The following is a 115,343-nucleotide window of genomic DNA, read 5'->3' on the forward strand; positions in this document are numbered from 1 at the left end:
GACCAGATCGGCGTCGACCAGCAACTCGTTCAGCTGCACATAACCGCGCAGGGAAAAATCCTCGGCGCGGCGCGGATTGCCGCGCCCTTCCAGCACCAGACGCAGGCTCTCTTCACCAGTGTGCAGGCTTTCCATGGCACCGCTCACGAATGCCTTCGCCACCAGGCGGTGAAAGCTGCCGCTGTTTTCCAATAAGATTTCCGGCAGATCCAGGTTCGCAGACTGGCCATCGGTCAGGGTCAGGCCGATGTGGGCATCCCGCACCAGAACTTTCGGGCCCAGCTGAAATATCCGCGCGGGATCCCCAAGGCGTGTCGCCGCGGCCGAACTCGGCTCCCCTTCCGGCCTGGCCGTCAGCGGGAATCCATGCACTTGCCAACCACCTTCGGCGCGCTGCTCGAGATGTGCGGAAAAGCCATCCACCTCTAGGTTTTTCCAGATCAGCTCGCGGTTCCAGAGACTCGCCAGCAGATCCAGGTGAAACAGGCCCCGCTGCAATTTGACCTGACTCTCGGCACCGATGTTGAGCCCATCGATCTGCAGCGCCACTTCCAGCGCCTGCCAACGCAGGGAGATATGCTCGAGGGAAACCGGAGCGCCCAGGCGTGCGGACAGCCAGTGGCCAATTTCAGGGCTGTATTTGCCGACTTGGGGCGACAAAATGCGCCCGGTCTGCACCAGGATCGCGAGGGAGATCACGATCGCGACCACCAGCAACCAGAACTTGCGGGCAAACCAGCGCAGCCACAGCATCAGGAGCATCCCCCCAAGGCCTGCGGTAAGCGCGCGGCGGTGCCGGTTGGTAGCAAGTCACACCAGTACAATGTCGTACTGCTCCTGGTTGTAAATGGGCTCCACCTGAAACTGGATGGGGCGGCGGATAAATTCTTCCAGGTCCGCCACATTGGCAGACTCTTCGTCCAACAGCAGGTCAATCACCACCTGGCTGGCCAGTACCATAATCTTGTCACTGTCGTAGGCGCGGGCCTCGCGAATGATCTCGCGGAAAATCTCGTAACACACGGTTTCTGCGGTTTTCAGGGTGCCGCGACCCGCGCACACGGAACAGGGCTCACAGAGTATCTGACCGAGGGATTCACGAGTGCGCTTGCGGGTCATTTCCACCAGGCCCAGCTCGGATACTCCGGTGATACTGTTTTTCGCGTGGTCCCGCTCCAGGGATTTCTCCAGGGTGCGCAACACCTGGCGCTGATGCTCCGGGTCCTGCATATCGATAAAGTCGATAATGATGATGCCACCCAGATTGCGCAGGCGCAGTTGGCGGGCGATGGCAGTGGCCGCTTCCAGGTTGGTCTTGAAGATGGTCTCTTCCAGATTGCGGTGTCCCACAAATGCACCGGTGTTCACATCGATGGTGCTCATGGCCTCGGTCTGCTCAACGATCAGGTAACCGCCGGACTTGAGGGTGACTTTGTTCTGCAGGGCCTTGCGGATTTCCTCTTCCACCCCGTAGAGGTCGAACAGCGGCCGTTCGCCGGGGTAGTGTTCGATACGCGGGGCAATTTCCGGGGCGTACTTACTGGAGAACTTGGCCGCGCGGGCGTGGGCCTCGCGGGAGTCGATGCGGATTTTTTCCGTGTGGGGCCGCGCCAGGTCGCGCAGGGCGCGCATAAACAGCGGCAGGTCTTCATAAATGATGGCGGGTTCTTTTTCGGCCTTGACCCGCTGCTCCAGCTCTTTCCAGAGTTTGTACAGGAAGGGAATATCCCGCAGCAGCTCTTCTTCGCTTACCCCTTCCGCCACAGTGCGCAGGATAAAGCCACCGTCGCCGCTGTGGCCCTCTTCTTCCAGTTTGGCGGATGCCAGATCCACCAGCGCGCGCAGTCGCTCGCGCTCGCCTTCATCCTCGATGCGGTTGGAAATACCGATGTGCCGGGTCTGCGGCATATACACGAGATAGCGAGCCGACACCGACAGGTGCGTGGTCAGCCGCGCGCCCTTGCTGGAAATCGGGTCTTTCACCACCTGCACCACCAGGGACTGGCCCTCACGCACCAGGGCGCGAATATCCGCCACTTCGCCCTCGCGGGACTCCATGCCGTCTTTGTCCAATGGGGCAATATCCGAGGCGTGGATAAATCCGGCGCGCTCCAGGCCGATATCCACAAACGCCGCCTGCATCCCCGGCAGCACGCGCACCACTTTGCCCTTGTATATATTGCCGACGATACCGCGGCGGGCGGTGCGCTCCAGATAGACTTCCTGCAGTACGCCGTTTTCCACCAGCGCCACGCGGGTTTCCATCGGCGCCACATTGATGAGTAATTCTTCGCTCATGGGGCCGTAACTCCTAAATCATCCCTGCGTCTGACCGCTTGTCAAACTGCCAGAACTCGATACCCGCCTGCTCCAGAAATCCGGCCAGCGCCTCCAGGGGCAAGCCGACCACATTGCTGTAACTGCCGGAGATGGACTCCACCAACAGCGCGCCCATGCCCTGAATCCCATAGCCGCCGGCTTTATCGGCGGGCTCGCCGGTATTCCAGTAGCCCTCGATCAGGCGCCGGTCCAGCGCGCGGAACCGCACTCGGGTTTCCACCACTTTGCGGTAGCTGGCCTCGGCACCGGAGAGGCAGATTGCGGTGAGCACCGAGTGTTCAGTTCCAGACATCAGGCGCATCATGCGGGCAAAATCGGTGAAATCCCGGGGTTTTTCCAGTATCTCGCCACCAGCAACACCCAGGGTATCCGCCCCCAGGGACCAAAGGTTACTGTTGCGGTCACCCTCGATACCGGCCAGCGCCAGGCCCGCGCGCGACTTCTCCTCTGCCAGTCGCAGAACATAATCTCTTGGGCTTTCCCCGGGCGACCGAGTTTCCACAATATCCGTCGCTGCGGTGGAAAAAGGCACCCCAATCTGCATCAACAACGCCGCCCGCCGCGGTGACGCGGAGGCCAGAATAAGGCGTTGTGGCCGCGCATCGGATGGCGGCACTCGGGGTTCAAAGTCTGGCACGGACACTACTTATGGTTATTAATGGTCTGAATGTTCTGCAAACGGCCGACACGGAATCGGCATTGGGCCAGATTATAGCGGTAGCGCTCGAAAATTAACCGCACTGACCGCTGGTCTTTACAGTTTTTTGCCCTGTGATTCGGGCCCAGGCAGGCGCATTCTAGTCGCACTGCATTAATGGCAGGTTAATCCCGGTGGCGCCCGGCGCCAATGCAGGAGCTGGGAATTGCTAACGTACCTGCAGGCGCGATGTCATCAAATGCAACCAGGGGGTTACCAACGGCCACAGCAACGCGGTGGTCAGCGCCGGCCACAAAAAGGTGAGGCCCGGTACCGTCTTGCCCGCGAGGCTATGCACCCAGTTGCCCAACAATTGATTGATTCCCACCAGCACAAACACCCACATCAGCTGCTGGGCGGGGTTGAATGCGCGGGTGCGTCTATAGGTCAGCAGGCTGAAGTAAGCCAGTACCCCCAGCGCCAGGGCATGGGCCCCGAGCGTGGACCCGGTCACCAGATCCTCTACCAGACCCACCATCCAGGCAAAGCCCACCCCCAGCTCCTGAGGCATACGGGTCGTCCAGAAAATCACCAGCAACGCACAGAACGCCGGGCGAAACCACAACCAGTTGGTCGGCAAAGGCATGACCGCCAACAGCAGGGCAACGAAAATTGTGAGCAGGATAAACCAGCGATTGTGGGCATCCATGGTCTTCAGTCCTGACTGTCGATGACCGCCAGCACAAAGCGACTGCGGTTCATCAGCCCCCGCGGCTGCACATCCACATCTGCGAAGGCGCGACCGGGATCCCGCTTCACCGAGATAACCTCGCCCACCGGGTAACCGGCGGGGAAGCGCCCGCCGAGGCCGGAGCTGAGCAGCAGGTCACCCTCGCGGATATCGCTGGTATTCGCCAGATGGCGGAGCTTGAGGCGGTAAAGATCACCGGTACCTTCGGCCACGGCGCGCACGCTGTTGCGCAGTACCTGTACTGGCAGCGCATGGTTGGCGTCGGTGATCAACAGCACCCGGCTAGAGAAATCGCCGGCTTCGATCACCTGGCCCAGCAAGCCGCTGGCATCCATGATGGCTGCGCCCTGGCGGATGCCATCGCTGCGGCCTTTGTCGATGATCAACACATGCTCGAGGGGATCGGGGGAAACGCCGATGACCTGGGCCACCAGCACCCGCTGGTCGACACTCTCGGCCGAGTTCATCAGCTCTTTCAGCTGGGTATTTTCCGCACGTACCGCCGCCAGCAGCTGGGTCTGCTGCTCCAGCAGCATGACCTGGTGCTTGAGGCGGCCGTTTTCCTCTTCCAACTCTTCCCGGGTACGCAGCGTTTCCTCCGCCCAGTCCCCGACTCGGGAGGGCGTACCGGTGATCCAGTAGAAAGGCGCGGCGAGACTGGAAAGGCGCTCGCGCACCGGATCCAGCCAATCGGTGTAGAGATTGATAACGATCAGCGCAGCCGCCACCAGTCCCAGCACGATGATGCGGGATTCCGGAGACGGGCCTCGGGTAAATAGCGGCTTAATGGGCAGCTCCCCATTAACAGGTCAAAGACGGTGTTTTATTGTTCGTGCACGCAAGTCCCTGCGTGTATAGATTCGGCGGCACCCGGTCCTGTGCCGCCGCTTTGCGCTCGATATCAGTTGGAAACCAGATACAGGCGGCTCTTGTCCATCATATCCAGCGCCTGGCCACCGCCGCGGGCAACACAGGTCAGCGGGTCGTCGGCAACGATCACCGGCAGGCCGGACTCTTCCATCAGCAGGCGATCCAGGTCCCGCAGCAACGCACCACCACCGGTCAGCACCATACCGCGCTCGGCGATATCGGAAGCCAGCTCGGGGGGAGATTGCTCCAGCGCACTTTTCACCGCCTGCACGATGCCGGACAGCGGCTCCTGCAGCGCTTCCAGAATCTCATCACTGTTCAGGGTGAAGCTGCGCGGCACCCCTTCCGCCAGGTTGCGACCGCGCACGTCGATTTCGCGCACTTCACTGCCGGCATAGGCACAGCCGATCTCTTCCTTGATCCGCTCGGCGGTGGCATCACCAATGACGCTGCCGTAGTTGCGGCGTACATAATTGACGATGGCCTCATCAAAGCGGTCACCGCCAATACGCACGGAGTCGGAATAGACCACACCGTTCAGGGAGATGATGGCGATCTCGGTGGTACCACCGCCGATGTCCACCACCATGGAACCGCTGGCTTCTTCTACCTTGATACCCGCGCCGATGGCCGCAGCCATGGGCTCTTCGATCAGCCACACCTCACGGGCACCGGCACCGAGGGCAGACTCGCGGATTGCGCGGCGCTCCACTTCGGTGGACTGGCAGGGCACACACACCAGCACGCGAGGGCTGGGGCGCATCCAGCTGTTTTCATGCACTTTCTTGATGAAGTGCTGCAGCATTTTTTCGGTCACCTGGAAGTCGGCAATAACCCCGTCTTTCATCGGGCGGATGGCGGTGATGTTACCCGGGGTACGGCCCAGCATACGCTTGGCTTCTACACCGACCGCTTCCACGATTTTGGTGCCGTTATAGTGGCGAATGGCTACAACAGAGGGTTCGTCGAGGACTACGCCGCGATCGCGCACGTAGATCAGCGTGTTGGCAGTACCCAGGTCGATAGAGAGATCACTGGAGAACATGCCCCGCAAACGTTTAAACATGGAATTCGGTTACCTTAATCTTGAAGTACAACACCTGAAGTGGAATCGGGTTCAGGTGCCGCATAGCGCTGACCGGGCCCCCTGCCAGCGCCCCCGGTTGAGGGAAGCGTTACAGGGTAATTAGTCCGCGCAAATAATTCTGTGTTCCGGACAGCGTTTTTGTCCGATCTTCGTCAAATAAGCCAGATGTCTCAGAGCTCTGGCCAGAATCGGCAAACTCTAACAACGGCGGGGGTTGAGGGCAAGGCTGAATAATAAGCATAAAGAGATTCCCCCATAGTTATGGTAAATTTGCGCTCCTTCTTTTTCCCTGCCGGCCCCAGATTTCGGGCCTGGCCACAATTTAGCCAATGAGAAGCTGGAGTCTCTACCCCATGGCCGTGGACGCGCAAACCGTAGAAAAACTGGCCGAGCTGGCCCGCATCGCCATCTCCGAAGAAACCATAGACGAAGTCAGCAGCCGCCTGGGCGACGTGCTGCAGCTGGTGGACCAGCTCCAGGCCGTCAATACCGATGGCGTCGAGCCCATGGCCCACCCCCTGGACGAAGTCCAGGTACTGCGCAGGGACCAGGTCACCGAGCCCAATCGTCGCGAAGAATTCATCGCCCTCGCCCCCCAGTCCGAGGCAGGTCTCTATCTGGTGCCCAAGGTCATCGACTGATCAGGTCCCCGACCAACCGGCCACCCGCAAGCGAATACAGAATAGACAAGAAACCGGATTTCCCATGCATCAGTTGACCATCGCCGAGATCATCCGCGGTCTGCGCGACAAGCAATTCTCCAGTGTCGAGATTACCAGTCACCTGCTGGAACGCATCCAGCAGCTGGACGGCCACTACAACAGTTTTATTACCGTCACCGGTGAGCAGGCCCTGCGCGATGCCGCCGCTGCCGATGCCCGCCTGGCCCAGGGTGACGCCCCGGCCCTGTGCGGTGTGCCCATCGCCCACAAAGACATCTTCTGCACCAGTGGCGTACGCACCAGTTGCGGCTCCAAGATGCTCGACAACTTCGTGCCCCCCTACGACGCCACTGTTGTGGATAACTTCCAGCAGGCCGGCGCGGTGAGCCTGGGCAAAACCAATATGGACGAGTTCGCCATGGGCTCTTCCAACGAATCCAGTTTTTACGGCGCGGTCAAGAACCCCTGGGATCTGGAGCGGGTGCCGGGCGGCTCGTCCGGCGGTTCCGCGGCCGCGGTTGCCGCGCAGCTGGTGCCGGGCACTACCGCCACGGATACCGGCGGTTCTATCCGCCAGCCGGCCGCGCTCACCGGCACTACCGGTCTAAAGCCCACCTACGGCCGGGTGTCCCGCTGGGGTATGATTGCCTTTGCCTCCAGTCTCGACCAGGGCGGCCCTATTGCCCGCACCGCGGAAGACGTGGCACTGATGCTGTCAGTCATGGCCAGTGCAGACAAAAAAGACTCCACTTGTCTCGACCGCCCGCAGCAGGATTACACCGCCAACCTGAACGACACCATTGCCGGCCTCAAGATCGGCGTGCCCAAAGAGTATTTCGGTGAAGGTCTCGATAGCGAAGTCGGCGTACGGGTGCAGGAAGCGCTGAAAGAATACGAAAAGCTCGGTGCCCAGCTGGTAGAGATCAGCCTGCCCCACACGCATCTGGCTGTGCCCGCTTATTACGTCATCGCACCGGCGGAGGCTTCCGCCAACCTGTCGCGCTTTGACGGTGTGCGCTACGGCTACCGCTGTGAGAACCCCGCAGACCTGCGCGACCTGTATATGCGCTCCCGCGGCGAGGGATTCGGCGAGGAAGTAAAACGCCGGATTCTGGTGGGCAGTTATGCCCTGTCCGCCGGTTACTACGACGCCTACTACAACAAGGCCCAGCAGGTGCGCCGCCTGATCAAGCAAGATTTCGTCGACGCCTTCAGCAAGGTAGACGTGATCATGGGCCCCACCGCGCCCAACCCCGCCTTCAAGCTGGGCGAAAAAAATGCCGATCCGGTGGCCATGTACCTGGAAGATATCTACACCATTGCCACCAACCTGGCAGGCCTGCCCGGCATGTCCCTGCCCTGCGGTTTTGCCCACGGTCTGCCCGTCGGCCTGCAGATCACCGGCAACTACCTGGATGAAGCGCGCATGCTGAATGTGGCGCACCAGTTCCAGCAGAACAGCGACTGGCATCAAAAAACAGCCCCGGCAGCGGAATTGCGGAAATAAGGAGACACGACGTGGAATGGGAAGTAGTCATCGGGCTGGAAGTACACGTACAGCTCTCCACCCAATCAAAGATTTTCTCCGGCGCCAGTACCGCATTCGGTGCCGAGCCGAACACCCAGGCCTGCGCGATTGACCTCGCCATGCCCGGCACCCTGCCGGTACCCAATGAAGAGGCGTTCCGCTACGCGGTGATGTTTGGTCTCGCCATGAACGCCGAAATCGGCAAACGCTCGGTATTCGAGCGCAAGAATTATTTCTACCCGGATCTGCCCAAGGGCTACCAGACCACCCAACTGGAAAAACCCATTGTGGGCGCTGGCGAAATCGAAATTCACCTGGAAGATGGCAGCAGCAAGATCGTGCGTTTGCACCACGCACATCTTGAGGAAGACGCTGGAAAATCCTTGCATGAAGATTTCCACGGTATGTCCGGCATCGACCTCAACCGCGCCGGTACTCCGCTGATTGAAATCGTCTCCGAGCCGGATATGCGCAGCGCCGCCGAAGCTGTGGCCTACCTGAAAAAGATCCACAGTATCGTCACCTATCTGGGTATTTCTGACGGCGACATGTCCCAGGGCTCCCTGCGCTGCGATGCCAACGTATCCGTGCGCTTGAAAGGCGAGGAAAAGCTCGGCACCCGTGCCGAAATCAAGAACATCAACTCCTTCCGCTTTATCGAGAAGGCGATCAAGGTCGAGGCCCAGCGCCAGATCGACCTGATCGAAGACGGTGGCAAAGTGGTGCAGGAAACCCGCTTGTACGACTCCGACAAAAACGAAACCCGCTCCATGCGCAGCAAGGAAGTGGCCAACGATTACCGCTACTTCCCCTGCCCGGACCTGTTACCGGTGGTACTCTCCGATGAATACATCGAACAGGTGCGCAGTGAGCTTCCCGAACTGCCGGATGCCAAGTGCGCGCGCTTTGAAAGCGAATACGGCCTCTCCGCTTACGATGCGGATCAGCTGACCCAGGAGCGTGCCACCGCGGATTATTTTGAACTGGTAGCAGCCAGGTCCGGGGAACCGAAACTGGCGGCCAACTGGGTGATGGGCGAGCTGGCGGCACTATTGAACCGGGAAGAAAAATCCATTGCGGATTCCCCGGTATCCGCGGAGCACCTGGCCGGCCTTATTGCCCGTATCAAGGACAACACCATCTCCTCCAAAATCGCCAAGCAGGTGTTCGAGGCAATGGCGAATGGTGACGGCGATGCGGATACGGTAATTGAAGCCAAGGGACTGAAACAGGTTTCCGACACTGGTGCCATCGAAAAGCTGGTGGACGATGTGATTGCCGCATCCGGTGCGCAGGTTGAGAACTACCGCAATGCCGATCCGGACAAGCGCCCGAAAATGATGGGCTTCTTCGTTGGCCAGATTATGAAGGCCTCCAAGGGACAGGCAAATCCGCAGATGATCAACCAGATCCTCAAGCAAAAGCTGGACGCCTTACTGTAACGGATATGAAAAACCTGCAAGTCCCGGAGTGGCCCGGGGCTTGCAGCACTGCAAGAGGTATCCATCCCGGGTTATTTTCGGGAACTTTCTAATTACATACCTAATAACACTGTCACAGCAGGAAGAGCCCTATGAAAACAATAAAACACCTGGCTACCGCGTTACTTCCGATCTACCTCTCTCTCGCGGCCACCGGCCTCCGGGCACAGGGAGAATATGCAACCACCTCGCAAATTCGCGCGGCCCTCGAGCAAGGCTCCACAAGCTCGGAGTTACTGGTCAATCGCTATCGCCAACAGGTTCAGCAACTGAATGCGCAGCTGCATGCCGTAATTGAGCTGAGCCCCTCTGCCATGAGCGAGGCCCAACGCCTCGACAAACTCCGCCGGGATGGCCAGATCCTCGGCCCCCTGCACGGTATTCCCGTTCTCCTCAAAGACAATATCGACACCAGCGACGGGCTGCCCAATACCGCGGGCTCAATACTGCTCAAAGACAATATCCCCAGTCACGATGCCTTTCTGGTGGAACAGCTGAAAAAGAATGGCGCGCTCATACTCGGCAAAGCCAACCTCAGTGAATGGGCCAACTTCCGCTCTACCAAGTCCTCCAGCGGCTGGAGTGGCACCGGCGGCCAGGCACGCAACCCCTACGACCTGAGTCGCTCCCCCTGCGGCTCCAGTTCCGGATCTGCGATTGCAGTCGCGGCAGGCATGGTGCCCCTGGCGGTCGGCACCGAGACAGACGGCTCTGTCACCTGCCCCGCGGCGGTGAATGGCATTGTCGGTATCAAGCCGACCCTTGGCCTGATCAGCCGCTCCGGGATCATCCCCATTTCTGCCCACCAGGATACCGCCGGGCCCATGGCCACCACGGTGACCGGCGCAGTACTGCTGCTCGATGCCATGACCGGTAAGGACGATCGCGACCCCGACAGCTTCGACAACGCCACCAAATTTGCCGACGCCCTGCAGCCTCAGGGCCTGCAGGGCATGCGTATCGGTGTAGTCAGAAATTTGATGGGCTACAGCCCGCAAACCGATGCCGCTTTCGAACTGGCACTGGCGGTCATGCGCGAACAGGGCGCTACGATTGTCGACAACGCCAATATCACTACCCTCCCGGAAATCCACGAGCTTGAATTTGAAATGCTCGCATGGGACTTCAAGGATGCACTGAAGGATTACCTGGCGACAGCGACAACAAAATACAAAGACCTGGATTCACTGATTGCCGCCAACAAGGAAAATGCTACAGCGGAATTACCTTACTTCGGCCAGGAAATTTTTGAGATGGCGCAGGCATCGGCAGGCCGCGAGGAAAAAGAGTTTGCCGCAAACGCGGCACAGCTGAAAAAGCTGGCCGGAGAGCAAGGCATCGACGCCACCATGGCGCAACACAAGGTCGATCTGCTGATCGCGCCGACTGTAAGTCCGGCATGGAAAATCGATCACATCAACGGCGATCACTTTACCGGCTCGGCCACCACGCCTGCTGCCGTTGCGGGTTACCCCCATATCACCGTCCCCATGGGGTTCGTGCGTCACCTGCCGGTGGGCATTTCATTTTTTGCCAGCGCCAACCAGGAAGACAGGCTAATCCGCGCCGCATACAATTACGAACAGTCCAGCCGCCAACGCCGGGAACCCCGCTTCCTGAGCGGTGATCCCGCGCTGGCCGTTTCCGGCCTCAAATGACAGAAGGAAGTAATAATGAGCCTGAAAAAAGACAAGCAGAAAGTTCTCGGTGAAGTGTTCGACGATGCGCGTATCGCCGGATTTCTGGAGGGGGATGCACCAGAGGGTTTCAACCGCGACTTTTACCTGCTGGAGCGCGCCTACCGCGGTATGAAAGCGGAGAATTTTGCGACCTTTGTGCGCCTGTTCAAGGAGCAGGGCCTGGACCTGAACAGCCAGAGCCCGGAAGGCCAGACATTGCTGGCGCGCATTGGCGAACACGCGCAAGGTGAAGACTACGCCGATATCCTGCGCGCAGCCGGGGCCGAGTAACACCATGACCTCCAACCCGGTACACGGCGTCAATGCACTGGTCCGGGGGGCGCAGCTGCTCACCCGGAAGGAGCTGCGCCCATTCATCATCATTCCGCTGCTGATCAACCTCGTGCTGTTTATCGCACTGGGCGCCATGATGATCAGCCAGTTCGACGATCTCGGCCGCTATATTGGCAGCCTGCTTTCCGATACCCCCGTCGACACCTCCAATATGTCCTGGTGGCGCGCGATACTGGCCAAAGGAGCGGACTGGGCAGCCAGTATGTTCCAGTGGCTGGCCTGGCTGATTGCGATTGCCGTGGTGCTGCTGTTCTTCATGGTGTATGGCTACCTGTTCGGCATCATCACCAACATCATCGCGGCCCCCTTTAACGGCCTTCTCGCCGAAAAGGTGGAAGAGCTGCTCACCGGACACCCTCCGCCCCCGGAAGCACTGCACAGCATGGTATTCCGCACCCTTGGGCGCGAGCTGCGCAAACTGATGTATTTCATCGGCTGGGGCATAGTGATCTTCATCATCGCCCTGCTCACCAGCTGGACCGTGTTCATTCCTGCAATACTCACCGCCCTCTGGGGCGCCTGGTGCATGGCCATCCAGTATGTGGATTATCCGCTGGACAACCACCAGCGCTCGTTTGGCGAACTGAAACGTGTGCTGATGCGCAAGAAGCTCACCACCCTCGGTTTCGGCGGCAGCGTAATGCTGGCGAAGATGGTGCCGGTACTGAATATCTTTGTGATGCCCGCAGCAGTGGCTGGCGGTACCGCACTTTGGGTCGAGAGAATCTGGGCCGATGGTGACCCCGGCAAAGGACCAAATGGAAAAGGGCCAAACGGGAAAGGGACAAATGAAAAAAGTATCCCGGTAGAAACACCACCGGCAACGGCAAAAAAGAAATGGCCCAAGGGCATTGAGGGCCCGGATCAATAAACCTTACAGACACAAAAAACGCGGGATTTCCCCGCGTTTTTTGTTTTAACCGTACGAACCGAATTTTGATCGTACGACTCAGTGCAATTTATCGACGGGGGCGACCACCGCCGCCACGGCGATTGCCGCCACCGCTGCGATTGCCACCGCGGCCACCGCGCTCATCCCGATCGGGATAATTGCGCTTCACATGCACTTTCGGCGGTTGCTCCAGCAATTCTTCCGGCGGAACCTCGCATTTCAGCTTGTTACCCAGCAATTGCTCGATGGGCTCCAGGCGCATGGCATCGTCTTCACAAGCAAAACTGATGGAAGTGCCGCTCTTGCCGGCGCGGCCAGTACGGCCAATCCGGTGCACGTAATCTTCCGGCTCTTCCGGCAGGGTGTAGTTCACCACGTGGCTGATGCCATCGATATGAATACCACGGCCCGCCACGTCAGTGGCAACCAGCACCTTGGATTTGCCGGTTTTGAAATCTTCCAGGGTGCGTACACGCTTGTTCTGGGCGACTTCGCCCGACAACAGGCCAGCATTGATCCCGTGGGCCATCAGGTTTTCGTGCAGCCGGCGACACTGGTCGCGGCGGTTGGCGAAGACAATCAGACTCTCCACATCGTCCTGACGCACGATGTTGTACAGCAGCGGGTATTTTTCCTCGCCCGACACCAGGTATACGTGCTGGGTAACCGTATCGGTCGCCACGCGCTCCGGCTCGATTTCCACAATGATGGGGTCGGTGGTCCACTGCTCTACCAGGTCGTCCACTTCCGGGGTGAAGGTGGCAGAGAAGAACATGGTCTGGCGGTGTGTCTTGCGCGGGGTCTGGCGCACGATGCGGCGCACCTGGGGGATAAAGCCCATATCCAGCATGCGGTCCGCTTCGTCGATCACCAGGATTTCCGTCTGGTCCAGGAAGCAATCGCGGTTGCTGACGAAATCCAGCAGGCGACCGGGGGTGGCGACGAGAATGTCCACCAGGCGCTCGTTCAGCGCCTTCTGCTGCTTTTGGTAATCCATACCGCCAACCAGCGTATGAATTTCCAGATCCGTGTGCTTACACAGGTTTTTGGCGTCGTCGGCAATCTGCATCACCAGCTCCCGCGTCGGCGCAATGATCAGGGCGCGGGCTTCACCGGCATAGCGCTCCCCGTCAAAGGGGTGCTTGAGCAGGTCGTCGATGACAGTGATCAGGAAGGCGGCGGTCTTGCCGGTGCCGGTCTGGGCTTTACCGACCAGGTCGTGACCGTTGAGGGTTTCCGGAAGAGACTTGCCCTGGATTGGCGAACAGTACTGGTATCCCAGATCAGAGATGGCGTGCATCAGCGGCAGGGGCAGATCCAGATCGTGGAAACGCACCTTGCCTTCCTGGGGCTCCACCTGAAACTCGTCCAGGCTCCAGGGCTTGGCCGGGGCAGGGGCCGGCTTACGAGAGCGGGTATTTTCACCGCTGCGGCGCTGGTTGCGCCGGCGACCGCCGCCAGACTTACCCTCTTCTCGGGACTCAGAAGACACTTCGCGATCAGGCTTGGAGCTGGTGGCCTTGGGTTCTGAGGGCGCTTGAGGCTTGTCGGACGAACGGCGGAAGAACTTACCTATCAACGGAATACTCGCTTAATGATCAAATATTCAGCGAGTATACCATCTATATGCATAGATAAAGCTATAGCGCCTTTGAGCCCGTTTTTGAGCCCGGTTAAGGGTCGCAATAGCGAACAGCAACCCGGCTCAGCTTTCCAGCAGCCCCCGCCGCCGGGCAACCCAGTAATCCAGGCTTACAAATCGTCCGCCGCCAGTGAACAGCAGCGCCAGCAACATGAGGAAGTAAGTGGCCGCAAACTCGATACCGTTTTTCAGCACGGTAAAGTTGCCGGCCTCGGTCAGCCACGCATAGTTTCCGTGCTCCTTGAGCAGCTCCACCGCCTTTTCTTTGCGCACCAGCGCCTCTTCGATCAGATCCTTGCGCCACTCCCAGGGCATCATCAGTGTTTGCTCCGGCAGTGCGTGCCAACCGTACTGCCAGTGGGCTGTCACTGCCGCCACCGCCATGGTGAACATCAGCGGAATTACCGCGAGACGTACCCCCAAACCCAGCACCAGGGCGATACCGCCGAGAAATTCCGTCAACGCCGCCAGCCAGGCCAACAATACCGGTGCCGGCAGTCCCAGGCCCCAGTCCGGATTGCCAAACCAGGCGGCGACATCCTCGATACTGCCCAGCTTGTTGAAACCGGCCAAGATAAAGATAGGCCCCAGGAACAGACGCAACCCCAAGGGCCCCAAACCCTCCAGCGGCCGCAGTAGATTCAGAAAACGCCGGTAAATCCGATTGAACCCGCTGTTGCTGCCATCCATAATTCGCTCCCCCGTATGCCGGGCTGATTTGCCATAGTGAACTGGTCGGAGCCAACCCAGGATTCTTACAGTCCTGGCGAGTGCGATCCGGGCGAGTAAACCTCAGCGCCAAGTCAGCTCCCAACAGTTTAGCCAGCCGTAGTCCCCCCATGCCAAGACTCTACCGACGCGCCACAGCCACCGAGCTGCGCCACCTTGCCAATCTCGGCGGCCCACTGGTGGTCAGCAACCTGGCGGTGGTGAGCATGGGCGTTACCGACACCATCGTCGCCGGCCAGTCCGGCGAGATCAATCTGGCGGGGCTGGCCCTCGGCTCCAGCATCTGGGCGGTGTGTGCGGTGACCCTGATCGGTATGCTGGCGGCGATATCACCGGTAGTGGCCAACCTGCGCGGTGCCCGTGACGAACAGGGCTGTGCACAGCAGATGAGTCAGTCGGTATGGATTGCACTGGTCGGCGGCTTGCTCGTCGCGGCGGCCCTGCTGGCAGCCCCGCTGTGGAGTCAGTGGGTGCAAACCGAAGAACCGGTGCGCAAGGTGATGGTCCAGTATTTACTGGCACTGGCGACCGGCACCCTGCCCTTCGCCTTCGGCAGTGCACTGCGGGGTTACTGCGAGGGAATGGGCCAGGTACGACCGGTGATGCGGATTTATCTCGCTGCGGCGGCGCTCAATATCCCGCTGGACCTGCTGTTCGTATTTGGCTGGGGGCCGATTCCGGCCATGGGCGGTGCCGGTTGCGGCTGGGCCACCAGCCTGGTGTGCTGGTGTATTGCCATCGCCCTTTACTGGCATGCGGGGCGTGATCCCGCGTACCACGCCCTGGATCTCAAGCTGCTGCCACCGCCACCGCACTGGCCTACTCTGCGGCACCTGCTGGCGGTAGGTATGCCCATCTGCATCGGCGCCGCCAGTGAGGTTACCTTTTTCGCCAGCCTGACCCTGCTGCTGGCATCCTACGGCGCCACCATTGTCGCCGCCCACCAGATTGGCCTGAGTATCGGCTCCACCTTTTACCTGGTTGCACTGGCGCTGGCACAGGCCGTCAGCATTCGCACGGCGCAGGTACTCGGCCAGAAGAGACCGAAACGCGCACGCTTTGTCAGCATCGTGGGGGTCAGTAGTGGCTTTGTATACGCCCTGTTCACGGGCATAGCACTGATCGCCCTGCGGGATCTGTTGGTACTCGCTTACACCGCAAACCCGGACATTATTGCCATCGCCAGTAACCTGTTGTTGCTCGCTGCCGCTTTCCAACTGGTGGATGTCACCCAGGCCATGGCCTGGGGAGCGCTGCGAGGCTACAAGGACACCCGGGTACCCATGTACCTGCAGCTGTTTTCCTACTGGCTGGTAGGCCTGGCCAGCGCTTACTGGCTGGGAGAGCAGTACTGGGGGGTCTACGGATACTGGACCGGCATCTGTATCGGCCTCGGCACTGCCGCGGTGTTGCTACTGTTGCGCCTGAAACGCACCAGCTTCCGGGCCCTGGCTGTGAAACCGGCCACAGGCTGATTGCGAAAATCGCCAAATATCGCGCAATTCGCCGGGAACCGATTGGCTATACTCGCGCTCTCACCAACCTGACCTCTGCATCTTCGGCGCCAGTTGTTACTACATCTGTTAATGCGCCTTTTTAACCGTCAACGGAGTATTTCATGCGTTGTCGCTCTCTGAGCCTTTCCCTGCTGCTGAGCCTCAGCAGTGTTTCCGCCCACCTGATTGCGGAAGAATCCGACGAATTCGGAGCGCCGCAGGAGAGTGCACAACCCACCGCGGAACAGCCCCAACCTCAGAGCGACGCAGAAACGACGCCAACCCAGCAAAAGCAGCTGACCACCGACGCCGCAACGGATTCCGATACCCAGGACAAGCCGGCGATGCCGCAGGCAAAAAGTATTGAGCTGGACAAGCCGGTTTCCGAACAGGAGCTGGTGACACCGCCACAAGCGGAGCCGGCAGACGAGCCCACCACGGATTCGCCGCCGCAGGAACCTGCCGAACCGCAGCCCACCCCAGAGGAACAGCCGGCAGCACCCGTGGGCCGGGCACTGCAGATACTCGGTGCGGAAGTGCCACCGGCCACCTCTACCCGCCTGCCCTGGTCACCCAGCCAGCACTTCGAGGGCGTGTACAGTGCCACACCGGTGCTGGTGGTGAATGGCGCCGAAACAGGCCCGACCCTGTGCATTACCGCGGCCATTCACGGCGATGAATTGAACGGTATCGAAACCGTGCGCCGGGTGATGTACAACCTGAACCCGGAAACCCTCAAGGGCGTAGTGATCGGGGTCCCCATTGTGAATATGCAGGGATTTCACCGCAGCTCCCGCTACCTGACCGACCGCCGCGACCTCAACCGGCACTTTCCGGGCGATAAAAACGGCTCCTCGGCCTCACGCATTGCACGTTCGTTTTTTGACGAAGTGGTGGTGCACTGCAACGCCATCGTCGACCTGCACACCGGGTCTTTTTATCGCACCAACCTGCCTCAGCTGCGCGGCGACCTCAGCGATCCCAAGGTGGTGAAGCTCACCAAAGGTTTCGGCTCCACCGTGGTCCTGCACAGCGACGGTGCCAGTGGCACCCTGCGCCGCGCCGCCGTTGACGCAGGTATCCCCACCGTCACCCTGGAAGCCGGCGCACCCATGGTGCTGGACGAACTCTCGGTCAGCCACAGCGTCAAGGGTATCCGCACCCTGCTCAACCAGTTGGGTATGGTCAACAAGTTCCGTCTCTGGGGCGAGCCGGAACCGGTCTACTACAACTCCACCTGGCAGCGCGCCACCACCGGCGGCATCATTTTCAGCAAGGTGCAGCTGGGAGAATTTGTCAGCAAGGGCGACCTGCTGGGTACCGTCACCAACCCGATCACCAATGTGCGCAAGGAGATCCGCTCCCAGTACAACGGGCGCATTCTCGGTATGGCCATGAACCAGGTAGTACAACCGGGGTTTGCCGCTTACCACATCGGCATTCAGGCACCGGAAGAACAGATCCCGGCACCGGAGGAAGTGACTGCTGAAGCAGAGCCACTTAATGACGCCGCTGCACCAGCCAGTAAAGAAACGCCGGCACCGCAGGATGCGGCAACGTCAGCCGATACACCGGCGGCCGAGTCTCTGGATGAAACCCAGCCGGCTACCGATCACGATGAGGAGAGCGAGGAGGACTGACCAATTCAGCGCCTTTTCGTTTTGACAAGCCCATCAGCCCCTCCGCGAGAGGGGCCTCGCGGAACATCCCCATGGATGGGGGAACGGGGTACCTGACCCGCGCCTCACTCCACCCACCATCCCCAGGGCATCCAATTCCCCATTAGCCCCATCAGGTTGCCCCAGCCCAGCCCAGCCCAGCCCAGCCCAGCCCAGCCCAGCCCAGCCCAGCCCAGCCCAGCCCAGCCCAGCCCAGCCCAAAGTATTGACAACCCAGCTTCGCACACCTAATCTCGACCCAACTGTACTACAACACACAGCACAGATAATACAGAAACAGGTGCCACCATGTCCCGAACTGTCCCATTGATGTTGCAGCTCAGCGCTGCGGATCCGCGACCGATCAGCCGGCAGATTATCGATGCTATCCGCCTCCAGATCGCGAGTGGCGAGTTACCCGTAGGTGCCCAGTTGCCGAGTGTGCGAGGTCTGGCAAAACAGCTCACCGTAAACCCGAACACCATCGCCAAAGCCTACAGCGAACTCAGCAACCAGGGCTGGCTGGATTCCCGCCAGGGCCTTGGCCTCTTCGTCGCCGCACCGCGACAACAACTGTCCGATGACGAGCGTGAGCGCCGTCTCGGGATCGCCATCGACAGCTTCGTGGCTGAGGTCGTCGGCCTGAATTACACCAAGCGCGAAATCCTTGACCGTATGGATGCTGAACTAAAACCGGTACTCGGTCAGACACATAGCAAACGTCGCGCGTGACGCATGGAGCACAAGATGTCCTCTCTCGAACTGAAAATCGTCCGACAAGGCATATCCGAGCCAGCGGTCACATCGACATTCGTCATCGAAACGAAAGACCTCTCACTTCGCTATGGAAACAAGCTCGCACTGAAGAATCTCAGTTTGCAAATTCCACCGGGGCGTATCCACGCGATCGTAGGGGCAAATGGCGCGGGCAAGTCATCACTGTTTCGCATCCTGCTAGGCTTCCAGTCACAAACCAGTGGCAGCGCAGAAATCCTTGGACGTAATTGTGGCGCGTTGCGGGAATGCGACCGCGCCCGTATCGGTTTTGTCAACGAGGAACACAGTCTCCCCTCCTGGCTGCGCATCAACGAAGTGGTCGCAATGCAGCGCAGACTCTATCCACAGTGGAACGAGGCACGTTACCGCAATATCGTTGGCCACTTCAGTGTCGATGACGCCCAGCGTATTCGCGAGCTGTCGCGCGGCGAACGCGCCGGGGTAAATCTCGCGATAGCGATGGCCCAATCCCCGGAGTTGCTGATCCTCGATGAACCAACGCTCGGGCTCGATGTTGTCGCCAAGCGCGCCTTTCTCGAAGCCGTGCTGTCGTCAGTGGAGGATACCGGCAGCAGTATTATCTATTGCTCACATCAAATGGAGGAGATTGAGCGGTTAGCGGACAATCTGATCGTATTGGAACGCGGCGAGCTGGTGCATATGTCCCCGCCGGATGAGTTTTGTGAGCGCGTCTCGCTATGGGTTGCCGAATTCCCCTTCCTGTCTTCCGGTGCAGAATACTTGCCCGGCGTGCTGCAAGTGCAGCGTATCGACGGGCTGTTTCATTTTATTGTGCTGGACCGGGACGAAAGCTTTGGCCAGCATTTGAAAGACAAGGGCGCCCGCAGCGTATGGCAGGGAGCTGTGGATCTGGATCGCGCAGTGAATGCCTTCCTCACCCGTAATCACGCACGCCCCTTGCCCACCGAGACAGAAAAACACAGTACTAAGGAGATCGCCCTGTGAAAGATCTCTACCTCTCGGAGCTTCGCCGTTTCCGCTGGCTGGCGCTAGCCGCTGCGATAGTAAATCTGCTGCTACTGATCTTCCTGAACCGCGTCACCAATCTGCTGCAGATGTCCTTCCTCGAAGCACTGCCGCTGCTCTTTATTTTTATGAGCGTAGGTTTAGTGCTCGCGATTGCCCAGGTTGGCAGCTATCGCAAACCAAGTCAGTGGACCTGGCTGATGCATCGTCCACTTGCGCCTGCGCGCATTTTTGGCGCTCTGGCGCTATCGGCACTGACACTACTCATCGTCGCCATTTCCCTGCCCATGCTGGCGCTGGTCATCGGTACCGACGTCATGACGACCCGAGTGGTCGACCTGCGGCATTACCTGTTGATCGCGCACCTGCTCGGTTTCACCATGATGGCCTGGATGGCGGGCGCGCATGCGTGTGTCAGCCGTAGCCGTGCGGCTATCGCCATATTCTTTGCTCCACTTGTACTGAGCCTGCATCTCGTTTCGACAATCGCATTACTGGTGCCAGTGATGCTGACACTGGTGTGGCTTGGTTACATCACACTGCGCAGTTTCCGCGCGAATCGCGAAGCGCCAATTCAGGGCATTGCAACTCTGCTTGCCACGGCGTTGCCACTGCAGCTGGGACTTTTTCTGTTCTGTGCCGTGATCTTCCGCTTCCTGTTTGTCACCGGCGGCATACTTCTCGGCGTCGACCCGCTAAATACTGACTATCCGCCGAAAGGTGGGCTGATCGAAACAGAACGCTCCGAACCCCATGAGGAAATTGCGCTGGGGCTGGTCAACAGTGAAGATCCGCGCGCTTCCTCGTGGCAAACGCAATTGCCGCTGCTCGAGCCCACGCGGTTCGGCCCCTGGCTAAAGCGCTTCCCGCTGCACCAGCAACTCAGCAATTTCCAACTTCCCACCGGCTGGTACGACAAGGAAAGAAAGATCGATTGGACATTCAGCCACGACGAAATGCTGTTCATCGGTCGCGACCCAGAAAGCGGAACCACAAAGGGCGTATTCGGACGCGGTGGTGCAAATGAGACCACACCTTTCTTCGCCGTACCTGTGGCGACAGACGAGGGAGATCTGCTTACGCCGCACACCCTCTACGGCATTGACGATGATACCCAGACAGTGGAACAGCGACTCGCGCTGCAGATGAGCGAGAACGAACGGTTCACTGCTATGCCCCAACGCGCGTTTGACCGCATGCTGATCCTGACAAACCAGCGCCTGATCGTGCTGCGTGAAGATCACCGCGCCGCTGCGAATATCAAGCCACTGTTGTCGGACTGGGCGATTGAATTACCACGCGGCTCGCAAAACCTGGAATCCGTCACCCTCGCGGAACTCATGGATGGTTGGCTGGTATCGTTTGTCTATGGCAACGGCATGCGACAGATCGGGTTCAGCCAGTTCAATGCCACTGCGTCTCCCTGGCAACAGGTGCTCTTCGTCGATGCCGACGGCAACGGGCGTGTGGTCGGCGAGAGGGAAATCAACCCGGATTTCCCTGTACTCCAGCGCACTTACTGGTGGGTATCGCCGGTGATGGATTTGGTCCGCACCTTGCCAGAAATGGCACTCGATAAGGGGCTGACTTGGCCGATGACGGTAACTATATTCCCGCGCGCCCCGGCGCTGTACGCGGCACTAGTACTCATTCTGCTATCAACCGGCGCTGCCTGGTGGTGGATCCGCGGCACGCGTATGCCAGTCGGTCGCCGCCGCGTGTGGCTAGCCAATTGTGCGCTTATCGGGCTACCCGCCTTACTCAGCCTGCTTCTACTAGAGCCAAGGGAAGTAGGGCCAAGGAATGTAGGGCCAAAGAAAGTAAAACAAAGGGAAGCGCGTATATGACGGCTTACGCGCGAGCATGTTGTGTATTTCTGCTGTCGCTTGCCGTTACCTGCCCCACACAGGCGACTGAAGGAAATACCGATCAGGCGCTACAAACAGCAAAACACATTGCCGAAAATTCACAAGCTGCGCCGCATATTTCCCGCGATGCCTTCATGCAACCTGCCAGAGTGCGGGATCTGTCCATGTCGCCGGATGGGCGCTGGTTGACCTTCCGACGCGATACGGAGCAACGGATTGAACTCTGGCTGCGGGAAATCGAGAGTGGCAAGTCACGGCGCATCTTGCCGAACAGCGACCAGGTCGCGGTTTATTGGTCTGGTGACGGCGCACGTATCTGGGTAGCAGATGAACAAGGCATTGGTGTATTCGATATCGGCACCAAGACCAGCCGCCGGATATTCCGGTTCGATGATGCACGCCAGCAAGCACTCTGGACGGTGGACCGGTATGCACCAGCATTTGCCGTACTGAGCGAAAAAATCGCCGACAACGGCAAGTGGCTGCACCGCTACCTGACAATTGACGCAGACGGGAAAACCCAGGTTGTTTATGAATCGCGCAAGGCCCTGCAAAGCGCCCTGCTCAATGCCGACGGAAGCTTGCGCTATATCGCCGGATATGACGGTGACGCGTTCGACACCGTAATCTGGAAGCAGGAAAAGGGCACCAAACAAGAACTGATGCGCTGCCCACTACCGGAGCGCTGCCACCCGATTTCCTATGCCTTCGCCGGGGCAGCAAATGAGTCCGTCTGGGCACTGGCGCACAACGGCGAAGATCGGGCGGTGCTACAGCGATTCGATACCCGCTTGAAGAAGTGGGAGATACTGCATCAGGATCCGCGCCGCATAGCGGATGCCGTGTCCGTTGTCATGCAGCCCGACGGACTGGACTGGCTGGCGATCGCCTACCGTCCCGATCGCGTCCAATGGCATGGACGCCTTGCCGAAACAGATTCAAAACTCGACATCGTAAAGACAAAACTGCCCCCGGATTTGCAAGACGCGAATCTCGATATCAAACCGGCCAGCGATGGTAGTCGATGGTTTATTCAGGCGATCAAGGCAAACCAGCTTTATCATCGATATTTTCTCTACGATGTCACAGAACAATTGCTGACCCCACTTTTTGAGCAGGAAAGTCAAAGCGCTGTCACACCGGAACAGATGAGCAACTCGCTGCCAGTGCAATGGCGTGGCAGGGATGGCATGTTGCTGCACGGATATGTCTACCTGCCGAAAGGGATACCACTAAACGAAGCACCACTGATCGCAATGATTCACGGAGGTCCTTACAGCCGCTCCTTTGGCGAAAACGATATCGGCGCACAGTTGCTGACCAATCGCGGCTATATCGTTTTCAAACCCAATTTCCGCGCCTCAATCGGTTACGGTGTGAATTACGTGAAAGCAGCAGGTGGTGATTTTGGCAAACATGGTGTGCTGGATGACATTATCACCGGCCTCGATCACTTGATCGCAAACGGTATCGGCAACGCAAAGCGACAGGCGGTTGTCGGCCACTCCTTCGGCGGCTATGCCAGCCTGATGGCAGTGACACATCACCCCAAGCGTTTCGCGTTTGCGGTACCGAGCGCGGCGCCGGTGGATATGGCCTGGACAATGGAAGATATTGCCATTGAGGGCGGCAGTGCCTTGTCCGCAGACGGCCCACCACTCGAGGTGCTTTTCCCCAAATACGGCGTCCCCTATGGCGACGAATCGTGGCACGAGCAGATGCATCGCGATTCGCCATTGATGCATGCAAAAAACCTCTCGACGCCGGTGTATCTCTGGGCGGGCGCGAAGGACGACCGCGTCGCGGTGGAGAGCAATGTACGCTACATGGCGGAAGCGAATGCCGATTTCACGCCCACGTTACTGATCGATCCGGAGTCGGGACACAGCCCTGGCGAGCGCATAAATGCAGAAGCGCTGGGGTGGTTAATTGAAGCGGCAGCGCACAGACATTTCGGCGGCGGTGTTACAAAGCCATCGCCCGAGCTGGAGAGGTTCCTGAAGAAAAACCTGCGTGCGGGAGGGAGCAATTTACAGGAGTAAAATCGACCGTCTGCCGACACAAGAAGATCAGCAGGTTGCGAGTCCCCTTTACAGGGGCTCTCGAATCGACACCAACCGGATCGGTTCAGGCTGTAACGTAATATGATCAATATCAAAACGCTGAATAAGCGTTTTCCGCAATCGTTCTAACACCTGGGGCCAAGCGGACAAATCATCAACAACGATGTGTGCCGATAGCGAAATCATACTGCTGTCCAGGCGCCAGATATGCAGGTCGTGCACCGAGCGCACGCCGTCAACGGCCGCCATGGCTTCGCCCACCACCGGCAGACTCAACTCTCTGGGCACCCGCTCCATCAATACATCGACGGCATCCCGCAGTAGCCTCAAGCTCGAGAACAGAATCAGCACACAGATCAGCACCGACAGCAACGGATCTATCGGTGTCCAGCCGGTGAAGTAAATCACCGCGCCGGCAATCAGCGCCGCCACAGAACCCAGCAGATCCCCCATCACATGCAACAGCGCACCGCGGATATTCAGGGTCTGCTCCCCCCGGTGCAGCACCCAGGCTACCGCCACATTTACCAGCAGGCCGATGGATGCAATGAGCATCACCATACCGCCCTGCACCGGCTGCGGATCGCGCAGGCGATGGAATGCCGCAATCGCGATGCCGATAACAATCAACAGCATGAACACGGCATTGAAGATGGCCGCGAGTACTTCCGCGCGCCCCCAGCCAAACGACATTTCCCGGCTGGCCGGCTTCTGCGCAAGTAGTGCGGCAACGGCGCCGAGAGCCAGGGAAAATGAATCGGTCACCATGTGGCCGGCATCGCCCAGCAGGGCCAGTGAGCCGGAAATCCAGCCGCCGATGGCTTCCACCACAGCAAATGCCAGGGTAATGACAAGGCCCCACACCAAGGGTTTGAGATGGTTTCCGCCACCGTGATGGTGAGCGCGGTGATGGGCGTGATCGTGCATAGCTTCCCTCTTGCGACGACTTTTTGTTGGCCCTATCTGTGCAAGGACCGGTTACGACGAGCTGTGATATCGGCCGAGGGTGATACGTTCCCGCCCGGCATAGTCAAGCCGGGTTTCTACATCGGTGTAGCCCGCATCGGAAAAAATCCGGCGCGCCGCCTTACCCTGATCCCACCCGTGCTCCACCAGCAGTAGGCCGGTACCCCGGAAAAAACCGCGCGCGTCCGCGGCGATCTGGCGGATATCCGCCAGCCCGGCCTCTTCCGCCACCAGTGCAGACAGCGGCTCAAAACGCACATCACCTTCACGCAGGTGGGGGTCTTGGGGGTCGATATAGGGAGGATTGCTGACAATCACATCGAAACGCTCGTCCGCCAGCGCTGCAAACCAGTCACTCTGTAGCAGCCGCACATTGGCAAAGCCCAACTGCTGGCGATTTTCTTCCGCCAGCGCTACCGCAGCGGGCATTTTGTCCAGAGCCAGAATCTGCCAGCCGGGCTTCTCACTGGCCAGCGCCAGTGCAATGGCACCGGTGCCGGTACCGAGGTCCAGCAGCGATAGATTGTCTTCTGGGCAGAGCGCCAATACGGTCTCCACCAGCACCTCGGTATCCGGGCGCGGGATCAGAGTAGCGCGATTGACCTTGAGCGGCAGTGACCAGAATTCCCGGGAACCGGTCAGGTGCGCCACCGGTTCACCGGCGAGGCGACGTTGAAACAGGCGGTCGAATGCGGCCTGCTGCGTATCATCCAGTGGATGCTCCGGCCAGGTGTACAGCCAGGCGCGACTCTTGCCTAGCAGGTGACACAGGAGCACCTCCAGGTCCAGGCGCGGGCTGTCGCTTTGTGCCAGTTCCGTCGCCCGCAGCAGGTTTTCCTTCACCGTGGCCATGGGCTCAGTGCTGCCCCAACGCCGCCAGCTGATCCGCCTGGTATTCGGTGCGCAGGGGGTCGATGACTTCCTCCAGCGCGCCCTGCATCACCTCATCCAGCTTGTACAGGGTCAGGCCGATTCGGTGGTCGGTCACCCGGCCCTGGGGGAAGTTGTAGGTGCGGATACGCTCGGAGCGGTCGCCGCTGCCCACCAGGTTTCTGCGCGCGTCGGAGATTTCCTGGGCGGCGGCGGACTCCTGGGCGCTGTTCAGCTTGGCCTGCAGCAGGGCCATGGCCTTGGCGCGGTTCTTGTGCTGGGAGCGCTCGTCCTGGCACTCCACCACAATACCGGTGGGAATATGGGTCAGGCGCACCGCCGAGTCGGTTTTGTTGACGTGCTGGCCGCCGGCGCCGGAGGCGCGATAGGTATCGGTACGCAGGTCTGCTTTATTGATCTCAATCGCATCGCGCTCATCGGGCTCTGGCATCACCGCTACAGTACAGGCCGACGTGTGAATACGCCCCTGGGATTCGGTTTCCGGCACCCGCTGCACCCGGTGGGCACCGGATTCGAATTTGAGCCGCGCATAAACATCATCCCCCGCCACACGGGTGATGATCTCCTTGTAGCCACCGTGCTCACCGGGGTTTTCACTGATCACCTCGATGCGCCAGCCCTGCTTCTCGCCATAGCGGGAATACATGCGGAACAGGTCGCCGGAGAAAATTGCCGCCTCATCACCGCCGGTGCCAGCACGGATTTCCAGGTAGACGTTTTTGCGGTCATTGGGATCCCGCGGCAACAACAGAGTCTGCAACTCGTTTTCCAGCGGCTCCAGTTGCGCCTGGGCCTCGCGCAGCTCTTCCTGGGCCATTTCACGCATTTCCGCGTCGCTCTCTTCGAGCATCTCGCGGGCGGCGGCCATGTCTTCCTGCAGGGTTTTATAGCGGCTGTAGCATTTGACCACTTCTTCCAGCTCGGAATACTCCCGCGACAGTTCGCGGAACTGCTCCTGATCGCTGATGATCTCCGCATCCCCCAACAGCGCGGAGACCTCCTCGTGGCGCTCCACCAAGTTGTCGAGTTTGTGTTGTACCGAATCTTTCATTTACTTGAGTTTCTTCTTATCCGGCGTATTCGCCGGCAAATCGGTTTCCGGGGCCGACGCATCTGGCGCCAGGCCAATAATTTCCCGCGCGATGCGCAGACGCTCAAGGTCGCCCTCGGCGGTCGCTTGCCGCAGGGCCACGGTGGGCGCGTGAATCAATTTGTTGGTGAGCGAGCGGGCCAGCTGCTCCAGCAACTGCTCCGGATCGCCACCGGTGCGCAGCTGCACCAGAGCCTTCTCCAGTTCGTCTTTACTGACCGACTGGGCCTGCTGGCGATAGCTGCGAATGGAATCCACCGCCTGCAGACTGCGGTGCTCGCGCATAAAAATCCGCGCGGCGGCATCGACAATTTCATCTGCCGCTTCGGCGGCCTTTTCCCGCAGGCGCTTGCCCTCGTCGATCACCCCCCGCAGGTCATCCACGGTGTAGAGATAGACGTCGTCCAGCTTGCCCACCTGGGACTCGATATCCCGCGGCACCGCGATATCCACCATAAACATGGGGCGGTGGCGGCGCTGCTTGAGGGCACTCTCCACCGCGCCTTTGCCGAGAATCGGCAACTGACTGGCAGTGGAGCTGATCACAATATCCGCCCGCGGCAGGTAGTCGGGAATATCCGCCAGCAGTATCGCCTCGGCGCCAAAATCCTGCGCCAGCGATTGGGCGCGATTGAGGGTGCGGTTGGCGACGATTAACTGTTTGACGCCTTTATCCAGCAAGTGCCGGGCCACCAGTTCGATGGTCTCGCCGGCACCGATGAGCAGCGCCGTCTGCTGGCCCAGGTCGGTAAAGATACGCGATGCCAGGGAAACCGCGGCAAACGCCACGGATACCGGGTTTTCGCCAATCGCTGTCTCGGTGCGCACTTTCTTGGCCACCGAAAACACCTGCTGAAACACATTGTGCAGGGTAGAACCCACGCTGCCGGACTCCCGCGCCACCGCATAGGCGGACTTCATCTGCCCGAGGATCTGCGGCTCGCCGAGTACCAGTGAGTCCAAACCGCAGGCCACGCGCATCATGTGCCGCACCGCCGACTCATCGGTGAACTGATAATGGCAGCCGGTCAGCTGCTCCAGTGGCACCTTGTGATAGTTCGAGATCCAGGCCAGAACCGACTCAGCAGTCACCTCACCGTAAATCTCGGTTCGGTTACAGGTAGAAAGAATCGCCAGTTCCGGGCAGTCCAGCGCCGCCCGCGCCTCCGCCAGCGCGCTGGGCATCACTTCCGGGGCGAACGCCACCCGCTCGCGCACGGCGACGGGCGCGCTATCGTGATTGATTCCCAGGGCGAGGATTGGCATAGATACTCGTCGTCATTGGTCGTTTTTCCGGGAAGCCACAGGGCTCCCCGGGGTAAAAGGCTGCACATTGTCCGGGGCTGCCGCACGCCATGCAAGAGGAAGCAGCCTATGCCCCTGATAGCCTGGCGATGACCGGAACCTGTCCGTGTCGCCGCAACCGCGCAGCCCGGACCATCCACAGCCCCTTGTCCGGCACACCCTTAAGGCAGTTTATGCACAAGGATTAAATAGGTGCTGACTTTGCCGCTGAAACTGCTCGGGTGCCAACGGCGCCGGAATTCAGAACTAGAATTATACGGCGATAACCCGGAAAAATACGCCAACAGGCGCCCCCAACCAATTCGGATGACACCAGTGGCTAACCCCGCTGTGTGAGGTATCACCTCTGTCATTTGGCCGGCCAGCCCCTACTCCGGGCCGGATTCAGGGCGCGAACGTACGGACACGTTTCTATGCAGCTTTTCTTTGCACTCTCCAAGTCGGTCTCCATGGCAGCCTCCATGATATTCACCGGCGCGGGGCCACAGACCGCCCACCTGCAACGCAGGATCCTCAAGCCCGCCAAAGATCTGCCTCCCGCGACCCGGGGCCAGCGCCAGGGCCTGCTCGTCACCGCCATCTCGGCGGCCATTCTCAGCGCCTGCACCCAGCAGCCCCAATTTGCCGCGGGAGAGCCGACGGCCCCCCTGCCTCCGCCGTACCAAGCAACGACCGAACAAGGAGAGCCAGGCAGTGTCGACCCGCAGACAACATCGACCACCCAGCCTCAAGCCCCCGCAGACCGGCAAGCCGGCAACCGCGAAGAGGTCGCTGACGCCCGGGACAAAGAAAAGGCCAAACCCTTCCCGATCGAAACCTTCTATACCCTGCTGGTGGCCGAAGTCGCCGGCAACCGCGAGCAGTATGATCTGGCACTGGCCAATTATTACTTTCAGGCCGAGCGCACCAAGGATGCCGGCGTGGCCGCTCGCGCCACCCGCATCGCCCGCTTCCTGAACGCCCGCCGCGCTGCATTGCGCTCTGCACAACTGTGGGTAGAGCTGGAGCCGGAGAACCCCGATGCCCAACTGGCCGCTACCGCGGAACTGACCCTTGCCGGTGAATTTGAGAGCGCCATGCGGCATGCCGAGCTGGCACTGGACCTGGGCGGCGATGCCCCGCTGCAATCAGTCGCGGCCACGGCAGTGGACAACGAGGAACTCGCCGCCAAAGTCCTGCCGGAATTCCGCCGCCTTTCGGGGAAATACCCCCACAACCATGAAGTATCCCTGGCGCTCGCCATGCTACTGCGTGCCAACAACAAACATGCTGAGGCACTGACACTGACGCGCCAGGTACAGGAAAAGGATCCCGCGCTTCTAGATGCCCCACTGCTCGAATCCCATATCCTGATCGACATGGGGCGTGAAAAGGAAGCGCGCAAGCTGCTGGAAAACCTCGTCGCCCTGTACCCAAAGGAAAGCCGCTTGCGCCTGCAGTATGCGCGCCTGCTGATTCGCGAAGACCTGGACATGGCACAGCAGCAATTTGCCGAGCTGGTAAAACAACGCCCCAACGACGGCAACCTGATTCTGTCCCTGGCACTCATCCAGTACGAAACCAAACAATTCGACAGTGCTAAAGCCATGCTGGAAAAACTGCTGGCGATGGAAGAGCATGAGTCAGCCGCACATTTTTACCTTGCCGGTATCGCAGAGCAGCAGGGCGATGTCCGCCAGGCAGTAACCCATTACCACAACGTGCGACCGGGCAGCGATTACGTGCAGGCCATTACCCGCGGCACCGCGTTGCTGGCTGCCAACGGCGAGCTTGACGAAGCGCACAAATGGTTTGAAGAACTGCGCCACCGCCACGCCGACCAGCATGAACAGTTTTATTTATTGCAAACTGAACTTCTGACAAAGCACGGCTATCTGAAAGAAGCGCAAACACTGCTGGCCAGTGCAATCGAGGCCAACAGTGACAGCAAGCGCCTGATTTATGCCCACGCAATGACCAGCGATCAGCTGGGGGATATGGCAAATTTTGAGCTGGGTTTGCGCAAACTGTTGTCCCGCGATCCGGATAATGCGAACCTGCTGAACACGCTGGGATACAAACTGCTTTCTTACGATGATCGCCTAAACGAAGCCCTGGTGCTGATCACCAAGGCTCTGGAGCTCAGCCCGGATGACCCTGCCATCATCGACAGCATGGGCTGGGCGCACCATCGTTTAGGCAATCACAGCCTGGCTGTGGAATATCTGCAAAAAGCCCTGGGGCTGATGCCGGATCACGAAATCGCGGCCCACCTCGGCGAGGCACTCTGGGCACTGGGTGAACGCCAACAGGCGATGCAGGTATGGGAGCAGGGGTTGCAGAAAAACCCAGAGAGCAAACTCATTCCCGCTGCGATGCAGCGGCTACAAGACCAACAAAGACTGGAACAGCATGTCACGGAAAGCTGAAGTTCTCTCCCTATCGTCTTTCTCTCTCCCCTATCGCAGCGCGCAACGCGCGCTGCAACTCACTGCGGCACTGCTGCTTCTGGGCGTGGTGGGCTGCAGTTCACAGAAGCCGCAACCAGAACAACCGCCGGCACAGACCTCTCAAGCTCAGTCCGCCACGTCACTGCAGCGCTGGGAAGCCCAGGGCAAGCTCGGCGTTCGCTCACCGAAGGAAAACGGCAGCGCCAACCTGACCTGGCAACAGGCCAACAGCAATTACCGCATTCACCTGAGCGGCCCACTGGGCGCAGGTGCCACAGTGATCAGCGGTTCCCCGGGCGGTGTCAGCCTGCAGCGCGGCAATGAGCCCGCGGTATTTGCTTCCAACGCAGGACAGCTGACCGAGCAAATCATGGGCTGGCCGCTGCCGGTATCAGAAATGTTTTACTGGGTGCGCGGACTGGCGGCTCCCGGCGCCATTGCCGGCCAACAGAAAAACGCCCAGGGTCTGCTGCAGGGACTGCAACAAGCGGGGTGGCAATTGAACTTCAGCGGTTACCAGTCCGTAGGTCCTTATCAGTTACCCACCCGCATCAAAGCCTCGACCAATCAGGCTGCCGGCCCCGTCAGCGTCACGGTCGTCATCAAGGACTGGCAACCCCGATAACCGGGATTACCTGCGCCGCGCTCTTTACTGCGGTGTTCTCTCTGGTTGGCGGCTGCTAAAATTGCCGCCAACCTGCTGCCCCCGGGGCAATTCTTCTCAGTACACCTTCTCACGGCCACTTCCGATAACAACAATGACCTCCTTCACCCTTTGCGCGCCCGCCAAACTGAATCTGATGCTGCGTATTCTCGGCCGTCGCGATGACGGCTATCACGAGCTGCAGACCGTATTTCAATTGCTGGATTACGGCGACACTCTCCGCTTCGAGGCCAGAGCGGATAACCGGATCGAGCTGAGCTGCCCCGGCGTTGACGTCAAAGCCGAAGACAATCTGATTTATCGCGCCGCGCAAGCCTTGCGCCAGGTCAGTGGAAAACCGCACCTCGGCGCGACCATTACTGTGGATAAAATTCTACCTGCCGGCGGAGGTATCGGCGGTGGCAGCAGCGATGCCGCTACTACGCTGCTGGGGCTAAACCAGTTGTGGCAATGCCATCTGGGCCTGGACCAGCTGGCGGATCTGGGGCGGCAACTGGGAGCCGATGTGCCGGTCTTTGTACGTGGACACAGCGCGTTTGCCGAAGGCGTAGGCGAGCGACTGACCCCGGTATCTATCACGCCAAAGTGGTATCTGGTACTGACCCCCGCCTGCCATGTGAGCACCGGCGCGTTATTTTCCGATCCACGTTTGACAAGAGATTCCGCCGCAATTACATTAGCGGCCCTTCGCGACAGGCGGTTGAACACACACTGGCTGAACACCTATGCCGGTAACGATTTTCAACCGCTCGTAGAAACTCTCTACCCTGAAGTGCGGCAAGCCCGAGAGTGGCTTTCCCAGCACGCAGAGGCACAACTGACGGGAACCGGCGCCTGTGTTTTTGCCGGCTTCGAGTCAGAAGCGGCGGCACACCAAGTGTTCGCGCTGCGGCCTGAAGGATGGAAAGGGTTTGTTGCTGCAGGTGTTGATCAATCCCCTGCACACAGGCAACTCGCGAAATTTGCAGCAAGCGTCTAAATTGACTAACTGCAACATTGCTGGGGTGTAGCCAAGCGGTAAGGCAGCGGGTTTTGATCCCGTCATGCGAAGGTTCGAATCCTTCCACCCCAGCCATTTCCTTATTTAAGTTTTCAGGAATTCATCCATGAATTCCTGAAAAGACGCTAAGCGCGGCGCATGTCCGCCCTTAGCTTCCGCCAAACCAGTTGCACTGGTTTGCGGGCGAGCCATCCATGGCTCGCTTTGGAGCTTCGGGTCCACCCCCGATAACCGGCCGATCAGGCCCACCCTCTACACTTGCATCAAATGGTCGCCCAATGAAAAGGCATCACACTAACCTGCAAGCAGTTCGCGCTCCGAAACTCACCTGAATTTCACTAAAATCATCTACTCCCAACGAAAAAGGTACTCGCAGTGGCTGACTTAATGGTCTTCACCGGCAACGCAAACCCGGAACTGGCACAAAAGATTGTTGACCATATGGCGATACCGCTGGGAGAGGCGGTGGTTAAGCGCTTTTCCGATGGTGAGATCGCGGTCGAAATTACCGATAACGTACGCGGACGCGACGTTTTCGTGGTGCAGTCCACCTGCCAGCCTACCAACCGCAACATCATGGAGCTGATCCTGCTGGTGGACGCCCTGCGCCGCGCCTCTGCGGGCCGCATCACCGCGGTAGTCCCCTACTTCGGCTACGCGCGCCAGGATCGCCGCGTCCGCTCCCAGCGGGTACCGATTTCCGCCAAAGTTGTCGCCGACATGATGGTCAGCGTGGGTATCGACCGGGTTCTGACCGTCGACCTGCACGCAGAGCAGATCCAGGGCTTCTTTGATGTGCCTGTGGATAACGTTTACGGCTCTTCTGTCCTGCTGGACGATATCGAGCGTCAGAATTACGAAGACCTGGTGGTTGTATCCCCGGATATCGGCGGTGTAGTGCGCGCCCGCGCAGTGGCAAAGAGCCTGGATTGCGATCTGGCGATCATCGATAAGCGCCGTCCGGCGGCCAACGTGGCCGAAGTAATGAACATCATCGGTGAAGTCAGTGGCCGCACCTGCCTGCTGGTGGACGATATGGTGGATACCGCGGGCACCCTGTGCAACGCCGCCAGCGCCCTGAAAGAGCATGGCGCCACCAAGGTAGTCGCCTACTGTACCCACCCGGTACTGTCCGGTAAGGCGATCGAAAACCTGAACAACTCCGTGATGGATGAACTGGTAGTCACCGACTCCATCCCGCTGGGCGACAAAATGAAGCTGGCCCCCAAGATCCGCCAGCTGACCCTTTCCGCGATGCTGGCCGAATCCATGCGCCGCATCAGCAACGAAGAGTCGCTCTCCGCGATGTTCCGCTAGTAATCCCCAGCACTTCCCCTTAGAATACGCGCCCGCCCGGCACTGCCGGGCGTTTACTATTGGGCGTTTCAATAGATTCTGCCCAGCTTATTAGCAATGCCAGAAGATTCCGGTCGCAGGTTCTTCTGGACAGACAACCTGAGGTTTACCCCATGTCTGAATTTAAATTGAATGCCAGCGTCCGCAGCGACGAAGGGAAAGGTGCGAGCCGCCGCCTGCGTCGCCTGGAAGCAAAAGTTCCTGCCATCATCTACGGTGGCGAAGTTGAGCCGCAGTCCATCTCCCTGCTGCAGAAAGACATGTTCAAGGCACTGGAAAACGAAGCGGTTTACTCTTCCGTTCTGACCCTGAGCGTTGACGGCAAAGAAGAGACCGTGATCCTGCGCGATCTGCAGCGTCACCCGGCTAAAGCCATCCTGCTGCACGCTGACTTCCAGCGCGTTTCTGCAGACACCAAAGTTCACGTGAAAGTGCCCCTGCACTTCCTGAACGAAGAAACCTGCAAAGGCGTTAAGGCCGGCGGTATCGTTTCTCACACCCTGAACGAGCTGGACATCACTGCCCCGGCTTCCAAGCTGCCTGAGTTCATCGAAGTGGACCTGGCTGACCTGGAAATGGACGGCACTGTACACATCTCCGACATCAAACTGCCGGCTGGCGTTGAGTCTGTAGATCTGGCCCACGGCGAAGATCACGACCTGGTTGTAGCTTCTGTTCACAAGCCGCGTGGCGCTGTTGAAGCTGAAGCTGCCGAAGGCGAAGAGTCCGGCGAAGAATAAGCCGTTACTCGTTCAACTAAGGTAAAGCACCTTGAGTAAGGCTCCGGACACGCCCATCCAGTTGATTGTGGGCCTGGGTAACCCAGGTCCCGAATACGACCGGACGCGTCATAACGCCGGAGCCGACTTTGTCTCCGAGCTGGCCCGTATTCACGGCACCCAGCTAACGGCAGACAGCAAATATCACGGCCTCTCCGGCCGTGTGCGGATCGGCGGGCAGGACATCCGCCTGCTGATTCCCACCACCTTTATGAATCGCAGCGGCCAGGCAGTGGCTCCGCTGGCGAATTTCTTCAAGATTCCCGTCGAGGCTATTCTGGTCGCTCACGATGAGCTGGACCTGCCCTGCGGCACTGCGCGCCTGAAAAGCGGCGGCGGCCACGGTGGCCACAATGGCCTGCGCGACATCATTGCATCCATGGGGAACAACCGGGATTTCATGCGTTTGCGCCTCGGCGTCGGCCACCCCGGTAATGCCCGCGATGTTGTGAATTACGTCCTGCAGCGCGCGCCCCGCGTTGAACAGGATCAACTGGCCGAGGCCATCGACCGCTCAGTGGATGTCATGCCTACCGCTGCCAGTGGCGACTGGAATGGCGCCATGAAGGTGCTGCACACCAGCACCAAAGCCACCTCCAAGTCCCAGTGACCATCTAACCAATTACCTAAGTAAGTACTGCGGCCCCGACACCGGCGCCCCGGCACAAACACCACCTACAGGATTCAGACCATGGGTTTTACTTGCGGCATCGTCGGCCTGCCCAATGTGGGCAAATCCACTCTGTTCAATGCCCTGACCAAAGCGGGCATCGATGCAGAAAACTTCCCCTTCTGCACCATTGAGCCCAATGCCGGCATAGTACCTGTACCGGATCCGCGCCTGGACAAGCTGGCCGAGATCGTAAAGCCGCAAAAGCTGATTCCTACCACCATGGAATTCACCGATATCGCGGGCCTGGTGGCCGGCGCCTCCAAAGGGGAAGGCCTGGGTAACAAGTTCCTCGCCAACATCCGCGAGACCGACGCCATTGCCCACGTTGTGCGCTGCTTTGAAGACGACAACGTCATCCACGTAGCCAACAAGGTGCACCCGGTAGCGGACATCGAGGTGATCAACACCGAGCTGGCGCTGGCGGACCTGGATACCGTAGAAAAAGCCCTGCTGCGCTACACCCGCGCCGCCAAGGGCCAGGACAAGCACGCCATCAAAATGAAGGCGCTGCTGGAGAAGATCCAACCGCACCTGGATGAAGCCAAGCCTCTGCGCTCCTTCGCCCTGAATGACGACGAGCTGGCCGCCCTCAAGGAACTGAGCCTGCTCACCATCAAGCCCACCATGTATATCGCCAACGTGGATGAGGACGGCTTCGAGAACAACCCGCACCTGGATGCGGTCGCTGCGATCGCCGCAGAAGAAAATGCCGTTCTGGTGCCTATCTGCAACAAACTGGAAGCAGAAATTGCCGAACTGGACGACGAAGAGAAGCAGGAATTCCTGGAAGAGCTGGGCATGGAAGAGCCGGGCCTGAACCGGGTGATTCGCGCCGGCTACCAGCTGCTGGGCCTGCACACCTACTTCACCGCCGGTGTGAAAGAAGTGCGCGCCTGGACCATCCCCCTGGGAGCCACCGCACCGCAGGCGGCGGGCAAGATCCACACGGATTTCGAGAAAGGCTTCATTCGCGCGGAAGTCGTCGGTTACAACGATTTCGTCGCCAACAAAGGCGAAGCTGGCGCCAAGGAAGCGGGCAAGTGGCGTCTTGAGGGTAAAGAATATGTCGTTGCCGACGGCGACGTGGTGCACTTCCGCTTCAACGTCTGATCCTCGCGCCTCCCCTCGGCCAAGGTTTTGGCATCCACCCGGGACTCCACAAGAGTCCCGGGGCCCTTCTGAAATCCGCCACCCGCGGAAATCATGTCTGCAACAACCGCATAGTAGGTTGCCATGTACCCATCCAACTGGAGAGTCGGTCTGCCGCTGGCGCTGACCACCGCCTTTCTCTGGGCACTGCTCCCCATCGCCATGAAAGGCCTGATCGCCGACATGGATTCCACCACCATCACCTGGTATCGCTTTTTTGGCGCGGCGTTGTTTGCCGGCGCCTGGTACGGCTGGCGGCGAGAACTGGAGCTGGGAAAATTACTGCAAGGCAAGCTTCTGCCCTACACCCTGCTGGCCGTTGGCGGCCTCCTCGCCAACTACATCGCCTATGCCACCGGACTCAACTACATCACGCCCGGAGCACTACAGGTATTGATCCAGCTGGCACCGCTGTTGCTGCTGATCTTCAGTGTCTTCTGGCTGGGTGAACGCTTTTCCCCGCGCCAGTGGATGGGTGTTGCGCTGGTGTGCATCGGCCTGCCGCTGTTTTTCAACCTGCGCATCGGTGAGCTAGTTGCCGGGGAAGACCGGCAGTACCTGTTCGGGGTTGCCCTGGTTGCCATTGCGGCGGTTACCTGGGCGGTGTACGGCCTCTTCCAGAAAAAAATCGTCGCCGTCTCCCGCCCACAAAATCTCCTGGTCATGATTTATCTGGCGGGCACCCTGTGCTTCCTGCCGGTCGCCAAACCCTCCAGCGCCCTGCAGCTGGGCGCTCTGGGCTGGGCACTTCTGCTGTTTTTGACCGCCAACACCCTCATTGCCTACGGCGCCTTCGCCAAGGCCATGGCAGCCTGGGAGGCATCGCGGGTCAGCGCCACCCTGGCACTGGTACCGCTCATGACGCTCGGCCTGAGCAGTATCATCGGCGCCCTGTGGCCAGAATACATTGAGGTAGAACCGATGAACTGGATCAGCTGGGTTGGCGCCATAACCGTTGTAATAGGCTCACTATTGGCTGCCATCGGCCGCGGGCGCTGATAGAGTCAGGGCTGACGCCTTGCGCGCTAAGCTACTGATTAAATTAGTAAAAAGGGTGTTGACACTCTCACCTCATCCCCCTATTATTCGCGCCCTCGGTTAGCCGAGTTTGTTTGTGGCAAGGTAGCTCAGCTGGTTAGAGCGCAGCACTCATAATGCTGAGGTCGGGAGTTCAAGTCTCCCCCTTGCTACCATCTTATTCTCGTGAATCCAGCTTCACGAAACCCGATACTGGGGTGTAGCCAAGCGGTAAGGCAGCGGGTTTTGATCCCGTCATGCGAAGGTTCGAATCCTTCCACCCCAGCCATATTCAGCAGTGTCTGAAACGAAAAGGCGATCCATTGGATCGCCTTTTTTGTTTTTCTAGCCGGTTTCTTTCTCGAACAGCCTTCCCGAACAACCTTTCCCGAATAGCCATCTTCAGACAACAACAGTATCTGAGCCTCAGGATCCGGACAGCAATCGCTCCCCTTCCGGAAAAATCGCTTCCACCGCATTCTTCCCGCTCCGTCGCTCCCTCGCCAATTGCCGCCTTAGCCCCAGCCAGCGCAACGCTTCAAAACCACCGAGACACACGATGACGGAAACAGAAGCCAGTGCAGCCCCCAAGGCTCCCAGGGTCGAACGCTCGGAAATACAGGTCCACACAAACTGCACAACGCACAGCATGGCCACCACCAGCAGGGTAGGACGTCGGCCGATCAACCCGACCACAAAAACCCCCAGCGGGGCGCCAAGGGCCACTACCGGCGCAGCGGCAAGCCAGTTGCCGAACACACCAGGTTGCCAGCCTCCAGACAGACTTTTCACGACCACCCCGACCACCGATGAAAACGCCATCACCACCACCGATGTGGGAATCGCGACCTTGAGATCGACCCGGCTCAGCAACACCAGCGCCGCGTAAACCACCATATCGATACCAACGCCCGTCACTGATACGGCGCTAAACCCGGACACAGCCCCCAACAGCAGGCCTACACGGAAATCCTGCGGGCACCGCGGATCGCCGGCGTGATCATGCCCGGTAATCTCTTTCAGTCGGTACAGGTGAAGAATTCCGAAACTCCCCCAGATCACCGCAAACACCAGCTTTACCCACAATTCAGGAACCAGCGGCGCAAAGAAAACGATACCCAGGGGGGTTGCGAACAGACTGCCAACAAGCGCCCCGCGCAACATGGACCAGGCCAGCGGTTGCCGGCGACAAAAGATGAAAATACTGGCGCTGACCATACCGATGGACTGCACCGCAAAACTGAAGTCCCGGCCGAGACTCGCTGGCATATCAAACAGAAGAACTAGGACAGGAAAGCCCACCGTGCCACCCCCCATCGGGGTAGAACCCGCGGCGTAACTGCCAACGGCCATGGACAAGGCCATGGGCCAATGCTCTACCACCAGCGGCCAGTAACCCTGGACAAACACCAGCAGCCCCCAGAGCGCATAAAAAAGCCCCAGGAAGATTAGCCAGGCGGAATAGCGTTTGAGGAACATTTGAGGAACATAGGTAGGGAGAGTATCAGGGCCTCAGGAATTGAGGCCCCGGGAAGGTCGCACCGGAAACCCGATCCGACCTCAGACGCGCTCAGCCTATTGCTCAGGCGCCAGCCTGCATCTTGGCCAGACGGGAGAACTGATGCATGGAGCTCAGCTGCGCGTACAGCGGCGCCAGGAAACCACGCTTGCGGAAATCGGCGAAGTCTTCTTCACCCAGCTCGTTCAGCTTCTTCTCATCAACCATGTAGATACCGGTCAGGTTGATCTTCTCACCACCGGCGTTAACCGCTACGTTCTGGGTGGTCAGCAGGTCTTTCTCGGCCAGGATGGTGATGAACGCTTTGGTCATCTGGTCGCTTTCCAGGTAGCCCACCAGGGACTCTTTCTTCGCCTTCAGGTACTCGGACTCTTCACCGGCATCATTGAACAGGGCGTTACCCTCTGCTTCGCCAACAACCGGGCTGTTCTCGATCAGGCCAACCATCAGGCGCTCTTTGTCTTCACCAGCAGGCGCCAGGACGAAAGGATGGTTGCGCACAGCACCAGGAACGAAAACACCTTTCCAGCTTTCGCCATCAACAAACAGGTTTTCGCCTACTTTCAGGCTCAGCAGCGCAACAGACTGGAACTGGTCAGTTTCGGAATTCTTTACGAAAACGATCGGGTATTCAGCACCCAGGCGGGCGAATTCGTGAGCAGTAACCGGCACCATGTGTGCGTTTTTGACGTGCTCAAAGGTCCCCAATTCACGGACTTTCAGTTTGCCGTGAACGTCGCTGCGCAGAGGAACGATTTTTGGGGCTTCTACAGTGGCCATACAACACCTTATTGAAATTTGAAGTTATTCTAAAAAACCCGGTCAGTATATTTTTTATACTCAAAAAGGGAAGCCAAAAAATACACCAGACAGACAGAAGTTGCCAGCAATTCCTGCATCGCAGGCATGCTCCGCCCCTCTATCAACCGCACATAGATACCAGACCAGCACCCTACTCGTAACTGACAAACAAATTGGCGGTCAAGCGCCCCTCCATGGGACAGGAGTTGATACTTTTGTCCGAGAGGATATTGGCACTGTGCAGCAGATTACCCTTGTAGATCACTACCCGATTGAACCTGGCGGGTACAAATCCCACCTTGTCGAACAGATCGTCAGAGTCAAAGCAATACTTTTGCGGGCGGCGATATTTGTTGAACTCGAGATAACAGCAATCCAGGTAGTGCTCGACCCTTTCCGGGGTAATGGACTCGTAACGACTACTCTTGTGCTGGTAGAACCCCGTTCCGCCATGGGTTTCATCGCAGAGGTACAGCAGTATGGCGTAAAGCCCGGGCGCACTGGTGTCGAAATGGGGCGCTCGCTGCAGCGGCCCCAGCTCCTCTTCCGGCACGGTTATGAGGTTGAGGGTTTCCTGGTGGATCGTGAGCTTTTTTTCGGGGGCTAGCGCGAACTGCTCCCGCACTACGGCATCCAGCCGGCTCATCATTTGCTCCGCATGCTCCGGCGGAGCCGACGCCCTCACCCCCGGATAACCCTTGCGTTCCGCCGCAATCGGCCAGGGAGCGAAACTGGACGCTTTGGCAAACGCCACCAACTCTTCCGGGCTCTCAAGGAAGTCATCGATAACAACGACCGTATTTTTTTCATTGCCGACGTTTAGTACTTGCATGTCCAACGTAATCAAATCCAATCAGATACAAAGCGCCACTAATCTAACACCGAAATTCCAGTAGTTTCCAACCCCCGACACCAGGTATTGGCCCCCTACTGGACTCAAACCCTGCTCAGGTGTCGCTGCAAAGCCGTCAACCAATCCCTGTGGGACATCAACTCTGAAGCCAGCTGTTCGGAACGCTTTCTGGCTTTCTCAATAATACCCTTGGAACTGGCCATCTCCCGCCCACCAAGCGTGATGCCCCTGGTGGAAAAATGCATCCCGTAAAGTACAAACAGGTAGTTCTCCACACCGAAAAGATCGAAGGTGCTGAAAAAGTCCGTACTTTTTGGCGTCGCTACCGACCACCTTTCCAGCCGCTCATTTAAAGTATCTGAGCGCGGCGCATTCTCGGTACAGTCCACCCAGAACGGCGTATCCCGGCGATCTGAAATGCAATAGTGGAGCTGAACAAAATCAATAACCCTGTCCCAGGTGTAACGTACCGCTCGATTGTAATAGCCGGTAAGCGAGGGAATATCTTCCACAAATCGGGGAAAGCTCTTCGCCAGTAAATTGGCAGAAAAGTCAGTGACCAGAATAGAGGTGGCCTCCAGAGGTTCAACAAACCCCTGCGCCAACCCCAGGGCAACGCAGTTTTTCTTCCAGAATTCCTGCCGGAAACCGATTTTCATCGGAATCTTACGCACCTCATCCGCGGACAGCTCGCGTCCCAGATACTGCGAAAACTCAGACAGCGCTTCCGCTTCCGACTGATGATGACTGGAATAAACGCACCCGAGGCCCCGCCTGTTAGTGAGCGGAATATCCCAGATCCAGCCCGCCTTGTGCGCATGGGCGGTGGTATAGGGCTGAATAGCACTGGTTGCCTCAGTAGGCTCCTGAAGCACCAGGGCGGTATCCGTCAATATCTGTGCGGATTTATCTTCGAATGGTGTCTGCAGCGCTCCCCCCAACAACACAGCGCTAAAGCCACTACAGTCGATATAAAAATCAAATGCCTCTTCTTCCCCATCGGCATAAACAAGCGATGAGATACTGCCCTCTGCAGTCAGGCGGACATCCTTGACCGTTGCAAACTTGTGCTTCACATCAAATCGCTTCTTCGCATTGGCAGCGATCAGCTCGGAAAACTTACCGGCATTGAAGTGGTAGGCATAGTCGACGGCGCCGACATAAGGAGGAGAGGATTTATGCTTTGGGCAGCGGTTTTTTTCCGCTGGAGCGTAACTGTCTGCCAACCAGGAGAAATCGAATTGATCGTCACCTAGGCAGTAGTCGGTAACATCAAAGCCTTCCGGATACGGTGTGCTAAACGGGTGGTAGTAAAAGTTATCCCGCGCACTCCCGGCACCCGCCATCCAGTTGGAAAACTTGATACCGGTCTTGAAGGTGGTGTCGCAGCTCGCCAGCAGATCAACCTCAGAAATGCCGAATTTATTCAGCGTTTCCTTGATTCTCGGCACTGTGCCCTCACCCACACCGATGACCGGCACATCTTTTGACTCGATAAGCGTGATCTCTATGTCAGGGTCCCGCGACAACTCCACACCCAGGTGGTTGGCTGCCATCCAGCCTGCGGTACCACCGCCGACAATCGCAATTTTTCTGATTTTCATCTCACTTATCTCCAGACAAAAAAAAGCCCAGCTGAAAGCTGGGCTTTTTCTTAGCTTAGGTTCTTAGAACTTGTAGCTTGCACCCAACTGGTACACCGCTTCGCCCTGGAAGGACCATGCAGGGAAACCTTCCTGCAGAGGACCTTTCATGCCGGTAGCAGAGGTATCTGCGCTAGCAGCGCCGTACTGGATGTCATCTTCTTCAAGCACGTTGATTGCTTCGAAGGTAACGTCCAGATTGTCGGTAGCATACCAGTAGAAGCTCAGGTCCAGAGAACCGAAGTCATCGTGCATACGGTTACCGTACCAGTAACCACCGTCACGAATCAGGTACTCGGAGCGGAAGTTGTATGCCGCACGCGCTGAGAAGGTATCGTTTTCCCAGTAACCTACCAGGTTATACGCATGCTCAGAAGACTCGGTGAAGATCGGCAGCTGATCCATGAAAGCGTCTTTCGGCGCTTCAGCATCAGTGTAGGTGTAGTTAGCCGCTACACCGAAGCCGTTGTCGAACGCGTGCTGGATTTGCAGCTCAAGACCCTGGATATCGGCACCGCCGGCATTTTTCAGGGATTCAACTGCCCAGGAGTCGCCACCGGCCGGATCTTCGAGGCCGATTTGCTGGTCGATCAGGATTTCAGAGGTAACGAAATCGTCGATAGACTTCACAAAGTAGGTCGCAGAAACCAGGTTGCCATCGCCGTAGTAGTATTCCAGAGCGATATCTGCACTGGTCGCTTTCATCGGCTGCAGGCCTTCACTACCAAAACGCTGAGTCTGGTTGTCGGCACGGTCATCGGCGAAACCAGCGTAGGTCACCAGCATGTCGTCGTAGGTCGGACGGCTGATTGCCTGAGAGGCAGACGCGCGCAGAACCCAGTCTTCAGCCAGCTCGTAGCGAACGGTTGCGCTAGGCAGTACGTCGCTGTAATCAGCGCTGTAAGAAGACAGAGAGTAAGCGTAACCGATGTTTGCCGCGATTTCGCCGGCCATCGGCTCGGTGCCATCCAGGTCGTACTGGGTACGGGTTGCATCAGTAGAGATGTAACGCAGACCGAAGTTACCGCTCAGGGCGCCGGATTCGAAAGTGAACATACCGTACAGAGCGGTATTTTCTTCGTTCAGCTCGGAGTAACCCGCACGCTCTTCCACCCAGCTGTCGATGCTGTCACGGGTAGCCGCAACCATCGCGCCCAGGTTGGGCTTGGGTGCAGTAAAGCCATGCTGACCGACTTCGAAAGTACCGTTGTACACGTCAGAGGCAGCAACTTGTGCAGGGTTGGTAACGATACCGCGGAATTTGCTGCGGTTTACATCGTGGTCGGTCCAGCGTACGCCGGTTTTGAAAGAAGTCAGCACGCCGACATTCAGGTCGAATTCCACATCCAACTGCGCGTAGCTTTCTTCGTCTTCAACCGGACCACTGGCAACTGCCCAGCCTTCCGGAGAGAGTACATCGCCGTAGTCTTCCAGAGACAGGCTCGGATCCAGAGTCGGCTTGATAATGATTTCTTTGCCGGTCGCGTCGATAGAACCTTGCCACAAAGACATGGTGTCGCCAGCGCGAACGCTCGGGAAGTGAGAGAAGTTGGTAGTGAAGTCGGTACCACCATCAGCTTTAGTAGAGCCGATGTTACCGCTTACACGGAAACCTTCGCCTTCGTATTCAGTGTTGAAATCGAAGGTATCAGAGCTCATGGAGGACTTACGGCCCCAGGTCTGGTTGAAGGTTTCGTTGCCCGGTGCACCGCTCGCCCAACCCGGAGCGAGGTCGCCGAACTGGGAGTTTTCAGTGGTGCTGGAAGTACACAGGCCAGCAGCATTGGTGGTGTGACAGGTCACATTGTCACCGGCCAGGGTGAACAGGTACAGGCTAGTGTTGGTGTTGTCCGCCTGCATGTCCAGGGACATGGCGTGCAGGGTGAAGGACAGCTCTTCAGTTGGCGCGTATTGCAGAGTCAGGTCCAGCGCGGTGCGCTCCTGGTCCTGCAGGAAGGTGGTCGGTGCAACGTCACCGGACCAGCGGTAGTCAGACTCGGTGCCGCGACGAACGTATTCACGGTCTTCTTTGGCGGCAGAAACCAGTACGCCGAAAGTTTCTTCGTCGTTTTTCCAGCTGTACAAGCCGGAAACTTCCGGAGCCACTTCGTCACTTACGGTGCCGACGCGAGCGGTGGTACCAATCCAGGCGGTATTGGAATCCAGGTCCAGAGGCTTGCGGGTTTTAACGATAACGGTACCGCCGATGCCACCTTCGTTCAGGTCAGCACGGGAGGACTTGTATACCTCGATGCCACCGATCAGCTCAGCGGGCAGCAGGGAGTAGTTGAAGCTACGGTCAACCGGAATGTTGTCGAACCAGCCGGTAGAGGCAACATTCTGACCATTCAGCTGAGTCAGGGTCATGGTTGGTGCTGCACCACGGATGGATACGGAAGCACCCTGACCGAAGGCACGGCCGACGGTGATACCCGGGATACGACCCAGGGCCTCACCCACGTCAGAGTCGGGGAACTTGCCCACGTCTTCTGCGGAAACGGCGTCAACCAGGTCGGTTGCGTCACGTTTGATATTTACGGCGTCTTGCAGAGCTCCACGAATACCGGTAACGGTAATTTCTTCCAGAGCTGCTTCCTGGGCAACTGCCAGCGGAGCCATCAGGCCACCACTCAGTACAGCTGCGCTGATCGAGAGAGCGAGTTTGTTGCGCTTTAGCATCGATTTCCCCTTCCTTTTTTATAGATATAAAGGTTTGGTTAGAAACTTTTTATTCACCTTGTACCGCCAAATGATAGCGCTGTCATTCAGTTTTATGATAGCGCTGTCATTCTCACGATCGACAATACACAGAAAGAAACTAAAAAGCTACAGGCCTACGGCGAAAATATCCGGGTATTTTGTCGATTCCTGTAACCGAAAACTGTCTAAAGTGACAAAAGTAAGGCGGGGACACAAAATTTCGGCGCCAAATAGGACAAAAATTATCCAAACCCAAGAGAGCGGGCCACTGTATAAGCGAACCATAGCCCCATATGGCTAGCCAAATACAACACTCCCGGCTAAAGCCGGGAGTGTTGGGTGCGCTATCAAATCACGCAGCGAACGTAAGACCGGTCACTCGATCTCTTTAATACGCATGGAGCTGGTGCCGCCCCCCATATTCAGGCGCTCACCCTGGGTAATCAGAATGCGCTGCCCTTTCTGGAATTCGACCCGGGCTCCCAGTACCTCGATGATGGCATCGGTCAAATGTCCAAGAGGTACAGAGGCAGGGTCAAACTCAATAGGCTCAACGCCGCGCAGCAGCACCAGCTGACGTGCAACCTGTGGATGACGGGTCAAGGCGTAGATTGGCAACTGAGTCGTGGCACGGGACATGATGCGCGGCGTTCGACCGGATTCGGTCAGGGCTGCCACGGCACAGAGGTTTTCCACGCGCGCCGCAGACTCAATAGCCGCCTGGGCGATCACAGTGTCGATACTTTCGGAACCAGACTTGGCTGATGCCGGGCGATTAGTAGTTCCCAGGTACTGCTCGGCACCCACTACCACTTCCGCCATGGACTCAACGGCGGCAACCGGGAAATCACCGGCGGCGGTTTCCGCTGACAGCATTACCGCGTCGGTGCCGTCCAATACCGCATTGGCCACATCCATCACTTCGGCGCGGGTCGGGGTCGGACTGGTGATCATCGACTCCATCATCTGGGTCGCGGTGATCACTCCACGGTTCAGGGCGTTGGCACGGTTGATCAGTTTCTTCTGTACACCGACCAGTGCCGCATCGCCGATTTCCACACCCAGATCGCCACGAGCAACCATGATGACATCGGAAGCGAGGATGATTTCATCCATCTGCGCATCGTCACCCACCGCCTCTGCACGCTCAACCTTGGCCACAATCGCCGCATTACTACCGGCTTCGCGCATGGCCTTGCGTGCAATCTCCAGGTCTTCCCCGCTGCGCGGGAAACTGACCGCAAGGAAATCTACATCCAGTTCGGCGGCGAGCTTAATGTCCCGGTAATCCTTTTCCGTTAGCGCCGGGGCTGACAGGCCGCCGCCCAACAGGTTGATACCTTTGTTGTTGGACAGTTTGCCGCCCTGCAGCACACGGCAGAAAAGTTTGGTGTTAGTGCCACCGGTGACTTCTAGGCGAATTTTGCCATCGTCCAGCAGCAGGATATTGCCGGGTTTGCAGTCGGCGATCAGGGAAGGGAAATCCACACCCACACGCTGCTGGTTGCCGCCTTCATTCGGGCAATCGGCGTCGAGGGTAAACTCCGCATTGTTCTCCAGGAAGATACTGCCTTCAGCAAAGCGGGCGATACGAATCTTGGGGCCCTGCAGGTCGCCAAGTACGGCCACCAGCTTGTTCTGCTCGGCAGCGGCACGGCGCACTTCTTCCACACGCTTGCGATGATCATCGGCACTACCGTGGGAGAAGTTCAGGCGCACGACATTGACGCCGGCGCGAATAATCTCGTCAATAACACGTGGCTTGTCAGTACCCGGGCCGAGTGTGGCAACAATTTTTGTATGGCGAATCATAATTGGCGGTATTCGTTTTTAAATGGATGTGAGACAGGTTTTGTTTTTATCGCAGTAACAGTTGCAGTCGCCGTTGACCGCTTTAGCAGAGCGCTAGAATTGAAAATCCGGAGCGGGTATTGCACCCACTCCGGTAGTAACGCCAGACGTTACCCGACTGTTATTACAGTCTTTGCGTTCCGGCCTTAAAGACCCTGGGCTTTTGCCATCGCCAGGCTGGTGTCGAGCATGCGGTGGGAGAAGCCCCACTCGTTGTCGTACCAGGCCATGACCTTCACCAGATTGCCGTTCACACGGGTGTGGTTGGCATCAAAGTGGCTGGACGCAGAGGTGTGGTTAAAGTCCACAGAAACCAGCGGCTGCTCGCAGAAAGACAGAACACCACCTTTGATGGTGCCGGCGGCATCGCTCATGATCGCGTTGATTTCTTCCGCAGTGGTTTCACGGCTGGCAATAAACTGGCAGTCCACCAGGGAAACATTGTTCACCGGTACACGTACCGCCATACCGTCCAGCTTGCCTTTCAGTTCCGGCAGTACCAGGCCTACGGCGGCAGCGGCGCCGGTTTTGGTCGGGATCATGTTGTCGGCAGCAGCGCGCGCACGGTAAATATCTTTGTGCACCGCGTCCTGGGTGTTCTGGTCGTTGGTATAGGCGTGAACGGTGGTCATAAAGCCACGCTCGATACCAATGGCGTCGTTCAGGACTTTGGCTACCGGGGCCAAGCAGTTGGTGGTGCAGGACGCATTGGAAACAACTTTGTGTTCTGCGGTGAGCTTGTCGTCATTAACGCCGTAAACCACGGTCAGGTCCGCATCACCGGAAGGGGCGGAAATCAGTACGGCTTTGGCACCGGCCTGCATGTGCTGAGAAGCCGCTTCCTTGCTGGTAAACAGGCCGGTACATTCCAGCACCAGATCGACTTCCAATTCACCCCAGGGCAGAGCTGCCGGGTTGCGCTCCTGGCAAACCTTGATGGTGTCACCACCGATCACCAGGTTTTCGCCGTCTACCGCAACTTCGGTGTTAAAGCGACCGTGTACAGTATCAAAACGCGTCAGGTGTGCATTCGCCTCTACCGGCGCCAGGTCATTGATGGCAACCAGCTGAATGCGGTCGTTGTAACCGGATTCATAAATAGCGCGGGTTACGTTGCGGCCGATGCGTCCATATCCATTGATAGCAATTCTGAGTTTCATATCGCTACACCCTCTGTGTCTTTAAAAAGTAAATTTTTGTTTTTTGAAGCCGGGTGTACTCCCCCCCGATGCTCCGTCGCTTACTACTAAACGTTCAAGCTCGCCGCCGGGCATCAGCCCTTCAGCTGAGAGGCCTCTTTGGCCAGGCGGGTAATTTCCGCCCAATTCTTTTCTGCCACCAGTTTCGGGGAGGCCATCCAGGAGCCGCCTACGCACACCACGTTAGACAGGCTCAGGTAGCTCAGGGCATTGCCGGGACCAACACCACCGGTGGGACAAAACTTGACTTGCGCCAGAGGGCCGCCGATGGACTTCAGCATCGGCACACCACCGGCCGCTTCTGCCGGGAAGAATTTTTGATAGCCGTAACCGCGCTCCAGCAAGCGCATGACTTCAGACGGGTTGGCAGCGCCTGGCAACATCGGCACAGATACATCCGCCGCCGCATCCAGCAGCGCTTCGGTAGCGCCCGGGCTTACCATGAAGGTCGCACCGGCGTCTACAGAGCGGCGAATGTCGCTGGCGTTCAAAACCGTACCGGTACCGATGTGCGCATCCGGCAGGTGCTTGGCGATTTCTTCCACCGCAGCCAGCGCCGCTTCAGTACGCAGGGTTACTTCCAGTACATTCAGACCGCCTTCGACCAGCGCCTGAGCCAGCGGCAGTGCGTCGCTCACATTTTCGATTACCAGTACCGGTACTACACCAGCCTGTTCCAGTACGGGGGCAAGACTCTGATTCATCGTCACTTCTTCCTAAAACTCTGTTCTCGTTTCTCGTTTTCTGAGCCCACGTTCGAGGACTCTTTTTTCAATTAGGGCGCCCAGTAAACAGTGACTGGCTTCAGCCCCTGTTTGAGAATGCTGCGCACCGGCATTTCCTGTTCGTCATCACCCAGCAAAGCCTGGCGGTACACTTTCAGCTTCTCTTCACCGGTAATCAGTAATTTTATTTCTTTCGCCTGCAAAATCGCGGCAAGGGTGAGCGTCATACGCTCGGTGTGCGCGCCGGTGACCGCACTCTGCTTTGCGGTAATGGCTTTGCACAGCTTGTCGGATTTAGGATCCAGCGCTTCGTCCAGGCCTTCAGCGAAAGGAAAGAATGACGCGGTATGGCCGTCATTTCCCATGCCCAGCAGACACACATCAAACGGACGCGGTAGCTCTTGGTAGGTGCGCTCGCAATCCGCTTCGCCCTCTGCCGGCGTTGCCGCGGCATTTTTCATACCCAGGCACGGAGCCTTGGCCGCTTCGTTTTGCAGCAGGCTGTTGGCAATAAATGCCAGGTTACTGCCCGCCTCATCTTTCTCCACCCAACGCTCGTCGACCAGGGCAACATTGACCTGCTGCCAGGGCAGCGGGCGACGGGAAAGCTCGCGGTAAACCGGTTCAGGGGAACTACCACCGCTCACCAAGAAGGTAGCCTGCCCGTTGGCTTTGATACCGGCGTGCAGTGCTGCGGCGCACTCGTTCGCCAGAGCCAGTGTGAGCCTTTCCCTGTCTGCAAAAAATTTTTCTTCGACCATGTGTAGGAACCGTATCTTGGAAATGCTGTTTGGTGAAATTGAATAACGTGTTACGGATTGCCACTAGTTCGCGTGCGAAATCAGGGGTTAAACCAGTGGTGACCATTTTCCGCCAGCAGCTGATTGGAAGCCTGTGGCCCCCAGGTACCGGAGCGGTACAGCTGCGGCTGGTTACTGGTTTCGCGCCAGTGGTCGATGATGGGGTCAACCCAGGCCCAGGCGGCAGCCACTTCTTCGCGGTGAATGAACAGCGCGGAGTTATTGGCAGCGGCATCCAGCATCAGGCGCTTGTAGGCGTCACTCTTGAAGCTGTCATAGGTATCGGACAGCGTCAGGTTCAGCTCAACCGGCTGCAATTCCATGGTGAGGCTGTCCATCTTTTTCGCCATCAACACCAGCTTGATGCTCTCTTCTGGCTGCAGGCGGATTACCAGGCGGTTCGGCAATACTTCGCCGGCCTCCGGCTGGTAAACACTGTGAGAAACGTTTTTGTACTGAATTACGATTTCTGCACAACGCTTCTCCATACGCTTACCGGTACGCAGGTAGAAAGGCACACCGGTCCAGCGCCAGTTGTCGATATGCGCGCGGATTGCCACGAAAGTCTCGGTGGTACTGTTGGGCGCCTTCAGCTCTTCCAGATAACCGGGGACCAGTTCTTTGCCCAGACCACCGGCCACGTACTGGCCACGCACGATATTTTTGTCCACATCGCCGCCAGTCAATGGGCGCAGGGCTTCCAGCACTTTGATTTTTTCCGAGCGGATATTGCGCGAGGACATGCTGTTGGGCGACTCCATCGCAATCAGGCACAGCAGCTGCAACAGGTGGTTCTGCACCATATCCCGCATAGCACCGGTGTCGTCGTAGAAGCCGGCGCGACCTTCCAGGCCAACGGTTTCAGAAATACTGATCTGGATGTGATCAATGGTCTTCGCATCCCACAGCTGTTCGAACAGCACGTTGCTGAAACGCAGTGCCAGCAGGTTCTGGACCGTTTCTTTACCCAGGTAGTGGTCAATACGGAAAATGCTTTCTTCCGCAAAGTACTCGGCAATTTTGCTGTTGATCTCGTCAGAGGTCTTGGCGTTGTAGCCCAGGGGTTTTTCGACCACTACGCGAGAGTTTTCGTGAATCAGGCCTTTAACAGAAAGGTTTTCGCAGCAGGGACCGAATACCGCCGGCGGAATCGCCAGGTAAAACAGGCGGGTACGCTTGGGATCGTTACCGAGGAGATCGACCAGCACATCCCACTGCTCGTCCGGCTTGGAAATATCCAGGGATACCGCGCGCAACATGGGGCTGAATTCTTTCCAGCTTTTTTCGTTGTACTCACCGTCGCGCAGGTGAGTTTTCAACGCCTGTTGCGCAGTCTTCAGGTACACATCTGCGTCTTCCTGACGACGGCAGACCGGCAGAATACGGGTGCCCTTGGCAAGACCGCCTTCAATGTAAGCCCGGTACAGCGCCGGAATCAGTTTGCGCAGTGACAGGTCTCCGCCGCCACCGAACAGTACCATGTCGAATGAGTTAGCCATTGTGTTTGCTCTCAAACAGTGGCGCGGGTGCCGGCTTTTCCAGCCGTCCCCGCGCGAAATTCAGTTAAAAAAGAATGCTTGCACCGGTTTCTGCGCCGCTTGCGAGCTTGCGCATATTCTTGAACAGGTCACGCCCCATGCCGGTGTCATTTCCGGACAAGTCGCATTCCGCCAGCGGACGCGCCGCCAGCTCTTCGTCACTTACTTCTACTTTGAGAACACCGGCTTCGGCGTCCAGCTCGATGATGTCGCCATCCTGAATCTTCGCGACCACACCACCTTCCAGCGCTTCCGGTGACAGGTGAATCGCTGCCGGTACCTTACCGGATGCACCCGACATGCGGCCGTCGGTAACCAGCGCCACCTTAAAACCACGATCCTGCAGTACGCCGAGCGCCGGGGTGAGTTTATGCAGCTCCGGCATGCCGTTGGCCTGAGGGCCCTGGAAACGCACTACCGCAACAAAATCTTTTTCCAGCTCGCCCGCTTTGAAGGCATCCAGCAGATCGTCCTGGCTGTTGAACACCACCGCCGGCGCTTTGACTTTCAGCTGCGGCGTTTTCAGTGCAGACACCTTGATCACGCTGTTACCCAGGTTGCCTTTCAGCAACTGCAGACCACCGTGCGGGGAGAAGGGATCACTGGCCGGACGAATGATGTCCGGGTTGCCGGACTCTTCCGCCGTCGGGCGCCAGACAACGCCGTCTTTGTCCGCATTCAGGAAAGGATCGTAGGTGTAAGGTTCCATACCGGAATCGCCCAGCACGGTGCTCACGTCGTTGTGCAGCAAGCCTGCACCCAGCAATTCGCGAATCAGGAACTGCATACCGCCAGCGGCGGCAAAGTGGTTAATGTCTGCAGTGCCATTCGGGTATACGTGGCACAGCAGCGGCACGATTTCGGAAAGCTCGGCCATGTCCTGCCAGGTGATCTGGATACCGGCAGCGCGCGCCATCGCCAGCAGGTGCATGGTGTGGTTGGTGGAACCACCGGTCGCGTGCAGGCCGACAATGCCGTTGACGAAGGCTTTCTCGGTCAGAATTTTTGCAATGGGCGTGTACTGGCTGGGTTCGCTGTTCTGCACCAGCTGTTTTACGGCGGCCGCGTTCAGTGCGTCGCGCAGCTCGGTGCCCGGATTCACAAAAGAACTACCCGGCAATTGCAGGCCCATGATTTCCACCAGCATCTGATTGCTGTTGGCAGTGCCGTAAAAGGTACAGGTACCGGCGCTGTGGTAGGACGCGCTCTCGGCTTCAAGCAGCTCCTTGCGCCCTACTTTGCCCTCGGCGTACAACTGGCGAACGCGCACTTTTTCCGCATTAGCGAGACCGGTTGGCATGGGGCCTGCAGGAATAAACATGGCCGGCAGGTGGCCGAAGGACAGAGCACCAATCACCAGACCGGGAACAATCTTGTCGCAGATGCCCAGGTACATGCTGCCGTCAAACATGTCGTGTGACAGGGAGATGGCCGTGGCCATGGCGATCACATCGCGGGAAAACAGTGACAGTTCCATACCCGGCTGGCCCTGGGTGACACCGTCACACATGGCGGGCACGCCACCGGCGACCTGCGCGGTAGCACCGTTGCGCAGGGCTTCTGCCTTGAGCATTTCCGGATAGGTGCCGTAGGGCTGGTGTGCCGACAGCATGTCGTTATAGGAAGTGACGATGGCCAGGTTGGGACCCTGGCCGGAGGCGATGAGGTTTTTGTCGTGGTCGCTGGACGCCGCCATGGCGTGCGCCAGGTTGCCGCAGGACAACTTGTGTCGCGCGCGACCTTTACCCTGGGCTCGCTCGACCTGGGCCAGGTAACTGGCCCGCGTCTCTTCGCTGCGGCGGATGATCCTGTCGGTCACCGCCTGTATCTGACTGTTTACCGCTGTTTTGTTTGCCATTGTGTTTAACTCTTCGGTTTTTTTATCAGCACGCCGTACAGTGTGTTTAAGCCTGTTCTCCGGCAGACTCAGCCATCTCTACTGCTGATGGCTCCGCGGGCGTTACCGCGCCGGTTTTGACCCGGCGGTAGTATTCGATCAACTGGACTGTGGATCCGTCTTCACCGGCCAGGTCACCAGAAGCCAGTTTTGGCTCAAGCTTGTTGGCCAGACCTTTACCCAGTTCCACTCCCCACTGATCGAAAGAATAAATTTGCAGGATCACACCCTGGGCGAAAATCTTGTGCTCGTAGAGTGCAATCAGGGCTCCCAGTGAATGGGGGCTCAACTCCTTCAAGAGTATTGTGTTACTTGGCTTTCCACCCCTGTGTACTTTGAACGGGGCCAGCCTTTTTATTTCATCCGCTGACAAGCCCTTGGCTGCCAGTTCGCGCTCTACCGACTCGGCGTCCACACCGTTCATCAGCGCCTGACTCTGGGCGAACATATTCGCCAGCAGAATCTCGTGGTGCCCCTCAAGGTCGTGCCCCGGGGCCACGCTGCCGATAAAGTCGGCGGGAACCACTTCTGGGCTCTGGTGCAGATACTGATAAAACGCATGCTGCCCGTTGATACCCGTCTGCCCCCATATTAGAGGGCCGGTGGCGTAGTCCACCTCATCCCCGGCACGGGTGGTAGATTTGCCGTTACTCTCCATGTCCGCCTGCTGCAGGTACGCCGGCAACATGTGCAGGGCCTGTTCGTAAGGCAAAACCGCGTGCGCCGGGTAGCCCATAAAGGTGCAGTACCAGACGCTCAGCAACGCCATAATCACCGGCGCGTTTTCTTCTAGTGGCGCCTCGCGGAAGTGGCGATCCATGCTCGCCGCCCCATCCAACAGTGCGCGGAAAGTCTCGAATCCGCAGGCAATGGCGATAGGCAGGCCAATTGCAGACCAGAGCGAAAAGCGCCCTCCCACCCAGTCCCAGAAACGGAAAGTCCGCTCCGGTAGCACCCCAAACTGCAGTGCCTTGTCAGGACTGGAGGTCACCGCAACAAAGTGTGCCTGGCGCAGTGACTCGAAAGACGCCTCCGGCGCCACCCGCTGCAGCCACTTCAGGGCACTGCGGGCATTGGTCATTGTCTCGCTGGTGGTAAACGTCTTTGACGAGACAATGAATAAAGTCGATTCGGCATCCAGGCCGGCCAGCACATCCGTGAGCTGGGCTCCATCCACATTGGATACAAAATGCACTGCGACATCGCCCTTCCGGTGGGCACGCAGTGCTTCGATGGCCGTCTGTGGCCCTAAATGAGAGCCGCCGACGCCAAGATTGACGACATCGGTGATCCGCTTACCGGTGTAGCTCGTCAGGTCGCCATTATGTAGTAAAACTACAAACTTTTTCAAGCGCTCTAATTCGGCCTCCGCCAGCTCAGTGACCGACTCACCACCAACCACCAGATCCTGTGCCAAACCTCCGCGCAGCGCTGGGTGCAGCACTGGCCGGCCTTCGGTGGCATTAATCGGTTTGCCAGCAAAGAAGTCCGCGCGCCACTGCTCCAGGTCAGCCTCTTTAGCCAAGCGTAGTAAATTTACGAGCGCAGCTTCATCCAGGTGGTTTTTGGAGTAATCCAGCAGAAATTCAGGTAACTCCAGCGAGAAACGCTGAGCGCGACCAGCATTTTCAGCAAAGAGTTCTGACAAGTGACGTTTCTTGATCTCGCCGGCCTGCTCCTGCAGCTGCCGCCAGATTGCGGATTGGGAAATTGCGGCGTGAGATTGCGGTTCGTGCATGATGTGCCCCCAGACTGTGGCAGGCGCGGTAAAATGGCGGCTGCCGGTTATTCTTATTTACCCCAATGCGAGAAACCCGACCCTTCACGAGCGATTCCCCACATAAATGACAACGCTGTCAATTTGGTGGCAGATTCACATAGTTGCGAAAGGCTGTCAATCGGGTTTGTAGTTTTGCTCCAAAATCTGCGGAGCAAACTGGCGCTCAGTGGCGGGAGTGAGCGAAAAGCGACTATCCTGCGGACAACCGCATTGAAAAACCCACATTGAGACGGTTAGTGGGGCAAAATGACCAGAAAGCCATCGTCCCGCGATGGTATAGCGGTTAAACTGCCCGGCTGGGCAAGACAAGGAACTAGCGCCGACTATGAAAAGCACCATCAATGATGTGGCCGCAAAGGCCGGGGTGTCGATCAAGACCGTTTCCCGGGTGATCAACAACGAGCCCTCCGTGCGTCCCGCGACCCGCAAAAAAGTCATGGATGCGGTGGAAGAGCTCCACTATCAGCCCAACCTGGCGGCGCGCAATCTGGCCGGAACCCGCAGTTACACCATTGCCTTTATTTACGACAACCCGAACGCCTACTACGTGATCGACATGCAGAACGGTATCCTGGAAGCCTGCAAGGCCCGGGGATACGAACTGCTGATTCACCCCAGCAACGCCAAGTCCCCCAGTGTGAACGATGAACTGCGGGCTCTGGTGGAGCACTCCAAGGTGGCCGGCGTGGTTCTGACCCCACCCTTCTCTGAAACCCAGTCGGTAATTGATGAGGTCAAGAAGCTCGGGCTCGATTATGTGCGTATCGTATCCAGCGGCGCTGCCGAAGGCGACGAAGACAACTGTATCCAGGTGGACGACGCCGCAGCGGCCTACGACATCACCAAGCACCTGATTGAACACGGCCACAAGCGTATCGGCTTTCTCTGCGGGGGTGAGGAACACGTTTCCACCCACGGCCGTATGGACGGCTACAAGGATGCGCTGCAACAGGCAGGTATCAGCATTGATCCGGAGCTGATCATCCCCGGTGAATACTCTTTCGATTCCGGCGTTGAGGGTGCCAAGCTGTTACTCGGCAAAGAGAATCCCCCCACCGCGATCTTCGCCAGCAACGATGAAATGGCGGCGGGCGCGTTGTTTGCAGCACGCCTGATGCATATCGAAATTCCCGAGCAACTGTCCATCGTCGGCTTCGAGGACAGCCCCTTCTCCCGCCAGACCTGGCCAAAACTCACCACCGCCCACCAGCCCAATAGCGAAATCGCCAAGTGCGCTGCGGCCCTGGTACTGAACAAAGCCCGCAGCAAAAGCGCCTCCGAAACCGCCGCCGCCAACAAAGACGCCGGCATCACCAAAAAATTCGTCCCCGAACTCCTGGTACGCGACTCCACCGGCAACTCCCCTAGCTAAACAAGAATTCACTCACCACTCGAGGATCGCCGGAAAGCGTAGCGAGCACATGCCTGGTGGTGGCCGCCGGAGCGGAAGGAACGGAATGTATATTAATACATGAGTATCCTGAGCACCGCCGGACGCCGCCAGGCATGTGCGCAGTAGCTTTGCGGTGATTCCCCTCAAAAAAAAAGCCCTCACTAGGAGGGCAAAGATGACGAGAACCAAAGAGAGAAACTTCATAAAGAAGAATCAAAAACACAAAATCCGTTTCAATACATCGTCCAAAAACTTCCAACAAAAATCACACTGACTGATTGCGATGACAGCTGGCCAACCATCCTGGTCGGTTACTTCCAGCTGCGCATCTTGTGCCCTTTCAGAGCGTAAAACAGGATGAACAGGTAAGCCGGGATCGCAAGGATATAGGCGGCCTGGCCGTCACCGGTGTCTGCGAAGTGGCCGTACAGCGGCGGCAGTACCGCACCACCGGAAATACCCATGATCAACAGCGCCGCACCCTTGGAGGTGAACTTGCCCAGGCCTTCCAGAGCCAGCGGCCAGATTGCCGGCCAGCACATGGCGTTGGCGAAGCCCAGCAGCGCCACAAAGTAAACGGCGTTAGGAATTTCAGGCAGACCAAAGTGCGCCAGGGTGGCTGCAGACATGGCCGTGCTTTCCAGAGAGCCGGTCATTACCGCCACCGTGAACACCATACCCAGCACCGCAGAGATCAACAGCGCCGTCTGCTGACTGATAAAGCGCGGAATGGCGATGGTGCCGTAGATGTAACCCAGTACCATGAAGACCATGGTGTAAGAGGTCAGTACCGAGGCAACCGCGGTATCCAGCCCCGCCTGCTTGCCCAGCAGACCAATGGCATCACCGGCAATCACTTCCACACCCACATAGAAGAACAGTGCGATGGAGCCCAGGATCAGCTGCGGGAATTTTTTCAGTCCCATCAGGGTGATCGCCGCATCTTCCTGCCCTTCGATCACCTCGTCTTCGATATTCGGCAGCGGTGCAAACATCATGGCTACCGCCAGTACAAAACCGAGAATCGCCATACCGATATAGGGGGTGACCATCTGACCGGCCAGCTCGTCCAGCTTGGCGTCTTTGGCTGCAGCAGTCAGAGCAGACAGTTCCGCTTCAGAAATTCCGCTGATACCGGACAGCACCAGTGCGGCAAACACCAGCGGCGCAACAATGCCGGCCCCCTTGTTCAACAGCCCCATGATGCAGATGCGCACCGCTGCGGTATCGGGGGAGCCGATTTTCACCACATAGGGGTTGGATGCGGTCTGTAGGATGGTCAAACCGGAACCCACCACAAACTGCGCCAGCAGGAAAATACCGAACATACGGCTGTAAGCGGCGGGAATAAAAATCAAGGCACCCACTGCCACCAGCGCCAGCCCCAGCGCCATACCGGTTTTGTAGCCGGTGCGTTCAATAATCGCGGCCATGGGCAGCGCCATTACCGTGTAGGCGATATAAAAGGCGGAAGCAACGAGCATGGCCTGGAAGGCGCTCAGCTCACAAATCGTTTGCAGGAACGGAATCAATGCCCCGTTCAACCAGGTCACAAAACCAAAGATAAAAAACAGCAGGCCGATGATAGTCATCGGCAAAACGCTGCTGCGCGTTTCGCTTTGGCTAATAACTGCGGTATTCATAGATTCACCTTTAATTATCGTTATTTAGCGTTGTTTAAATTCGTCATCAGTTTTGTTTTTGTCGCGGGCGTTTAGCCTGCGGAGAAGACTTCCTGTCCGCCGATCCAGGTCTTTTGCACCTGAAGGTCGTCGTTAATCAAAATCATATCGGCGGCAGTACCTTCGGCGATACGGCCACCGGCAAAACCCAGGTACTCCGCCGGATACAGTCCGGCCATGCGCAGGGCTTCGGTCAACTCAACGCCACACCAGTCGCGGATATTGCGCACCGCGCCGATCATATCCAGGTGTGAACCGGCCAGCTCTCCGGTGTTGGAGGTGAGCTTGTCGCCGTCGCGGGTGACGATGCGGTTAAACAGCGGGAAGCTCTGCTCGTCGCTGCCCACCAATGACATGGCGTCGGTCACCAGCATGATCTTGCCGCGAGGCTTGGCCTTCAGCGCCAGAGTCATGGCTTCCGCGCTCACATGGTGGCCATCCGCAATCAATCCGCACCAACAGTCGTCGCTGATCAATGCGGTACCCACCATGCCGGGGTCGCGGGAATGCAGTGGCGACATGGCGTTATACAAATGGGTAAATCCGCTTGCGCCTGCGGCTACCGCCGCGGCTGCCGTTTTGCCGTCGGCATTGGAATGACCGAGGCAGACTTTCACACCGAGAGACACCAACTTGGCGATATCTTCCGGGGCGACGTTTTCCGGCGCCAGGGTGACCACCTTCAGGCCGAGGTCGTCCCGGGCATAAATCGCCAGCTCCTCTTCGCTGAGCGGGCGAATAAAACATTCTTCGTGGGTGCCTTTTTTCGGCGCACTCAGGTGCGGACCTTCAAAGTGCACACCGAGGACACCGGGCACCCCTTCTTTCAGGGCGGCACTGACCGCGTCTGCGGCTTTTTGCATTACGTCCACCCGATCGGTAATCAGGGTGGGCATAAAGCCGGTAGTCCCGAACTGGGCGTGGGCCGCAGACATTTTTCCAAGGGCATTGACGCTGGTGTCGTTATTGAACAGCGCACCACCGCCACCGTTGACCTGCACATCAATCAGGCCCGGCGCCAGCAATCCCTGCAATCGCACAGCGTCGGCCGCAGGGGTTCCGCCGAGGGAAACCACCTTGCCGCCGTCAACGGTCAGCGCCACATCCTTGCGTAGCTGCTCACCGTCGAATAACTGTTCTGCGATAAATGCCTGTACCACGTCCAAAATCCTTATCCGCGATCAAACGGTCTGGGTAACTTTCTTCAGACCCGCCGGTTCGTCCGGGTTGATACCCCGGCTTACCGCCACATGGGCAACGTCGATGTAGAAGCGCTGCAGCAGGGGCAGCGGCGCAACGCGCGGGTGTACACCCTTGCTCGGCACATGCAGATTGATCAGGGTGCCACCGCGACGGATGATGTCGGCGATCTGCTCACTGTGCGCCTTGTAGGATTCGTCCTCGATGGGCACGTTCACCACGGTGAGCTTCTGCTCTACCAGAGTCACAGGACCGTGCAAGAACTCCGCACTGGAGAAAGACTCCGCGTGCACGCTGCACACTTCCTTCAGCTTCAGCGCCAGCTCACGGGTAATACCGTAGCCGGGACCGCGGCCGAGAACCACCAGGTTCTTCACGGCAGCCAGGTCTTCCGGGCGCAGCTGCACGTCGGATTCAATGGCGTCGGTAAGGGTTTGCGGCAGCATTTCAACGCCGGCTTTCAATTCTTCGTCCTGGGTCCAGTTGGCCACCAGTTGCAGCACCGCAGACAGGGTGCACAGGTAGCTCTTGGTCGCAGCAACGGCCAGCTCAGGGCCTGCCTTCAGCGGCACAACTTGATCGACAATATCTTTGATCGGCGCGGTTTCGTCGTTGACCAGGGCCACGGTGTAGGCACCGGCGTCTTTGGCCATTTGCGCCTGGGCGAGGATGTCCGGGCTGCGGCCGGACTGGGAAATCACGATGACCAGTGCGTCTTCAAGCTTCAGTTTTTTACCGTAAACACTGGAGACAGACGGTGCGGCCGCAAAGGTCGGAGTGCCGGTCTCAATTTCAATCAGGTACTTGGCAAATACGCCGGCGTGGTCGGAAGAACCGCGGCCCACGATCATCACAAAACGCGGCGGCTTGGCGCGCAGGCGCTCGCCCAACGCTTCCATGATCGGTGCGTTGTTCTTCAGCTGCTCGGCAATCCGACTCGGGGCCTCACGGGCCTCGGTTTCCATTACTGTCATTGCCATAGATGCATCCACCTTGTTGGCCTCACCAGAGGTCACTGCGCTCATAAAATCTATCCGTAACTTTTTCTGACGTCGTCTTCCGACAACCTGTGTGTTCTAACGATTCGTCGCTCTTATCCAAAGAGCGCCTTGGCATCGGCCTCTTCCGCCGACTTGGATTCACTGTCACCCAGTGCTGCCAGGGAGTGCTGTGCGAAGTAAACACAGCCCAGTTCCGGCGGATCCAGTGGGTCGGAAACCCGCTCGGCCACGTGTGGTTTGAGCCAGGGTTTCAGGCGCGGCGCCAGACCGCCGATCATGGCCAACCTTGGCGGCTTACTTTCCATCAACTTGTCGGCAAGATCACTGATGTAAGCAGCACCATCGCGCATGATCGCAACCGCGACCGGATCGTCTGCCTCGGCGCACTCAACCACCGGCACCGCCAGTTTGGCGTACTGGCTGGAGGGCTTGCCCGCCATCATCTCGATCACATCGTAGGGATCGTCAGTGCCCAGCGCCTTCTGCAGTTCCTGCTTGAGCTGGGAACCGCCGGCCAGACCTTCCATGGCCATCAGCAGGTATTTGACCGCTTCCATCCCCAGCCAGGCACCACTGCCTTTATCGCCGTGGGGAAAGCCGTGACCACCAACAATCTCGCTGCGGCCATTGACCCAGGAGTAACCCACGGAGCCAGTACCGGCGATGATCACCGCGCCGTCGCCGCCGCGATGGGCGCCCAGACAGGCAGAGTGTTGATCGGTGGTAAGGAACATTTGCCGGAACGGATGTGCCCAGGCGTTCATTTCATTGTAAAGCCGGGGCATGTTGACCCCCGCCAGGCCGACGCCTGCAACCAGATCACCCATCGTCTCCGCCGGCAGGCCAGCATCCGCTACCGCCAATGCAGCAGAGCGCACAATGGAGTCAATCGTCTGGGCATAACCATGAAGGGGGTTTGCGGGCCCGGAGACACCGGTACCCAGCAGGCGATTGTTCGCATCAAAAATGGACGCGCGGCACTTACTGCCACCGCCATCGATGCCAACATAAAGAATTTCCCTGCTGTCTCTCAAAGCAACCATCTGAACCGGCCCCTAAGATTTTCTATTGTTATGTGTCCTTACCGGATTCCCCACCGCAGTGACTGCGCCCCAGTGAAATCCGGCGCGGCGTGTTTGACGCCTGTGCCAATATGGGAGAAATACTACAGGACAAATGACAGCGTTGTCATGCCCTTTTTCAAAAAAAGCTCCAAGATTTCCCCCAAGAAACGGTTATTTCTCGCTCATTCCACCCGTAACAGTAGCTGACATCCCGGGAAGCCGGGCGCTACAGGCACCAAGGACAAAAAACGTACAGCTCAAATACGCCCGGCCCGGAGACTTTTTAGAAACGCAGCACACGTACGAGTTCAACCTAATTGCAATAACTTCGTCACAGTTTTCTGCGATAAAGCGCGCGCCCGCACACCAAAACACAAAGCGCGGCAGGCCGATCAATGTATTCAGGAAACCAAATCACGCGGTAAGGGGGAATCGATGGAACGCAGCCCTGCAGGCAAGCGCACCTTTATTAATGTCATCTTCACAGTATTCATGTTGCTGTTTGCCGGCGCAGCCACTGCCGCCGACAAGGCGCCCAGAACCCTGTTTCGCCTCACAGGATCCAACACCATCGGTGCGGACCTGGCCCCGGCCCTGGTCAAGGACTACCTCCTCTCCCTCGGCGCCACCCACATCACCCAGCGTACCCAGGGTGAAAAGCACTGGATTGATGCCCGACTACAAGATGAAGCCATCGTCGTACCTATTATTGCCCTGGGCTCCAGTACCGGCTTCAAAGCGCTGAATGAAGACAGCGCCGATATCGGCATGGCCTCACGCAAAATCAAAACCAAAGAAGTCGGGATGCTGGAGCGCTTTGGGGATTTCGCCGGCCCCCAGGCAGAACACGTGATCGGACTGGACGCACTGGTAATCGCCGTGCACCGCGACAACCCGATTTCGCAATTGAGCGTAGTGCAGCTTGGGCAGATCTACCGTGGTGAAATCTACAACTGGGCCCAACTGGGTGGCCCGGACCTGGCCATTCGGCCGCTGCACCGGGACATGGAGTCTGGCACCCGCGCCACTTTCGACAGCGAAGTATTTGGCGGCAGCCGCCCGGCAGCCGCCTCCGCTTACGAGGTTGCCGGCAACCACGAAACCCGTGAGCTGGTGATGCGCGACCGCGGCGCCATCGGCTACCTGCCATTTGCCGATGCCGAAGGCATGCACAAGGTCGCGATCAAATCCGGCGACCTGGCCCCGGTAGTACCTGACCGCGGCGTTATCGCCACCGAAGACTTTCCGCTGACCCGGCGCCTATACCTTTATCGAAACCCGGGGCGCTACAACCCGCAGGTGGACGCCTTTATCCACTTCGTCGAGTCCCAGCGCGGCCAACAGATCGTCGCATCCAGTGGCTTCATCAACCTGACTCCGGTCGCCCTGAAGATGGCGCCCTACGCCAACGCGCCAGAAAATTACCGCCAATTGATGGAGAGCGGTTCGCGCCTCAGCATCTCGTTCCGCTTCGCCGACGGCAGTAGTGAACTGGACAACCGGGCCCTGCGCGACCTGCATCGGCTGCAGGATTTTATGGCGGAAGAGGACAATCGCAGCCTGTCCCTCACCCTGGTGGGTTTTGCAGACCGCAAATCCAACAGCAATATTTCCGACCTCATCTCCCGTTTCCGCGCCCTCAAGGTACAGGGCGCGCTCCTGCGCGATCACCAGCTGGGTGACAGCCAGATAATGGCCGTTGGCGCCTTTGCCCCTCTGACCGGCGACCGCGAACAGGGGCCGGTGAAAAACAGCCGGGTGGAAGTCTGGATCAACTGAGCGGGCGAGGTTCACCACTCGTCGATTTCCCCAAGTCAATTTCCCTAAATAGTCACCTGGTCGTCACGGTAAGTCGCTCCTTGAGCAACTATATTTATCGCCATGATGACCACATACCAGCCTCCGATATCTCCCGTCACCCGCCGATGTGTCAGCGTATTGTTGGCACTGGCGCTGGTATTGCTGGCTGGCTGCTCCAGTATCCGCCTGGTCTACGGCCACCTGGACTGGTGGATGGATCGCAACCTCAACAAGTACCTGGATCTGGATGGCCCGCAGAAAGCACTGCTGCAACAGCGCGTGGACGAGTTCCACCGCTGGCATCGCCAGACCCAACTGCCCCGCTACGCCGACTACTTTGAAAAGCTCGCCAAAGAAGTCGATGACCCGGACCACAGTCCCCAGCGTCTCCGCCAGATAGAACAGGAGGTTGACACCTTCTGGCAAAGCTCGGTCGTGATGCTGAGCGACCTGATGCTGCCGATCCTGGTGCAACTGGACAACGCCCAGATAGAGCAGCTCGCAGAAAACATACAGGAAGAGCGGGAGGACTCCCTGAAGAAGTGGGAAAAATCCAAGCGCAAGCGCGAAAAGGAATTCCGCAAACAGGCGGAGCGCTGGCTGGGGGACCTGACTGATGAACAGGACGCCATGATCGACCGCCAGCTTGCCTCCACTACCTTCGACCCCAAACGGCGTGATGCCCAGCGCCAGCAATGGTCAGAAGCCTTTCTCGCGACCCTGCGCAGCAAACCCGAAGGCTACCTGCAACAACTGCGGGAAATGCTAATCAACCCGCAATCGCTCTGGTCCCCGGAATACCGGAAGATGCAGGATCAACTGCGCGCCCAGGGGCGACAGCTTGCCAGTGAGATTCTCGGCAGCGCGACACCGGAGCAACGCCAGCACCTAAAAAGCAGCCTGCTGGAGTACGCCGCCGACTTCCGACATCTGGCCGCGCAAGCGCACTGAGCTTGCGGCCGACCGCCAGCGGGGGGCGTCGATCCCGTCGCCAGCTGTCATTCTTTCGGGCCGTTTCAGTTGCAACAAATTTTCTGCCAAAAAACCCTGTTTTTATCGGGTTTTCCGGTAAAAAAATGACAGAAAACATGACGCAATCCGCCCGCTGCTGATAAGCTCCCGTCCCGAGTTCAACCGCCACTCACCCCCACATAACCCGTGAAGAGAAGAGGATTTTCCGTGCGTATCGAGACCGCCCAACGCGAACAGCTGCAACAGTGGGAAAAAGAACTGGAGCAGCAGTACCAGCGCATTTGTCAGCACAACCTAAGCCTGGACATCACCCGCGGCAAACCCTCCGCAGACCAGCTGAACCTGTCTGACGACCTCGACGGCATTCTGAACGGCGACTACCGCGCACCCGACGGCACCGATACCCGCAACTACGGCGGCCTCGAAGGCATCGCCGCCGCCCGCGAACTGGGCGCCGATATCCTTCAGGTTCCTTTTGAAGAAGTACTGGCGGGCGGCAGCAGCTCCCTGACCCTGATGTACCACGCGGTACTTACCGGCTACCTGTTCGGCTTTGCCGGCAACCAGCCGTGGAAAGACATGAGCGCCCCCAAATTCCTGTGCCCGGTACCTGGCTACGACCGCCACTTCGCCATCTGCGAACAGCTCGGCATCACCATGGAAACCGTCCCCATGACCGCCACCGGCCCGGACATGGACGTACTGGAACAGAAAATCCGCGAAGACGACCAGATCATCGGCCTCTGGTGCGTGCCCAAATTCTCCAACCCAACCGGCGTCACCTACGATGCCGATACCGTGGACCGCCTGGCGCAACTGGCCAAAATTGCCAACCCCGGTTTCCGCATCTTCTGGGACAACGCCTACGCCATTCACGACCTGGACCACCAGGTAAAACTGCCGAACATCCGCGAAGCCGCACTGGGCAACGACACTGCCGATTCTGTACTGCAGTTCGCCTCCACCTCCAAGGTGACTCACGCCGGCTCCGGTGTTGCCTTCGTCAGCGCCAGCCCGGCCAATCTGGCTTCCCTGAAGCAGCAGATGTCCGCCATGACCATCGGCCCCGACAAGGTGAACCAGCTACGCCACGCGCGCCTGTTCCCGGAGCTGACCCAGCTGAAAGAACACATGCAGAAACACGCGGAAATCCTGCGTCCGAAGTTCGCCTGTGTACTGGAACAGCTGGAAAAGAATTTTGCCGATTCCGACCTGGGCGAATGGGAAACGCCCCTGGGTGGCTACTTTGTTTCCTTCAGCACCCGCCCGGGTTGCGCGCAGGAAGTGATTCGCCTGTCCGCAGAAGCCGGGGTAAAACTCACCCCCGCCGGCGCCACCTTCCCCTACGGTAAGGACCCGCAAGACACCAACATCCGCATCGCCCCCAGCTTCCCGCCTCTGGAGGAACTGGATACTGCTATGTCGGTTTTTGTACTGTGCGTTAAGCTGGCAAGTGTTCGTATTCAGCTGGCAAAAATGTAGCCGAAATAGATTTCGAGCACACATTCCGCACAGCGACTCCTCTCTCGAGGTTTAAAGTGCAACCGAAATCCCCGACCGAAAGGTACGGGGATTTTTTATTTTCAGGTGTGCACTTTTTCTGCAGGTTTGACGCTATAGGGCTATTGACTCGATCGGCCAACCCTCCCCCGAGCTAACACAATAGCCCCTTTGGGCCATTGAAATGGTTCACAAAAAACGAGTTACTAGCACCCTGATGGAATACTAAAAAAGCGAACTTCGGCTGCAAAATGCAGCCTATTTTTTAAACAAAAACTTGAAACCTGTACAACCAAAGTCTCTTGGGGGGAAACATGAATAAAAGCATCAACCTGAAAACACTGTTAGGAGTCGCACTGACCAGCGTACTCCTGACCGCGTGCGGTGGCGGCGGCGGTGGCGGCGGTGGCGGCGGCGGTGACTCGTCCGGCGGAAACAATAACAGCAGTAGCTCTAGTAGTAGTTCCAGCAGCTCTAGCAGTAGTTCCAGCAGCAGCGGCGGAAGTAGCAGTAGTTCCAGTAGCAGCGGCGGAAGTAGCAGTAGTAGCAGCGGCGGAAGCAGCAGTAGCAGTAGCGGCGGCGACAGCGAAGCTAATGCCAGCCTGCACGGCATTCAGGGATTTTATGCAGCCCCCTCTCTAGTACAGGTTCTGTTCCAGGCGTTTGACGAGAACGGTGACCCTAAGCCAGGTCTGGACCTGTCGGACTTCACCATCACTAATGATGGAACCGATATTACCAATAGTGACGAATCCTTGGCTGCAATTGCGCCAGCAACCGGCCTTGGCTTCACCCTGCCAACAGTATTTGCCTTGGACGTTTCTGCCAGTGTTAACGACAAGGAAATCCAAGATGCCGTCGGGCAACTTAGAAACATTCTGCTGGAAGAAGTCGAAGTTGAAAGCGAAACGGGTGTAACTACCACAGAGCTTCAGAGCAAGTTACTCGAAGGCCAGCAAATCGCTATTGTAATTTATGATGGCAATATCAATTTACAGCTCCCCTTCACCAGCAACGTCTCACTGATCGACGCGGCACTAACAGATCTCTACAATTTTGAGCGGGCGTCTCGCACAGACAACAGCTCAACAAATCTGTACGGAGCTACACGATATGCGCTGGGACTCTGGCAGGATTCCTTTACCAGCTCCAGCATCGTACAAGGCTATGCCGTAATTATCAGTGATGGTAATGACGAAGCCTCTCCCGGGGATAAAGACAGCACTATCGAATATATCCAAGATAGCGGCAAACGTGTTTTCACCATCCCAACTTCAGACGAAGCGACCCAACTAAGCGATTTGGCAAGTGACCCAGAGTATGCACTTGAGCCAACCGACTTCGAAGAACTGGGAGCGGAATTAACAAACGTATCCGACCAGATTCAAAACATTTTGAACGCTATTTATGTGTTGGAGTTCTCTTCCCCTAGACGTGACGGGGAAACCTATGAGCTGGGAATCACCTACTCCACTGGAGCCGGAGAGCCAACCATCCGCGGCAGCTATAATTCAAGTGTATTTACTGGAAATATGCCTGCCGAACTGCGAATCAATGGATTGCCAATTGCAGGTAGCCCCACGACCCTGACCAGCACAACAATCAACCTGCAGCCAGGTGAAACACTGGAGCTTACCGCCAGTACCCGCTGGAAAGCCAAGGACAAAGAAAGCGTCTACGCGTGGGTGGAAACCAACTCCGCTGGCCCCATTAGCCTCAGTGCAGCTCAAGGCCCAACCGTCACCCTGACCGCCAATGAAATCGGCTCGGAATATATTACCGTTACCGATGAAAACGTCCAGGTCGGCGCTGGCAATACTGACCTCGTTTCTGAAGATATTACCTTTTACGTTTCCGAAACTGATGTCAGCGCCAGCAATCTGCACATTAACTATGGCTATAACGTTACTCTCATCGCCACGTCTGCTGCAGAGAATGCACCAAGCTTCCAGTGGAGTTCTAACTCTAGCTACTGCTACCTTTCAAGCACTACAGGGGAAGAAGTAACCGTCTCTACTAACACTACTACCTTTGGACACTGTGGCATCACCGTTACTGACAATGGTAATGGCAGCTCTAAATACTTCGTCCCGATGACCCATGGTCGCCAGGGAACTCCTATCACTCTCAATGATGAAAACCCGATCAGCGCTGACTATGATTTTGAGTCAGGCTCCCTGCCGGATGACCGCTTCGATCCCTGGACCGTGGTTGCTGCCAGTAGCATTGATGCACCGGTAACTGCAAATGAAAGCTACGTATTGCAAGCTGCGGCCATCGGCAACAGTTCGTCTACGAGCTTTGAATTCACTTCAGTTGTCGCTGAAACAGTTAGTTTCGACTACGCAGTGAGCTCAGAGGAAAACTATGACTTCTTTAGATTCTATATCGATGGTGGTCTAATTTTTGAAGCCAGTGGACAAACCGACTGGGAGCGGTTCACAAGTGGAACCTTGAGCAGTGGCAGCCATAACTTCAAATGGGAATATATAAAAGACAGTGACGATTCTACCGGTTCGAACAGCGACACCGTCTGGATCGACAACATCGCCTTCGAATAATCTGAATTTCCGAAGACGACAGGCTGATGGAGCTTTTAACGCTCCATCAACCCATACAAAAAATCCCGCACTTGTGCGGGATTTTTTATTTTAGAGCTCCGATCTAAATCAGACCTGATTGCGCCGCGTCTGCCAGGTAATCGGGCGCGCATAATCCGCCACCTTGTCTTCCACCCCCAGTAACATCGCGAACAGTGCCATACGCACCAGCAGGCCGTTATCGGTCTGGCGGAAAATGGCCAGGCTCGGGTGTTCGTTGAGGTCCGAGTCCAGTTCGTTGGCTTCCGCGCGAGAGTCCCGCGGCAGTGGGTGCAGGATGACGGTATTGGGTTCCGCGTGGCGGGTAAAAATATCGCGGTTCAGGCGGAAGCGGCCGCGGTAGCGATCGGCCTCAGCCTGGGATTCAAAGCGCTCTTCCTGGATGCGGGTGGAATAAACGATATCCACATGCTTGATGGAAGGCTCCAGCTGATCGGTAATGGTTACCTCATGCCCCGCCTCGCGTAGCTTCTCCACCACCGCTTCAGGCATTGCCAGTTCACCCGGCGATACCAGCACCAGCTGCACCTTTTTAAACAGGCACAACAGCTTGCACAGGGAGTGCACGGTACGGCCGTGTTTGAGGTCACCGATCATGGCAATGCGGAAGTCGTCCAGGGTGCGGCCCTTGCCTGCCAACTCCTTGCGGATGGTGTAAAGGTCGAGCAGCGCCTGGGTCGGATGTTCGTTGGCACCGTCGCCGCCGTTTACCACCGGCACCCGGCTCGCCGCGGCAAACTCGGCCACCGAACCCGCCTGCGGGTGGCGCATACAGATCACATCCGAATAGCCGGACAGCACCCGTGCGGTGTCATAGAGGGATTCACCCTTGGCCAGTGAGCTGGCAGAAACTCCCACCGTCTCACGCACAGTGCCGCCGAGCAGGTTGAAGGCACAACCAAAGCTCACCCGGGTGCGGGTGCTGGGCTCAAAAAACATATTGCCGAGAATTGCGCCCTCGAGCACCCGCGTTACTTTCTCCCGGCGGGCGTAGGGGACCATGGTGTCGGCCACGGCAAAGATGCGGTCGATGTCACCGCGTTCGAACTGGCTTACGGAAAGGATATTGGCGCCGATAAAGTCCATTGATGCTCCACAAATATGCACTATCTGGCCGGGATCACCGGCTCTTTACCGGGCCGGTATTCTACGCGTGCGCAGGCCCGTGGAACAGCGACTCTTGATCCCGGAGACGACTGCCCACCAGTGACGGCCCACCAGTGCAGCAGTCTGCTGTGAGGTGGCATCAACCCAGCAATGCGTCGCCCCAGGATTCCAACTGGTCCAACAGGTGGCTGCGCTCCGGAAACTCCTCCCGCAAACGGGCAATCTCCTCGAAGTAGGACTCCATGGTAATACTCGCCCCCAGGGCCGGGTCGGTCAGGCGCTGGTAGCGCCACTCTTCCCAGCGCTCCTGCTCGTCCGCATTCAGGGTCTCGGGGAAATTCCGCGCCCGCAGGCGAAAGAGTAGTTCCGGCAGGCGCGAATCAGAAAAGGGTACCTGCCCCGCCAGGGCTTCCGGACCGCGACTGACCAGTGCGCTGTGCAACTGACGACACAGGTCGCGGTCGGCATCGTTCATAAAGCCGCCGTAGAGCTGCGCCTCCACATCTTTGGCTGGGAAGTCGCCATCGAGAAAGACCTTGTGCAGCTTCTCTGTCAGATCCAGCCCTTGCAGCGTCTGCCAGTTGGCCTCACAAGCGGCCTTGTCGATTCCCAGCTCAGTGGCGCGCGGGTCACTGAGCATATTCGCCGGCGCCAGCACCGGGCAGCGGTTCATGTGGATCAACTTGAGGCCCACGGGCAGTTCGCCTTCGCCCAGTTTGTCGCGGGCGGTGTAGAGTCGCTCGCGCAGGGCATCCGGGTCCAGATCCAGGATCGGTTGTGGATCCATGGCGAGGTTCGCACAGATGACCGCATTGCGATTGACCGGGTGCATGGCCAGCGGCAGAACATAGGTCAGATGGCCGTGGGTCGCGGGCACCTTGCCGGAGATATGCAGCAGCGGCTTGCGGTCGCGCGGATTCAGCAGCTTGGCAACTTCCTGCTTGCGACGCAGGTTATACACATAGTCATAGAGCTTGGGCTGCTTTTCCCGAATCAGTCGGGCCATATCGATGGTGGCGCGCACATCCGACAGCGCATCGTGGGCGCCCTCATGGCTGATGCCGTTGGCCGCGGTGAGCTCCTCCAGGCGGAAAGACGGCACCCGCACACCCTCGGCCACTTCCCGCTGCGGCCACACAATGCCCTCCGGCCGCAGCGCATAGGTGAGGCGTACCATGTCGATAATGTCCCAGCGACTGTTGCCGGACTTCCACTCGCGTTCATAGGGGTCCAGCAGATTGCGGTACAAGGTATGGCGAGTGACCTCATCGTCAAACCGCAGACTGTTGTAACCCACTCCACAGGTACCCGGCGCCCCCAGCTCATCGAGGATACGGCGAATAAAGTCGATCTCCGGCAGCCCCTCGGCCAGGGCTTTTTGCGGCGCCAGACCGGTGACCAGTGCCGCCATCGGCTGTGGCAGGCAATCACTGGTGGGCTTGCTATAAATCATCAACGGCTCGCCGACGATATTCAGCTCCTCGTCGGTACGGATACCGGCAAACTGTGAAGGTTTGTCTGCCCCCGGATCCACGCCCCAGGTTTCGTAGTCATGCCAGTAGAGAGTGGTGCTCATAGTGCCTCTGCTTCTTCCTGTGCCGGTCAATGGGAGAAAACCGCCATGTTAACGCAAATGGCGCAATTGCTGTCTGGACAGTCCCCCGAACCGGCACCAAGCTAGGTGCCGGCATCACCAGCAAACTATTCAATCGAATAACCAAGGAGCCCCCATGGCCGTTTCCCCCATCCCCGAAGGCATGAACAGCGTAACCCCCTACCTCTGCGTAAAAGGCGCGGCCAAGGCACTTGCTTTCTACACCGAAGCATTTGGCGCGACCGAACTCTTCCGCATGCCCGGCCCCGGCGGCCTGATCATGCACGCGGAACTTCAACTGGGTGACACCCGCATCTCCATTGCCGACCACCAAGAGGAATACAGCCCCCTACACGCACCACAGGACAGCAGCCCGGTGGGCCTGCTGTTCTACACCGAAAAAGTCGACGAGGTATTTGCCAACGCCATCAAACACGGCGCAACCGCACTGAGCGAACCCGCCGACCAGTTCTATGGTGACCGCAGTGGCACCCTCAAAGACCCCTTCGGCATGGTGTGGTTTGTGGCCACCCATATCGAGGATGTACCGGAGGAGGAGCTGGCCAAGCGGGCGGCGGAAATGGGCTAGCTAGCGTCACTGAAATGCGACGCGAAGGCGAAGCACCTGGGGCGGGATTTCGAAACCGTCGGGTACATGGATGTACCCGACGGAGCTACAGGGACGTATTCATGCGTTTTCGAAATCCCGCCCCAGGTGCTTTGCCGCCACCGAGCCAGTTCAACACCCCAGTTCAACACCAAAGTGCCTGCAGGTTGCAAACCCCCTCCCGCCCATTAAAATCCCGCCTTCTTCTATATTGTGCAGAACCTCCACGGATTAACGGCTCCCCATGAATATTCGCCAGCAGCTCAACGACATTTTCCAGACCGCCATGACCAACGCGGGTATTCCCGCGGAGTGCAGCCCGGCGGTGGCCCCGGCCAAAAAGGCGGGCTTTGGTGACTACCAGGCCAATGGCGCCATGGCGGCCGCCAAGAAAGTGGGCAGCAACCCCCGCGAGCTGGCAGCCAAAATCATTGAAAATCTCGGCGACCAGCCGATGATCGAGAAAGTGGAAGTCGCCGGCCCCGGCTTTATCAACATCCACCTTAGCGAAGCCTGGCTGGCCGACACCCTTGCCGCCGCCCGCGCCGACGAACGACTGAACATCGCCAAGGTGACCGAACCGCAAACCGCGGTTCTCGACTACTCCCACCCCAACCTCGCCAAAGAAATGCACGTGGGCCACCTGCGCACCACCATCATCGGCGATGCCCTGGCCCGTCTGCTGGAATTCCAGGGCCACACCGTCATCCGCCAGAACCACATGGGCGACTGGGGCACCCAATTCGGTATGCTGCTGGCACACCTGGCGGACAAGATGGAGAACCAGGACGCCGAGGTTGCCCTTAAAGACCTGGAAGTCTTCTACCGCGAAGCCAAGGTCCGCTTCGACGACGAAGAAGGCTTCGCCGATCGTGCGCGCGATTACGTGGTGAAACTGCAAGGTGGCGACGCCGACTGCCTGAAGCTGTGGCAGCGCTTTATCGACATCTCTATTAGCCACGCCGAAGAAATCTATGAAAAGCTTGGCGTTACCCTGCAACGCAAGGATGTCTACGCCGAGAGCCAGTACAACGACGACCTGCCGGTACTGGTGAAAGATCTGGTGGACCGCGGCATCGCCGTGGAAGACCAGGGTGCTATCGTCGCCTTTCTGCCGGAAATGGCAGACAAAGAGGGCAACCCCAGCGTCGTCATCATCCAGAAAAAAGGCGGTGGCTACCTTTACGCCACTACCGATCTCGCCGCCATCCGCTACCGTGCCAACGTGCTCAACGCGGACCGCACCCTCTACGTGGTAGACGCACGCCAGACCCTGCACCTGCAGCAGGCGTTCACCGTAGCGCGCAAGGCCGGCTACATCGGCGAAGAGCAAACCCTGGAGCACTGCGCATTCGGCACCATGATGGGCGACGACGGCAAACCATTTAAAACACGCACCGGCGGCACCGTGAAACTGGCAGAGCTGCTGGACGAAGCAGTGGAGCGCGCCACTGCGCTGGTGGCGGCCAAGAACCCGGACCTGAGCCCGGAACAGCAGGCTGAAATTGGCCGTGTGGTGGGTATCGGCGCCGTGAAATACGCCGACCTCAGTAAAACCCGCACCAATGACTACGTGTTCAACTGGAATGCGATGCTGGCGTTCGAAGGCAACACCGCGCCCTACCTGCAGTACGCCTACACCCGCGTGCGCAGTATCTTCCGTCGCGCCGGTATCGAGCCGTCCGCATTGACCGGCAACATGGTGCTGGGCACCAATGCCGAGCGCGCGCTCGCGATCAAGCTGAATCAGTTTGGCGAAGTGCTGGACCAGGTCGCGAAAGACACCTTCCCGCACGTGCTGTGTACCTACCTGTACGAACTGGCCAGTGCCTACATGGGCTTCTATGAAGCCTGTCCGGTACTGAAAGAAGGTGTGACGGAAGAAGAAAAACAGAGCCGACTGCAGCTGTGTGACTTGGTGGCGCGTACCCTGGCCACAGGTCTCGACCTGCTGGGTATTGAAGTGCTGGAGCAGATGTAAGCGGGTTTCGAGGGAAGGATAGAGGGCCTGTCAGGCTCTCTCAATGGCTCTTTCACTGGCTCTCTCAATGGAAAGAGCCTGCTGCAGTATCTGCTGGGCTTTGGCCAGTTCGGAATCCCGGATCAGCCAAAGCTCAGAATTCCAGTCCAGGCCACCCTGGCTCAGTTCCACCCGAATTTTCTGGGTCAGCACCGAGTGCCCCGCCGTTTCCAATAAGTTGCGCAGATAACTGCCGAGAAGCTGGTCGTTGGTGGTGTAAATTTTGCTCGCCATTTTGCGACTGGTTAACCTTTGCGATCCGTACTGCGCCGGGCTTTTGGCCTGGCTTTTCGTTCCATATCCCTGGATTTACCTTTCCGCTGCGCCGGCATTCCGGGGTAGGGTTCAACCGAAGTTGCGGAGGGGGTACTTAAAAAGATAGACCAGCGGGGCCCGGAATACCGGGGAAATTGAAGCCAAATCTGCACTTAGCGTTTTTCGGCGGGCTTGAACGGCGGCACCAGCTCCAGCGGTAAAACAGTTCCTTCATTTCCCTGAGCAGAAAGTGCAGGCAGGGTCGCTGAATACAGCTGGTATTTGTTTTTACCGTGGCGCTTGGCATGGTACATGGCCATGTCCGCCTTCTGTAGAATCGACTCGAGGGTATCGCCGCGATCCTCAACCGCAACCACTCCCACGCTCATGGTCACAGCCACCAGGTTGTCAGCAATTTTTACCGGCTGCGCCACGGTCTTCAGCATCTTTTCCGCCAGAATCCGGTAGGCTTCCGGCTCCTGCACGCTGCGCACAAACACGCAGAACTCATCACCACCGAGACGCGCCACTATGTCACCGCAGCGCATCACACTCAGCAGCCGTCGTGCAATCACCGTGAGCAACTCATCTCCACCCTGGTGCCCCAGGGTATCGTTCACCTGCTTGAAGTCATCCAGGTCGATAAAAAACAGGTAGCCCTTTTCCTGTCGGTTTTCCGGCTGATGCTTGCCCAGCTGCAGATGAAACTCCAGCTGCTCCATCAGGCTGTAGCGGTTATCCAGCCCGGTGAGGCTGTCGTGCATGGCAATCTGTTCCAGCTGCGCGGTTTTGCGGCTGACCATATCGTTCATGTCTTCCAGCTGCTCGCACACCGTTAGCCCGGTATCATCGAGTACATCCAGCTCATCGAACTTGTCCAGGGATTTGTGTACCGGTCGAATCAGTTGGCGCGCGTCGTTAAAGCGGCCGTTGGTCAGCAACGGCAACGCTTGTGCCAGCCGACGCAAACGCACGATGGGCCCCCACAGGGTGCCGGCGACCGCAGCGCTGAAAATCAGGGCACCCAGTACCGAAAACAGCAGCAACAGCTGTACCGACTCATCAATGTGCTCCACCTGGCCGGAAACATCTTCGATAAACACAAACTGCGCACCCGCCGCATCGACATCCACCCCCATGGTGCGGATATCGAACTCCCGGCTGTCCAACTCGTATACCCGGTTACGTTGCAGTGCGGCCAGCTCCTGCACTTCTGCCGCCACTCGGTTCAGCAGTGGCAACATACGTTCGCGGGAGGTTAGCGCCAGGATTTCACGCCGCCAGGCCGTCAGGAATTTACCGCCCGCCTCTGCCGGTGCCTCGTTGCGAACGGCAGACAGAATGCCGATATCCGAGCCGGTCATTTCCCGGAAAAGCTGCAGCTGCTTTGACAGGGTTCTGTCCACCTGCAGCACATAATCACCGCCGCGTGCGCGCATCGGTACCGACAGGCTCTGCACACACGTGTGTTCGCAGTGCACCAGCTCCATCGGTTGGCCGCGCAGTAACACCTGGCTGACCTGCTCTGCACTCAGACTACTGTGAGGCGAGCCCCAGCTCAGCAGCGGCTTGTCGCCGGCATCGTAGACTTTCAATGAGTGCAGATCCCAGCTCTGCTGGAGTATCTCCCACTGCCGATCCATAGCTTTGCGCAATTCGTCGCGGGAAGAAATACGGCCGCGAGGGCTCAGTGCGATTAGCTCCGCCAGCCGCGCCATTTCCTGGCGCGATTGCTGCAGCAAACCGGAAATCTGAAACTGAAAATTGAGGTGGCGGTGTTCGCGGTTTTTGGTCAGGAGGGATTGCAGGCTGCCGTTGCCCAGCAGAATAAAGAACAGGCACATGGCCACTACGAGTAGCAGCGAAAACAGACAGGCCTTGAAGCGCAGGGTGTTGAGATTGGCCAATTGCAGCACGGCAGAGTCCAGGTCAGGTCCCACAGGTTCTTGTTATTCCTTCAGTATGGTGCACTACCTGTATTTCGCCGCTGGAGTCGGCCCAGCTCCAGAATAAAATAACGCCAGATACGCTAAAACAGGATATCTGTCACAAAATTGCCCCTGGCCCAGCATATTTTTGACCTGATTGAGCATCAATTGCCCGCAATCACCGCGATTGCTAACATGCGCGCCGGCCAGAGCCGGGCACGCAATAGCCGAGCCCTCTCCGGCGCCTTTTCCCGTCGGATAACGACCGATTGGGTAACCTGACGCTGTGACACCAGAATTACTGGATACCGAAACGGATATCCCCAGTAGAAACCACTGGTCACAGGAATCGACGGTCAGGCTTAAGACGGATCATCACACCCGATCCACTTTGCTATTTTTTTACCGGCACATTGTATTTACTGGGCCCTACCCGGATTACGGTGCGCCGGCAGCACATTCAGTGTTTATAGGAATCCATCCACCATGACCCAGCCTTCCCTCAAGCAGTTGGAACAGCACGATGCCTTTATCCGCCGCCACATTGGCCCGGATGCCGCGCAGACCCAGGCCATGCTCGACACCCTCGGTGTCGCCACCCTGGACGAACTGATTGAAAAGACCGTCCCCGCCGCCATCCGCAAGTCCGATGACCTGGACCTGGCCGATGCGGTGGACGAACAGGAAGCGCTGGCGGAACTGAAAGCCCTGGCGAGCCGCAACAAGATCTTCCGCACCTTTATTGGTATGGGTTACCACGACACCATCACCCCCAATGTGATCCTGCGTAACGTGCTGGAAAACCCGGGCTGGTACACCGCCTACACCCCCTACCAGCCAGAAATCGCCCAGGGTCGCCTTGAAGGCCTGCTGAACTTCCAGCAGATGATCATGGACCTCACCGGCATGGAACTGGCCAACGCCTCCATGCTGGACGAAGGCACCGCCGCCGCCGAAGCCATGGCCATGTGTAAACGCCAGGTGAAGCGCAATAAATCCAACACCTTCTTCGTGGACGCCGACTGCCACCCGCAGACCATCGCGGTGGTGAAAACCCGCGCCGAGCACTTCGGTTTTGACGTTCTCGTCGGCAACTCGGAAACCGACCTGCCGGAAGAGCTGTTCGGTGCCCTGTTCCAGTACCCGGGCTCCACCGGTGTGGTGCGCGACCTCACGGACCTGATCGCCAAGGTACACAACGCCAACGCTCTGGTAACCGTAGCCGCGGACCTGATGAGCCTGGTTGCCCTGAAAGCACCGGGTGACATGGGCGCAGACGTAGTGGTTGGCTGCAACCAGCGCTTCGGTATCCCCATGGGCTACGGCGGCCCGCACGCCGGTTTCTTCGCTTTCCGCGAAGCCTACAAGCGCTCCGCCCCCGGCCGAATCATCGGTGTTTCCGTCGACAGCAAGGGCAAGCGTGCCCTGCGCATGGCGATGCAGACCCGCGAACAGCACATTCGCCGCGAAAAGGCTAACTCTAACATCTGTACCTCCCAGGTACTGCTGGCCGTAATGAGCGCCTTTTACGCGATTTACCACGGCCCCGAAGGCCTGAAGAACATCGCCGCGCGCATCCAGCGCCTGACCGATATCCTCGCCGCTGGCCTGCAGCAGCTGGGCTTCGAACTCACCCATGAGAGCTGGTTCGACACGCTGACGGTCAACGTTGGCGACAAGCAGTCCGCCATTTTTGACCGCGCCATCGCCGCCGAAATCAACCTGCGTAAAGTGGGCAGCGATGCGCTTGGCATGAGCCTGAACGAAACCACCAAGCTGGCCGACGTTTCCGAGCTGCTGGCGGTATTCGCCGATGGCGAACACGGCCTGGACCTCGGCAAGCTTGATAGCGAGCTGGTCGCCAAAGGCCCCGCCGGCGTACCGGCCAGCCTGCAACGCACCACTGACTTCATGACCCACCCGGTATTCAACACGCACCACTCGGAAACCGAGATGCTGCGTTACCTGAAGACTCTGGAATCCAAGGACATCGCGCTGAACCACAGCATGATTCCGCTGGGTTCCTGCACAATGAAGCTGAACGCCACCGCCGAGATGATCCCGGTGACCTGGCCAGAGTTCGGCAAGCTGCACCCGTTTGCACCGGCAGACCAGGCCGAAGGCTACCGCGAAATGTTCACCCAGCTGGAAGCCATGCTGGCGGAATGTACCGGCTACGATGCCGTGAGCCTGCAGCCAAACGCCGGCTCCCAGGGTGAATACGCCGGCCTGGTCGCGATCAAGAAATACCTCGAAGCCAAGGGCGAAACCCAGCGCGATATCTGCCTGATCCCGGCTTCTGCCCACGGCACCAACCCCGCTTCTGCGATGATGGTCAGCATGAAGGTGGTTGTGGTTGCCTGCGACAACAAGGGCAACGTCGACATCACCGACCTGAAAGCCAAGATCGAAGAGCATGGCGACCGCGTTGCCGCGTTGATGGTCACCTACCCGTCCACCCACGGTGTGTTCGAGGAAGGTATTCGCGAGATCTGCGAACTTATCCACAACGCCGGTGGCCAAGTGTACATCGATGGCGCCAACATGAACGCCCTGATCGGCGTGGCCGCGCCGGGCAAGTTCGGTGGTGACGTATCCCACCTGAACCTGCACAAGACCTTCTGTATCCCCCACGGTGGCGGCGGCCCCGGCATGGGCCCGATCGCTGTTGGCGAACACCTGAAACCTTACCTGGCCGGCCACCCGGTTACCGAGGTTCCGGGTAACGATCCCGTTAACGGCACCATCTCCGCTGCGCCCTGGGGCTCCGCGAGCATTCTGCCGATCAGCTGGATGTACATTCGCATGATGGGTAAAACCGGCATGAAGCTGGCGACTGAGACGGCGATCCTGAACGCCAACTACGTGGCCAAGAAGCTGAGCGAGCATTACCCGCTGCTGTACAAGGGCAGCAACGGTTTCGTCGCTCACGAGTGCCTGATCGACCTGCGCCCGCTGAAGGAAGCCAGTGGCATCACCGAAGAAGACATCGCCAAGCGCCTGATGGACTTCGGTTTCCACGCGCCCACCATGTCCTTCCCGGTAGCTGGCACCCTGATGATCGAGCCGACCGAATCCGAAGCTCAGGAAGAGCTGGATCGCTTTGTGGAAGCCATGGCAACCATTCGCCAGGAAGCAGAAGACGTTGCCAGCGGTAAATACACCGCAGAAGACAACCCGCTGCACAATGCGCCGCACACCCAGGACGACGTCATGACCGACGACTGGACTCACCCCTACAGCCGCGAAGTGGCCGGTCGCCCAGCCGCTTGGCTGAAGCACCACAAGGTGTGGCCTGCGTCCAACCGTATCGACAACGTCTACGGCGACCGCAACCTGATCTGCTCCTGCCCACCGGTTGAAAGCTACATGGACTGATATTTCGGTTCAGCCATAAAAAAGCCGGAGCATTGCTCCGGCTTTTTTGTTTCTCATACTCCCCCAGAAATGAGTGAATGCCTTACTGAGGAAGGAGCGGGCGATTCCGGTACCAATGATTGACCCGCAGGGTCAGTCCAATAATTGCAATACTGATCATCATCGTGGTCACACCGAGATAATCGCCGCTCAGGGATCCGGCAAACCCGGAATCCGGCATTAACCCGGTATGCCGGTAACTGGCTGCGGCCATTCCGGTGTAATGCATACCACACACCGCAACCCCCATAATCAGAGCACTACCCACCTTTTGCCAAAAGCCGTGTAAATGGAATGCCATCCACAAAGCAGCAAAAGAAGCGGCAACGGCGATCACTACGGAAATAATCAGAATATTGAGGTTGTACTCAATACTGGCGGGCATCAGCATCGCTTCCATACCCATGTAGTGCATACCGGCAACGCCAGCGCCCATCAGGATGGAAGTGGGAAGAAGCTTATCCAGGGTAAAACGCCCGCTACCAACAATAGCAAGGCCACCGGTACAGGCGGCCACAGCGATCACGATGGAAATTAACGTCTTGATGACGTCGTAAGACATGGGCATATGGGATTTCATTGCCATCATGCCGACAAAATGCATCGACCAGATAGCACCGCCACCCATCGCCAAGCCAGCGAAAGCAATAGCGCGCCGGCGATCCGCTTTGACTACCGCCTCAGCGATACCAGTCACCAGCTGCAAGGCCGCAAAAGATCCGAGAACCGAGATTACGTAGGAAAGCGCTACCAACGGCAGGCTGTACTGATCAAGCATTTAAAATCCCCCGGTGATATCTGCAGACTCAGGTCTGCAGATTTATAGTTGGGGAACTATACGCAAGTGGAATCATGACGGATCAGTATTAGACGGATAAGTAGTAGAAAGTTATTTCCGGTTAGCGGGAGGCCGGATCACGACACTCGCCTCGGACTTCACCACCGAGCTGCGATACGACCCGGTCAATTACAAAATATCCATCGCGACAGAAGCCGGATTCCTTCAGTTTCAGCTCCATCGCATAGTCAAAATCCATTCGGTTTCCGCGTCCGGCGGAACCGCCAGCTGGCGCCTGCTGGCGAATCATACCGCTGCGCATACTGGGGCTTTCCGTATAAGGACCGCGCATCAAAGGAGCCGCCATTTCCAGTGCATAGGTAAAGCGCTTGGAACCATTTGCGGAGATTTCCGTATGGAAAGACTCTTTTAATCCGGGATTCGGTGCCAGGGGTTCACTGGCACAACCGGCCAATAAAAGGATTAAGGGTGTGAAACAGGCATTCGATAACACGCGTCTGGACATTCTTCCCCCTGGCAAAATTATTTAAAAACAACCGTGCGATTGCCGTGAATAAATACACGCTCTTCCAGTACCAGCTGCAACGCGCGACTCAACACTTGCTTTTCCACATCACGCCCAGCGCTGGCCATGGACTCGGCAGAATAGCCGTGGTCCACATGAATCACATCCTGTTCGATGATTGGCCCTTCATCGAGGTCGTCGGTAACAAAGTGTGCCGTCGCGCCGATGATTTTTACTCCGCGCTCAAATGCCTGCTGGTATGGCTTGGCACCGATAAACGCCGGCAGGAATGAGTGGTGAATATTGATGATGCGCTTTTTGTAATGGGCCACAAATTGCGGTGTAAGCACGCGCATATACTTGGCAAGAATCAGGTAGTCGGGTGCATAGCTGTCCACCAGCTGCATGACCTGCTCTTCGTGCTGCACCCGCTCCAGCCCCTCTGCAGGCAGCCAGTGGAATGGAATATCAAACTTCTCTACCAGCGGCTGCAGGTCTTTGTGGTTGCCAATCACCGCGGCAATCTCCACATCCATCGCCCCCGAATAGCACTTCATCAGGATGTCACCGAGACAATGCGCCTCCCGGGTAACCATCAGCACCAAGCGCTTGCGCCCGCTGGCCACCAGCTTGCGCTCGGCGCCTTCCGGCAGTGCCAGATCCAGATCTTCCAGCAGGGTGATATCGTTGAAGTTGCCCTCCAGGGCGGTGCGCATAAAGAAGCGGCCCTGGGCGCGATCGACGAACTCGTCGTTCTTGGTGATGTTCAGCTGATGCTTGTAGCAGATGTTGGTGATCTTCGCGATCAGCCCTTTGGCATCGGGGCAGTCCGTTAGCAGTATCTTCTTTTCCATGGCCCAAAATCAGACTAATTATTCAGAACGCTGACTATACACTATGTGCATTCGTGTACCTGCCACGCAGGGCAATTATTGACCAATTTTTCTCTTTTACACCTAGGGGCTTTATGGACAAGCAACTTTTCAGCGAACACCTGGCCACCCTGCGCAAGCGCTACGATGAGATCCTCGATCAGTGCGGCTTCGAGACCCTGAACGTCTTCAGCGGCGCGCCATCCGTACAGTTTCTGGACGACAACTATTACCCGTTCCGCGTGAACCCCCAGTTCAAAGCCCTGGTGCCAGTCACCGACAACCCCCACAGCTGGGTCATCTACCGCCGCGGCCAGAAGCCCAAGCTGCTGTTCTACCGCCCGGTGGATTTCTGGCACTACGTACCCCCTGCCCCGCAGACCTTCTGGAGCGACGAGTACGATATCGAGCTGCTGTCAAAACCAGATGAAGCCAAGATTTTCCTCAGCGGTGAAAATGCGGCCTTTATCGGTGAAACCGCCAAGCTGGAAGGCTGGGACATCGGCGAGCGCAATCCCCAGCACCTGATCGACCGCCTGCACTGGGATCGCGCCTACAAAACCCCCTACGAATTCGCCTGTCTGCGCGAAGCCAACCGCATCGCCGTGCGTGCACACAAAGCAGCGGAAGACGCCTTCCGCGCGGGCGCCAGTGAATTTGAAATCAATCTCGCCTACATGAAAGCCGCCGGCCAGGGCGAAAACCAGATGCCCTACGGCAATATCGTTGGCCTGAATGAGCACGGTGCAATCCTGCACTACACCCATTTATCCACAGTGCAACTGCCTGAGAGCGAGCGTCGCAGCTTCCTGATCGACGCCGGCGCTGACTGCAATGGCTACGCCGCGGACATCACCCGCAGCTATGCCTACCGCGACGGCGAATTCGCTGATCTTGTCGCAGCCATGCACGAGAAAGAACAGGAGCTGGTCGCCGGCCTGACCCCGGGCGCCTCCTACGTGGAACTGCACCGCTCCTGCCACCACAAAATCGGCGAGCTACTGCAACAGTTTGGTGTGATCAAAACATCCCCGGAAAGCGCAGTGGAATCCGGCCTCACCGGCACCTTCATGCCCCACGGCCTCGGCCACTTCCTGGGTCTGCAGGTACACGATGTGGGCGGCCATCAAACCGGTCCGGAAGGCGGCAAAACGCCTCCGCCATCCGAATACCCTTTCCTGCGCACCACCCGCACCATCGAGGAAAACCAGGTATTCACCATCGAGCCGGGCCTCTACTTCATTGAAAGCCTGCTGGCAGACCTGAAAGAGTCTCAACTGGCCGACGAAGTGAACTGGGACAAGGTGGAAAAGCTGCGCCCGTTTGGCGGCGTGCGGATCGAGGACAACCTCATTGTGCATGCGGATCGCGTGGAAAATATGACGCGAGACTGCTACTGAGAAAATGTCTCAATATTGACTGCAAGGTGGCTCCCCCGAGGTACATTCGCCGTTAGGGAGCCCCTTGTAAGGGGCAACATCCAGATTCAAGTGGTACGCACAAAAGTACCAATTTCGCACAAAAAATAGCCAGCCCGCTTCAAAGATTATAAGATCACTCCCATAACAGAATTCAAAGGGAGTTGAATCATGTTTTCCTACAAAGGCCTCAAACAAGATGTGATTATTGCCGGGAAATCCGCCGGCAAAAAAGTCAGCATCACCCCGCAAGCGGAACCCGTGTACAAGGAAATCCGCAACCTCGCCCAACAAGGCAACTACTGGGCCCAGATCACCGTCAACGCCCTCCATCAACTCGCTTCTGGCCACCTCCATCAGGACAATATCTTTATCAAGCCAGGTCCAGTGCACCGTGGCGGAGAGGAGGAGTTTGTGATGATTCTGCCGGGGTGTAAGGTGACGGTGGAGAAGCAATCCAAGGATGCGTTCAAGATTGTTTATTTTGAGGCGGATGCGGGATATGCGGAGTTGCAGAAAAAAGGCGATACGGCAGGGATTTATGAAGCGAGCTACACACAGCAAGAAGTGTGGGAGACTAAAAAAAGTAAAAAAGGGAATATTTCTTCCAAAGAAGGCCGGCTCGTTGCAGTGTGCAATTCGGGATATCAAAACCCGAACAGTGCTGCCAGTTCTGCTGCACCAAAGGTAGCATCTAGCCACTACAGCCCCCAAACTGGCGAAACATTGCTGCGAAAAACTAAATTTGACCTGCACTTTACCCCGGGCAAGAAACAAATCGGCGGCTTAAGAAATTTTAAAGATGCCCGCAATCCAGAAGCAAAAAAAGATATACATGAATCGGCTATGCTACTTTCGCGAGCAATGTACCATGCGAGAAAAACTGATGATGTAAAGTGGATAGCTGAATATGGAGGATCGGCCGTACTCACACAGGCAATGAGAATCCTAGCTGACCAAGGTATAAAACTGGAAAATCACAGCATATTTCTTTATGAGCCAAAAACCTCTCAAACAGCAATACTGCATGCTGCTCGTGCTATCGACATAAAGATCGGCAGAAATTTGAGTAAAATATCCCCAATTAATCTGGCCGGTGTTTTTGGCCAGCCATCGGCATCAATCAACAGGATTGCTAACGAGAAATGTTATGGGCTAGGTCGAACTATCGGTGACAGTGTTCAATTGGGGGCATTGATCACTGGCGGGGTGACATTCGCCGGAGCTGTAGCAGGTTATGCAGGGGTAAATGTCGGCGTTATCGCGGGTACAGTTGGTGCAGCTGGCGCAACAGCAGTACCTGCTCTAGGTGTTTTTTTGAATGCTGTGAGTAAAGCAGCGCCCTACATTAAAGAAGCAATGAAGTTGGTGAAAACGGTTGATACTGCTGCAGAACACTTGTCTCCACGCCTGCACAACAAGATTAAGAGTGAATTTTGATGCTGGACTTTATTAAGTACAACCGGCTGGAACTAAGAGAGCACGAAGGGCCCTGCACACCACAAGGTCCCAGCTTCAAGCGTGCACACAAGTACACCTTTGACCTAATGGGCAGCAAACTTAGTTTTAGAGCCCCAAAACAACTGCATATATTTCGACCTGGATCGGAGCAATTCACGCCCCGGTGGTTCAATGATGAACTGGGATCCCTGCGAACAGGTAATGATCCGACAAAAACGTGGAAATCACGCCTTCTTTTTTTACGTAAATACGCATTTTATGGCCCTTGGTTTACTGGCGAGAAAGCGAGCGCAAGCTTTGCTGTATCGGTCATTGCGCCAGAATCCCCTCCACTAAATGTTAACTTTTTACACCCTAGGGCACTTGAAACTGCTATTTCTGGCTACTTAACCGCGGAGTACGGCCATAACGAATGGGACAAGGGCGAAGCTCGATATACAGGTCCATTAGAGTGGAAGTCGATTAAAAATCTGCCCGTACCGGCTGCATACTTTCTCGTTCAAAATTCAATCGACCGCCACCGTCATTTTTACCTCTTTATCCCCGTATCACGCGGCCGGATTATCATCTTCACTTTTTCTTACAACCAGCACCTAAGCGGAAGCTTTGAGAAAAGGGATACTGCTATAAACCCAAAAGCTCTACATGAGCTAATTGATCAGATTATTAATAGCGTTGAATTTACTCCTTCGACCGAACTTGAGCAGGATCTAAATGAGGTCCGAAAATCCTGCCCAGACCTGTCTGCCAGCAAAAATTTCCCGCCATTAAAATGGCCGGCAACGGTGGACGAGACAGGATTGAATATCGTTGAACTGAATGAGAAACAGCGGAAGGCGCTGGTGGGGTAGTTTTCTAAAACATAATAGGTTGGGCGTACTTGATTTGGTCCCGTAGGAGCCTGCCTTGCAGGCGAACGGTCCGGAGATCCGGGGTTCGCCTGCAACGCAGGCTCCTACGTTTACGGGGTGTCAGGAAACGACCGAGGCATCAGGACACTTCGGATCTGACGGTTCTCGTTGCTTCCACCATATTCAACAGCGCCGATCCCACCTCCGCCCAGTTGCGGGTCTTCAAGCCGCAGTCTGGGTTCACCCATAGTTTTTCCAACGGAATCACCTGCAGCAGTTGATACAGGCGGTTTACAAGCTCCTGGCGCTCCGGCACGTTCGGTGAGTGAATGTCATAAATGCCCGGACCTATTTCATTCGGGTAACCGCCACCTTCTCCAGTCCCTTCCCCTTTAGAAAAGGCCTGTAACAAGCGCAGGTCTGAGCGCGCAGACTCGATGGTGATGACGTCCGCATCCAGGGCGACAATTGCCTCCATGATTGCATTGAAGTTGCTGTAGCACATGTGGGTGTGAATCTGGGTTTCCGGCTGTACTTCGCTGCAGGTGTAACGGAAGCAACCCACTGCCCAGGCAAAGTAATCGTCGTGGCCGGATACGCGCAGGGGTACACCTTCACGCAGGGCGGGTTCATCGATCTGGATGATGCCGATACCCGCGGCTTCCAGATCCAACACTTCGTCCCGCAGTGCCTTGGCAATCTGTAGGCAGCTCACCGCGCGGGGGATATCCTCACGGGGAAAGGACCAGTTGAGAATGGTCACCGGTCCGGTGAGCATCCCTTTCACCGGCTTTTTGCTCAGGCTCTGGGCGTACTCGCTCCACTGCACGGTCATGGGATTGGGGCGGGAAATATCGCCGGCGATAATCGGCGGTTTTACACAGCGGGAGCCGTAGCTCTGTACCCAGCCGTTGCCGGTGTGGATAAATCCATCCAGCTGCTCGCCGAAATATTCCACCATGTCATTGCGCTCGGCTTCGCCGTGGACCAGTACGTCGAGACCGAGGATTTCCTGGCGGCGGATGGCTTCGGCAATTTCTGCACGCAAATGCGCATCGTAATCCTGCTGGGAGATTTCATGGCTGCGGAACTGTTTGCGTACCTGGCGCAGTACATCGGTCTGCGGGAAGGAGCCAATGGTTGTTGTCGGCAGTACCGGCAGTTGCCAACGCTCGCGCTGAACTTCCGCGCGCTGTGGATATTTCTGGGCGCGCCAGGTGTTATCCAGTTCTGCACGCACTTCAGCCTCGCTGCGGCTCTCGGTTTTCGCGGTGGCCGGCAGTACTTCCGCCCCCGGCTTCAATGCCTGCTGTAGGATGTTCAGCTCATCCAGTTTCTGGCGACTGTAAGCCAGCTTTTGTTTGTCCGCGTCGGCAAGCCTGGTTTCGGTTTCCAGGTCCACCGGGCTGTGCAGTAGTGAACAGCTGGCAGAAAGCCACAGGCGGTCGCCGAGTTTTTCCGCCACCGACTGCAGTGTTTTCTGCCAACGGGCCAGATCCGTGCGCCATACGTTGCGTCCGTTGATCACGCCCACAGACAATACTTGCTTGTCTTGCAGTGCTGCCAGTGCCGGTTGCAGGTCTTCCAGTCCACGCACGGCGTCGATATGTACACCGTCTACGGGTAAGTTGAAAACCGTTTCCAGGTTTTCCCGCAACGGCGAGAAATAGCTCGCCAGCAGTAACTTACTGCCGCTGGCTTTGGACAAGGTTTCGTAAACGGGCGCGAATGCAGCACGCCACTCGGCGGGCAGGTCCAGGCCGAGAATCGGCTCATCGATTTGCACCCACTGGGCAGCGGCATCGGCCAGTTTTACCAGCAGCTCTTGGTAACAGGGCAGCAGTTTCGGCAACAGGTCGAGGGCGTTTTCCACACCACGACCGAGCCACAAATACGTCAGTGGGCCGATAACGACCGGTTTTACGTTGTGACCCAGTTGCTGGGCTTCCTGTACTTCCGCCAGCAGCCAATCGGCATCCAGGGTAAACGTCTGGCCGTCGGCGAATTCCGGCACCATGTAGTGGTAATTGGTATCAAACCATTTCGTCATGGCACTGGCCGCCACCGGTTCTCCGGAGGGCGCGCGGCCACGGGCCAGGCGGAAGTACTGATCCAGTTTGTTTTCCGCGGCGCCCTGGGCGAAACGCTCGGGGATTACGCCAAACAGCAGGGAGTGATTTAGCACCTGGTCGTACCAGGCGAAATCGCCCACGGTAGTCAGTGCCAGTCCCGCGCCCTGCTGTGCCTGCCAGTTTTGGCTACGCACCTGGGAACCCACCGCCAGCAGTGCTTTCTGATCAATCTCACCTTTCCAGTATGCTTCCTGAGCCTTTTTCAACTCGCGCTGCGCGCCAATGCGCGGGTAGCCGAGAATATGTGTTTGAGACATCTTCCTTTCCCCAAATAGAGTTTCCCCGTGCCCAGACAACACAAGGCACGAGATCTGTAAATTTCGGGGTTGATTCTGCCGCGGCACTCATGTTCAATCAATTTCATATTATTTGCCTATAACATGAATTTAACTAAACATGCATTTAACTCAACATGATTGAACTGCGACATTTGCGCGCCCTGAGCATCCTGCGGGAAACCGGCAGCATGGTGCGCGCCGCCGAGCGCCTGCACCTGACCCAGTCAGCGCTCTCCCACCTGTTCCGGGAGATGGAAGACCGCCACGACCAGGCCCTGTTTGTACGCAAGTCCCGCCCGCTGCGATTCACCAGTGCCGGCTTGCGGCTGCTGCAACTGGCGGATGATGTACTGCCGAGGGTGGCGGTGGCACAGCGGGATATTGCGCGCTTGGCATCCGGCCAGGCTGGGAGGCTGAATATCGCGATTGAATGCCACAGCTGTTATCAGTGGCTGATGCCCACCCTCGACAGCTACCGGGATGACTGGCCGGAAGTGGAACTGGACCTCTCCAGTGGTTTTCATTTCGCCCCGCTGCCGGCGCTGGTGCGCGGGGATCTGGATCTGGTAGTCACCAGCAATCCGGATGATGCACTGAAAGGCATTCACTATGAGCCGCTGTTCAGCTTCGAAATGTGCCTTGCGGTCAGTCGCAAACACGCGCTGGCGGAAAAAAAGTGGATAGCACCGGAAGACCTGGAAGGCGAAGTGCAAATCACCTATCCAGTGGAACGGGAGCGGCTGGATATTTTCCAGCATTTTCTGGACCCGGCCGGTATCGAACCCGCCTCGGTACGCACCGCAGAATTGACGGTGATGATGGTACAGCTGGTGGTGAGTGGGCGCGGTGTCTGCGCACTGCCAAACTGGGCACTGCACGAATATTTACAGAAGGGTTTTGTCAGCCAGTTGCGACTGGGAAAGACAGGCCTGTGGAGCACCCTTTACGCGGCAGTGCGCGAAGAGATGCTGGAACAGGCCTTTTTGCAGGACTTTTTCACCACGGCGCGGGATACCTGCTTCGCCAATCTGAATGGTATCCGCACCGCGTGATGTTCGACTCTTTTGGCTCGGATCAGGGCTCGGGTCAGGGCTCGGACCAGCGCCGCAACAGATTGTGATAGACCCCGGTCTGCGCCACGATTGCCTCGTGGTCTCCCAGCTCCTGGCGCAGGCGATTGATCGACATATCCAGGTCAAACAGCAGGGTGCGCTGACCGTCGTCGCGCACCAGGCTTTGAATCCAGAAAAAAGAAGAGACACGGCTGCCGCGCGTTACCGGCGTGACCCGGTGCAGGCTGGTCGATGGATACAATACCAGTGAGCCCGCTGGCGCTTTGACACTGTGTACACCGTAGGTATCGTCGATCAGCAGCTCACCGCCGTCGTACTCATCGGGATTGGAAAGAAACAAGGTGCAGGACAGATCCGTACGGATCTGCCCACCGGTGGGCAACCGCCGGATGGCGTTATCCACATGGTTGTTGAAATGCTCCCCGCCCTCATAGCGGTTAAACAGCGGCGGAAATACCCGCTGCGGTAGTGCCGCCGACATAAACAGTCCACTGGCCGGCAGGGCCTTCAGGATCAGTTCACCGAGCTCCCGCGCCAGTGGCGAGTGTTCCGGTAACTGACGATTCTGCTTGGCCTGCGCAGACTGGTGCCCGGCGGTAACCCGGCCATCCACCCACTCCGCCTGCAACAAGGCCGCCTTCATCTCGGCGGCCTGTTGCGGGCTGAGGATTTCGGGGATTTCCAACAGCACGTTTCGATTCCTCAGTAAGTAAAGTTCAGACTCAGCAGCGCCGTGCGGCCCAGTCCCGGAATGAAGTGACCACCGCCCACGTAGTCGATGTACTCTTCATCCGTCAGGTTCTGCAGGTTCAGCTGCGCGCTGATGTTGTTACTGAAAGCGTAAACGCCGGAGGCCTCCAGGGTCCAGTAGTCCGGCGCCTGTCGGGTATTGGCGGTGCTGTTGTAGCGGTCACCCACGTACTGGGCACCGGCACCCAACTGCAACTTCTCGCCCATCAGGTAATTGGCCCACAGGTTGAAGGTGTGGTGCGGTGAGTTGGACAGTTCATTGCCCAATTCCGCCGCATCCTTACTCTTCAGTACTTCGCTATCCAGGTACACATAACCCGCATTCACACTGAAGTTCTCGGTAATCGCACCGGAAGCACCCAGTTCAACGCCCTGCACACGCTGTTCGCCATCCAGCACCAGCACATCGTTAGGATCATCCGGATCCTGGGTGCGCGCATTGGTTTTGTCGGTGCGGAAGAGTGCGGCGCTCATCAGCATACGACCATCGGCCAACTCCCATTTGGTACCCAGCTCGATGCTGCGGTTTTCTTCCGGCTCCAGATCGGCAATACCCGGCTGGCGACTGCTGGTGGAGATGGCCATGCCCTCTGCGGTCGGGTTAAAGGAAGTACCGTAACCCAGGTAAATACTCCCGGCAGAGACCGGCTTGAACACCACACCGGCGCGGTAGCTCAGCATGGAGTCGGTGCGCTCCAGCAGCGGGCTGCCATCCGGGGTGTATTCCATCTCAAAGTGGTCGTAACGCAGGCCACCGTTGATCTGCCAGTACTCGTCAATCTGTACCGAGTCAGACAGGTAAGCCGCCAGTGTGGTGGACTCACCATTGCTGAAGGTGCCGGTGCGCACGTAGTTTTCCAGGTAGGGATCGCTGGGATCCGGATTAAAAAGGTCGGTCGCCGGCGAGTCTTCGCCAGTTACTTCCTTGGTGTAACGCTTCTCTGATTCCAGGCTCACTTCGGTACCCACCAGAATCTTGTGTTCCCAGGCGCTGCCCGGATTCACCGTCAGGGTAAGGTCGGTCATGTTACTGAAGATGGTGTCTTCCTGGTCCCGGTATTTGTCGTCACTGCGGCGAATATCAGTGCTGTCGGTGCTCGCAAAACGCGGTGCGGTCACCATAGAGTCGCGGCTGGTTACCCCCCAGCGCGTGGTGTTTTTCAGGGTGGCGTCATCGCTCAGGCGCTGGCTTACCTGTACCGTACCCAGCGTGGTCTCCACTTCTTCGTAGTCGCGGGATTTCAGGCCGTACCAGTTGTCGAAGTCCACCGGCGGCGCCTGATCCGCGTAGTCGGCCAAGGGCACATTGTTGGCCGGTACCCAGGGAATACCGTAATCCGGGGTATTGTCCTGTGACAGGTGGAACAGGCTCAGATTCACTTCGGTATCCGTTTCCAGACCAAAGGCCAGGGACGAGCCCACACCCCAACGGGAATTGTCGACGCCGTCGCGGCCGGCGACATCCTGTTGGTGCGTCATCACATTCACGCGCGCGGCGGCGTTATCGATACCGTCGAGAGTGCGGTTTACGTCCAGAGTGGCGCGGCCGTAGCTGTCACTGCCGGCAAGAATATTCGCGCGGGTGCTGTCGGTCAGGTTCGGAGTCTTGCTCACCAGATTTACAGAACCACCGGTAGAACCGCGACCGGAGTAATCGGAAGACGGCCCCTTGACCACTTCCACCTGCTCTAGGTTGAACGGGTCACGGGTGTAGCCGCCGAAGTCGCGCACGTTGTCCACAAAGATATCGGTGCGGGCGCTGTAGCCACGAATGGAGAACTGATCTCCGGGAGGGGCACCGCCCTCACCGGCCTGCATGCTGATACCGGATACATTGCGCAAAACATCGCGCAAGGTGGTCGCGGCGCGCTGCTGCATCAGGTCTTCGGAAATGATATTAACGGTCTGGGCAGTATCCAGCAGTGGGCGGGCAAACTTCACCGAGCTGGGGCTGCGCTCTTCCAGGCGATCGGTGACTTCAACCACCTCCGGCGCGCGCTCTTCCGCAGCGGCTTGCTTGCTCTGCGCGGCCTTCGCTTTGTCCGCAGCAGACTGCACTTCCTCGGCGTGTGCACCGCTGATCAGGCTCCCGGCAACCGCAGCGACAACCGACAGTTGGGAGAAGCGGGAGAATTGGCCGGCCAGCGGCTTCTTGCGGAAAGCATCCGCGAGATTGTGAGTGGCGAGTTGATCCTTTGTACTCGTCGGCTTAGTCATGGTATGCCCCAGGGGTCTAGTTACTTATTGATGAGATTGCTGATAGATATTATTTATTTGGCTGATAGCCGCTCAATGCGAAACATTATCATTTAGATAAACAAAAACGGCAACCTGTCAGTCATGCATTGGCACAAAAAACCTCAAAACACGTCATAAATCCCCATAAAAATCAGGGATTTAATACGCCCATTGCAACATTGCCCGGGTAAAATCGCTAAGCTTAGGCGTCTAATTTGCGCGCCAAATTCGAACCGAATAAGAACCGACTAAATAAGAAGAGGAGTTTTGTATGGGAAGTGCGAGTAACAGCTGGAGCCCGGTACTCAAGGGCCTGCACTGGATCATCGCGATTTGTATTCTCTGCGCCTGGGGCTCGGTCGAGCTGCACGAATTCTACGAGCGCGGAGACCCGATGCGCGGCTGGTGGATGATGCTGCACTTCTCCGTCGGCTTTACCGTATTACTCCTGGCCATGGTGCGCCTTTATTACCGCGCCACCCACGGCCGCCCCACCCTGTATGGCAGCGGTTTTCAAAAGCCGGTTTCCCTGCTGGTACAGAGCCTGATGTACATCATCATGCTCGGCATGCCCCTTACCGGCCTGCTGATGCGGCAGTTTGCCGGTCGCGATACCACGCTCTTCTGGCTGTTCGAACTGCCGGCTTTTCTGTCGGAAAACAAGGACCTGGCTAAACAGCTGGCGTACCTGCACAAGGACTTTTTGTGGAATTCCCTGCTGGTACTGCTGGTACTGCATATCGGCGGTGCACTGTGGCATCACCTGTTCATCAAGGACAATACGCTGCGGCAGATGCTGCCGTTTGGTAAAACCAAGTAATCACCTCCTGATCAACTCCGCGCACCAAAAAGCCGCAATAAAAAAGGGGCGCCTTGTATCAAGGCGCCCCTTTTTTGTGGGAGTTTTACGTGCGAAAACACACTGGCGAATCAGCCTTCTCGGCGGGACTTGCCGCGGTGGCCTTTGCCTTCACCCTGCGGCTTGCCCTTCTTGAAGGAGCCGCCTTTCTTGCGCGGCGGTCTGCCACCTTCACCCGCACCTCTTTCCCCACCCTGATCGGTGAATTTGGAAATGTTCATGGTCTTGCCGGCCACGCGCACGCCCTTGAGATGCTGGAAGATTTCCTTGGGCATACCTTCCGGCAGGTCCACGGTGGTGAAGTCGCCGTAGATATCGATGCGGCCGATATAGGAGCTATCGATATCCACTTCGTTGGCAATGGCGCCGACGATGTTGCCCGGCTTGATGCCGGACTCGCGACCAACTTCAATGCGGAAACGCTCCATCCCTTCATCCGGGGCAGGCATTTTTCGCGCGTCTTTTTCTATGAAGGCGCCTTTCTTGCCGCGGGTGAATTCTCTATCACCACGATCACCGCGGTCACGACGCTCGCGGCGTTCACGCGGCTCACGGAATTCACGGGGCTCAGGATCGCGCTCGTCCAGCAACAGCGGCTGGTCGCCCTGGGCCATGGCGGCCAGTGCGGCAGCGACGTCCAGCGGATCAACTTCGTTTGCTTCCAGGTACTTCTCCACAAGGTCACGGAAAGGCGCCAGATCGCGGCGGCCGGTCATGGTGTAGGTAATCTTGTCGCGGAATTTTTCCATACGCGATGCGTTCACGGCCGCCGCGGTGGGCAGGTCCAGACGCTCGATCGGCTTCTTGGTGGCGCGCTCAATGGAGCGCAGCATGCGCTGCTCACGGGGTGCCACAAACAGGATGGCATCCCCTTCGCGACCGGCACGGCCGGTACGACCGATGCGGTGGATATAGGCTTCGGTGTCGTAAGGAATGTCGTAGTTGATCACGTGGCTGATGCGCTTCACATCCAGACCACGAGCGGCAACGTCGGTCGCCACCACGATGTCCAGCTTGCCGGCTTTCAGCTTGTCGATCACCTGCTCACGCAGGTTCTGCGCCATGTCGCCGTTCAGCGCAGCACTGGCAAAACCGCGCGCCGCCAGTTTGTCGGCAACTTCAACGGTAGCGTTTTTGGTGCGTACGAAAATGATGGTTGCATCCACCGGCTCGGCTTCGAGAATACGAGTCAGCGCGTCCATCTTGTGCAGACCGCCCACCGGCCAGTAGCGCTGGCGGATGGTTTCGGCGGTCTCGGTTTTCACCTTGATTTTCACTTCCACCGGCTCGTGCAGGTGGTCGCGGGCAATGCGTGCGATCTCGCGCGGCATGGTGGCAGAGAAGAGTGCGATCTGGCGCTCTTCCGGAATCTGTTCCAGTACCCACTGCACGTCGTCGATAAAGCCCATGCGCAGCATTTCGTCGGCTTCGTCGAGTACCAGGGTCTTCAGGCGGGACACATCCAGGGTGCCCTTGCGCATATGGTCCATCACACGGCCGGGGGTACCCACCACCAGCTGTACACCGCGCTTCAGCTGCTGGATCTGGCCACGATAGTCGGCACCACCGTAGATGGGCGCAACGTGGAAACCTTTCAGGTTGGCGGCGTAAGACTGGCAGGCCTCGGCCACCTGAATGGCCAGCTCGCGGGTCGGCGCCAGTACCAGTGCCTGCGGGTGGCGGCTTTTCAGGTCCAGGCTGGCCAGCATCGGCAGTGCGAAGGCGGCCGTTTTACCGGTACCGGTCTGGGCCTGGCCCAGTACATCGTGGCCGTTCAGCAGTGACGGGATAGTCTCCGCCTGAATCGGCGACGGGGATTCGTAACCCAGCTTGGTTACGGCTTCCAGAATTTCAACGGGCAGTCCCAACTGGTCGAAGCCAATCGGTGCAGAATTATCGGTCATTTTGAGTTCACTTGAATTACATAGGGGCCGGGCCATGCTCGGGCTTTAAAGGAAACCATAGCGCACAACCGAGGATTGCTGGGCAAGGCGAAAAAGCCCATTAATAGCAGCACCGCTATATCAAGCTCATTCAACTCAGAGACAGGGGCCTGTGGCGAGGAGGTCTGTTACCCATGATGACTAATGTCCCGCTCAAGGCCGCCTTCTGATGGCGGGTGGGGACAAGAGGGTGCGCAGTCTACCAGTTTGACAGAAGACTGCCAGTTTAATTTTTGATCGACGCAAAAAGCCTCAGGAATCGCAGAATTTGGGCGCTTTGGTCACCTCTTCCGACCCAGACAACCACTGGCACACCAGCGGTTGCTGTCCGTATTGCTCAACCAGGGTCAAGGTCTGCTTTTTGCTGCGGGGATCCTGAAAGCCCCGTATCAGATGGGTCTGAAGCAACGTGCGCTGGTTCCCAACAAGCGCCGGCAACCGCGGCAGGCCCGCCTGCACCACTGCCAGATGCACGGCAGGTGTGTAAGGCCCCAGCTCAGAAGCGCGAACCAGATAGCGATCCATGTCCGCATCAAACTCACCCAGGCGCACCTTGATCTGTGCCATCTCCGCCCAGCTGTCTGGCCAGAGCGGGCGCAACGCTGCGGCTTGTTGATAGAGCGCCAGCGCAGCGCGGTAATCTTCTGCAACCACCTCACCTGCGTTATAGGCGCGCCACTCCAGCAATCGTGCCTGCAGGGTCAACTGATAGGGATTGTCCGGGTGCAGCTCATTGGCGCGCTCGATCGCCGCCATCGCAGATTCCATCGATGCAGCAGATGGCACCTTACCGAGCTTGTACCAGTATTTGAGCTGATTCTCCGCCGTAACCACCTGCAAATACGCCAGCCCCATAGAACCGGCGTGAACGCACAGCGCCAGCAACAGGAATATGGCTAGCCAGGTGCTTCCCTTTTGCAGTGGGCCGACTTGAGCCGGCCACAGTGCAGCGCGCAGCTTGGGCATAACGCCCATACGTTTGCGAGAACGACGGCGGCGCCGGGTGCGGGGGGATTCGATGGAGGCTTGGGTCTGCATAAATAAGGAGTATAAAGCTCCGGGCTCACGCGAAATGGCAAGCCGCTATCTTACCCGGGTTGTCGCGTACCAGCTGCCAGGATTTTTCTTCGCCGACAATTTCAGCGGCGGCCTCGCGGCCAACATTCAATACCGGCGGACGGCGCACCTCGTGGTGGGCATCGGTGGCGAGAATGGTCACCAGATCCTGCTCCAGCAACTGCACCGCCCGCTCCTGTGCGCCTTCGCCAAAATGCCCCGCCACCGCGCCGGACGTTACCTGAAACAGGCAGCCCTCACGCACCAGCGGCATCACTTTGTTGAAATCCCGCATCACATCCTTATTGCGCTCCGGATGCGCAATCATCGGCCGCACTTTCTGCTTGCGCAGCCAGCGGATCAATTGCTCGGTACCGGGCGGGATGTGGCTGTGTGGCAGTTCCAGCAGCAGCACTTTATCCCCTTCCCACTCCCCCAAATAAGGCACCTGCTTGAGCAGCACCATATTCAGGATTTCTTCGGAGAGGCGGATCTCAGCGGCCATGCCTAACTGCAACGGAATAGCTTCCGCCGACAGCGCATCGCGCAGCTGGTTGAATGCCTTGGTGATGGTAGAGAGATTGTTCGGAAAACGCCCCGCATGGATATGCGGGGTGGCAACGGTATGGGTGATACCGTCGTTGACCGCGGCCCGGGCTAACACCAGGGCCTGGTCCAGATCCCGGGCACCATCGTCGATGCCCGGCAAGATATGGCAATGCAGGTCGATCACGCGACTTCCAGATCTTCCGACGTGGCTTTCGGCTTAATGCTCTGCACGTTTTCGGAAACGCCCGGCGCACGATACGCATACTCACCAGCATAGGTGTAGTACTCGCCGTAGTAACCAGACTTGGAGGTAGTGTCCACCTGGTTCAGCACCACGCCGTCCAGCTTGGCACCTACCTGGAGCAGGCGGCCGATGCCGTTGTTCACGAGTTTCTGACGGGTGCTGTCCGCCTTCACTACGTACAGCATGGAGTCGGCGATACGGGAAACGATCAGCGCATCACTCACCACCTGTGCCGGTGCGGTATCCACGATCAGGCGATCGTATTTGCTCTTCAGTACTTCAATCGCCTTGGCAAAGCGCGGCGAAGACAGCAGCTCCTGCGGATTCGGCGGCACGGTACCGGCCGGCATGATGTCCATACCACTCTTCTCATCGTGGTAAATACACTCGGCCAGCGTATTGCTCCCGGCGATCAGGTTGGAGAGACCGGGATGATACGGCGGCAACTTGAACTCTTTACCCACGGAAGGCCGGCGCATATCCGCGTCGATCAGCAGTACCTTTTCCATCTGTGACAGGGCAAAGCCCAGGTTCTCGGAAACGGTGGTCTTACCTTCTCCCGGTACCGAGGAAGTCACAGAGATCACCTTGGCCGGTCGATCCAGGTGAGACAGCACAACACTGGTGCGCAGGGTTCTTACCGCCTCGGCAAAGCTGTGCTGGTCACTGTCGAAGAAGGTCGCCAGGCTCAAGCGCTCACGCTTGTCGTGATCCACCCAGGGCAGCACGCCAATCATGCGCTGGCTCAGTTTGTTTTCCACATCTTCCGGGTTGCGGATGCCATCGTTCAGGGCTTCCAGCAGGAATGCCAGCATCACACCCAGCATGGCACTTACCACCAGGGCCAGGGCCACGATCAACGCCTTTTTCGGCTTGGCCGGCAGGCGCGGCGCAACGGCCGGGTCCATCAAGCGGGCGTTGGCGGCCTCAAAACCCGAGGTTTCCGAGGTCTCACGGAAACGGGTCAGGAAGGCACTGTACAGCTGGCGGTTTACATCCACTTCGCGCTTCAGCTCGTTGTAACGAGTCTCCTTGCGGGAAACCATCTGGTATTCCGTCTTGGCCTGTTGCAGCTCACGCTCCAGCGCCACCACATTGGCCTGCGCGGTTTCGTAGTCGCTGTGGATACCGCTGATCAGTCGGCGTACTTCACTGCGCAGTTTGTCCTGCACCGATTCCAGCTCATCGCGGGCAGAAATCATTTTCGGGTGCTTGGGGCCGTAACGACGGGACAGCTCAGAAACTTTACGCGCGGTATCAATCTCGGCCTGTTTGATGTTTTCAATCAGCTTATGGTTGAGCACTTCCGGCAGGCTCGCCAGGGCATCCACATCGGCACCGCGGCTTTGCACCAGGGAGTAAATGCTTTCCGCCTGCTTGAACTCCTGGCGCGCCTGAATCAGCTGGCTGGTAATCTGGTTCAACTCTTGGGCAGCGAGGCCCTGTACGCCTGAGACGTCAACCAGCCCTTCCTGCTCCTGAAAAGTCTGCAGGCGGGATTCGGATTGCTCGAGTTTTACCCGCAGGTCTTCCAGGCGGTCGTTCAGCCAGGAGGTCGCCTGCTTGGTCATGTCCAGCTTGGCCTGCAGGTGACTGTCAATAAAGACTTCTGCCACCATATTCGCGACTTTTGCGGCCAGCTCCGGGGACTCAGATTCAAAGGTAATTTTTACCAGCTGGGTATTGCGCACCGGCGCGATCGACAGGCGGCTGCTCACCGCATCGGTGACACTCTCCAGTTTTCGCTGGCGCGCTTCTTCTTCCGACTCCATCTCGCGGGATGCCAGGAACGGCAGCCAGCCTTTGATACGCGCTTTCAGGGAAGGAGACTGCTGGTCGGGATCGAACTCGGGATGATTGACCAGGTTCAGGCGGTTAACCACCTCTTCCGCAATGCGGCGGGACTTCAGAATTTCAAACTGGGTGAGGAAGTATTCCTTGCGGCTGGAGTCCAGGCCGTACACTTCTTCAATGGACAGCGCCTTGGGCTGCTCCGCCTCAATCATCAGGGTCGCAGTGGCCTGGTAGCGCGGGGTCATGGAGAAGACCACCATCGCCGTCAGCATGGCTACCGCTACGGACAAGGCCGCAATACGCCACTTGAAACGGTCCACAATACGCCAGTACTGGCGCAGATCGATCACTTCTTCCTGAAGCATGCGTTCCGGGTGCTCAGCACCCTGGGAGTTCATGTTTTGAACGGTCATCGGCCTACCTCAGAAAAAGCTCTCTTCTACAGTCACTACATCACCGGGACGCAACAGCGTCGACAATTCCACTTTTTCTTTGGTCTGGGAGGCATCATCCCCACGCACTACAAAAATCTTGGTTTTTGAGGCGCGCTCGGTAAAGCCCTGCGCCAGTGCCGCGGCCTTGCTCACGGTCATGCCAGGCTGATACGGAAAACCGCCAGGCCTTTCCACTTCACCGTTAATAAAGAAGGGGCGGTATTCCAGAATAGAAACGTGCACGTTGGGGCTTACCAGGTAATCACCCAGCAGCCCCTTGTGAATCAGGGATTCCAGTTCGGCAATGGTCAGGCCAGCCACCTTCAACTCCCCCAGAAACGGGTAGTTGATCAGGCCGCTATCTCCCAGTTGCGTATCCACCGTGAGGTCGGCTTCACCATATACATTGATCAGGATCTTATCGCCTGAGCCCAGGCGATAGTCGCTTTGCAATGCCTTATCCTCTGCGGATACCGACACCGAAAGGCCCACCGTAACCAACACCAACAACAAACGGGCAACGGAGCGCAGAGCGCTCCGTTGCATTGCCTTCAGGAATCCCATATTTCATACCCGGCCCGGGGGCCGGGCCTCAATCACAAAGTTGCGTTCAGACCAACGAATACCAGGTTCTTTTCAAAATCGAAAGTATCGACGTTGGAGTCTTTATCAGAAATGTTCAGACCAGCGTGGAAAGACAACCAGCGGCGAGACTGATAGTCGAGACGCACGGAAGAGTTCTTCACGTCGTCTTCACGCTTGGTTGCCGCGTACTCACTGTTCTCAAAGTTGTAAGAGAACGTGCTGGAAACGGCTTCAGACCAGCTGTGGGTCCAGGCCAGGGTCGTGCTCTTGGTATCACTGAAGTTACCGTAGCCGTTGGACTCGTCACTGCGGCGCTCGGTGTTGAGGTCAAACGAGCTGTAGCTCAGCGGGCTCCAGCGAACACCCACTTCCCAGCGCGGTGCGGAGAAGTCTTTACGCTCGAAGCTCTTGAAGTCCTTCTGGCGCTGACCGATTTTCGCGGTACCGGTAGTGGCCGCAGTACCTTCCCACTTGATACCCACCATCACGTCGGTTTCAGCGCTGTTCAGGGTTTCTGTATTCGCCGCGGTAGCGTCGTAATCGATCTTGCTACGGGATACTTCGGTAAACAGCTCGGTCTTGCCACCGGCATTGTAGAAGAAGCCCACAGTACCGTAGTCGGTACCACGGTCACGGTTGGCAGTGCGCAGGCCACCGTCGTAGTCGCGGTCTTTGGTACCCACAGTCACGTCGATACGGCCCTTGGCACCCTCGGCACCAAAGCTGTACAGAGCGCCCAGGTCAGAATCGCTGTAGGTATCCGGCTCGTCCAGCAGCTCGGCTTTGCCCTCAGAGAACCGGGTACCGCGCGGCTCGTGACCATTGGTGTAGAGTGCGTTCAAAGACAGGCGGTTTTTGGCATTCAACTCCCACTTGGCCGCACCATTAAAGAAATGGTCGAGGTAGTTGTCGTCTTCACTGTCAAAGTACTCACCGCGGCTCAGGGAGTAGTTTACGCTGTACTCGCTGGTGCCGTTGGTGGCGAAGAGTTCAAAGCTCGGCTTGATCACCGCAATCACGCTGTCCAGCTCGTCGCTGTTGGTGTAGAGCAGGTTGTCATCGCTTTGCACGTCAAAGCTCAGGCTGGGCTTGAATTCCACCCCATTACCCAGTTCGACGGATGCTGGATCAGACTGCGCTTCAGCAGCGGTTCCTGCCCCCAGGCTCACGATCATGCAAATAGCTGCAGACAAATTACGCTTGGTCATTTTTCCTATCCAGTGGTCCTAAAATTATTTCCAATGGCTTGCCTTTATTTCCTCGACAAACCTGCACCCGGAGGCCGTTCCAACTATTAACAGAACGAATAACCCCGGGCATCCCCCAAAAAATTGTGACCCCTCTCACAATAAGCGGCGAACATTATCACAGTGTGACGGCTTCGACTATGGCTCGATGTAGCCTGAATCGCCGCCTGAACACCATTGCTCGCCTTGCGATACGGGGCAGCCAATCAATACGCGTTGCTGCCCACAAACCCCTTGGACAGGGTCATCCACACAATGCGGATATCCAACCACAGGGACCAGTTGCGGATGTACTGCAGATCGTGCTCCACCCGCTTGCTCATTTTTTCAACGGTATCCGTTTCACCACGCCAGCCGTTCACCTGAGCCCAGCCGGTAATACCCGGCTTTACCTTGTGCCGCAGCATGTAACCGTTTACCAGCGCACGGTACTGCTCGTTGTGAGCAACGGCGTGTGGGCGCGGGCCGACAATACTCATGCGCCCCTGTAACACGTTGATGAATTGCGGCAATTCGTCGAGAGAAGTGCGGCGCAGGAAGGCGCCAACCGGGGTAATACGGGCATCGTTCTTGGTTGCCTGCACCACCTTGTCGCCATTGTCTTGCGCGGTCATGGAACGGAACTTCCACACCTTGATCGGCCGACCGTCCAGCCCGTAACGGTGCTGCTTGAAGATCACCGGGCCTTTGGAGGTCAGCTTCACCGCCGCGGCAACCAGCAACATCAAGGGTGAAATCGCCAGCAGAATAAGGGAGGACAACACCAGGTCTTCCATGCGTTTGAGCCAACTGTTGATCCCTTCGATCGGGGTATCGTGCACGCTCAGTAGACTGGTGTTACCCACCTGATAAAAGCGCGCATGCAGCAAGTTGTTCACAAACAGATCCGTCGCCACGTGTACTGTCGCCGTGGTATCGGCAAAGGCATGGAGAATTTCGGCAATGCGCAATTCCTCGCGCATGGGCAACGCAATATAAATAAGGTCGAGTTCGCCCGCCTTGGCCGCGGCGACCGCCTCTTCCACACCGCCAAGCACCGGCACATTACCCGCCAGACCAAACGCCTGACCGCAGGCGTCAGACTCCGGCACCCGGTAAAAGCCCTTGATACGAATACCCAAGTGCGGCTCACGGGCGATATCTTTCGCCAGGCGCAGGCCGGCATCGGTTACGCCGATAACGACGGCCGAGCGGGTGTTGTGATCATGAGTGCGCAGATAAAACAGAAACTGCCGGAATACGTAGCGCCAGATACTGAGCAGCGCCAGCGTGCTGGCAAACCAGCTACCCACCACCAGGCGAGAAAAGGTGTGGCCGGTTTTGCTGAAATAAGCCACCAATATAAGCAGCACACAAACCGCTACCCAGGAGATAACCGTAAGCGTGAACATATGCAGGTAACTGTCCGCCCGCCAGGAGCGGTAGAGATTTAACGACTCTGCCATAAAGGCAAAACCGATGGCGGCCCCAAGGCCTACAATAATCCAGTCTTTGCTGACGGCCATGCCGAAGTAATTGCAGCAGACAATAAGCGTACCGAGAATCAACAGTGCATCCAGCAAACGGTACAGTGCAGCCAGGCCCGATTGGTGGCTGCGGATCCATCCCTGTTTCACGACTCCTTCCCCCATAAAGCTCTCCCCACAAACACGTTCTGGCCGACCAATCCCCGGCCGAAGAGGCAGAACGTGCAGCACTGCTTACCCCAAAACGGGCCCAATTTCAGGCCTCTACTAGTTGGCGCAAATCATGCCATATGTGTGATGCAGTTCAAATATTTAAAGTGATAAAGACCGAAAAACACCGCCATTCCGATCAAATAAACATCAACACGAACAAACAAACCTCAAACTTCGTGAGGCAAGAAGCGGGCCAAAATCATGGCCACAACTCCACCAACAAAAACTCCCGCAGTATTCGCCGCCATATCCAGCACCGATGCCGTGCGCGCAGGCATCATCCAGCCCTGCCACAACTCCAGTCCCGCCCCTAACAGCAGCAAACCGAGCAACCCCCAGCCCCGCATCCGTACCGATACCGCAAAAACCCAAAGCACAGCCAACACTGCAAACACGCCGCTGTGCAACATAAGATCAAAATGAGGGATTACCTGGGGTACAGGACGGGACTTCATGCCCGCAAACAGCGCAGCGCACAGCACAACAATAAACAGCAGGCGTGCGATAAACTTCAGGTAGCGAATTTCTATCACGGAAAAAGTGCGCATCAAATAGCCCGAAAGAGCCCATTAAAAAATATAAAGCCCCAGAGGTTACCCTCCGGGGCTCACCCGAATTCACGAGATGCACCTCACGCGCGAGCGTACCGATCCTCCAGGCGCACAATGTCGTCTTCACCCAGGTAAGAACCAGACTGCACTTCAATCAACTCCAGCGGAATACTACCCGGATTCTCCAGGCGGTGTACTTCACCCAGCGGAATATAAGTACTTTGATTCTCGGTGACCATGAACTCCTTCTCACCACAAGTCACCATGGCAGTACCGGAAACCACGATCCAGTGCTCGGCACGGTGGTGGTGCATCTGCAAGCTTAATTGTGCACCAGGGTTTACAACTATCCGCTTCACCTGAAAGCGCGCACCGTTATCGATGGAGTCGTAATAGCCCCAGGGGCGGTATACTTTGCGATGTACTTGTGCCTCGGAACGCTGCTCCGCTTTCAGGCGCTCCACCACTTTTTTGATGTCTTGCACACGATCTTTAGCCGCAACCATGATGGCATCGTCGCTCTCAACGACCACGATGCTCTCCAACCCCACGGTAGCGATCAGCCTGCCGTCGCTCTGGACGAAACAGTTACGCGTATCCTGTAGGATTACATCGCCACGGGCCGTGTTGCCGTCTGCGTCCTTTTCTGACACTTCCCACAAGGCAGACCAGGAGCCTACATCACTCCAACCGCAATCCATCGGCACGACTACCGCATCGCGGGTGTGCTCCATCACGGCATAGTCGATGGACTCGTCTTCACAGGCCAGGAAGGCGTCTTTGTTCGGGCGTACAAAGTCCACATCGATAGAGGCACCCTGAATCGCCGCCTCACAGGCAGAGAGAATATCCGGGCGGAACTGACGCAACTCTTCAATGTAGCGGCTGGCGCGGAACAGGAACATGCCACTATTCCAGTAGAAGTCGCCACCGCGCAGGTATTCCTGTGCGGTATCCAGGTTTGGCTTTTCTACAAACTCTTCCACTGCGAATGCCGCCTCGGCATCATCCACCGCTGCCGCCTTACGGATATAACCGTAGCCGGTCTCCGGCGCGGTGGGCACAATACCAAAGGTTACTAACTTGCCTGCTTGCGCCTGGGGTATGGCGCGACTCACCGATGCCTGGAATGCCGCCACATCTTTAATTACGTGATCTGCCGCCAATACCAACAGCAAGGGATCCGCTTTATTCCCTTTACCACCCACCGTAGCACGCAGCGCCGCAAGTGCTACCGCCGGTGCCGTATTACGGCCTGCAGGCTCAAGCACGATGCCGCTGTGTGGCGTACGCGACTCACGCAATTGCTCCGCCACGGTAAAGCGGTGGTCGTCACCGCAGATCAGTAACGGCGGCAGAGATTCGATGCCAGCCAGTCGTGCACAGGTGTCCTGCAACATGCTCTGCTCACCCACGAGTGGGAGAAACTGCTTAGGGAACAACTTACGGGAAAGGGGCCAAAGGCGCGTGCCGGAACCGCCGGCCATAATCACGGGTAAAATCATGCTCGTCATTTTGCTTTAAATAGTGTGTTTATTAGTTGCCAACTCAGACCGCATCCGGGTCCAGATACCATTTGGAATGGCGATGTACCGAGGCATCCGCAAGCAACTCGCACTCGGGCCACCAGCGGTAATTACCATGCTGTTGCACCGGCAAAGACTCCAGCGGAATATCCAGCGTCAGCGCATATCCCAGTACCACATAGTGGGTAGAAAAGTCTTCACCGGAAAAGTTGTCAGAATAAAAGTGTTCGTAGGGCCCAAGAAATTCCGCCTCCCCGATAGGAACTGCGACTCCCAGCTCCTCTTCCGTAAGACGAAGAAACGCCTGCGCCATCGACTCATCTTTCACAATCCGGCCACCGGGCACAAACCAGTAACCCTGCGCGGGCCGATTCAAGCGCTGCCCCAGCAGCACCTCACCGGCACCATTGCGCACCACCAGATCAATGGACACCAGCGGTGTCGACGACACCACTGTTTTGAAAGTATCCAGAGGCAATTTACTGGTCATATTCGCTATCAACCCTGGATTAACCCCGAAAATCGTCCTGGTGAGCCAGAAACCACTGATAGGTATCTGCCAGCCCCTGCTCCAGGCTAACGGAATAGCGCCAGCCCAGATCCGCCAGGCGGCTCACATTCATCAGCTTGCGCGGAGTGCCGTCCGGCTTGGTGGCATCGAAGGTAATCTCACCCTCAAAGCCCACCACTCGGGCCACGGTCTCTGCCAGTTCGCGAATGGTGCAGTCTTCCCCGGTACCCACATTAATGTGTGACAGCATCGGCTGGGTGCAGGCCTGGTATTGCTCAGTGGGCAGGTTCATCACATGCACACTGGCCGCGGCCATATCATCGACATGCAGAAACTCGCGCATGGGCTTGCCACTGCCCCAAACCACCACCTCGGAATCCCCAGCCAACTTGGCCTCGTGGAAACGACGCATCAGTGCCGGTATCACATGGGAATTTTGCGGGTGGAAATTGTCATTTACCCCGTACAGGTTGGTGGGCATTACGCTGCGGTAGTCCCGCCCGTACTGACGGTTGTAAGACTCACACAGTTTGATACCGGCAATCTTGGCAATGGCGTAAGGCTCATTGGTGGCCTCCAGCACTCCTGTCAGCAGGGCAGACTCACTCATGGGCTGCTCGGCAAACTTGGGGTAGATACAGGAAGAGCCCAGGAACAACAGCTGCTGCACGCCGGCCGTGTGCGCGGCATGAATAATGTTGCTCTCTATCATCAGGTTTTCATAAATGAAATCCGCCGGGTACGTATTGTTCGCCACAATACCGCCCACTTTCGCCGCCGCCAGATACACCTGATCAATGGCTTCCGCGGCAAAAAAGTCCGCAACCGCCTGCTGGCTCACCAGATCCAGCTCCGAACGCGACCGCAGCACCAGCTCAATGGAAGGGGCCCCCTCCAACTGGCGCACAATCGCAGATCCGACCATCCCTTTGTGCCCGGCGACAAATACTCTCTTCTTCTCAGTCGTCATGCTAGGAATCACTCCATTGCTACACTGATATCGAAACCGTGCTCCTTCAGCAGTGCGTGGCGCTTGGCCTTGTCCAGGTCACCGGCGACCATTTCCGCACACATTTCTTCCACGGTGATTTCCGGTACCCATCCCAGCTTCTCTTTCGCCTTGGACGGATCACCCAGCAGCGTTTCCACTTCTGCAGGACGGAAATAGCGGGGGTCAACCTTCACAATCACATCGCCCACGCTAACCGCCGGCGCCTTGTCACCCTGGACGGAAACGACCGTCGCAATTTCCGCTTCGCCTTTACCGGTAAAGGCCAGCTCAATACCTAGCTCCGCGGCACTCATTCGGATAAATTCACGCACGGAAATCTGCTTACCGGTAGCAATCACAAAATCTTCTGCCTGCTTCTGCTGCAGCATCATCCATTGCATGCGCACGTAATCCTTTGCGTGGCCCCAATCCCGCAGCGCATCCATATTACCCATAAACAGGCACTGCTCCAGACCTTGGGCGATATTCGCCAAGCCGCGGGTAATTTTGCGGGTCACGAAGGTCTCACCGCGGCGGGGCGATTCGTGATTGAACAGAATGCCGTTGCAGGCATACATGCCATAGGACTCGCGGTAGTTCACGGTAATCCAGTAGGCGTACATCTTGGCTACTGCGTAAGGAGAGCGCGGGTGGAACGGAGTGGTTTCCTTCTGCGGGATTTCCTGCACCAGGCCGTACAGCTCGGAGGTGGATGCCTGGTAGAAGCGGGTCTTCTTTTCCAGGCCCAGGAAGCGGATTGCCTCCAGCAAGCGCAGAGTGCCCATGGCATCCACATCTGCGGTGTATTCTGGGGCCTCGAAAGAAACCGCCACATGGCTCTGGGCACCGAGGTTGTACACCTCGTCCGGCTGCACTTCACGTAGGATGCGGGTGAGGTTGGAGGTATCGCTCAAGTCGCCGTAGTGCAGTTTAAGGCGAGGATTGGATTCGTGCGGATCCTGGTAAATATGATCGATACGATCGGTATTAAAAGAGGAAGCACGGCGCTTGATGCCGTGAACTTCATAGCCCTTCTCCAGCAGAAATTCTGCGAGATAGGAACCATCTTGGCCGGTGATACCCGTAATAAGTGCAACTTTATTGGACATGATTACTTCTTCTATTTGAAAATTTAAGGCTTATTAATTGAATTAAGAAATGATACAAAAATCGAGGATTCTGTTTTAAATAACGTTTCCATAGCCGACTAGGCTCGGACAAAAGTCTGTAGAGCCACTCTAGACCTGCCACCTGCATCCAGCGAGGAGCATGCTTCTTGGTACCCGAAATGAAATCAAACGCTGCACCTACACCAAGCATCACACAATTTAGCTTGGACTTTTGCTTGGCCATCCAGAGTTCCTGCTTTGGACACCCGATTCCAACAAAAAGTACATCGAGGTTCGCAGCCCGAATATTTTTAATGACGGCTAACTCTTCTTCATCAGTAAGAGGTCGAAATGGTGGGGAAAACGCATATGCTATTTCTAATTCTGGATACTTACCCTTTAAGCTGCTCACGACACTAGTCAAAACAGCGTCAGAACTTCCACCGTATAAGCCAACCTTTACACGCTTAGAATTGGAAGATTCACAGATGGAATTCATAATATCCTGGCCGCGCACCTGCTGCGCATCGCGATATCCAAGCAATTTTTGCGCCCAAAAAATTGGGCGGCCATCCGGAATTACAAGATCAGCTCGGTTTACGACCTGTCTAAAATCTTCAGAATCAAATGTTTCCATACACATGTGGACATTGGAAACGCATATATATGCGCCCTCTTCTGATTGAGACATGCGAAAAACTTCACGCAAAGTATGGCTCAATGAAGTCACATTCACGTCCATAGTAACAATGCTGGATCTCAAGACTTCCCCCTAACTGCCGCAGCTTCAATTGCCTGTCCATATATTGACATCAAGATGTCGATATTTCTTTCAGGTGTATATTTTTCAAGATACTCATTTCTGGCATTTTCGCCCATCGCATGAGCAGCTTCAGGATTATCCAGCAGCCACTGAACCTTATTAGCAAGATCTACTGAATTGCCTGGTTCAAAATGCAAACCGACGATGCCATTACAGACAATTTCTTCCATACTACCCAGACGTGAGACCAGGGCTGGCGTACCACAGGCAAGGGCTTCCACGAGCACCATTGGAAATCCTTCATACCATATGGACGGCATGATAATAAAATCAGCCCCGCGCATCAGAGAGATCACTTCTTCTTTATTTTTTTCACCTAAATACTCGACGCAATCCCCTGCGCGCTGCTCCACATCAGTGACAAGCGGCCCAGCACCAATGATTTTTAAAGGAAACTTGATTTCCAGCCAGGCATTCAGCAGGGTGTTAACCCCCTTCTCGGCACTCAGCCTACCGACAAACAGTGCATACCCACCCTTTGGATAACTGGCTGAGTCTCTCGTGATTGGATCAGAAATAAAATTTGGTTTTATGCAAATCTTACTTTCTGGCCATCCAGCTTCTATAAATTTTTTCCTGGAAAACTCCGTCAAGGCAATAAATCTATCAACCTTCAAATTCCAGGTTCGAATTGATTTATGCAAAGCCACCATCATTGCCAGCGCGAAGGTGCCAACATAGGATTTTCGATAAACCTTCTTACGAATAGACCACCATACCCCATGATTTATACTATTTTCATTAATTTTTCCTGCATGCATCAGCAATGCCGAAGGGCAAACAGCTCGGTAATTGTGCAGAGTATGTACGACCGGAACGCCAAAAACCTTGCATGCATAGAATATTGACGGCGATAGTAATGGGAAATAGTTATGTACATGCACCACATCAGGCATCTCATTTTTTAAAACTTTCAAACACTTGAAGAAATAATAAAAAGAGAATGGAGTGAAAAGGAATGCCTTTACTTTATCCCAGATTGAAGAAACCTCATGATTCGACACTTCCCATTTGGCTACTCTATACCCACCATTGGTAATCAGTTTTTCTTCTTCGGCCAGGACAGAGTCTTCACCACCGAATATTTTATAGGCATTATGAATCAGTAAAATTTTCACAAAAAACTCTTTTTGAAATACAGTCCAACACCAAAAACCATCAACAATAGTGCTAATCCAATCCCAACATACGCAAAACACCAAGAGAGTAATTGGTAGCCATTCGGTCAATTGAAAATTCCTGAGCCGATACCCTACATCCTTCCTTAAGCGTCTCTAAATAGCCAGGCTCAGAAAGAATCCTAATCGCCTCTTCGGCATAGACTGCGGCATCATTTACGGTAATTTTTCCGTTAACCCCATCCACTAAATAGTCAATTTCTGGACTATGGTATTTAATATCCGTTGTAAGCATCGGAACTTGGGCAGCAAAAGAATCTAAAACTGCAAGCCCAACCAACCCTGGCAAAAGAAATATCTGTGACATCGAAAAATATTTTATTCTTTCAGGTCCAGACACATAACCGACACACTTAACCCAGTCATTATTGCTGGCATAATCATTTACCAAGTGTGAGTCTGGACCGTCCCCTATGAATAACATCTGAAAATTAGGCAATTTTTCTTTAATAATCCCTATTGCATTCAAGAGAAAAGGTATGTTTTTTTCAGCATACATACCCCCACAAAAAATCGCCGTAACGTTATCGTGTATTGAAGACTGGAGTGAGTATCGACGGCGAAGATCTTCGACCGGCTCAAATTCAGAAATATCGATACTGTTTCTAACCACCATGATTTTGTGTGGACAGCATCCACTCGCTGCCAAAATTTCCTTGCCTCTATCTGTGTAGCAGAACCAGAAATCGTAGCCTTTAGATACTATCGACTTGAACCGCTCTTTTATTCCTTGAGGTTTATCTGACTGAAAATTTTTACCATGCCCCCACAATCCCAAGCGAAATTTGTAAAATGGCGACAACAATATAAGAAAATAATTTAGCAAAAGACGATTAGCCTGCTCTACGACAATACCTGTGGCGCCTATTAGATCGCGACACTTAAACCTCTGAACCACCAACTCCTGACCAAAAAAATTCAAATAAATATTTTTTCTATATTCAACCCAAGGCCGATCAACAAATACTGTTTTAGGTACTGCTCCATTCTGCTCTTGTCCAGCAACCACACGCAAACTAATTCCAGACTCCAAAAGCTTCTCGTAAAGCAAGTCAAAAAACGGGACTCTATAATGCGGTAAAACTCTCTGGTAAATAATAACTTTATCCATTTACTCCGCCCAATATTGCTCATTCACAAATCAAATATCTACTCCACACAACGAGATCCCTAAAATTCAGATCAAAAAGTGGACCGACATTTATTGGAAATAAAAACGGCATACAGCCAAAAAAACATTACCTGCGGATACACTAAAACATTATCCGTAAGGAATAGACAAAACAGATATAGCACAAGGGGTAAACTACTGTAGTTTATAGATCGCGATAAGAAGTAGAAAAAGAGTAGAAATAAAACTAAACCACCCTCGAAAAAAATTTTTAATATGTCGCTATGAAGGTTCTTGTCAGCCCCCAGCGTGGCCGCCGACACGAGTTCATAACTCCAACCAAAGCCTAACCCCCAGAAAGAAATCAGCCTTTCAAAATCACCAAAGACATAACTGTAAATATTAAACCGTCCCATGGTGAGTTGATTGGAAGAAACCCCAAAATACCGACCAAAATATTCATCAAAATAACCAAGTGACAGCCCAAATAAAAATATAACTGATACAACTAAAATTAGAAAAAATCCTATCCTAATACGCAGCAACCCTACTCTCATTAATATCGGAACTGCGACTATTGACAGAACGCCAAATAAAACCCCAAGAAAAGCAATTCTCTTAAGCGAAAGCAAAACAAAAAAACACGCGACACTAAAATGACGAAATGACCCAAACTGAAAGTAGCAGATGGCGAAAATACCGAATACAAAGGACTCAGTTCCTTCATACGCTCCAACAATTCCCTCACCGTTCACCTGCCCAACAACCGCCATTTTCAGACAATATAAAAGTGCAAACACATAAAACAATCTATCGAAAAACTTTCTATCGTTTAAAATATCAAAAAATAAAAATGGAATGAATCCTACGAATATAAAAAAAATATCCTTCATTCCTTCGATAGAAGGATAAAAAAACTGCTGTACCGCCCCATATATAACTACAATAACAAATGGGATTACAGCTCGACCGAGATAAATATTACCGAGGCCATGCATTGCCCCATTAAAAACCCAGAAGAATACGACAAAAACGGGAAGTGTGTACTTGACATATCGAGCACCAGGGATCACCCCTTCCAAAAAAGATATATAAATTACGGAAAACAAAATTAACCAAACCAAGTAGTGAGCAGACCTCTCCCCCTTGGTTAGCATTAAATCACTCACGGCAATGAACCACTATTTTTCAAAAAGTTTTTATTGTGCCCACTTTAAAATTTTAGAAAACCTGGATTTCAAGGAATGTTCAAAAATAGCCCTTACTTTGAAATAGCTATTAGCTGAAACGTCACATTTCACTCCGGCCAAGCAACAGCCTATTGCAATGTGAAGTCTGTTGGTCTTTACTCCTTTAGCCGACTTTAGCACTCTTAAGAAAAGGTCTGCTGCCGCTTCCGCCCCATCCGGATCAGTTTTTCTGGTAGAAAGCAGCACAGACAAATCCAAATTACCTTTTGGTAATTTAATATTTGTTTTTTCGCCATCTATGCGATAGGCGGAGAGATGCTCATCACTTAAGCCTTTAAGCAGGGAAAAACGATGGGGCACTAATGGCAACAGGATTGGTCCTCGAAAAAGAAAAAGCTTTGCCATCACGCGGATAAAATGTACAAAAAGCGGGAGAGCTTTGGCGTTTGGAAGTTGAGCAACCCCATCAGCAATTGCCATTGTTGCGTCTTCAGAAAGAATTACGCGGAGATCGTCCCGAATTGATTTGACATATCTGTAAGTTACCAGTTCACGACAGACTATTACCGTACTTTCATGGAGTGACAGCAACAATTCATCCCTATCCGCAATAGTTGCCGAGAACAAAATCATAGGTGCTTTTCCATTAATTTCAGCCACGACTCGATCCAAGACGTGATCATTTCCCACTAAAGCACCATTAGCCATTATTAGATAACAGCGATCAGAATTTATTCCGCCCAAGCGTCTCGGATCCTCGACTTCAAATTCTACATTCATTTTCTTTGCAAAAGAGTAAATCGCATGATTGATTAGTGAATCGCCGGCATTTCCGCAATTGGGCACAATCGTTACTGGCCGCCCGGCTACCGAAGCTGTAAAAGCGTCCTGAACTGAAACAATATTCACGCTATCTCCAAATTTGAGTTTTTACGTTTCAACTTAACAACAAAAAAAATAAGAACAGCCAATGAAACGACCTCGGAAACGAACGCTAAGCCTGCAACACTTGTTGCACCACCCTTGTTCCCCAAGATATGAATCAAACCAATAACATATACGATAGAGCTTGCAAAACTCATCGGAACTTGCTGCCTAACCTCCCCCAAGGCATTCAGATAAAGAGAAAGCAAGCTGCCAATTCCCATAATAATAAAAGCTGCACAGTAGATTTTTAATGTTTCTACCGCGCCAACATATACTTCACCAATTATTAGGTGAATAAACCACTCCGCAAAAACAAATATAGCCACCAGAGGGAGCATATATAGCACCAAAACCAACGTCACATTCTGGAAATATTTTGCCGAAGCCATTAACAAATCACCTTTTGCATAGCAATGTCTGAGCTGTGGCAATGCAGAATTGATGATTCCAAGCAAGATTAATTGAGATGGTCCAACGAGCAATCGACCAACTGCCCAAGCACCAGCTTCTAATGCCCCGGCACTAATTGCCATCACGTAAGGCGCAATACGCTTGCATGCAATCTCAATCGACGCGGCAATAATGAGTGGCTTTCCGTAAATAAAGAGGCCAGACCAAACGTCACTATTTTCTTTTAGTTCACTCAATCCATACAGATTTTTTTTCAAATGAAAAACGGAAGGGATCAGAAGCAACAGCCAAATACCAGCAGTATAACTAACGAGATCTAACTTAAATTCCAAGGTGAACAATAAGTAGCAAACCAGTGGCATAAAAAAAATACTTAAAAAATGAATTTTTATACCATGAAATAAAACATCTAAGATTTGCTGCTTAGCAAAGTACATCCGGCGGTGGAGTTCATGTATCATTCGGACCGCGAGCAACCCCACTCCAGCAAGCCAAGGTGCAATCGAATCCATAGAAAGATAGATTGAGCAAATAAATAACATGGCAGAAGTCAAAATTATCCACCAACCGCCCATGGCAATAGTTGCCATGAACTTTTCCTGCTTATCTTTTACTTCCTGCGTTGCCATAGGGTAAACGAGTGACAACGGCTTTGTCAGCCCAGCGGTAAGCAACAAAAGCATTATTGGGTACAGATTCCATAACAAACCAAACTGACCAAAATCCCCCTGACCCAACACTCGGGCCGATATCGCCATAACTAAAAATGAATATAGAGAGAGAATGCCCTGCTCTCCTATACTCAAAATCGACCCCGGTAATTTACTAAAATTTAACATGATGCACCATCTACAACTAACTAGAACAACTTGCTGTAGGCATTTTCTACTTTAACGCAAAAATCTCGAATAAGGCCCCAAAATGGATAAACCCCATTTCGATTAATGGTGACAAATTTCTTATACGAATATCTTCCCTTAATATAAATTGGCCGACCGGAGTCTAGCGGCCTATCAATTGATTTAAATAGTGACAGCCATTTTTTAGTGATAATTTCTGGTGAAAATGTATCACTCACAAATTTCACACCCTCTGCACCCATTATTGATGCCTCTAGAGAAGTAGAAAATAAATAAACTACCCGTTCTACAAACTCCTTATCACCATCAACCAGAAATCCTGTTTTATCGTTTACCACAGTATCAACCATTCCAAATTTTCGTCGCCCGACGACAGGTAGACCTAAAGACGCACATTCCAAAACACTTCCTGGGCAACACTCAGTTAGTGCCGTTGGATTAGGGATACCAACAACACATTTCTCCATAACTTCAAATTTTTCATGGCCAAGCAGCCCGTGAAATATGACACCATGCTCTACCGGCTTATTCCCCAAGTAACTCAATAATTTTTTTTCGTATCTAGAGTCCGCAATACCTAATGGACCCAAACTTGCTTTTTTATCATATAAAGCACCAGACCCAATTACATGTAGCTTGGCTTCTGGACATGCACGCTTCACTTTTGGCCACAACCGAAGCAATCTATGCAGTCCTTTACTTGGAATAATGCTACCGATATATACAGCAGAGCAACTTTCCTGATCTGCACTTTTGGACTTGGGAACCATGTAGTGCATATTAAATATGGCACTACTTTTTTTGAAACATGTCGTATCCGAAGCAAGCTGTTCCTGCTCCTCACCACAGAATACAACACGCTTCACTGCCGTATTATTTCCTAACTTGTTTAATACCGAGCGAGGTAAATGATTGTGGACCCATACAACTACAGCCACCTCAGTCTGCAGTAGCAATGGGGAATTCAGAATATCTGCTCCACCACGGATAACAACTATATCCAGCTTATCATTCAATACAGCCTGGTGGAGCTCGTGGTCTCCACCTTTAATACACTTAACTTGTAAGGGTGGAGGCATCGATGCTTCAAAATTATTGTGATAGAGCTTCACTGCCATCTGATTTGAACTGCTGGCCAGCTCGTTTGCCAATGCAAGAAAGCAGTATTGCGTCCCACCAATCCCCGGGTTTCCTTTTTGGGGACTTGAACCATCGTACGCACCGGCGTGAGCATCATTAACTACCAATCCAACAGATAGCAATTTATTATTACTCACGCCTCAAACCTCACAATCTGTACGTTAGCCCAGACTACTTCTGGAAAAATATTTTTCATGATTTTGCGTTCTGGCATCAACAAATGGTCTTCACTTACGACTTACACAGTGATCATGATCGACCTTCGCAAACAATATAGGTATTTGAATTTTTATGCTCTTAAATTGGCTTTGTAATTTTATTTGAAAATTTTGTTTAGCCCTATCGTCGCCGTGAACTATGCGTACGGCACGAGGCTCGGCTTCCATCTTTTGGATGAAATCCAACAAATCATTCTGGTCCGCGTGTGCACTGTAGCCACCAATGGTTTCTATTCCGGCCTTGATATTTAGCCTTTCACCATCCAGCTCCACATAACCATGACGAGGGCCGTACTTCTGAATATCCCGCCCCGGCGTACCTTTGGCCTGGTAACCGACGAAGATGATGTTGTGGCGCTCGTCTTCCAGCATCGCCTTCAGGTAATCGACGATACGTCCACCGGCGCACATACCACTCGCGGCAATCACAATGGTCGGCTGTTTGGTATGCGCGAGGCGGTTCACCATTTTCTGGTGGGTTGCGTGGTCGTCTACGGTGATCAGCTGTTCGAAACTGAGCGGGTGGCGGCCCTGCTGAACAACGGCCTGTGCTTCCTGGTCCCAGTATTTTTCCAGGCGACGGTAGACTTCGGTGAAGCGGCTGGCGAGCGGTGAATCGACAACTACCGGGAGGTCATGCCAGGGGCTTTGTTCGCCGAGTTTCTGTTTCTGCTCGTGGATGATGTTTTCAATCTCGTACAGCAGCTCCTGGGTGCGGCCGATGCTGAAGGCGGGGATCAGGACGCTGCCGCCGTCTTTCAGTGCGCGCTCTATGGCCTGGTGCAGTTTCTCGGCGCGCTGTTCGCGGTTTTCGTGGATGCGGTCGCCGTAGGTGCTTTCTATGACGAGTTCGTCGCAGCCTTCACTCGGGGTCGGGCCATATAACAGGGGCGTGTTGGGAGCGCCGAGATCGCCGGAGAAGAGGGTGCGGCGGGTTTTCTGGCCGTATGTTTTGTCGTCGACCTTGAGGTCGCACTCCACATAGGCGGAGCCGAGAATGTGGCCGGCGCGTTGCAGGCGGATGTTCAGGGTGTTGCTTGCTTCATCAATTACGGGTTGCCAAGTGTTATACGACAGCGGGCGCAGCTGGGCTTTGATGTAACCGAGGAATTGTTCGATCAGGGCTTTATTGCGGGTTACGCCGATTTTGAGGGCGTCTTCTAATACCAGGGGCAGGAGTTCTGCGCTGGGCTCGCTGCAGTAGATCGGTCCACGGAAGCCGGCGGCGATCAGGTAGGGGATTCGGCCGCAGTGGTCGATGTGTACGTGGGTGACCACCAGCGCTTTTACGCTGTCGATGGGGAATTCGATTTCCAGGCGGTCGTGCTTGCTGCCGCCCGGTGAGGTTTCTGCACCTTGGAACAGGCCGCAGTCTATAAGAATGGAGTTTTGTTCATCCAGGTACAGCTGGTGGCAGGAGCCAGTGACGCCGTCGACGGCGCCATGGTGCTGGATGCGGCCGAAAGCAACCGGGGCCGGGCCTGCAGTTGCACTTTGTGGTGCGGCGGTGGTTGCTGTCATGGTTATTGGTGTCCGTGTGTCTGTTCCGCGGCAAATCCCTGCCACGCTTGTTGTTGTTCGAGTTACTGTTCTTTAGAGAGCGATTATTCGGGGAATACCGGAAAACACGATATCTGCGGGGAACAGATGCACTCTGCCCGCTCACGGAATGTTTAATGTGGTAGGTGTAGAAAACTCGCCCCCGCGAGTAAGGCCACCGCTAACGGTGTGCCACCCCCTCAAATAATGAGGATTACGCCCCCA

Annotated in this window: 91 protein-coding genes and 3 tRNA genes (1 of these 94 running past the window's edge); 36 read left to right on the top strand and 58 right to left on the bottom strand. The window is 56.5% G+C overall.

Features of this window, described 5'->3' with window-relative positions:
- The 6 genes from M0G74_RS13645 to M0G74_RS13670 all read right to left on the bottom strand — a co-directional run.
- A protein-coding gene (locus M0G74_RS13645) for an AsmA-like C-terminal region-containing protein (protein WP_248218107.1) crosses the window boundary here: on the bottom strand, positions 1-762 show its beginning. Its footprint begins 3,663 nt before the window's first position; only the first 762 of its 4,425 coding nucleotides appear in the window; the start codon lies at positions 760-762; its stop codon lies off the left edge, out of view.
- A 48-nt stretch (positions 763-810) separates the two neighbouring features.
- Entirely contained in the window at positions 811-2,298 is a 1,488-nt protein-coding gene (gene rng / locus M0G74_RS13650; protein WP_160154305.1) for a ribonuclease G, read from the bottom strand.
- A gap of 13 nt (positions 2,299-2,311) precedes the next feature.
- Positions 2,312-2,977, bottom strand: a complete 666-nt coding sequence (locus M0G74_RS13655; protein WP_248218112.1) for a nucleoside triphosphate pyrophosphatase — start codon at positions 2,975-2,977, stop codon at positions 2,312-2,314.
- Between the two features lie 229 nt (positions 2,978-3,206).
- A complete protein-coding gene (gene mreD, locus M0G74_RS13660) occupies positions 3,207-3,686 on the bottom strand; it encodes a rod shape-determining protein MreD (RefSeq protein ID WP_248218114.1) in 480 nt (159 codons plus the stop codon).
- Positions 3,687-3,691: 5 nt separating this feature from the next.
- Positions 3,692-4,522, bottom strand: a complete 831-nt coding sequence (gene mreC / locus M0G74_RS13665; RefSeq protein WP_282450215.1) for a rod shape-determining protein MreC — start codon at positions 4,520-4,522, stop codon at positions 3,692-3,694.
- 107 nt (positions 4,523-4,629) lie between these two features.
- Positions 4,630-5,664, bottom strand: a complete 1,035-nt coding sequence (locus M0G74_RS13670) for a rod shape-determining protein (RefSeq protein WP_160154307.1) — start codon at positions 5,662-5,664, stop codon at positions 4,630-4,632.
- A 374-nt stretch (positions 5,665-6,038) separates the two neighbouring features.
- Here M0G74_RS13670 and gatC point away from each other — a divergent pair, with 374 nt between their 5' ends.
- From gatC to cysZ, 6 genes are all read left to right on the top strand, one after another.
- Positions 6,039-6,326 (top strand): Asp-tRNA(Asn)/Glu-tRNA(Gln) amidotransferase subunit GatC, encoded by a 288-nt coding sequence (gatC, locus tag M0G74_RS13675; RefSeq protein WP_160155031.1) that lies wholly within the window; start codon positions 6,039-6,041, stop codon positions 6,324-6,326.
- Between the two features lie 64 nt (positions 6,327-6,390).
- Complete coding sequence (gene gatA / locus M0G74_RS13680) at positions 6,391-7,854, top strand: Asp-tRNA(Asn)/Glu-tRNA(Gln) amidotransferase subunit GatA (RefSeq protein WP_248218129.1); 1,464 nt, start codon at positions 6,391-6,393, stop codon at positions 7,852-7,854.
- An 11-nt stretch (positions 7,855-7,865) separates the two neighbouring features.
- Positions 7,866-9,317 carry an Asp-tRNA(Asn)/Glu-tRNA(Gln) amidotransferase subunit GatB gene (gatB, locus tag M0G74_RS13685; RefSeq protein ID WP_248218131.1) on the top strand — a complete coding sequence of 484 codons (1,452 nt, stop codon included), beginning with the start codon at positions 7,866-7,868 and terminating at the stop codon, positions 9,315-9,317.
- Positions 9,318-9,448: 131 nt separating this feature from the next.
- Positions 9,449-11,014 carry an amidase gene (locus tag M0G74_RS13690; RefSeq protein ID WP_248218134.1) on the top strand — a complete coding sequence of 522 codons (1,566 nt, stop codon included), beginning with the start codon at positions 9,449-9,451 and terminating at the stop codon, positions 11,012-11,014.
- A 15-nt stretch (positions 11,015-11,029) separates the two neighbouring features.
- Positions 11,030-11,326 carry a PA4642 family protein gene (locus tag M0G74_RS13695; RefSeq protein ID WP_248218135.1) on the top strand — a complete coding sequence of 99 codons (297 nt, stop codon included), beginning with the start codon at positions 11,030-11,032 and terminating at the stop codon, positions 11,324-11,326.
- A gap of 4 nt (positions 11,327-11,330) precedes the next feature.
- A complete protein-coding gene (cysZ, locus tag M0G74_RS13700) occupies positions 11,331-12,260 on the top strand; it encodes a sulfate transporter CysZ (protein ID WP_248218140.1) in 930 nt (309 codons plus the stop codon).
- 88 nt (positions 12,261-12,348) lie between these two features.
- Here cysZ and rhlB read toward each other — a convergent pair whose 3' ends face one another.
- Positions 12,349-13,860: an ATP-dependent RNA helicase RhlB gene (gene rhlB, locus M0G74_RS13705; protein WP_248218147.1), complete on the bottom strand. Its 1,512-nt coding sequence runs from the start codon at positions 13,858-13,860 to the stop codon at positions 12,349-12,351.
- Between the two features lie 126 nt (positions 13,861-13,986).
- Positions 13,987-14,613 carry a DoxX family protein gene (locus M0G74_RS13710; RefSeq protein ID WP_248218153.1) on the bottom strand — a complete coding sequence of 209 codons (627 nt, stop codon included), beginning with the start codon at positions 14,611-14,613 and terminating at the stop codon, positions 13,987-13,989.
- A gap of 149 nt (positions 14,614-14,762) precedes the next feature.
- Between M0G74_RS13710 and M0G74_RS13715 the strand changes: the two genes are divergently transcribed.
- From M0G74_RS13715 to M0G74_RS13740, 6 genes are all read left to right on the top strand, one after another.
- Positions 14,763-16,127 (top strand): MATE family efflux transporter, encoded by a 1,365-nt coding sequence (locus M0G74_RS13715; protein WP_248218156.1) that lies wholly within the window; start codon positions 14,763-14,765, stop codon positions 16,125-16,127.
- A gap of 143 nt (positions 16,128-16,270) precedes the next feature.
- Positions 16,271-17,788: a succinylglutamate desuccinylase/aspartoacylase family protein gene (locus M0G74_RS13720; RefSeq protein ID WP_248218159.1), complete on the top strand. Its 1,518-nt coding sequence runs from the start codon at positions 16,271-16,273 to the stop codon at positions 17,786-17,788.
- A 327-nt stretch (positions 17,789-18,115) separates the two neighbouring features.
- Entirely contained in the window at positions 18,116-18,538 is a 423-nt protein-coding gene (locus tag M0G74_RS13725; protein WP_248218170.1) for a GntR family transcriptional regulator, read from the top strand.
- A gap of 15 nt (positions 18,539-18,553) precedes the next feature.
- Entirely contained in the window at positions 18,554-19,549 is a 996-nt protein-coding gene (locus tag M0G74_RS13730) for an ABC transporter ATP-binding protein (RefSeq protein WP_248218177.1), read from the top strand.
- On the top strand, positions 19,546-21,417 hold the full coding sequence (locus tag M0G74_RS13735; protein ID WP_248218184.1) for a hypothetical protein: 1,872 nt from the start codon (positions 19,546-19,548) through the stop codon (positions 21,415-21,417). The genes M0G74_RS13730 and M0G74_RS13735 overlap by 4 nt, the downstream gene beginning before the upstream one ends.
- Positions 21,414-23,480, top strand: a complete 2,067-nt coding sequence (locus M0G74_RS13740; protein ID WP_248218186.1) for a prolyl oligopeptidase family serine peptidase — start codon at positions 21,414-21,416, stop codon at positions 23,478-23,480. The genes M0G74_RS13735 and M0G74_RS13740 overlap by 4 nt, the downstream gene beginning before the upstream one ends.
- A gap of 48 nt (positions 23,481-23,528) precedes the next feature.
- Here M0G74_RS13740 and M0G74_RS13745 read toward each other — a convergent pair whose 3' ends face one another.
- Genes M0G74_RS13745 through hemA form a run of 4 tightly spaced genes read right to left on the bottom strand, consistent with a single transcriptional unit; the run spans position 23,529 to position 27,714 of the window.
- Positions 23,529-24,428, bottom strand: coding sequence for a cation diffusion facilitator family transporter (locus M0G74_RS13745; RefSeq protein WP_248218187.1), 900 nt, complete (start codon positions 24,426-24,428; stop codon positions 23,529-23,531).
- Between the two features lie 51 nt (positions 24,429-24,479).
- Positions 24,480-25,319 (bottom strand): peptide chain release factor N(5)-glutamine methyltransferase, encoded by an 840-nt coding sequence (prmC, locus tag M0G74_RS13750; RefSeq protein ID WP_248218189.1) that lies wholly within the window; start codon positions 25,317-25,319, stop codon positions 24,480-24,482.
- Between the two features lie 4 nt (positions 25,320-25,323).
- A complete protein-coding gene (gene prfA / locus M0G74_RS13755; RefSeq protein ID WP_160154322.1) occupies positions 25,324-26,409 on the bottom strand; it encodes a peptide chain release factor 1 in 1,086 nt (361 codons plus the stop codon).
- Positions 26,410-27,714, bottom strand: a complete 1,305-nt coding sequence (gene hemA / locus M0G74_RS13760) for a glutamyl-tRNA reductase (RefSeq protein ID WP_248218191.1) — start codon at positions 27,712-27,714, stop codon at positions 26,410-26,412. It abuts the gene before it with no gap.
- A gap of 452 nt (positions 27,715-28,166) precedes the next feature.
- Between hemA and M0G74_RS13765 the strand changes: the two genes are divergently transcribed.
- The 11 genes from M0G74_RS13765 (at position 28,167) to M0G74_RS13815 (ending at position 37,109) form a co-directional block, all read left to right on the top strand.
- Positions 28,167-30,161, top strand: coding sequence for a tetratricopeptide repeat protein (locus M0G74_RS13765; protein WP_248218196.1), 1,995 nt, complete (start codon positions 28,167-28,169; stop codon positions 30,159-30,161).
- Positions 30,145-30,807, top strand: coding sequence for a lipoprotein insertase outer membrane protein LolB (gene lolB / locus M0G74_RS13770; RefSeq protein WP_248218210.1), 663 nt, complete (start codon positions 30,145-30,147; stop codon positions 30,805-30,807). The genes M0G74_RS13765 and lolB overlap by 17 nt, the downstream gene beginning before the upstream one ends.
- A gap of 133 nt (positions 30,808-30,940) precedes the next feature.
- Positions 30,941-31,825 (top strand): 4-(cytidine 5'-diphospho)-2-C-methyl-D-erythritol kinase, encoded by an 885-nt coding sequence (gene ispE, locus M0G74_RS13775; RefSeq protein WP_248218223.1) that lies wholly within the window; start codon positions 30,941-30,943, stop codon positions 31,823-31,825.
- A 21-nt stretch (positions 31,826-31,846) separates the two neighbouring features.
- Positions 31,847-31,921 (top strand) — tRNA-Gln (locus tag M0G74_RS13780).
- A 312-nt stretch (positions 31,922-32,233) separates the two neighbouring features.
- Positions 32,234-33,163 (top strand): ribose-phosphate pyrophosphokinase, encoded by a 930-nt coding sequence (locus tag M0G74_RS13785; protein ID WP_160155034.1) that lies wholly within the window; start codon positions 32,234-32,236, stop codon positions 33,161-33,163.
- Positions 33,164-33,315: 152 nt separating this feature from the next.
- Positions 33,316-33,942: a 50S ribosomal protein L25/general stress protein Ctc gene (locus tag M0G74_RS13790; protein ID WP_160154326.1), complete on the top strand. Its 627-nt coding sequence runs from the start codon at positions 33,316-33,318 to the stop codon at positions 33,940-33,942.
- 31 nt (positions 33,943-33,973) lie between these two features.
- On the top strand, positions 33,974-34,591 hold the full coding sequence (gene pth, locus M0G74_RS13795; RefSeq protein WP_248218225.1) for an aminoacyl-tRNA hydrolase: 618 nt from the start codon (positions 33,974-33,976) through the stop codon (positions 34,589-34,591).
- 81 nt (positions 34,592-34,672) lie between these two features.
- A complete protein-coding gene (gene ychF, locus M0G74_RS13800; RefSeq protein WP_160154328.1) occupies positions 34,673-35,764 on the top strand; it encodes a redox-regulated ATPase YchF in 1,092 nt (363 codons plus the stop codon).
- A gap of 123 nt (positions 35,765-35,887) precedes the next feature.
- On the top strand, positions 35,888-36,802 hold the full coding sequence (locus M0G74_RS13805; protein ID WP_248218228.1) for a DMT family transporter: 915 nt from the start codon (positions 35,888-35,890) through the stop codon (positions 36,800-36,802).
- 117 nt (positions 36,803-36,919) lie between these two features.
- Positions 36,920-36,996, top strand: a tRNA-Met gene (locus M0G74_RS13810).
- A 38-nt stretch (positions 36,997-37,034) separates the two neighbouring features.
- Positions 37,035-37,109, top strand: a tRNA-Gln gene (locus tag M0G74_RS13815).
- 137 nt (positions 37,110-37,246) lie between these two features.
- On the opposite strand, the gene M0G74_RS13820 is transcribed toward M0G74_RS13815, so the two are convergent.
- The 12 genes from M0G74_RS13820 to pgi form a co-directional block, all read right to left on the bottom strand.
- Positions 37,247-38,299: a sulfite exporter TauE/SafE family protein gene (locus M0G74_RS13820; protein ID WP_248218229.1), complete on the bottom strand. Its 1,053-nt coding sequence runs from the start codon at positions 38,297-38,299 to the stop codon at positions 37,247-37,249.
- Positions 38,300-38,402: 103 nt separating this feature from the next.
- Positions 38,403-39,119 (bottom strand): SapC family protein, encoded by a 717-nt coding sequence (locus tag M0G74_RS13825; RefSeq protein WP_160154331.1) that lies wholly within the window; start codon positions 39,117-39,119, stop codon positions 38,403-38,405.
- Positions 39,120-39,291: 172 nt separating this feature from the next.
- Positions 39,292-39,972: a DUF6445 family protein gene (locus M0G74_RS13830; RefSeq protein WP_248218232.1), complete on the bottom strand. Its 681-nt coding sequence runs from the start codon at positions 39,970-39,972 to the stop codon at positions 39,292-39,294.
- A gap of 104 nt (positions 39,973-40,076) precedes the next feature.
- Positions 40,077-41,597 (bottom strand): tryptophan halogenase family protein, encoded by a 1,521-nt coding sequence (locus M0G74_RS13835; RefSeq protein ID WP_248218233.1) that lies wholly within the window; start codon positions 41,595-41,597, stop codon positions 40,077-40,079.
- Between the two features lie 63 nt (positions 41,598-41,660).
- Entirely contained in the window at positions 41,661-44,315 is a 2,655-nt protein-coding gene (locus M0G74_RS13840) for a TonB-dependent receptor (protein ID WP_248218239.1), read from the bottom strand.
- A gap of 396 nt (positions 44,316-44,711) precedes the next feature.
- Positions 44,712-46,148 (bottom strand): pyruvate kinase, encoded by a 1,437-nt coding sequence (pyk, locus tag M0G74_RS13845; protein ID WP_248218242.1) that lies wholly within the window; start codon positions 46,146-46,148, stop codon positions 44,712-44,714.
- 185 nt (positions 46,149-46,333) lie between these two features.
- On the bottom strand, positions 46,334-47,347 hold the full coding sequence (gene gap / locus M0G74_RS13850; RefSeq protein WP_160154336.1) for a type I glyceraldehyde-3-phosphate dehydrogenase: 1,014 nt from the start codon (positions 47,345-47,347) through the stop codon (positions 46,334-46,336).
- Between the two features lie 113 nt (positions 47,348-47,460).
- Positions 47,461-48,090 carry a bifunctional 4-hydroxy-2-oxoglutarate aldolase/2-dehydro-3-deoxy-phosphogluconate aldolase gene (locus M0G74_RS13855; RefSeq protein ID WP_160154337.1) on the bottom strand — a complete coding sequence of 210 codons (630 nt, stop codon included), beginning with the start codon at positions 48,088-48,090 and terminating at the stop codon, positions 47,461-47,463.
- A gap of 71 nt (positions 48,091-48,161) precedes the next feature.
- A complete protein-coding gene (gene pgl, locus M0G74_RS13860; RefSeq protein WP_248218259.1) occupies positions 48,162-48,872 on the bottom strand; it encodes a 6-phosphogluconolactonase in 711 nt (236 codons plus the stop codon).
- Between the two features lie 80 nt (positions 48,873-48,952).
- Positions 48,953-50,410, bottom strand: coding sequence for a glucose-6-phosphate dehydrogenase (gene zwf / locus M0G74_RS13865; protein WP_248218261.1), 1,458 nt, complete (start codon positions 50,408-50,410; stop codon positions 48,953-48,955).
- A 64-nt stretch (positions 50,411-50,474) separates the two neighbouring features.
- Entirely contained in the window at positions 50,475-52,307 is a 1,833-nt protein-coding gene (gene edd, locus M0G74_RS13870) for a phosphogluconate dehydratase (protein WP_248218271.1), read from the bottom strand.
- Between the two features lie 46 nt (positions 52,308-52,353).
- Positions 52,354-54,084 (bottom strand): glucose-6-phosphate isomerase, encoded by a 1,731-nt coding sequence (pgi, locus tag M0G74_RS13875; RefSeq protein WP_248218280.1) that lies wholly within the window; start codon positions 54,082-54,084, stop codon positions 52,354-52,356.
- Between the two features lie 367 nt (positions 54,085-54,451).
- Between pgi and M0G74_RS13880 the strand changes: the two genes are divergently transcribed.
- Complete coding sequence (locus M0G74_RS13880; protein ID WP_160154342.1) at positions 54,452-55,498, top strand: LacI family DNA-binding transcriptional regulator; 1,047 nt, start codon at positions 54,452-54,454, stop codon at positions 55,496-55,498.
- A gap of 332 nt (positions 55,499-55,830) precedes the next feature.
- On the opposite strand, the gene M0G74_RS13885 is transcribed toward M0G74_RS13880, so the two are convergent.
- From M0G74_RS13885 to M0G74_RS13900, 4 genes are all read right to left on the bottom strand, one after another.
- Positions 55,831-57,162, bottom strand: a complete 1,332-nt coding sequence (locus M0G74_RS13885) for a sugar MFS transporter (protein ID WP_248218282.1) — start codon at positions 57,160-57,162, stop codon at positions 55,831-55,833.
- A 71-nt stretch (positions 57,163-57,233) separates the two neighbouring features.
- On the bottom strand, positions 57,234-58,361 hold the full coding sequence (gene nagA / locus M0G74_RS13890) for an N-acetylglucosamine-6-phosphate deacetylase (RefSeq protein WP_248219120.1): 1,128 nt from the start codon (positions 58,359-58,361) through the stop codon (positions 57,234-57,236).
- A 21-nt stretch (positions 58,362-58,382) separates the two neighbouring features.
- Entirely contained in the window at positions 58,383-59,426 is a 1,044-nt protein-coding gene (locus tag M0G74_RS13895) for an SIS domain-containing protein (RefSeq protein ID WP_236250438.1), read from the bottom strand.
- A 68-nt stretch (positions 59,427-59,494) separates the two neighbouring features.
- Entirely contained in the window at positions 59,495-60,445 is a 951-nt protein-coding gene (locus M0G74_RS13900) for a BadF/BadG/BcrA/BcrD ATPase family protein (RefSeq protein WP_160154344.1), read from the bottom strand.
- Positions 60,446-60,901: 456 nt separating this feature from the next.
- Here M0G74_RS13900 and M0G74_RS13905 point away from each other — a divergent pair, with 456 nt between their 5' ends.
- From M0G74_RS13905 to M0G74_RS13920, 4 genes are all read left to right on the top strand, one after another.
- Positions 60,902-62,245 (top strand): substrate-binding domain-containing protein, encoded by a 1,344-nt coding sequence (locus M0G74_RS13905; protein WP_248218284.1) that lies wholly within the window; start codon positions 60,902-60,904, stop codon positions 62,243-62,245.
- Between the two features lie 102 nt (positions 62,246-62,347).
- A complete protein-coding gene (locus M0G74_RS13910) occupies positions 62,348-63,217 on the top strand; it encodes a DUF6279 family lipoprotein (protein ID WP_248218291.1) in 870 nt (289 codons plus the stop codon).
- Between the two features lie 228 nt (positions 63,218-63,445).
- Complete coding sequence (locus tag M0G74_RS13915; protein WP_248218292.1) at positions 63,446-64,720, top strand: aminotransferase class I/II-fold pyridoxal phosphate-dependent enzyme; 1,275 nt, start codon at positions 63,446-63,448, stop codon at positions 64,718-64,720.
- Positions 64,721-65,052: 332 nt separating this feature from the next.
- On the top strand, positions 65,053-67,299 hold the full coding sequence (locus M0G74_RS13920) for a VWA domain-containing protein (RefSeq protein ID WP_248218293.1): 2,247 nt from the start codon (positions 65,053-65,055) through the stop codon (positions 67,297-67,299).
- 108 nt (positions 67,300-67,407) lie between these two features.
- On the opposite strand, the gene M0G74_RS13925 is transcribed toward M0G74_RS13920, so the two are convergent.
- Positions 67,408-68,424 carry an aspartate carbamoyltransferase gene (locus M0G74_RS13925; protein WP_248218297.1) on the bottom strand — a complete coding sequence of 339 codons (1,017 nt, stop codon included), beginning with the start codon at positions 68,422-68,424 and terminating at the stop codon, positions 67,408-67,410.
- 160 nt (positions 68,425-68,584) lie between these two features.
- Positions 68,585-70,021, bottom strand: coding sequence for an exodeoxyribonuclease I (sbcB, locus tag M0G74_RS13930; protein ID WP_248218308.1), 1,437 nt, complete (start codon positions 70,019-70,021; stop codon positions 68,585-68,587).
- A gap of 154 nt (positions 70,022-70,175) precedes the next feature.
- Here sbcB and M0G74_RS13935 point away from each other — a divergent pair, with 154 nt between their 5' ends.
- Positions 70,176-70,628, top strand: a complete 453-nt coding sequence (locus M0G74_RS13935) for a VOC family protein (RefSeq protein ID WP_248218314.1) — start codon at positions 70,176-70,178, stop codon at positions 70,626-70,628.
- 262 nt (positions 70,629-70,890) lie between these two features.
- Positions 70,891-72,627, top strand: coding sequence for an arginine--tRNA ligase (gene argS, locus M0G74_RS13940; RefSeq protein WP_248218317.1), 1,737 nt, complete (start codon positions 70,891-70,893; stop codon positions 72,625-72,627).
- Positions 72,628-72,657: 30 nt separating this feature from the next.
- Here argS and M0G74_RS13945 read toward each other — a convergent pair whose 3' ends face one another.
- Both M0G74_RS13945 and M0G74_RS18390 read right to left on the bottom strand, forming a co-directional pair.
- A complete protein-coding gene (locus M0G74_RS13945) occupies positions 72,658-72,900 on the bottom strand; it encodes a DUF2007 domain-containing protein (protein ID WP_248218319.1) in 243 nt (80 codons plus the stop codon).
- Between the two features lie 194 nt (positions 72,901-73,094).
- A complete protein-coding gene (locus M0G74_RS18390) occupies positions 73,095-74,861 on the bottom strand; it encodes a diguanylate cyclase (RefSeq protein WP_248218327.1) in 1,767 nt (588 codons plus the stop codon).
- A gap of 474 nt (positions 74,862-75,335) precedes the next feature.
- On the opposite strand from M0G74_RS18390, the gene gcvP reads away from it, so the two are divergent.
- Entirely contained in the window at positions 75,336-78,227 is a 2,892-nt protein-coding gene (gene gcvP / locus M0G74_RS13955; protein ID WP_248218348.1) for an aminomethyl-transferring glycine dehydrogenase, read from the top strand.
- A gap of 82 nt (positions 78,228-78,309) precedes the next feature.
- On the opposite strand, the gene M0G74_RS13960 is transcribed toward gcvP, so the two are convergent.
- The 3 genes from M0G74_RS13960 to purU form a co-directional block, all read right to left on the bottom strand.
- Positions 78,310-79,044, bottom strand: coding sequence for an MHYT domain-containing protein (locus M0G74_RS13960; RefSeq protein ID WP_248218350.1), 735 nt, complete (start codon positions 79,042-79,044; stop codon positions 78,310-78,312).
- 121 nt (positions 79,045-79,165) lie between these two features.
- Entirely contained in the window at positions 79,166-79,570 is a 405-nt protein-coding gene (locus M0G74_RS13965; protein WP_248218356.1) for a hypothetical protein, read from the bottom strand.
- A gap of 17 nt (positions 79,571-79,587) precedes the next feature.
- Positions 79,588-80,424, bottom strand: coding sequence for a formyltetrahydrofolate deformylase (purU, locus tag M0G74_RS13970; RefSeq protein WP_248218383.1), 837 nt, complete (start codon positions 80,422-80,424; stop codon positions 79,588-79,590).
- 113 nt (positions 80,425-80,537) lie between these two features.
- Here purU and pepQ point away from each other — a divergent pair, with 113 nt between their 5' ends.
- From pepQ to M0G74_RS13985, 3 genes are all read left to right on the top strand, one after another.
- Positions 80,538-81,842, top strand: a complete 1,305-nt coding sequence (gene pepQ, locus M0G74_RS13975; protein WP_248218393.1) for a Xaa-Pro dipeptidase — start codon at positions 80,538-80,540, stop codon at positions 81,840-81,842.
- Positions 81,843-82,031: 189 nt separating this feature from the next.
- A complete protein-coding gene (locus M0G74_RS13980; protein ID WP_248218395.1) occupies positions 82,032-83,300 on the top strand; it encodes a hypothetical protein in 1,269 nt (422 codons plus the stop codon).
- On the top strand, positions 83,300-84,172 hold the full coding sequence (locus M0G74_RS13985; protein ID WP_248218401.1) for a hypothetical protein: 873 nt from the start codon (positions 83,300-83,302) through the stop codon (positions 84,170-84,172). Before M0G74_RS13980 ends, M0G74_RS13985 begins: the two co-directional genes overlap by 1 nt.
- A gap of 139 nt (positions 84,173-84,311) precedes the next feature.
- Here the strand turns inward: M0G74_RS13985 and metE are convergent, their stop codons facing one another.
- A complete protein-coding gene (gene metE, locus M0G74_RS13990; RefSeq protein ID WP_248218410.1) occupies positions 84,312-86,561 on the bottom strand; it encodes a 5-methyltetrahydropteroyltriglutamate--homocysteine S-methyltransferase in 2,250 nt (749 codons plus the stop codon).
- Between the two features lie 155 nt (positions 86,562-86,716).
- Between metE and M0G74_RS13995 the strand changes: the two genes are divergently transcribed.
- A complete protein-coding gene (locus M0G74_RS13995) occupies positions 86,717-87,634 on the top strand; it encodes a LysR family transcriptional regulator (RefSeq protein WP_248218422.1) in 918 nt (305 codons plus the stop codon).
- 34 nt (positions 87,635-87,668) lie between these two features.
- On the opposite strand, the gene M0G74_RS14000 is transcribed toward M0G74_RS13995, so the two are convergent.
- Both M0G74_RS14000 and M0G74_RS14005 read right to left on the bottom strand, forming a co-directional pair.
- Positions 87,669-88,346, bottom strand: coding sequence for a Fe2+-dependent dioxygenase (locus M0G74_RS14000; protein WP_248218424.1), 678 nt, complete (start codon positions 88,344-88,346; stop codon positions 87,669-87,671).
- Between the two features lie 11 nt (positions 88,347-88,357).
- A complete protein-coding gene (locus M0G74_RS14005; protein WP_248218436.1) occupies positions 88,358-90,622 on the bottom strand; it encodes a TonB-dependent siderophore receptor in 2,265 nt (754 codons plus the stop codon).
- Positions 90,623-90,914: 292 nt separating this feature from the next.
- On the opposite strand from M0G74_RS14005, the gene M0G74_RS14010 reads away from it, so the two are divergent.
- Positions 90,915-91,463 carry a cytochrome b gene (locus M0G74_RS14010; protein WP_248218445.1) on the top strand — a complete coding sequence of 183 codons (549 nt, stop codon included), beginning with the start codon at positions 90,915-90,917 and terminating at the stop codon, positions 91,461-91,463.
- 110 nt (positions 91,464-91,573) lie between these two features.
- Here M0G74_RS14010 and M0G74_RS14015 read toward each other — a convergent pair whose 3' ends face one another.
- The 20 genes from M0G74_RS14015 to M0G74_RS14110 all read right to left on the bottom strand — a co-directional run bounded on the left by M0G74_RS14015 (position 91,574) and on the right by M0G74_RS14110 (position 115,100).
- The gene (locus M0G74_RS14015) at positions 91,574-93,406 is read right to left on the bottom strand and encodes a DEAD/DEAH box helicase (RefSeq protein WP_248218483.1); all 1,833 of its coding nucleotides are present in this window, start codon (positions 93,404-93,406) and stop codon (positions 91,574-91,576) included.
- A 291-nt stretch (positions 93,407-93,697) separates the two neighbouring features.
- Positions 93,698-94,483, bottom strand: a complete 786-nt coding sequence (locus tag M0G74_RS14020; protein ID WP_248218493.1) for a VpsP family polysaccharide biosynthesis protein — start codon at positions 94,481-94,483, stop codon at positions 93,698-93,700.
- A gap of 25 nt (positions 94,484-94,508) precedes the next feature.
- Positions 94,509-95,234, bottom strand: a complete 726-nt coding sequence (locus M0G74_RS14025) for a CpsB/CapC family capsule biosynthesis tyrosine phosphatase (RefSeq protein WP_248218513.1) — start codon at positions 95,232-95,234, stop codon at positions 94,509-94,511.
- On the bottom strand, positions 95,231-97,501 hold the full coding sequence (locus tag M0G74_RS14030; protein WP_248218522.1) for a polysaccharide biosynthesis tyrosine autokinase: 2,271 nt from the start codon (positions 97,499-97,501) through the stop codon (positions 95,231-95,233). Before M0G74_RS14030 ends, M0G74_RS14025 begins: the two co-directional genes overlap by 4 nt.
- Positions 97,502-97,510: 9 nt before the next feature.
- Positions 97,511-98,068, bottom strand: coding sequence for a polysaccharide biosynthesis/export family protein (locus M0G74_RS14035; protein ID WP_248218542.1), 558 nt, complete (start codon positions 98,066-98,068; stop codon positions 97,511-97,513).
- 50 nt (positions 98,069-98,118) lie between these two features.
- Positions 98,119-99,315 carry an outer membrane beta-barrel protein gene (locus tag M0G74_RS14040; RefSeq protein ID WP_248218551.1) on the bottom strand — a complete coding sequence of 399 codons (1,197 nt, stop codon included), beginning with the start codon at positions 99,313-99,315 and terminating at the stop codon, positions 98,119-98,121.
- A gap of 245 nt (positions 99,316-99,560) precedes the next feature.
- A complete protein-coding gene (locus tag M0G74_RS14045) occupies positions 99,561-100,970 on the bottom strand; it encodes an undecaprenyl-phosphate glucose phosphotransferase (protein ID WP_248218552.1) in 1,410 nt (469 codons plus the stop codon).
- A gap of 230 nt (positions 100,971-101,200) precedes the next feature.
- Positions 101,201-101,581 (bottom strand): hypothetical protein, encoded by a 381-nt coding sequence (locus M0G74_RS14050; RefSeq protein ID WP_248218567.1) that lies wholly within the window; start codon positions 101,579-101,581, stop codon positions 101,201-101,203.
- Between the two features lie 83 nt (positions 101,582-101,664).
- Positions 101,665-103,089, bottom strand: a complete 1,425-nt coding sequence (locus M0G74_RS14055; protein ID WP_248218579.1) for a mannose-1-phosphate guanylyltransferase/mannose-6-phosphate isomerase — start codon at positions 103,087-103,089, stop codon at positions 101,665-101,667.
- 43 nt (positions 103,090-103,132) lie between these two features.
- Complete coding sequence (locus M0G74_RS14060; protein ID WP_248218582.1) at positions 103,133-103,600, bottom strand: GDP-mannose mannosyl hydrolase; 468 nt, start codon at positions 103,598-103,600, stop codon at positions 103,133-103,135.
- Positions 103,601-103,619: 19 nt separating this feature from the next.
- On the bottom strand, positions 103,620-104,591 hold the full coding sequence (locus tag M0G74_RS14065; protein ID WP_248218597.1) for a GDP-L-fucose synthase: 972 nt from the start codon (positions 104,589-104,591) through the stop codon (positions 103,620-103,622).
- An 8-nt stretch (positions 104,592-104,599) separates the two neighbouring features.
- Positions 104,600-105,721 carry a GDP-mannose 4,6-dehydratase gene (gmd, locus tag M0G74_RS14070; RefSeq protein WP_248218609.1) on the bottom strand — a complete coding sequence of 374 codons (1,122 nt, stop codon included), beginning with the start codon at positions 105,719-105,721 and terminating at the stop codon, positions 104,600-104,602.
- A complete protein-coding gene (locus M0G74_RS14075) occupies positions 105,711-106,484 on the bottom strand; it encodes a WecB/TagA/CpsF family glycosyltransferase (protein ID WP_248218618.1) in 774 nt (257 codons plus the stop codon). The genes gmd and M0G74_RS14075 overlap by 11 nt, the downstream gene beginning before the upstream one ends.
- The gene (locus M0G74_RS14080) at positions 106,481-107,773 is read right to left on the bottom strand and encodes a glycosyltransferase family 4 protein (RefSeq protein ID WP_248218624.1); all 1,293 of its coding nucleotides are present in this window, start codon (positions 107,771-107,773) and stop codon (positions 106,481-106,483) included. The genes M0G74_RS14075 and M0G74_RS14080 overlap by 4 nt, the downstream gene beginning before the upstream one ends.
- Positions 107,715-108,833: a glycosyltransferase family 4 protein gene (locus tag M0G74_RS14085; protein ID WP_248218626.1), complete on the bottom strand. Its 1,119-nt coding sequence runs from the start codon at positions 108,831-108,833 to the stop codon at positions 107,715-107,717. Before M0G74_RS14085 ends, M0G74_RS14080 begins: the two co-directional genes overlap by 59 nt.
- A 71-nt stretch (positions 108,834-108,904) precedes the next feature.
- Positions 108,905-110,002, bottom strand: a complete 1,098-nt coding sequence (locus M0G74_RS14090; protein ID WP_248218631.1) for a hypothetical protein — start codon at positions 110,000-110,002, stop codon at positions 108,905-108,907.
- Between the two features lie 30 nt (positions 110,003-110,032).
- Positions 110,033-110,932 carry a polysaccharide pyruvyl transferase family protein gene (locus M0G74_RS14095; protein WP_248218635.1) on the bottom strand — a complete coding sequence of 300 codons (900 nt, stop codon included), beginning with the start codon at positions 110,930-110,932 and terminating at the stop codon, positions 110,033-110,035.
- Positions 110,929-112,200, bottom strand: coding sequence for a hypothetical protein (locus tag M0G74_RS14100; RefSeq protein WP_248218643.1), 1,272 nt, complete (start codon positions 112,198-112,200; stop codon positions 110,929-110,931). Before M0G74_RS14100 ends, M0G74_RS14095 begins: the two co-directional genes overlap by 4 nt.
- 20 nt (positions 112,201-112,220) lie before the next feature.
- Complete coding sequence (locus M0G74_RS18395) at positions 112,221-113,498, bottom strand: glycosyltransferase family 4 protein (protein WP_248218645.1); 1,278 nt, start codon at positions 113,496-113,498, stop codon at positions 112,221-112,223.
- Between the two features lie 90 nt (positions 113,499-113,588).
- Positions 113,589-115,100, bottom strand: a complete 1,512-nt coding sequence (locus M0G74_RS14110; protein WP_248218650.1) for an MBL fold metallo-hydrolase — start codon at positions 115,098-115,100, stop codon at positions 113,589-113,591.
- Positions 115,101-115,343: the final 243 nt, after the last annotated feature.

The sequence above is a fragment of the Microbulbifer sp. CAU 1566 genome, assembly GCF_023156515.1.
Lineage (GTDB): Bacteria > Pseudomonadota > Gammaproteobacteria > Pseudomonadales > Cellvibrionaceae > Microbulbifer.

Coding starts and splice junctions, on each gene's coding strand:
- mreD (WP_248218114.1), bottom strand. CDS start 3,686: ATGGATGCCCACAATCGCTGGTTTATCCTGCTCACAATTTTCGTTGCC.
- metE (WP_248218410.1), bottom strand. CDS start 86,561: ATGTCTCAAACACATATTCTCGGCTACCCGCGCATTGGCGCGCAGCGC.
- M0G74_RS13825 (WP_160154331.1), bottom strand. CDS start 39,119: ATGGCCACTGTAGAAGCCCCAAAAATCGTTCCTCTGCGCAGCGACGTT.
- M0G74_RS14065 (WP_248218597.1), bottom strand. CDS start 104,591: ATGACGACTGAGAAGAAGAGAGTATTTGTCGCCGGGCACAAAGGGATG.
- pgi (WP_248218280.1), bottom strand. CDS start 54,084: ATGCACGAACCGCAATCTCACGCCGCAATTTCCCAATCCGCAATCTGG.
- gmd (WP_248218609.1), bottom strand. CDS start 105,721: ATGTCCAATAAAGTTGCACTTATTACGGGTATCACCGGCCAAGATGGT.
- M0G74_RS14060 (WP_248218582.1), bottom strand. CDS start 103,600: ATGACCAGTAAATTGCCTCTGGATACTTTCAAAACAGTGGTGTCGTCG.
- prfA (WP_160154322.1), bottom strand. CDS start 26,409: ATGAAAGATTCGGTACAACACAAACTCGACAACTTGGTGGAGCGCCAC.
- M0G74_RS14040 (WP_248218551.1), bottom strand. CDS start 99,315: ATGACCAAGCGTAATTTGTCTGCAGCTATTTGCATGATCGTGAGCCTG.
- M0G74_RS13910 (WP_248218291.1), top strand. CDS start 62,348: ATGATGACCACATACCAGCCTCCGATATCTCCCGTCACCCGCCGATGT.
- gcvP (WP_248218348.1), top strand. CDS start 75,336: ATGACCCAGCCTTCCCTCAAGCAGTTGGAACAGCACGATGCCTTTATC.
- M0G74_RS14020 (WP_248218493.1), bottom strand. CDS start 94,483: ATGCAGACCCAAGCCTCCATCGAATCCCCCCGCACCCGGCGCCGCCGT.
- M0G74_RS14085 (WP_248218626.1), bottom strand. CDS start 108,833: ATGGATAAAGTTATTATTTACCAGAGAGTTTTACCGCATTATAGAGTC.
- pyk (WP_248218242.1), bottom strand. CDS start 46,148: ATGATTCGCCATACAAAAATTGTTGCCACACTCGGCCCGGGTACTGAC.
- M0G74_RS13710 (WP_248218153.1), bottom strand. CDS start 14,613: ATGGATGGCAGCAACAGCGGGTTCAATCGGATTTACCGGCGTTTTCTG.
- M0G74_RS13945 (WP_248218319.1), bottom strand. CDS start 72,900: ATGGCGAGCAAAATTTACACCACCAACGACCAGCTTCTCGGCAGTTAT.
- lolB (WP_248218210.1), top strand. CDS start 30,145: ATGTCACGGAAAGCTGAAGTTCTCTCCCTATCGTCTTTCTCTCTCCCC.
- M0G74_RS14015 (WP_248218483.1), bottom strand. CDS start 93,406: ATGACCGATAATTCTGCACCGATTGGCTTCGACCAGTTGGGACTGCCC.
- M0G74_RS13935 (WP_248218314.1), top strand. CDS start 70,176: ATGGCCGTTTCCCCCATCCCCGAAGGCATGAACAGCGTAACCCCCTAC.
- M0G74_RS13740 (WP_248218186.1), top strand. CDS start 21,414: ATGACGGCTTACGCGCGAGCATGTTGTGTATTTCTGCTGTCGCTTGCC.
- M0G74_RS14050 (WP_248218567.1), bottom strand. CDS start 101,581: ATGCGCACTTTTTCCGTGATAGAAATTCGCTACCTGAAGTTTATCGCA.
- rng (WP_160154305.1), bottom strand. CDS start 2,298: ATGAGCGAAGAATTACTCATCAATGTGGCGCCGATGGAAACCCGCGTG.
- M0G74_RS14110 (WP_248218650.1), bottom strand. CDS start 115,100: ATGACAGCAACCACCGCCGCACCACAAAGTGCAACTGCAGGCCCGGCC.
- pgl (WP_248218259.1), bottom strand. CDS start 48,872: ATGGTCGAAGAAAAATTTTTTGCAGACAGGGAAAGGCTCACACTGGCT.
- M0G74_RS14030 (WP_248218522.1), bottom strand. CDS start 97,501: ATGACCGTTCAAAACATGAACTCCCAGGGTGCTGAGCACCCGGAACGC.
- M0G74_RS13980 (WP_248218395.1), top strand. CDS start 82,032: ATGTTTTCCTACAAAGGCCTCAAACAAGATGTGATTATTGCCGGGAAA.
- pepQ (WP_248218393.1), top strand. CDS start 80,538: ATGGACAAGCAACTTTTCAGCGAACACCTGGCCACCCTGCGCAAGCGC.
- sbcB (WP_248218308.1), bottom strand. CDS start 70,021: ATGAGCACCACTCTCTACTGGCATGACTACGAAACCTGGGGCGTGGAT.
- M0G74_RS14005 (WP_248218436.1), bottom strand. CDS start 90,622: ATGACTAAGCCGACGAGTACAAAGGATCAACTCGCCACTCACAATCTC.
- M0G74_RS14100 (WP_248218643.1), bottom strand. CDS start 112,200: ATGTTAAATTTTAGTAAATTACCGGGGTCGATTTTGAGTATAGGAGAG.
- prmC (WP_248218189.1), bottom strand. CDS start 25,319: ATGGCCACGGTGAAGGAAAACCTGCTGCGGGCGACGGAACTGGCACAA.
- M0G74_RS13765 (WP_248218196.1), top strand. CDS start 28,167: ATGCAGCTTTTCTTTGCACTCTCCAAGTCGGTCTCCATGGCAGCCTCC.
- edd (WP_248218271.1), bottom strand. CDS start 52,307: ATGGCAAACAAAACAGCGGTAAACAGTCAGATACAGGCGGTGACCGAC.
- M0G74_RS13725 (WP_248218170.1), top strand. CDS start 18,116: ATGTCCCGAACTGTCCCATTGATGTTGCAGCTCAGCGCTGCGGATCCG.
- gap (WP_160154336.1), bottom strand. CDS start 47,347: ATGAAACTCAGAATTGCTATCAATGGATATGGACGCATCGGCCGCAAC.
- M0G74_RS13720 (WP_248218159.1), top strand. CDS start 16,271: ATGCGTTGTCGCTCTCTGAGCCTTTCCCTGCTGCTGAGCCTCAGCAGT.
- M0G74_RS14035 (WP_248218542.1), bottom strand. CDS start 98,068: ATGCAACGGAGCGCTCTGCGCTCCGTTGCCCGTTTGTTGTTGGTGTTG.
- M0G74_RS13790 (WP_160154326.1), top strand. CDS start 33,316: ATGTCTGAATTTAAATTGAATGCCAGCGTCCGCAGCGACGAAGGGAAA.
- M0G74_RS13785 (WP_160155034.1), top strand. CDS start 32,234: ATGGTCTTCACCGGCAACGCAAACCCGGAACTGGCACAAAAGATTGTT.
- M0G74_RS13830 (WP_248218232.1), bottom strand. CDS start 39,972: ATGCAAGTACTAAACGTCGGCAATGAAAAAAATACGGTCGTTGTTATC.
- M0G74_RS13985 (WP_248218401.1), top strand. CDS start 83,300: ATGCTGGACTTTATTAAGTACAACCGGCTGGAACTAAGAGAGCACGAA.
- M0G74_RS13960 (WP_248218350.1), bottom strand. CDS start 79,044: ATGCTTGATCAGTACAGCCTGCCGTTGGTAGCGCTTTCCTACGTAATC.
- hemA (WP_248218191.1), bottom strand. CDS start 27,714: ATGCCAATCCTCGCCCTGGGAATCAATCACGATAGCGCGCCCGTCGCC.
- M0G74_RS13715 (WP_248218156.1), top strand. CDS start 14,763: ATGCCAAGACTCTACCGACGCGCCACAGCCACCGAGCTGCGCCACCTT.
- M0G74_RS13690 (WP_248218134.1), top strand. CDS start 9,449: ATGAAAACAATAAAACACCTGGCTACCGCGTTACTTCCGATCTACCTC.
- M0G74_RS13895 (WP_236250438.1), bottom strand. CDS start 59,426: ATGAGCGCAGTGACCTCTGGTGAGGCCAACAAGGTGGATGCATCTATG.
- M0G74_RS13965 (WP_248218356.1), bottom strand. CDS start 79,570: ATGTCCAGACGCGTGTTATCGAATGCCTGTTTCACACCCTTAATCCTT.
- M0G74_RS13840 (WP_248218239.1), bottom strand. CDS start 44,315: ATGCTAAAGCGCAACAAACTCGCTCTCTCGATCAGCGCAGCTGTACTG.
- M0G74_RS13820 (WP_248218229.1), bottom strand. CDS start 38,299: ATGTTCCTCAAACGCTATTCCGCCTGGCTAATCTTCCTGGGGCTTTTT.
- purU (WP_248218383.1), bottom strand. CDS start 80,424: ATGGAAAAGAAGATACTGCTAACGGACTGCCCCGATGCCAAAGGGCTG.
- cysZ (WP_248218140.1), top strand. CDS start 11,331: ATGACCTCCAACCCGGTACACGGCGTCAATGCACTGGTCCGGGGGGCG.
- M0G74_RS13995 (WP_248218422.1), top strand. CDS start 86,717: ATGATTGAACTGCGACATTTGCGCGCCCTGAGCATCCTGCGGGAAACC.
- M0G74_RS13880 (WP_160154342.1), top strand. CDS start 54,452: ATGAAAAGCACCATCAATGATGTGGCCGCAAAGGCCGGGGTGTCGATC.
- M0G74_RS13885 (WP_248218282.1), bottom strand. CDS start 57,162: ATGAATACCGCAGTTATTAGCCAAAGCGAAACGCGCAGCAGCGTTTTG.
- M0G74_RS13855 (WP_160154337.1), bottom strand. CDS start 48,090: ATGAATCAGAGTCTTGCCCCCGTACTGGAACAGGCTGGTGTAGTACCG.
- zwf (WP_248218261.1), bottom strand. CDS start 50,410: ATGGCTAACTCATTCGACATGGTACTGTTCGGTGGCGGCGGAGACCTG.
- M0G74_RS13925 (WP_248218297.1), bottom strand. CDS start 68,424: ATGGACTTTATCGGCGCCAATATCCTTTCCGTAAGCCAGTTCGAACGC.
- ispE (WP_248218223.1), top strand. CDS start 30,941: ATGACCTCCTTCACCCTTTGCGCGCCCGCCAAACTGAATCTGATGCTG.
- argS (WP_248218317.1), top strand. CDS start 70,891: ATGAATATTCGCCAGCAGCTCAACGACATTTTCCAGACCGCCATGACC.
- M0G74_RS13905 (WP_248218284.1), top strand. CDS start 60,902: ATGGAACGCAGCCCTGCAGGCAAGCGCACCTTTATTAATGTCATCTTC.
- gatA (WP_248218129.1), top strand. CDS start 6,391: ATGCATCAGTTGACCATCGCCGAGATCATCCGCGGTCTGCGCGACAAG.
- M0G74_RS13695 (WP_248218135.1), top strand. CDS start 11,030: ATGAGCCTGAAAAAAGACAAGCAGAAAGTTCTCGGTGAAGTGTTCGAC.
- M0G74_RS13730 (WP_248218177.1), top strand. CDS start 18,554: ATGTCCTCTCTCGAACTGAAAATCGTCCGACAAGGCATATCCGAGCCA.
- M0G74_RS13920 (WP_248218293.1), top strand. CDS start 65,053: ATGAATAAAAGCATCAACCTGAAAACACTGTTAGGAGTCGCACTGACC.
- M0G74_RS13805 (WP_248218228.1), top strand. CDS start 35,888: ATGTACCCATCCAACTGGAGAGTCGGTCTGCCGCTGGCGCTGACCACC.
- M0G74_RS14055 (WP_248218579.1), bottom strand. CDS start 103,089: ATGATTTTACCCGTGATTATGGCCGGCGGTTCCGGCACGCGCCTTTGG.
- ychF (WP_160154328.1), top strand. CDS start 34,673: ATGGGTTTTACTTGCGGCATCGTCGGCCTGCCCAATGTGGGCAAATCC.
- M0G74_RS13900 (WP_160154344.1), bottom strand. CDS start 60,445: ATGGTTGCTTTGAGAGACAGCAGGGAAATTCTTTATGTTGGCATCGAT.
- gatC (WP_160155031.1), top strand. CDS start 6,039: ATGGCCGTGGACGCGCAAACCGTAGAAAAACTGGCCGAGCTGGCCCGC.
- M0G74_RS14010 (WP_248218445.1), top strand. CDS start 90,915: ATGGGAAGTGCGAGTAACAGCTGGAGCCCGGTACTCAAGGGCCTGCAC.
- M0G74_RS13670 (WP_160154307.1), bottom strand. CDS start 5,664: ATGTTTAAACGTTTGCGGGGCATGTTCTCCAGTGATCTCTCTATCGAC.
- M0G74_RS13835 (WP_248218233.1), bottom strand. CDS start 41,597: ATGAAAATCAGAAAAATTGCGATTGTCGGCGGTGGTACCGCAGGCTGG.
- M0G74_RS13745 (WP_248218187.1), bottom strand. CDS start 24,428: ATGCACGATCACGCCCATCACCGCGCTCACCATCACGGTGGCGGAAAC.